The 86,238-nt window shown below is 72.2% G+C and carries 84 protein-coding genes and 1 tRNA gene (1 of these 85 running past the window's edge); 36 read left to right on the top strand and 49 right to left on the bottom strand.

The genetic code is table 11. The features are described from left to right. Window positions 1–93: 93 nt before the first annotated feature. From GXW74_RS16245 to GXW74_RS16200, 10 genes are all read right to left on the bottom strand, one after another. Window positions 94–939: a UPF0280 family protein gene (locus tag GXW74_RS16245; RefSeq protein ID WP_211847581.1), complete on the bottom strand. Its 846-nt coding sequence runs from the start codon at window positions 937–939 to the stop codon at window positions 94–96. A 4-nt stretch (window positions 940–943) separates the two neighbouring features. After that, window positions 944–2,428 (bottom strand): 6-hydroxynicotinate reductase, encoded by a 1,485-nt coding sequence (locus GXW74_RS16240; RefSeq protein WP_211847574.1) that lies wholly within the window; start codon window positions 2,426–2,428, stop codon window positions 944–946. An 86-nt stretch (window positions 2,429–2,514) separates the two neighbouring features. Beyond that, window positions 2,515–5,259, bottom strand: coding sequence for a molybdopterin-dependent oxidoreductase (locus GXW74_RS16235; protein WP_211847573.1), 2,745 nt, complete (start codon window positions 5,257–5,259; stop codon window positions 2,515–2,517). Further along, window positions 5,256–6,098, bottom strand: coding sequence for an FAD binding domain-containing protein (locus tag GXW74_RS16230; protein ID WP_211847572.1), 843 nt, complete (start codon window positions 6,096–6,098; stop codon window positions 5,256–5,258). Before GXW74_RS16230 ends, GXW74_RS16235 begins: the two co-directional genes overlap by 4 nt. Beyond that, complete coding sequence (locus GXW74_RS16225; RefSeq protein ID WP_211847571.1) at window positions 6,095–7,834, bottom strand: hydantoinase B/oxoprolinase family protein; 1,740 nt, start codon at window positions 7,832–7,834, stop codon at window positions 6,095–6,097. The genes GXW74_RS16230 and GXW74_RS16225 overlap by 4 nt, the downstream gene beginning before the upstream one ends. Window positions 7,835–7,979: 145 nt before the next feature. Next, entirely contained in the window at window positions 7,980–9,998 is a 2,019-nt protein-coding gene (locus GXW74_RS16220) for a hydantoinase/oxoprolinase family protein (protein WP_211847570.1), read from the bottom strand. A 5-nt stretch (window positions 9,999–10,003) separates the two neighbouring features. Further along, window positions 10,004–10,717 (bottom strand): ABC transporter ATP-binding protein, encoded by a 714-nt coding sequence (locus tag GXW74_RS16215; RefSeq protein ID WP_211847569.1) that lies wholly within the window; start codon window positions 10,715–10,717, stop codon window positions 10,004–10,006. Beyond that, complete coding sequence (locus GXW74_RS16210; protein ID WP_211847568.1) at window positions 10,710–11,492, bottom strand: ABC transporter ATP-binding protein; 783 nt, start codon at window positions 11,490–11,492, stop codon at window positions 10,710–10,712. Before GXW74_RS16210 ends, GXW74_RS16215 begins: the two co-directional genes overlap by 8 nt. Further along, window positions 11,489–13,342: an ABC transporter permease gene (locus GXW74_RS16205; protein ID WP_211847567.1), complete on the bottom strand. Its 1,854-nt coding sequence runs from the start codon at window positions 13,340–13,342 to the stop codon at window positions 11,489–11,491. Before GXW74_RS16205 ends, GXW74_RS16210 begins: the two co-directional genes overlap by 4 nt. 6 nt (window positions 13,343–13,348) lie before the next feature. Further along, a complete protein-coding gene (locus tag GXW74_RS16200) occupies window positions 13,349–14,563 on the bottom strand; it encodes an ABC transporter substrate-binding protein (RefSeq protein ID WP_211847566.1) in 1,215 nt (404 codons plus the stop codon). A 104-nt stretch (window positions 14,564–14,667) separates the two neighbouring features. On the opposite strand from GXW74_RS16200, the gene GXW74_RS16195 reads away from it, so the two are divergent. Both GXW74_RS16195 and GXW74_RS16190 read left to right on the top strand, forming a co-directional pair. Further along, window positions 14,668–15,213 (top strand): sigma-70 family RNA polymerase sigma factor, encoded by a 546-nt coding sequence (locus GXW74_RS16195; protein ID WP_211847565.1) that lies wholly within the window; start codon window positions 14,668–14,670, stop codon window positions 15,211–15,213. After that, a complete protein-coding gene (locus tag GXW74_RS16190) occupies window positions 15,210–15,902 on the top strand; it encodes an anti-sigma factor (protein WP_211847564.1) in 693 nt (230 codons plus the stop codon). Before GXW74_RS16195 ends, GXW74_RS16190 begins: the two co-directional genes overlap by 4 nt. Window positions 15,903–16,051: 149 nt before the next feature. Here the strand turns inward: GXW74_RS16190 and GXW74_RS16185 are convergent, their stop codons facing one another. The 4 genes from GXW74_RS16185 to GXW74_RS16170 are packed head-to-tail and all read right to left on the bottom strand — an operon-like array spanning window position 16,052 to window position 19,108. Next, on the bottom strand, window positions 16,052–16,804 hold the full coding sequence (locus tag GXW74_RS16185; protein WP_211847563.1) for a bestrophin-like domain: 753 nt from the start codon (window positions 16,802–16,804) through the stop codon (window positions 16,052–16,054). A 15-nt stretch (window positions 16,805–16,819) separates the two neighbouring features. Beyond that, window positions 16,820–17,311, bottom strand: coding sequence for a hypothetical protein (locus tag GXW74_RS16180; protein WP_211847562.1), 492 nt, complete (start codon window positions 17,309–17,311; stop codon window positions 16,820–16,822). 28 nt (window positions 17,312–17,339) lie between these two features. Further along, window positions 17,340–18,833: a patatin-like phospholipase family protein gene (locus GXW74_RS16175; RefSeq protein ID WP_211847561.1), complete on the bottom strand. Its 1,494-nt coding sequence runs from the start codon at window positions 18,831–18,833 to the stop codon at window positions 17,340–17,342. A gap of 56 nt (window positions 18,834–18,889) precedes the next feature. Continuing rightward, window positions 18,890–19,108 (bottom strand): hypothetical protein, encoded by a 219-nt coding sequence (locus GXW74_RS16170; protein WP_211847560.1) that lies wholly within the window; start codon window positions 19,106–19,108, stop codon window positions 18,890–18,892. Between the two features lie 400 nt (window positions 19,109–19,508). Here GXW74_RS16170 and GXW74_RS16165 point away from each other — a divergent pair, with 400 nt between their 5' ends. Continuing rightward, complete coding sequence (locus GXW74_RS16165) at window positions 19,509–19,841, top strand: hypothetical protein (RefSeq protein WP_211847559.1); 333 nt, start codon at window positions 19,509–19,511, stop codon at window positions 19,839–19,841. 350 nt (window positions 19,842–20,191) lie between these two features. On the opposite strand, the gene GXW74_RS16155 is transcribed toward GXW74_RS16165, so the two are convergent. Then, window positions 20,192–21,082, bottom strand: a complete 891-nt coding sequence (locus GXW74_RS16155; RefSeq protein WP_211847557.1) for an S-methyl-5'-thioadenosine phosphorylase — start codon at window positions 21,080–21,082, stop codon at window positions 20,192–20,194. 65 nt (window positions 21,083–21,147) lie between these two features. On the opposite strand from GXW74_RS16155, the gene GXW74_RS16150 reads away from it, so the two are divergent. Beyond that, window positions 21,148–21,324, top strand: a complete 177-nt coding sequence (locus GXW74_RS16150) for a hypothetical protein (protein WP_211847556.1) — start codon at window positions 21,148–21,150, stop codon at window positions 21,322–21,324. A 63-nt stretch (window positions 21,325–21,387) separates the two neighbouring features. On the opposite strand, the gene GXW74_RS16145 is transcribed toward GXW74_RS16150, so the two are convergent. The 5 genes from GXW74_RS16145 to GXW74_RS16125 form a co-directional block, all read right to left on the bottom strand. Then, the gene (locus tag GXW74_RS16145; RefSeq protein WP_211847555.1) at window positions 21,388–21,537 is read right to left on the bottom strand and encodes a hypothetical protein; all 150 of its coding nucleotides are present in this window, start codon (window positions 21,535–21,537) and stop codon (window positions 21,388–21,390) included. Then, on the bottom strand, window positions 21,534–22,628 hold the full coding sequence (ychF, locus tag GXW74_RS16140; protein ID WP_211847554.1) for a redox-regulated ATPase YchF: 1,095 nt from the start codon (window positions 22,626–22,628) through the stop codon (window positions 21,534–21,536). The genes GXW74_RS16145 and ychF overlap by 4 nt, the downstream gene beginning before the upstream one ends. Then, entirely contained in the window at window positions 22,618–23,124 is a 507-nt protein-coding gene (locus GXW74_RS16135) for a hypothetical protein (RefSeq protein ID WP_211847553.1), read from the bottom strand. The genes ychF and GXW74_RS16135 overlap by 11 nt, the downstream gene beginning before the upstream one ends. Then, on the bottom strand, window positions 23,124–23,717 hold the full coding sequence (gene pth / locus GXW74_RS16130; protein ID WP_211847552.1) for an aminoacyl-tRNA hydrolase: 594 nt from the start codon (window positions 23,715–23,717) through the stop codon (window positions 23,124–23,126). Before pth ends, GXW74_RS16135 begins: the two co-directional genes overlap by 1 nt. A 141-nt stretch (window positions 23,718–23,858) precedes the next feature. Further along, entirely contained in the window at window positions 23,859–24,533 is a 675-nt protein-coding gene (locus GXW74_RS16125; RefSeq protein WP_211847551.1) for a 50S ribosomal protein L25/general stress protein Ctc, read from the bottom strand. A 206-nt stretch (window positions 24,534–24,739) separates the two neighbouring features. On the opposite strand from GXW74_RS16125, the gene GXW74_RS16120 reads away from it, so the two are divergent. Then, a complete protein-coding gene (locus tag GXW74_RS16120; protein ID WP_211847550.1) occupies window positions 24,740–27,454 on the top strand; it encodes a DUF2339 domain-containing protein in 2,715 nt (904 codons plus the stop codon). Here the strand turns inward: GXW74_RS16120 and GXW74_RS16115 are convergent. The 6 genes from GXW74_RS16115 to GXW74_RS16090 all read right to left on the bottom strand — a co-directional run bounded on the left by GXW74_RS16115 (window position 27,420) and on the right by GXW74_RS16090 (window position 31,660). Next, entirely contained in the window at window positions 27,420–28,001 is a 582-nt protein-coding gene (locus tag GXW74_RS16115) for a histidine phosphatase family protein (RefSeq protein WP_211847549.1), read from the bottom strand. The two genes, GXW74_RS16120 and GXW74_RS16115, sit on opposite strands and share 35 nt — an antisense overlap. Then, window positions 27,998–28,642 carry a glutathione S-transferase family protein gene (locus GXW74_RS16110; protein ID WP_211847548.1) on the bottom strand — a complete coding sequence of 215 codons (645 nt, stop codon included), beginning with the start codon at window positions 28,640–28,642 and terminating at the stop codon, window positions 27,998–28,000. The genes GXW74_RS16115 and GXW74_RS16110 overlap by 4 nt, the downstream gene beginning before the upstream one ends. Further along, the gene (locus GXW74_RS28420) at window positions 28,639–29,040 is read right to left on the bottom strand and encodes a RidA family protein (protein WP_211847547.1); all 402 of its coding nucleotides are present in this window, start codon (window positions 29,038–29,040) and stop codon (window positions 28,639–28,641) included. Before GXW74_RS28420 ends, GXW74_RS16110 begins: the two co-directional genes overlap by 4 nt. Then, window positions 29,037–29,654: a glutathione S-transferase family protein gene (locus GXW74_RS16100; RefSeq protein WP_211847546.1), complete on the bottom strand. Its 618-nt coding sequence runs from the start codon at window positions 29,652–29,654 to the stop codon at window positions 29,037–29,039. Before GXW74_RS16100 ends, GXW74_RS28420 begins: the two co-directional genes overlap by 4 nt. Window positions 29,655–30,125: 471 nt before the next feature. Continuing rightward, window positions 30,126–30,731, bottom strand: coding sequence for a class I SAM-dependent DNA methyltransferase (locus tag GXW74_RS16095; protein WP_246523467.1), 606 nt, complete (start codon window positions 30,729–30,731; stop codon window positions 30,126–30,128). After that, complete coding sequence (locus GXW74_RS16090; protein WP_211847545.1) at window positions 30,728–31,660, bottom strand: ribose-phosphate pyrophosphokinase; 933 nt, start codon at window positions 31,658–31,660, stop codon at window positions 30,728–30,730. Before GXW74_RS16090 ends, GXW74_RS16095 begins: the two co-directional genes overlap by 4 nt. 145 nt (window positions 31,661–31,805) lie before the next feature. On the opposite strand from GXW74_RS16090, the gene GXW74_RS16085 reads away from it, so the two are divergent. Further along, window positions 31,806–32,231, top strand: coding sequence for a hypothetical protein (locus tag GXW74_RS16085; RefSeq protein WP_211847544.1), 426 nt, complete (start codon window positions 31,806–31,808; stop codon window positions 32,229–32,231). Between the two features lie 19 nt (window positions 32,232–32,250). On the opposite strand, the gene GXW74_RS16080 is transcribed toward GXW74_RS16085, so the two are convergent. From GXW74_RS16080 to GXW74_RS16060, 5 genes are all read right to left on the bottom strand, one after another. Continuing rightward, window positions 32,251–32,694, bottom strand: coding sequence for a phasin family protein (locus tag GXW74_RS16080; protein WP_211847543.1), 444 nt, complete (start codon window positions 32,692–32,694; stop codon window positions 32,251–32,253). 92 nt (window positions 32,695–32,786) lie between these two features. Beyond that, window positions 32,787–33,395 (bottom strand): TetR family transcriptional regulator, encoded by a 609-nt coding sequence (locus GXW74_RS16075; protein ID WP_211847542.1) that lies wholly within the window; start codon window positions 33,393–33,395, stop codon window positions 32,787–32,789. 25 nt (window positions 33,396–33,420) lie between these two features. Continuing rightward, complete coding sequence (gene proC / locus GXW74_RS16070; RefSeq protein ID WP_211847541.1) at window positions 33,421–34,233, bottom strand: pyrroline-5-carboxylate reductase; 813 nt, start codon at window positions 34,231–34,233, stop codon at window positions 33,421–33,423. Between the two features lie 171 nt (window positions 34,234–34,404). Further along, on the bottom strand, window positions 34,405–34,908 hold the full coding sequence (locus GXW74_RS16065) for a type III secretion system chaperone family protein (RefSeq protein WP_211847540.1): 504 nt from the start codon (window positions 34,906–34,908) through the stop codon (window positions 34,405–34,407). 134 nt (window positions 34,909–35,042) lie between these two features. Next, window positions 35,043–35,333: an accessory factor UbiK family protein gene (locus tag GXW74_RS16060; RefSeq protein ID WP_246523465.1), complete on the bottom strand. Its 291-nt coding sequence runs from the start codon at window positions 35,331–35,333 to the stop codon at window positions 35,043–35,045. 118 nt (window positions 35,334–35,451) lie between these two features. Here GXW74_RS16060 and rfaD point away from each other — a divergent pair, with 118 nt between their 5' ends. The 5 genes from rfaD to GXW74_RS16035 all read left to right on the top strand — a co-directional run bounded on the left by rfaD (window position 35,452) and on the right by GXW74_RS16035 (window position 40,245). Then, a complete protein-coding gene (rfaD, locus tag GXW74_RS16055) occupies window positions 35,452–36,435 on the top strand; it encodes an ADP-glyceromanno-heptose 6-epimerase (RefSeq protein WP_211847538.1) in 984 nt (327 codons plus the stop codon). After that, a complete protein-coding gene (gene lgt, locus GXW74_RS16050) occupies window positions 36,435–37,235 on the top strand; it encodes a prolipoprotein diacylglyceryl transferase (protein WP_211847537.1) in 801 nt (266 codons plus the stop codon). Before rfaD ends, lgt begins: the two co-directional genes overlap by 1 nt. Then, window positions 37,228–38,277 carry a class I SAM-dependent methyltransferase gene (locus tag GXW74_RS16045; RefSeq protein ID WP_211847536.1) on the top strand — a complete coding sequence of 350 codons (1,050 nt, stop codon included), beginning with the start codon at window positions 37,228–37,230 and terminating at the stop codon, window positions 38,275–38,277. The genes lgt and GXW74_RS16045 overlap by 8 nt, the downstream gene beginning before the upstream one ends. Beyond that, on the top strand, window positions 38,277–39,050 hold the full coding sequence (pgeF, locus tag GXW74_RS16040; protein ID WP_211847535.1) for a peptidoglycan editing factor PgeF: 774 nt from the start codon (window positions 38,277–38,279) through the stop codon (window positions 39,048–39,050). Before GXW74_RS16045 ends, pgeF begins: the two co-directional genes overlap by 1 nt. 211 nt (window positions 39,051–39,261) lie before the next feature. Then, on the top strand, window positions 39,262–40,245 hold the full coding sequence (locus GXW74_RS16035; RefSeq protein ID WP_211847534.1) for a hypothetical protein: 984 nt from the start codon (window positions 39,262–39,264) through the stop codon (window positions 40,243–40,245). Window positions 40,246–40,585: 340 nt separating this feature from the next. Here GXW74_RS16035 and GXW74_RS16030 read toward each other — a convergent pair whose 3' ends face one another. After that, window positions 40,586–41,917 (bottom strand): Nramp family divalent metal transporter, encoded by a 1,332-nt coding sequence (locus GXW74_RS16030; RefSeq protein ID WP_211847533.1) that lies wholly within the window; start codon window positions 41,915–41,917, stop codon window positions 40,586–40,588. An 82-nt stretch (window positions 41,918–41,999) separates the two neighbouring features. On the opposite strand from GXW74_RS16030, the gene mntR reads away from it, so the two are divergent. Both mntR and GXW74_RS16020 read left to right on the top strand, forming a co-directional pair. Continuing rightward, window positions 42,000–42,455 (top strand): manganese-binding transcriptional regulator MntR, encoded by a 456-nt coding sequence (mntR, locus tag GXW74_RS16025; protein ID WP_211847532.1) that lies wholly within the window; start codon window positions 42,000–42,002, stop codon window positions 42,453–42,455. Beyond that, complete coding sequence (locus GXW74_RS16020; RefSeq protein ID WP_211847531.1) at window positions 42,452–42,892, top strand: MerR family transcriptional regulator; 441 nt, start codon at window positions 42,452–42,454, stop codon at window positions 42,890–42,892. The genes mntR and GXW74_RS16020 overlap by 4 nt, the downstream gene beginning before the upstream one ends. Before the next feature lie 181 nt (window positions 42,893–43,073). Here GXW74_RS16020 and rpmB read toward each other — a convergent pair whose 3' ends face one another. The 3 genes from rpmB to GXW74_RS16005 all read right to left on the bottom strand — a co-directional run bounded on the left by rpmB (window position 43,074) and on the right by GXW74_RS16005 (window position 45,699). Further along, complete coding sequence (gene rpmB, locus GXW74_RS16015; protein WP_211847530.1) at window positions 43,074–43,367, bottom strand: 50S ribosomal protein L28; 294 nt, start codon at window positions 43,365–43,367, stop codon at window positions 43,074–43,076. 121 nt (window positions 43,368–43,488) lie between these two features. After that, window positions 43,489–43,755 (bottom strand): hypothetical protein, encoded by a 267-nt coding sequence (locus tag GXW74_RS16010; RefSeq protein WP_211847529.1) that lies wholly within the window; start codon window positions 43,753–43,755, stop codon window positions 43,489–43,491. A 72-nt stretch (window positions 43,756–43,827) separates the two neighbouring features. Further along, window positions 43,828–45,699, bottom strand: a complete 1,872-nt coding sequence (locus GXW74_RS16005) for an ABCB family ABC transporter ATP-binding protein/permease (RefSeq protein WP_211847528.1) — start codon at window positions 45,697–45,699, stop codon at window positions 43,828–43,830. A gap of 182 nt (window positions 45,700–45,881) precedes the next feature. Here GXW74_RS16005 and GXW74_RS16000 point away from each other — a divergent pair, with 182 nt between their 5' ends. The 3 genes from GXW74_RS16000 (at window position 45,882) to GXW74_RS15990 (ending at window position 49,935) form a co-directional block, all read left to right on the top strand. Continuing rightward, the gene (locus GXW74_RS16000) at window positions 45,882–46,874 is read left to right on the top strand and encodes an isopenicillin N synthase family dioxygenase (RefSeq protein WP_211847527.1); all 993 of its coding nucleotides are present in this window, start codon (window positions 45,882–45,884) and stop codon (window positions 46,872–46,874) included. A gap of 158 nt (window positions 46,875–47,032) precedes the next feature. Then, window positions 47,033–47,887, top strand: coding sequence for an NUDIX hydrolase (locus GXW74_RS15995; RefSeq protein WP_211847526.1), 855 nt, complete (start codon window positions 47,033–47,035; stop codon window positions 47,885–47,887). Window positions 47,888–48,195: 308 nt separating this feature from the next. Further along, the gene (locus GXW74_RS15990) at window positions 48,196–49,935 is read left to right on the top strand and encodes a coiled-coil domain-containing protein (RefSeq protein ID WP_211847525.1); all 1,740 of its coding nucleotides are present in this window, start codon (window positions 48,196–48,198) and stop codon (window positions 49,933–49,935) included. A gap of 284 nt (window positions 49,936–50,219) precedes the next feature. Here GXW74_RS15990 and fdhF read toward each other — a convergent pair whose 3' ends face one another. From fdhF to GXW74_RS15975, 3 genes are all read right to left on the bottom strand, one after another. After that, window positions 50,220–52,955, bottom strand: coding sequence for a formate dehydrogenase subunit alpha (gene fdhF, locus GXW74_RS15985; protein ID WP_211847524.1), 2,736 nt, complete (start codon window positions 52,953–52,955; stop codon window positions 50,220–50,222). Continuing rightward, window positions 52,952–54,622, bottom strand: a complete 1,671-nt coding sequence (locus GXW74_RS15980) for an NADH-ubiquinone oxidoreductase-F iron-sulfur binding region domain-containing protein (RefSeq protein WP_246523463.1) — start codon at window positions 54,620–54,622, stop codon at window positions 52,952–52,954. The genes fdhF and GXW74_RS15980 overlap by 4 nt, the downstream gene beginning before the upstream one ends. A 145-nt stretch (window positions 54,623–54,767) precedes the next feature. Further along, entirely contained in the window at window positions 54,768–55,694 is a 927-nt protein-coding gene (locus GXW74_RS15975; protein ID WP_211847522.1) for a LysR substrate-binding domain-containing protein, read from the bottom strand. A 140-nt stretch (window positions 55,695–55,834) separates the two neighbouring features. Between GXW74_RS15975 and phnA the strand changes: the two genes are divergently transcribed. The 7 genes from phnA to GXW74_RS15940 all read left to right on the top strand — a co-directional run bounded on the left by phnA (window position 55,835) and on the right by GXW74_RS15940 (window position 64,621). Beyond that, window positions 55,835–57,124: a phosphonoacetate hydrolase gene (gene phnA, locus GXW74_RS15970; protein WP_246523462.1), complete on the top strand. Its 1,290-nt coding sequence runs from the start codon at window positions 55,835–55,837 to the stop codon at window positions 57,122–57,124. Beyond that, complete coding sequence (locus GXW74_RS15965; protein WP_246523461.1) at window positions 57,121–58,422, top strand: alkaline phosphatase family protein; 1,302 nt, start codon at window positions 57,121–57,123, stop codon at window positions 58,420–58,422. The genes phnA and GXW74_RS15965 overlap by 4 nt, the downstream gene beginning before the upstream one ends. Continuing rightward, window positions 58,419–59,960, top strand: coding sequence for an ABC transporter substrate-binding protein (locus tag GXW74_RS15960; protein ID WP_246523460.1), 1,542 nt, complete (start codon window positions 58,419–58,421; stop codon window positions 59,958–59,960). The genes GXW74_RS15965 and GXW74_RS15960 overlap by 4 nt, the downstream gene beginning before the upstream one ends. A gap of 4 nt (window positions 59,961–59,964) precedes the next feature. Next, on the top strand, window positions 59,965–60,813 hold the full coding sequence (locus tag GXW74_RS15955) for an ABC transporter permease (RefSeq protein WP_211847521.1): 849 nt from the start codon (window positions 59,965–59,967) through the stop codon (window positions 60,811–60,813). Further along, window positions 60,810–61,721, top strand: a complete 912-nt coding sequence (locus GXW74_RS15950; RefSeq protein WP_338148253.1) for an ABC transporter permease — start codon at window positions 60,810–60,812, stop codon at window positions 61,719–61,721. The genes GXW74_RS15955 and GXW74_RS15950 overlap by 4 nt, the downstream gene beginning before the upstream one ends. Next, entirely contained in the window at window positions 61,718–63,322 is a 1,605-nt protein-coding gene (locus GXW74_RS15945; RefSeq protein WP_211847520.1) for a dipeptide ABC transporter ATP-binding protein, read from the top strand. Before GXW74_RS15950 ends, GXW74_RS15945 begins: the two co-directional genes overlap by 4 nt. A 1,020-nt stretch (window positions 63,323–64,342) precedes the next feature. Continuing rightward, the gene (locus GXW74_RS15940) at window positions 64,343–64,621 is read left to right on the top strand and encodes a hypothetical protein (protein WP_211847519.1); all 279 of its coding nucleotides are present in this window, start codon (window positions 64,343–64,345) and stop codon (window positions 64,619–64,621) included. A 202-nt stretch (window positions 64,622–64,823) separates the two neighbouring features. Here GXW74_RS15940 and GXW74_RS15935 read toward each other — a convergent pair. Continuing rightward, window positions 64,824–64,900: transfer RNA gene (locus tag GXW74_RS15935), tRNA-Arg, on the bottom strand. Between the two features lie 110 nt (window positions 64,901–65,010). On the opposite strand from GXW74_RS15935, the gene GXW74_RS15930 reads away from it, so the two are divergent. Beyond that, window positions 65,011–65,541 carry a GNAT family N-acetyltransferase gene (locus tag GXW74_RS15930; RefSeq protein ID WP_211847518.1) on the top strand — a complete coding sequence of 177 codons (531 nt, stop codon included), beginning with the start codon at window positions 65,011–65,013 and terminating at the stop codon, window positions 65,539–65,541. 31 nt (window positions 65,542–65,572) lie between these two features. Then, window positions 65,573–67,285, top strand: a complete 1,713-nt coding sequence (locus GXW74_RS15925) for a cation:proton antiporter domain-containing protein (RefSeq protein WP_211847517.1) — start codon at window positions 65,573–65,575, stop codon at window positions 67,283–67,285. Window positions 67,286–67,347: 62 nt separating this feature from the next. On the opposite strand, the gene GXW74_RS15920 is transcribed toward GXW74_RS15925, so the two are convergent. Together GXW74_RS15920 and GXW74_RS15915 are read right to left on the bottom strand one after the other, a co-directional pair. Then, window positions 67,348–68,253: an EamA family transporter gene (locus GXW74_RS15920; protein WP_211847516.1), complete on the bottom strand. Its 906-nt coding sequence runs from the start codon at window positions 68,251–68,253 to the stop codon at window positions 67,348–67,350. Window positions 68,254–68,298: 45 nt separating this feature from the next. Continuing rightward, entirely contained in the window at window positions 68,299–68,460 is a 162-nt protein-coding gene (locus GXW74_RS15915; RefSeq protein ID WP_211847515.1) for a DUF1127 domain-containing protein, read from the bottom strand. A 250-nt stretch (window positions 68,461–68,710) separates the two neighbouring features. Here GXW74_RS15915 and GXW74_RS15910 point away from each other — a divergent pair, with 250 nt between their 5' ends. Next, entirely contained in the window at window positions 68,711–70,327 is a 1,617-nt protein-coding gene (locus GXW74_RS15910) for a winged helix-turn-helix domain-containing tetratricopeptide repeat protein (protein ID WP_211847514.1), read from the top strand. Here the strand turns inward: GXW74_RS15910 and GXW74_RS15905 are convergent. The 5 genes from GXW74_RS15905 to GXW74_RS15885 form a co-directional block, all read right to left on the bottom strand. After that, window positions 70,312–70,467 carry a hypothetical protein gene (locus tag GXW74_RS15905; RefSeq protein ID WP_211847513.1) on the bottom strand — a complete coding sequence of 52 codons (156 nt, stop codon included), beginning with the start codon at window positions 70,465–70,467 and terminating at the stop codon, window positions 70,312–70,314. The two genes, GXW74_RS15910 and GXW74_RS15905, sit on opposite strands and share 16 nt — an antisense overlap. Window positions 70,468–70,581: 114 nt before the next feature. Next, entirely contained in the window at window positions 70,582–71,025 is a 444-nt protein-coding gene (locus tag GXW74_RS15900) for a MaoC family dehydratase (RefSeq protein WP_338148252.1), read from the bottom strand. Then, window positions 71,022–72,158, bottom strand: coding sequence for an NAD(P)/FAD-dependent oxidoreductase (locus GXW74_RS15895; RefSeq protein ID WP_211847512.1), 1,137 nt, complete (start codon window positions 72,156–72,158; stop codon window positions 71,022–71,024). The genes GXW74_RS15900 and GXW74_RS15895 overlap by 4 nt, the downstream gene beginning before the upstream one ends. 16 nt (window positions 72,159–72,174) lie before the next feature. After that, window positions 72,175–73,407, bottom strand: coding sequence for an NAD(P)-binding domain-containing protein (locus tag GXW74_RS15890; RefSeq protein WP_211847511.1), 1,233 nt, complete (start codon window positions 73,405–73,407; stop codon window positions 72,175–72,177). Between the two features lie 56 nt (window positions 73,408–73,463). Beyond that, a complete protein-coding gene (locus GXW74_RS15885; protein WP_211847510.1) occupies window positions 73,464–74,066 on the bottom strand; it encodes an OsmC family protein in 603 nt (200 codons plus the stop codon). 464 nt (window positions 74,067–74,530) lie between these two features. On the opposite strand from GXW74_RS15885, the gene GXW74_RS15880 reads away from it, so the two are divergent. The 3 genes from GXW74_RS15880 (at window position 74,531) to ltnD (ending at window position 77,080) form a co-directional block, all read left to right on the top strand. After that, window positions 74,531–75,475: a ketopantoate reductase family protein gene (locus tag GXW74_RS15880; RefSeq protein ID WP_246523459.1), complete on the top strand. Its 945-nt coding sequence runs from the start codon at window positions 74,531–74,533 to the stop codon at window positions 75,473–75,475. Between the two features lie 107 nt (window positions 75,476–75,582). Then, window positions 75,583–76,041: a MarR family winged helix-turn-helix transcriptional regulator gene (locus GXW74_RS15875; protein WP_211847508.1), complete on the top strand. Its 459-nt coding sequence runs from the start codon at window positions 75,583–75,585 to the stop codon at window positions 76,039–76,041. Between the two features lie 145 nt (window positions 76,042–76,186). Next, entirely contained in the window at window positions 76,187–77,080 is an 894-nt protein-coding gene (gene ltnD / locus GXW74_RS15870; protein ID WP_211847507.1) for an L-threonate dehydrogenase, read from the top strand. Window positions 77,081–77,187: 107 nt separating this feature from the next. Here the strand turns inward: ltnD and GXW74_RS28415 are convergent, their stop codons facing one another. Together GXW74_RS28415 and GXW74_RS15860 are read right to left on the bottom strand one after the other, a co-directional pair. Next, window positions 77,188–77,526 carry a cupin domain-containing protein gene (locus tag GXW74_RS28415; RefSeq protein WP_211847506.1) on the bottom strand — a complete coding sequence of 113 codons (339 nt, stop codon included), beginning with the start codon at window positions 77,524–77,526 and terminating at the stop codon, window positions 77,188–77,190. Further along, window positions 77,523–78,869 (bottom strand): amidase, encoded by a 1,347-nt coding sequence (locus GXW74_RS15860; RefSeq protein ID WP_211847505.1) that lies wholly within the window; start codon window positions 78,867–78,869, stop codon window positions 77,523–77,525. The genes GXW74_RS28415 and GXW74_RS15860 overlap by 4 nt, the downstream gene beginning before the upstream one ends. A 132-nt stretch (window positions 78,870–79,001) precedes the next feature. Between GXW74_RS15860 and GXW74_RS15855 the strand changes: the two genes are divergently transcribed. After that, a complete protein-coding gene (locus GXW74_RS15855) occupies window positions 79,002–79,562 on the top strand; it encodes a hypothetical protein (protein WP_211847504.1) in 561 nt (186 codons plus the stop codon). Here GXW74_RS15855 and araD read toward each other — a convergent pair. Continuing rightward, window positions 79,556–81,283 carry an L-arabinonate dehydratase gene (araD, locus tag GXW74_RS15850; RefSeq protein ID WP_211847503.1) on the bottom strand — a complete coding sequence of 576 codons (1,728 nt, stop codon included), beginning with the start codon at window positions 81,281–81,283 and terminating at the stop codon, window positions 79,556–79,558. The two genes, GXW74_RS15855 and araD, sit on opposite strands and share 7 nt — an antisense overlap. A 55-nt stretch (window positions 81,284–81,338) precedes the next feature. Here araD and GXW74_RS15845 point away from each other — a divergent pair, with 55 nt between their 5' ends. The 6 genes from GXW74_RS15845 to GXW74_RS15820 all read left to right on the top strand — a co-directional run. Beyond that, window positions 81,339–82,052 carry a GntR family transcriptional regulator gene (locus GXW74_RS15845; protein ID WP_246523449.1) on the top strand — a complete coding sequence of 238 codons (714 nt, stop codon included), beginning with the start codon at window positions 81,339–81,341 and terminating at the stop codon, window positions 82,050–82,052. Continuing rightward, window positions 82,049–82,936 (top strand): dihydrodipicolinate synthase family protein, encoded by an 888-nt coding sequence (locus GXW74_RS15840; protein WP_211847501.1) that lies wholly within the window; start codon window positions 82,049–82,051, stop codon window positions 82,934–82,936. Before GXW74_RS15845 ends, GXW74_RS15840 begins: the two co-directional genes overlap by 4 nt. Before the next feature lie 109 nt (window positions 82,937–83,045). Further along, on the top strand, window positions 83,046–84,047 hold the full coding sequence (locus tag GXW74_RS15835) for a TRAP transporter substrate-binding protein (RefSeq protein WP_211847500.1): 1,002 nt from the start codon (window positions 83,046–83,048) through the stop codon (window positions 84,045–84,047). Beyond that, window positions 84,044–84,559, top strand: a complete 516-nt coding sequence (locus tag GXW74_RS15830) for a TRAP transporter small permease (protein WP_211847499.1) — start codon at window positions 84,044–84,046, stop codon at window positions 84,557–84,559. The genes GXW74_RS15835 and GXW74_RS15830 overlap by 4 nt, the downstream gene beginning before the upstream one ends. Window positions 84,560–84,566: 7 nt before the next feature. After that, window positions 84,567–85,865, top strand: coding sequence for a TRAP transporter large permease (locus GXW74_RS15825; RefSeq protein ID WP_211847498.1), 1,299 nt, complete (start codon window positions 84,567–84,569; stop codon window positions 85,863–85,865). Between the two features lie 4 nt (window positions 85,866–85,869). Beyond that, window positions 85,870–86,238, top strand: partial view of an NAD-dependent epimerase/dehydratase family protein gene (locus GXW74_RS15820; RefSeq protein ID WP_211847497.1) — the beginning only. The gene runs 474 nt beyond the window's last position; the window shows 369 of its 843 coding nt (coding positions 1–369); it begins with the start codon at window positions 85,870–85,872; its stop codon lies off the right edge, out of view.

Raw genomic sequence — 86,238 nt, 5'->3', positions numbered from 1 at the left:
AGAACCGGCGCGTGGAAATCGTCCTCCGCTGATCCTGCGCTTCCGCGCAAGGTCCACACGGGAAGGGGCGCCGAAAGGCGCCCCTTTCTGCATTCAGGGAGCGGGCAGGGCAGCGAGGCCCGTCGCCCGCACGTCGCTGCCCAGGCGGAGCGCGGCACCGAGGATGAGCCCTTCGGCGCGGTACGCCTCGGCGCGCACAAGACCGGCAGCGAGCGCGGCCGCGACCTGCCCGTCGGTCAGCGGACCGAGCCCGACGGTGACGAGCCGCCCTCCGAGATCGCTGTCCGGATCGAGACTCACCGCCGGCGCGCGCCGCACCGCGGGGCTGTCGAGGTCCACCGCATTGGCGATCAGCGTCGCCGCGACATCGGCGGTCGCCGCATCCCGCGCGAGCACCGTCACCGCATCGGCGATGCCGAGCGAGAAGGACCGCCCATGCCGGCCGGAGGTCGCGATGCCGCCGATGCCGCTCTCCGCCGCGACCCGCAGCGCGGCATCGAGCGCGAGGCGCGCGGGGTCCGCCGCCAGCCCGACCGCCAGGGATTCGCCCGCCCGCACGCGCAGCGCGATGTCGCCGCCGTCGTTGACATAGGCGCGGTCGAGCGGCGCGGCCGCCCACATCGCCGCCAGCAGCGCATCGGCCACCGCGCCGGCGACCGCGGCCATCGGCGTCACGAAGACCGCGGCGAAGGGCGCACAGGCCGCGACCATCCGCCGCGCGACGGGATGCGCGACGCGCGGCCGGTCCGACATCGGGCGGCGCAGCTCGACCAGTTCCGCGACCAGTCCCGGCAGGATGGACGGAAAGAGCGCGATCGCCGCTTCCTCCGCCGCGCGCACCGGCTCCGGCGCACCCCAGGCCCGCAGCACCACGTCGATCGGCCCATGGGAGAGGTGCAGGCGCCCCCCGGTCAGCCGCTGGGCGACGGGCGGGTCCACGGGGTCACCTCGGGAAGGGCCAGGGGTTGGCCGGGTGCCAGGTCTCGACGCGCAGATCGTCGCCGAGGCCACGCAACACCTCCTGCACCGGCACCACCTGGTCCATGTGGCCGCCGAGCCGCGCATAGAGCGCCCGTGGCAGGGTGAATTCGATCGGTGCGACGATGGCCGGCGTCGGCACATGGCCGAAGGAGAGCTTCGGCATGCGCAGGACATCCGCCATCACCGTGATGCCGCCGCCCGGCCAGAGATAGACCGGCGCACCGCCCATGGTGACGCGCACCTCCCCGGCTGCGACGGCCTGGGTCAGCAGCACCGGGTTCTCTGTCACGCCCGCCCGAAGCGATCCGCCCGCCCCGGCCATGAACAGCACGGAGCAGAGCGACGGCTCGCAATTCTCGCCGATGCGATCGACGACCATGCGCACCGCCTCGGGCATCTCCGCCGGCACGGGCTTCAGCGCCTCATCCAGCACGCACCACAGCGCGTCCTCCCCCGTCGTGCTGGTCAGCAGCAGCCGCAGGCCGGGCCAGGCCACCTTCGGGTCGATGCGCTCGATGATCCCGAGCGGATCGGTGATGTCCGTGCCGCCCCAGCCCAGGCCCGGATGCGCCACCTGGAAGTAGCGCCCCGGCGTGGAGCGTCGCCCGCGCACGCGGATGCCGGCGGGCGGCATGTTCAGCACCTTGCCGGCCTGATGCTCGGACAGCACGCCGGTGATGTGGTCGTCCACCACGATCACCTCGTCCACATGACCCAGCCATTGCTGCGCGAAGATGCCGACGGTCGCGCTGCCGCAGCCGACGCGCATGCGGCGTTCCGGCGTGCCGTCCACGATCGGCGCGCGGCCGGCCTGCACCACCACCGAATGGCCGCCGTCGATGGTCATCTCGACGGGCTCGGCGCCGCAGAGCTTCAGCAGCGTCTCGCAGGTGACGACGCCCTCCTTCTTCGAACCGCCCGTCAGGTGCCGCACGCCACCGATCGACAGCATCTGCGACCCGTACTCGGCGGTCGTCACATGCCCGACCTGCTCGCCGTTCACGCGCACCGCCGCGGCTTCCGGGCCGAGGTGCCGGTCGGTGTCGATCTTCACCTTCACGCCGCAATAGCTGAACATCCCCTCCGTCACGACGGTGACGGTGTCCACGCCCGCATGCGTGGCGCCGACGATGAAGGGCGCCGGCTTGTAGTCCGGATAGGTCGTGCCGGCACCGACGCCGGTGACGAAGGCGCGCGACGGGTCGAGCAGTTCACCGTCCCACTCGCCCCGCGCGAAGGCGACGACGGGACGATGGTCCTCGACCGCATGGGCGAGCGTCAGGGCGGGATCCGTGCGGACCAGCACGCCGTCCTGGTTGGCGTAGCGGGAACAGGCGCCGGCACGGCCGGGGCGGATGCGGCAGAGCACGGGGCAGGCATCGCAGCGGATGATGCCGTCGCCTTCGAAGGCGCCGAACTTTTCGCTGCGGGCGGCGCGGCTGGTCATGGAGAGGCCTCCGGCGGCCGGGGGGAAGGGAACTTCCCCCCGGACCCCCCGACCTTCCTTGTCACCTTCGGAACTGACATCGGTGGTCAGTCCCCAGGTGCCAAAGAAGGGAGGGGGTTCGGGGGAGGTTCTCCTCCCCCGATTCTTTCATGCAACCGATGCGGCAGCACCGGCACCTCCGTCATCCGTACCCCCGTCGCGTGCCGGATCGCGGACAGGATCGCCGGCGCCGTCGGCACCAGCGCCGGCTCACCGACGCCCTTCGCGCCGAAGGGGCCTTCGGGCTCGGGGTCCTCGACCAGATGGATGCGGATGCGCGGCATGTCGCCGGCGGTCGGGATCAGGTAGTCGTGCAGGTTCTCGGTCCGGCCGGGGATGAATTCCTCCATCAGCGCCAGGCCCAGCCCCTGGGCGATGCCGCCATGGATCTGCCCCGCGATCAGCAGCGGGTTCACCGCGCGGCCGACATCCTGGGCGGCGACGATCTCCTCGACCTTCACCGTCGCCAGCGCCGTGTCCACGCGCACCAGCGCGATCTGCGCCGCGAAGCCGTAGGTGGCGTAGGGGATGCCCTGGCCATCGGCGTCCAGCGCCACGGTCGGCGGATCGTAGCGCGCCTCCGCGGTCAGGTCGGCGTCGAGCGCGGCGAGGTCGATCACGCGGGTGGTGTGCGTGTCGGCGATCGTCAGCCGCGCACCGTCCAGCGCCAGCCGTGCGGCTTCCCCGGCATTGGCCAGCGCCAGGATGCGCGCGCGCAGCGCCCGCGCCGCGTCCTGCGCCGCGCGGCCGGAGACGAAGGTCTGGCGCGAAGCCGAAGTCTTTCCCGCATCCGGCGTCAGCGCCGTGTCGCCGATCACCTGGCGCAGCGCGTCGATCGGCAGGCCGAGCGCATCCGCCGCGATCTGCGCGATGACGGTGGTGCTGCCCTGGCCGATGTCCACCGCGCCGTTGAACAGCGTGAGCGTCCCGTCGCGCGCCAGCGTGATCCGCATGGTGGAAGGATTGGACAGTGCCGTATTGCCGCAGCCGTACCACATGCAGGCGATGCCGGCGCCGAGGCGATGCCGCCTCTGCGTCGCATTGTGCGCCGCGACGCGGGCGAGCATCGCATCCCATTCCGGCTTCAGCGCATCGAGGCATTCCGGCAACCCGGCCGAGGCATGCAGCACCTGGCCGGACGGCGTGATGTCGCCCTTGCCGATGGCGTTGCGGCGGCGGATCTCCCACCGGTCCATCCCGAGCGCTTCCGCGAGGTCATCGACCAGCGCCTCGGTCGCGATCGCCGCCTGCGGCACGCCGAAGCCGCGGAAGGCGCCGGCCGGCGTGTCGTTGGTGTAGACCGCGCGCGTGCGGTTCCACACATTCGGCACGCGATAGGGGCCGGAGGCATGCACCGGCACGCGGTTCGCGACCGTCGGGCCCCAGGAGGCATAGGCGCCGGTGTTGAAGTCGCCCTCCAGCGCGAAGGCGGTGAAGCGTCCCTGCGCGTCGGCGGCCATGCGCGCATGCAGTGTCGCCGGGTGGCGCTTGGTCGAGGATGCCATGCTCTCCGTGCGCGCATAGGTCATGCGCACGGGCCGGTTCGTCACCCGTGCGGCGACCGCGAGCAGCGGCTGCACCGAGACGTCGAGCTTGCCGCCGAAGCCGCCGCCGCAGGCGGTGGGGATGATGCGCACCGCTTCGTCCGGCACGCCGAGCACGCGCGCTGCCTCCTCGCGATCCATCACCGGGGCCTGGGTGCAGGCGGCGATGGTCATGGCGCCGCCCGCGCCGGGAATGGCGAAGCCGGCCTCGGGCTCGATATAGGCATGCTCGACGAAGGCGGTACGGAAGTTGCCCTCGGCGCGCGCGGTGGCGGTGGCGAAGGCGGCGTCCACGTCGCCGGTGCGGAGATGGCCGCGCACCAGCACGTTGTCGGGCGCGTGGTCGTGCAGCCGCGGCGCGCCCTCGGCCAGCGCGGCCGCCACGCCGTGCAGCGCCGGCTGGGGGTCCCACGCGATGGGCAGCTCGGCGTCGCGCACGGCGGCGACGGCGTCCCGCGTGCCGAGCAACCCGAGCACCGCCTCCCCGCGATAGCGCACATAGCCATCCGCGAAGACCGGCTGGTCCTTGAGGTCGGGCATGATGCCGAAGGCGTTGCGCCCCGGCACGTCGCGCGCGGAGAGAATGGCCGCAAGCCCCAGGCGGTCCCGCGCGGCATCGAGATCGCCGAGGGTGAAGCGCGCATGCGCGTGCGGGGAACGCACCGCGCGCAGCCACAGCGCACCGTCCGGTGCGGCATCGGCGCCGTAGCGTTCCGTGCCGGCGACCTTCGCCGCGCCGTCGACACGCGGCAGCGGCGCGCCCACGGCGGCGCCGGCCTCGGTCGCGATCGGCGCCGCGATGTCGCCGCGCGCGGCGTCGAGCACCGCCTCGATGATCTGCTGGTAGCCGGTGCAGCGGCACAGCACCCCGCCGAGCGCATCCTCGACCGCGGCACGATCCGGCGCGGCGTTCCGCCGCAGCAGGTCGAGCGATGCCATCAGCATCCCCGGCGTGCAGATGCCGCATTGCGCCGCGCCGCGCGCGAGGAAGGCCTGCCGCAGCCGGCCGAGCAGCGGGTCCTGCGCTTCGACCGTGGTGATCTCGGCGCCCTCCGCCTGCGCGGTGGAGATCAGGCAGGCACAGACCTGCGCGCCTTCCATCAGCACGGTGCAGGCACCGCAATCGCCGGCATTGCAGCCTTCCTTGGTGCCGGTCAGCCCGAGGCCTTCGCGCAGCGTGTCCGAGAGCGGCGCCAGGGGATCGGCGGCGACCTCGTGCCGCGTGCCGTTGATGGTCAGCGCGATCATCGCGCGAAGCCCGCCAGCAGGTCGCGCAGCAGCACGACGGCCGCATCGGCGCGGTAGGCGGCGGTGGCACGGACGTCGCCGATCGGCGCGAGCGGCGCGAGATGCGCCGGCTGCGGCACGCGCGGCATCTCGGAGGGATGGAGGCCGATCAGCGCTTCCTCGAGCGTAGGCAGGCGGCGCGCGACGGGGGAACATGCGCCGACGGCGATGCGCGCCTCCGCGATGCGATCGCCCTCCATGCGGATCACGCCGGCCGCCATGGCGATGGAGATGACCAGATAGCGCCGCGCGCCGAGCTTCGCGAAGCGGCCGCGCGCACCGTCGCAGCGGGGCACGCGCAGCGCGGTGACGATCTCCCCGGCGGCGAGTGCCGTGGCGCGGTAGCCGGTGAGGAAGGCACCGACCGGCAGGCGCCGCGTGCCGGTCGCGGTGGCCAGCTCGACTTCCGCATCGAGCGCCAGCAGGTTCGGGATGCCGTCCCCGGCGGGCGAGGCGGTGACCAGGTTGCCCGCAATGGTGCCGCGGTTCTGCACCTGGCGGCCGCCGATCTCCCGCGCCGCGGCGCGCAGCCCGTCGAAGAGCGGTGGTAGCGGCGCCTCCGCGATGGTCGTCCAGGTGGTCCGCGCGCCGATCCGCCAGCCCTCCGCGCTCTCCTCGATGCCGTCGAGGCCGGGGACGGCGGAGAGGTCGAGGATCTCCGGCCGCCAGGGATCGCCCCAGGCGGCGCGCGCGGTGCGCAGCGGGTGAATGTCGGTGCCGCCCGCCAGCGGCAGCGCCCCGGTCGCCGCGCGGATCGCGAGCGCGTCGTGCAGCGTGCGCGGGCGGTGGTAGGCGGTCATGCGGCGCGACCCTTGCGCAGCGCGGCGGTCGCCGCTTCGTCGACGCCGCCTTCGGCGGTGACGGCCACGCCCCAGGACGCGGCGGCCTGCGCGGCGGTGTAGTAGCCGCGCCGGACGTCGCGCGCGACCAGCGCGGGATCGCGCGCATAGGGGGCACCGTAGCCGCCACCGCCGGGCGTCATCACCTCGACCCGGTCGCCCGGGGACAGGGCGATGCCCTGGTCCTTCGACAGATGCAGCGGGATCGTCGTCGTGCCGCCACGGTGGATGCGCACCTCGTTCGGCGCGCCGTCGCCGCCGCCGAGCACGCCTGGCGGGCCGAAGCGGCCATGGTCCATGACGAAGGAGGCGCGCGCCTCGCCGCGCAGCAACTCGACCTCGTAATGCACGCCGAAGCCGCCGCGATGCGCGCCGGCGCCGCCGGAACCCTCGCGCAGCGCGAAACGGCGGAACAGCACCGGGTAGTACTGCTCCATCACCTCGACGGGCGCGGTCTTGCTGATGCCGATGGTCGAGCAGCCGTTGGACAGGCCGTCCTCATGCGCGTTGCCGCCGTAGCCGCCGCCGGTGATCTGGTACATCACATAGGACGCGCCGCGCGCCGGATCCGTGCCGCCGAGGGCGAAGTTGCCGGAGGTGCCGGCGGGCGCGGCGGTCACCTCCTCCGGCAGCGCCTGCACGAGGCAGAGGAATACCGCCTCCGCGATGCGCTGGCTGACTTCCGCCGCGCAGCCCGAGACCGGGCGCGGATAACGGGCATCGAGGAAGGTGCCCTCGGGCCGGACGATGTTCAGCGGTGCGAAGGTGCCGGCGTTGATCGGCACGTCGGGGAAGATGTGCTTCACGCCGAGGCAGACCGCCGAATAGGTCGTGGCCCAGACGGAATTCATCGGGCCGGCGCAGGGCTTGGACGATCCGGTGAAATCGAAGGTCAGCGTATCGCCCTGCCGCGTGACGGCGAGTGCGATGCGCAGCGGCTCGTTCACCACGCCGTCGGAATCGACGAAGGCCTCCGCGCGCCACGTCGCTGCCGGCATGCGGCGGATCTCGGCGCGCATGCGCTCGGCGGCGCGGTCGCGGATCAGCGCGATCGCGTCCTTCAGCGTGGCCGCGCCGTAGCGGGCGACGAGCTCGCCGAGCCGCTTCTCGCCCACCAGCAGCGCCGCTGCCTGCGCCTTGATGTCGCCGATGCGCTGCTCGGCCACGCGGATGTTGGACTGGATGATGGAGAGGATCTCGCGATCCATCGCCCCACGCTTGAACAGCTTCACCGGCGGCAGGCGGAGGCCTTCCTGCTCGACCTCGGTCGCATGGGCACTAAAGCCGCCGGGCACCATCCCGCCGGTGTCCGGCCAGTGGCCGGTGTTCTGCAGCCAGCAGAACAGTTCGCCATCGACGAAGAAGGGGCGGGCGAAGCGCACATCCATCAGGTGCGTGCCGCCGAGATACGGGTCGTTGACGATGTAGATGTCGCCCGCTTCCGGCGCTGCGACGGCGCCTTCGCCGATCAGGCGGATCAGGTGCCCCGCCGAATGCTGCATGGCGCCGACGAAGACCGGCAGGCCGCCTTCGCCCTGGGCGATCAGCGCGCCGTCCTCCGCGGCGTAGATGCCGTCGGAACGATCGTCGGCCTCGGCGATCACGGGGGAGAAGGCGGAACGGGAGAAGGCCAGGTCCATCTCGTTGCAGACCTGCTGGAGGCCGGCCTGGATCACGGCGAGGGTGAGTGCGTCCATCACGGCGAAAGGTCGGGGGAGTGAACTCCCCCGAACCCCCTCCTTCTTCTGTCGGGGTGCCCGTCCTGCGTCCGGGCACAAGAAGCCAAAGAAGGGAGGGGGATTCGGGGGAGGTTCTCCTCCCCCGACCTTCCTGCCGCCCGTCTCATGCCCGTACCCTCAGATTCCCCAGCGAGTCCACCACGGCGTCGCTGCCCGGTTCCAGGATGATCGTCGCATCCGCCTGTTGCAGCACCGCCGGACCTACGATGCGCGCGCCTTCAGCCAGCGATTCACGCCGCCAGATGGTGGCCTCGTGCCAGGTGCCGTCGGCGTAGATCCGCCGCGTGCCGAGTCGCGCCTCACCGGCCGCGCCGGCGGCGAGCGCGCGCAGGTCGAAGGCGTGCCGCCGGCCGACGACGCTGGTCGTCAGGTTGACCAGCACGGCGCGGATCTCCGGCAGATGCACCTGGAAGCGGGCGAAATAGGCGGCCTCGAAGGCGGCCTGGACCTCGGCGCGGGAGGGCGTGGCGGAACCAAGCGGCACGCGGATCAGATGCGTCTGGCCGCGGAACTGCATCTCGGCGACGTGGCGCGTCTCGATGCGCTCGACCTCGGCGCCGCCGGCCTCGACGCCGGCGCGGCCGCGCGCGGCCTGGGCGGCGAGGACGGTGGCGATCTCGTCCTCCGCGATGTCGTCCAGGCCGCGGTTCAGCGTGTTCACCACATCCTGCCGCAAATCCGCGACCAGGCAGCCAAGGGCGTTCGTCAGGCCGGGACGGAAGGGGACGAAGACCTCCGGGATGCCGATCTCCCGCGCCAGCGCCACGGCATGCAGCGGGCCGGCGCCGCCGAAGGCGAACAGGGCGAAGTCGCGCGGGTCGTGGCCGCGGGAGAGCGACACCATGCGGATCGCCCCGGCCATCAGCACGTTGGCCAGCCGGATCACGGCCTCGGCCGCCTGTTCCGGCGTCATGCCGAGCGGGTCGCCGATATCCCGCGCGAAGGCTTCGCGCACTTCATCAACCGAAACGCGCCGGCCCGTCGCCAGCAGCGCATCGGGATCGAGCCGGCCGAGCAGCAGGTTCGCATCCGTCACCGTCGGCCGCGTGCCGCCGCGGCCGTAGCAGATCGGGCCGGGCATGCTGCCGGCGCTCTCCGGGCCGACGCGCAGCATGCCGCCGCGGTCGATCCAGGCGATCGACCCGCCGCCCGCGCCGACCGTGCGCACATCGACCATCGGCAGGTGGATCGGCAGGCCATAGGCGATGGAGAGCTCCGCCGAGACCTCCGGCACGCCGCCGGCGATCAGCGCGACATCGGTGGAGGTGCCGCCCATGTCGCAGGTGATGGCGTTGCGCACGCCGGACTGCGCGAGCGTCGCCGCCGCCGCCATCACGCCGGAGGCGGGGCCGGACATGACCGTCTTGGCCGCTTCCTGCGCCACCGCGCGCGCGGGCACCGTGCCGCCATTGCCGTTCATCACCAGCAGGTCGCGGGGATGCCCGGCCTCTGCCAGGCGGTCCTGCAAATGGCGGATGTAGCGGTCGAGCACCGGCTGCACCGCGGCGTTCACCGATGCGGTGGTGCCGCGTTCGTATTCGCGGAATTCCGACAGCAGCGCATGGCCGAGCGTGACGTAGGCATTCGGCCAGATGCTGCGGACGATCTCGCCGGCACGGAGCTCATGCGCCGGGTTGGCGTAGGCGTGCAGGAAGTGGATGACCAGCGCCTCGCAGCCTTCCGCCAGCAGCGCGCGCGCTTCGCGTGCCACCGCGGCCTCGTCCAGCGGCGTGACGACGGCGCCGCGCGCATCCATGCGTTCCGGCACTTCCCGCCGCCACTCGCGGGGGATCAGCGGTTCGAAGCTGCCGCTCATGCCATAGGCGCGCGGGCGGGTGCGGCGTCCGAGTTCCAGCACGTCGCGGAAGCCGGCGGTGGTGATCAGCCCGACCTTCGCCAGCTTGCGTTCCAGCACGGCATTCGTCGTCGCCGTGGTGCCGTGCACGATCAGGTCCAGCGCGGCGGGCGTGGTGCCGGCGGCCTCGATCGCGGCCAGCACGCCGCCGGCCTGGTTCGCAGACGTAGTCGGCACCTTGGCGATGCGGATGGTGCCGTCGGCCTCCTGCATCACCAGGTCGGTGAAAGTGCCGCCCACGTCGATGCCGGCGATGCGTCGGGTCATGGCGGTCACACCGTGAGGTGGGCGCGGCGGACATCCTCGTCCGCCTCGAGCGTGGCGATCGAACCCTGCCAGCGCACGCTGCCCTTCTCCAGGATCAGCGCGCGGTCGGCGACGGCCCCGGCGAAGTCGAGGTTCTGCTCCGAGACCAGCACGGCGATGCCCTCGGCCTTCATGCGCAGCACGGCCTCGGCCATCTGCTCGACGATGACGGGGGCGAGGCCCTCGGAGGGCTCGTCCAGCAGCACGGCTTCGGGATTGCCCATCAGGCTGCGGGCGATGGTGAGCATCTGCTGTTCCCCGCCGGACATGGCACCGGCACGACGATGGCGCATCTCGGCCAGGTTGGGGAAGAACTCGAACAGGCGCTCCGGAGTCCAGGGCGCGCGGCCGGGCGGGGCAGCGCGGCGGCCGACCTCCAGGTTCTCGGTGACGGTCAGATCGGTGAAGATGCGTCGGTCTTCCGGCACGTAACCAAGGCCGAGCCGCGCGATGCGGTAGGGCGCCTGGCCTGCGATCTCCTGCCCCGCGAAGCGGACGGACCCGCCACGCGGCGGCAGCAGGCCCATGATGGCCTTGAGCGTGGTGGACTTGCCCGCGCCGTTGCGGCCCATCAGCGCCGCGACCTCTCCGCGCGCGAGGTGGAGTTCCACGCCGAACAGCACCTCGGCCGGGCCATAGCCGGCGCGCAGGCCGGCGACCTGAAGCACGGGATCAGCCATGCGCGGCCCTCCGCGCGCGGGCGGCGGCGCGGGTGCCGGAATGGCCGAGGTAGACGCGCTGCACCTCGGGGTCGGCGCGCACCTCCTCCGGCGTGCCGCGGGCGATGATCTCGCCGCGCACCAGCACCAGGATGCGGTCGGCATGGGCGAAGACGGCGTCCATGTCGTGCTCGGTGAACAGCACGCCGATGCCTTCCCGCTGCGCGATGGCCGAGACCAGCGCCATCAGGGAAGCGCGTTCGGCCGGCGCCATGCCGGCGGTGGGTTCGTCCATCAGCAGCAGGCGCGGCGCGGCGGCGAGCGCGATGGCGAGCTCGACCCGCTTCACGTCGCCATAGGCGAGTTCCCCGATCGGGCGCCCCGCCTGCGCCGCCATGCCGACGCGATCGAGCAGCGCCAGCGCCGCCTCGCGATGCATCGCGGACGCCTCCGCGAGCAGCCTCCGCGTCTGTCCGTGATGCGCGATCAGCGCCATCTGCACATTGCCGAGCACGCTGAAGGACAGGAAGGTCTGCGCCACCTGGAAGGTGCGGCCGACGCCGAGGCGGCAGACCTCGCGCGGCGGCATGCCGGTGATATCGTGCCCGGCCAGCGTCACGCGGCCGCCATCCGGCTTCAACTGGCCGCCCACCATGTTGAAGGTGGTGGACTTGCCGGCGCCGTTGGGGCCGATGATCGCCAGCATTTCGCCCGCGTTCAGCGCGAAGGAGACATCCTTGGCGGCGAGCACGCCGCCGAAGCGCTTGGTGAGTCCGTCGGCCGAAAGCAGCGTCATGCCGCGCGCCCCCGGAGCGAGGCCCAGGCACCTGCCAGGCCGCGCGGGAAGATCAGCACCATGGCGATGATCGACAGGCCGAGGAACAGCCGCCAGTGGTCGGTCAGCGGCATGAAGAAATCCTTCACCGCGTGGAAGGCGGCGGCCCCGGCGATGGAACCCAGCACCGACTGGATGCCGCCGAGCAGGATCATCGACAGGAAATCGACGCTCAGCGGAATGCCGAGCAGCGTCGGATCGATCGACCCCTTGGAGAAGGCATAGAGCCCGCCCGCCAGCCCCGCCGCCGCGCCGGCGAGGGTGAAGCCGAGCCAGCGGTGCATGCGCACATCGACGCCGATCGCATCCGCGCGCTGCGCCGAATCCCGCGCCGCGCGCAGCGTCGCGCCGAAGGGCGCGTGGATCACGCGGCGCAGGAAGACGATCGCCGCGACCGTCACCGCCGCCGTCAGGTAGTGATAGGCCTCCCGCGACGCTGCCCAGGCGGAGGGCCAGACGCCGACCAGCCCATTGTCGCCGCCGGTCACCTCCACCCACTGGAACACGACGGCATAGGCGATCTGCGCGAAGGCGAGCGTCAGCATCGCCAGGTAGATGCCCGACAGCCGCACGACGAAGAAGCCGAACAGCGCCGCGGAGGCGCCACCGACGATCGGCGCGGCGACCAGCGCCGGTTCCATCGGCAGCCCGGCCCTGGTGACCAGCAGCCCCGCGCCATAGGCACCGAGGCCGAAATAGGCCGCATGCCCGAAGGAGACGATGCCCCCATTGCCCACCAGGAAGTTCAGCGAGAAGGCGGCCAGCGCGAGCACCAGCACCTCCGTCCCCACCTTCACCGCATAGGCGTCGAGCAGCGGCAGCGCCAGCACGCCGAGCAGCGCCACCGCCGCCAGCAGCTTGCCGGCGAGATCGAGCGGGCGCGGATCGAGGATGCCCTCCGGCAGCACCGCGCGCCCGGCGGCGGCTTCCGGCCGGCCGAGCAGCCCCCAGGGCTTCACCACCAGCACCGCCGCCATCAGCAGGAAGACCAGCACCAGCGTGATCTTGGGGAAGACCAGAACGCCGAAGGCCTGCAACTGCCCGATCAGCAGCGCCGCCAGGAAGGCCCCCGGCACCGATCCCATGCCGCCGATCACCGTGACGACGAAGGCCTCGGTGATGACGGAAAGGTCCATCTGCGGGTTCGCCGATACGCGCGGGATCTGCAGCGCGCCTCCCAACCCCGCCAGCGCGGCGCCGAGGAACAGCGTGCCGGTGAACAGCATCGCCTGGTTGACGCCGAGCGCGCCGACCATCTCCCGATCCTGCGTCGCGGCGCGGATCAGCACGCCGAAGCGCGTGCGGTGCATCAGCAGCCACAGCAGCGCCAGCACCGCCGGCCCGACGAAGATCAGGAACAGCTCATAGGCCGGGAAGCGCTGGTCGAGGATGTACACCCCATGCCGCAGCCCCGGCGCGCGCGGCCCGGGAATGTCCACCGGCCCCCAGGCCAGCAGCACCAGGTCCTGCACGATCAGCACCACGCCGAAGGTCGCCAGCAGCTGGAACAATTCCGGCACGCGGTAGATGCGCCGCAGCAGCGTGACTTCCATCAGCACGCCGAACAGCCCGACCACGACCGCCGAAACCAGCACGCCGGCGAAGAACAGCCAGGGCGAACGGTCGAATTCCAGCAGCCACGGCACCAGCGTGACCGCGACATAGGCCCCCAGCATGTAGAAGGAGCCGTGGGCGAAGTTCACGATCCTGGTGACGCCGAAGACGATGGTCAGGCCGGAGGCGATCACGAACAGCGATGACGCGCTGGCCAGGCCCGACAGGGCCTGGACCAGCAGGAAGCTCCACTCCACGAAGCGTCAGGCCGACCGGCGCGCGGCGCGGACCTCGTCCTCGGGGAAGAGGTAGTCTGCGCCGTCGGCGTAGCGGGCGTTCTTCATCGTGCCCTGGCGGCCGCGCAGCGTGGTCTCGCCGACCCAGGTGCCGAGCGTGCCCTGGTGGTCGAGCCCGCGCATCGTCACCGGCCCGACGACGGTGTCCGTGCGCAGGTCGGCCAGCGCGTCGATCAGCGCCTCGTTGTCCAGCGAGTTCGCCTTGTTCAGCAGGTTGGCGATGATCTGCACGGTCACGTAGCCGAGCAGCGAACCCTTGCGCGGCGTGTCGTTGAAGCGCGCGCGATAGGCGTCGACATAGGCCTTGTGGGCCGGCGGGGTCTCCACCTGCTCCCACGGGTAGCCGGTGACGATCCAGCCTTCCGGCGTCTCCTCGCCGAGCGGGATCATGTATTCCGGCTCGCCGGTCAGCAGGGAGACGACGGTGCGGCGCTCGAACAGGCCGCGGGTGTTGCCCTCCCGCACGAAGGCGGTCAGGTCGGCGCCGAACAGCACGTTGAAGATGCCGTCCGGCCGGGATGCGCCGAGCGCGCCGACTGTCGCCCCCGCGTCCACGCGGCCGAGCGCGGGGAACTGCTCCGCCACGATCTCCGCGCCCGGGATCGCGCCGGGCAGCAGGCGCTTGAAGTTGGCAGCCGCCGACTGGCCGTATTCGTAGTTCGGCGCGACGATCGCCCAGCGCTTCACGTTGCGGCCGCGGATCGCCTCCACCAGCATCTTGGTCTGCATGAATGTGCTGGGCCGCACGCGCCAGGTGTAGCGGTTGCCCTGCGCCATGGTGATCGCGTCGGTCAGCGGCTCGGTCGCCAGGAACAGGCGCTTGCGCTGGTTGGCGAAGTCGGCGACGGCGAGGCCGACATTGGACAGGAAGGTGCCGGCGATGAACGCGACGTTCTCGCGTGTCAGCAGCTCCTCCGCCACGCGCACAGCGTCGCCGGGGGTCGAGCCGTCGTCGCGGAACACGAATTCGATGCGCCGCCCGCCCATCACGCCGCCGGCGGCGTTGACCGCGTCCTGCGCGAGCTGCATGGCGTTGCGGTAAGGCACCGCGAAGGCCGCCATGCGGGCATAGGAATTGAGCTCGCCGATGCGGATGGGCGCCGGCTGGGCCAGGCCGGGCCGGGCGAGCAGGGCAAGACCCGTGGCGCCGAGGGCACGGCGGGAGAGGGAGAAGCGCGGCATCGTGAGGCCTCCTGTCTTGTCACGTGGATGATCATGGGGCACGGCGCGGGGCGCAATGGCCTCGTTGCGTCGGGTCGGTTTCGGAGCCACATGAAGATGCCGGTATGGACATGACCGCCACGCTCGACCTCCCTGGCCTGCTCGCCGCCGTCGCCGGCGGCGACCGGGCGGCCCTGCGCGCGGTCTACGAGCGGCAGTCGGCGCGCCTCTTCGGCGTGGCCAACGCCATCCTGCGCGACCGCGACATCGCCGCCGACGCGCTGCAGGACGCCTTCCTGCGCGTCAGTCGCCGCGCCGGGCAGTTCGACCCCGCGCGCGGCAGCGCCGAGGCCTGGCTCGCCGCCATCGTGCGACATGCCGCGCTCGACATCCTGCGTGCCCGCGGGCGGGAGATGCCGACCGACGACCCGATGCTCGGCGACGAGGCCGAGGCGGCGGAGGCCGAGGCGCGGCTGATCTCCACCGTCGAGGGACGGCGGCTGCGTGCCTGCCTCGCCCTGCTCGAGACGAGGAGCCGCGCGGGCATCGTGCTCGCCTTCGTCCACGGCCTGTCCCATCCGCAGATCGCCGAGCACCTCGGCACGCCGCTCGGCACGGTGAAGTCCTGGATCCGGCGCGGGCTGCTCGCGCTGCGGGAGTGCCTGTCATGATCCCGACTGACCCCGCCGAGCGCGAGGCGTTGGCCGGCGAATACGTGCTCGGCACGCTCGATGCGCGCCAGGCGCGCGCGGTGGAGCGGGCCATGGAGACGGACGAGGCGCTGCGCGAGGCGGTGGCGGCCTGGGAGGCGCGTCTCGCGCCGCTCACCGAACTCGCGCTGCCGGAGGCGCCGCCGCCGGGCCTGTGGGACCGCATCGACGCCGCGCTGGACGCGGACCGCCCTGCCGCCGCGCCGGCGCCGGTGGCGCGGGCCCGGGGCCTCTGGCGGTCCTGGGCTTTCGGCGCCACGGCGGTTGCCGCGGGCCTCGCCGCGCTTGTGATCCTGCGCCCGGCGCCCGAGCCGCGGCTGATGACCGTGCTGCTGACCCAGGGCGAGCAGCCCGCCTGGCTGGTGGAAGCCGAAGGCGGCGCGCTGCGTCTCGCGGCGCTGAACCCACAGCCGGTACCGTCCGATCGCGTGATGCAGCTCTGGGCGCTGCCGCAGGGTGCGACGGCGCCGACCTCGCTCGGGCTGATCCCGGCGCAGCAGGGCCGGTTGACGGTGACGCCCTCGTCCATCCGGCCGGAGCCGGGGATGCTGATCGAGATCACGCTCGAACCGCCGGGCGGGTCCCCCACCGGGCGGCCGACCGGACCGGTGCTGTTCATCGGGCGGCTGGCGGCGGCGCGGGGAAGCTGAGGGTCCGATGGAGAGTGCCCGGACGGCCCCTGCCCCCGCCGGGCGCGCCGGGCCGGACCTGCCGGGCGGGCTTCACGGAGGGAAGCCGTGGCCGGGGCGGCACGGGGCCCGTGCGGCGCAACCGCCGCGCCTGCCGGCTGCGGGCGCGGTCAGGGCGACATCCGTTCCAGCGCATGGCGCAGTGGCGCGTCGGAGACCCGCAGCAGCCCGCCCTGCCCGTCCTGCAGCTCGAGGATGAGGAACATCGCCGCCGCCACCGCGACGGCCCCAATCAGCAAAGCGGCGACGACCAGCTCGCTGGTCCGCGCGAACAGCCCCATCGCCAGGAAGAGCAGCCCGAGCCATGCGCCGACGGTGGTGATGACGGGCCATTGCGTGGCCCCGATTGCCTCGCGCGCGATGATCATGGCGCGCGACTGCGCGAGGCGCCCGACCAGATCCAGCGCGCGCGCCTGCACGGCGTGCTCGGCCGCTGTCCTCGGTTCCAGCGCCAGCAGAGCCTGGGTGAAGGGTGCGCCCGGGGTGGCGGGGCGCTGCGCCAGCCGCGCCGATGCCGGCTGGGCGTCGCGTTGGGCGAGCGCCACGGCGAGGGTGTGATGCAGCGAGGCGCGGACCCCCGCCGCCGCCGGCCCGTATTGCTCGAGCAGGCTGTCGAGCACCACCAGGTCGGCGGAGAGGCGGACCACCTCCTCCTCCTGCGCCCTGTGGTAGCTGCTCGCGGAAGCGATCAGCAGTCCCAGCACCAGCGCGGCAATGGATGCCACCAGCGCCTGGAGCAGTCGCACGACGTCGCGCGACTGTTCGGTGAGATGCGCGGAACCCAGCAGGCCGTTCAGGTACAGGCCAAGCATGCCGGCCCCGAAGGTCAGCGCCAGCACCACGACGGCAACCGCGATCGCCATGATTCAGGACCGCGCCTAGGCTTCCGCCCGCCCTGCCGTTCCGGCCCCATCGCCTGCGCACCGGCGCCGGGCGACAGCGCCAGCCCCTTCCGCCGGGCGGCGAGGCGCATGGCCACGCCGGCCCGGTTCTCCAGCCGGCCGCTGGCGGCGGCCGGTCATGCCGGTGCCGCCGGCGCGCGCGCCGGGGAAGCGCGGCGATTCGCGCAGGTTGTGGATTTCGCCTCCCGCCTCGGCGCTCGCCACGTCGATGCCGCCGTGCCCCGTGCCGCTGATGCGGGAGCGGTGGCGGCGGCCGCGGAAATCCAGCACGCCACTGCCTGTCGCGGCGCCGCAGCAGCAGGCGGCCTGCACCATGCTCGGTTCGACGGTCCCGTCGGAGTGGCGGCCGCAGATCGGGTCGGGGCCGAGCCGTCCATCCTCGCCGCGGGCTGCGAGCGTGCGGGACAGGACCGCGCTGCCGACGCTCCGTGGGGCCGTGCCGCGGTTGAAAGCGATATCACGGGCCACGGCCCTCATGTCGGTTCTGGGCATCGCGCTACCTCCCGTTGCGTCTCGGTGCCCGCGCCACCGTCACGGTGCCGGGCGGAAGGTTGGTGCCCGCCGCCGCCGCGACGGCGCGGATCTCCGGATGCTGGCTCACCAGCCGCTCGCCGTACTCGACCAGCGCGTCCACATCCGCGTCGGGGATGGTGAGGCCGGTCGGGATCGATTGCAGCCTGGCGCGTTCCGCGGGGTCGTCGATGCCCTGGAGGGAGACGTGCACCACCGTCCCCTGCACGTCGTCGCAGCGATGGCCGTTGATCGTGCGCGCTTCGCGGCAGCGGTATTCCCGCAGCCCCTGCACGAGGGCGGCCACCTCGTCGCGGGCCAGCGCCAGCGTCTCGAAGTTGAAGGCGTCGATCTGCGCGCCGGAGACCGCGCTGAAGATCTGGCCGAGCCCGGTGACCACGCGCTGCCGGCCGAGGCTGCGGTCCGGCGCGGCTTCCCCGTCCACGCTCAGGATCAGGACGCGGCGTGTGTCCCGGGCGGTGGCGCGGAAGACCTCCTGGTTCCCGCCGAGTGCCACGAAGACGTTCAGCAGGGCGCGCAGCGCCAGGTTGTCGATGATCCCGCCATCCATCAGGTGGACGTAGCGGGTCTGCTCGGGGTCGGCGTAGACGTTCAGGATCCTGCCGAGTTCTGCCCTGCGGGAGGAGGCCGAGGCAGGTGTCGCCCATGAGGCGGGCGGCATCGTCGGCGGCCGGCGCCCCTGGCAGTGCTCCGCGTGGCTTTCGATCGTGATCGGCGTGAAGAGCACTGGGAAGCCGTTGCTCGCCGCCACGGCGCGCGCGATGGGGAAGCTGTTCAGGTCGGAGCAGAGCAGCCCGAAGATGCCGCCGATGAAGGGGAAGGAGACCTCGTTGGTGATGTCCGTCGCGTTGACTGAGATGATAGGCGGGCCGCGCCGGAGCAGGTCCGCATAGGTCGCGCCGTGGAACATCAGCCGGTCATAGACCTGCGCCATGTAGTCGTTGGTGCCGACCATCGGGTTCACCACCCAGTCCCAGCGCCAGGGCAGCAGGTAGATCCCGTAGATGTAGGCGTTGACGTCCCGCTTGAGGAAATCCTGCCCGAAGGTCTCGAAATGCCGTTCGCGATACAGGCCGTAATGCGCGGCGGGGAAGCTGCCGCCCGAAACGCCCGAGATGTAGTCCACGTCGTCGAGCATGCTCCATCCGGGTTGGCCCGCCGGTTGCACCGGGATGCCCCGCAGCCCGCGCAGCGCCCCGTGGGCGAAGGCCGCCGACCGCTTCCCGCCGCCCGAGAAGGCGACGAAGACGAGCAGGTCGCTGCGCGCCGCGGGCGTCGCCGTCTCGGCGCCGAGCGCGAGGGTGCCGAAGCTCCCGAAGCCGTAGTTGGCGGCAAAGTCCGGCTCGCCGGCGGCGTTGCGCGGCAGCGGCCGGTTCATCGGCACCTCCACGCTGCTGCAGGCGACGAGCACCAGCAGCGTGCAGAAGGGCAGGATCGCGGTGCGCAAGCGGAATGCCATGGCGTCAGGCTCCTTCGGGCGCCGCCGCGGGCGCGCGACGCCGATACGGTAGCGTATCACCGCGGTAGCATGTCCGCGCGCCGGTTCTGCGGCTCGCGGCTGTCGTCCGGGGGCGCGTCCGCATGCAGCCGCAGCGTCGTGTCCACCCACCACGGCCGGATGCCCGCGCCGAAGTCGAGCGAACCCTGCGCGCCGTCGAGCACCCGGACCATCGCGGCGAGGCCGAGGCTCCGGGTGCTGCCAGCGCCGCCGCCAGAGCCGCGGGCGCGAGCCATCCGAGCCGCATCACCTGTCTCCCCCTCACGCCAAGCGCCACGGCATCGCCGCCCCGCAGGGCCCGAGCCGAGACTGGCCCCCCGGCCGTTCGACCGGCGGACGAAATCCCTGTCCATTTTCGGCGATTGATTCGCCCTGCGTCTTCCGGCGGTGAAATGTACGGATACGGGAACCAGGGAGCGCCGGACGACGTGGAGGCGGTATCCGCGTCTATCGCGCCTGGCTGTCCTGGCAGCCCGATGGGCGATGCTCGGTCGCCAGAGCCCGCTTGGAAACGCGCCGCGAGGCGGGCTTGCAAACGGGCTCTTAGAGGGTGAGCCTTAGCGGTCGGCTTGGACCGGGCCGTCAGCCGCCGCGGAATCCTCGGTGGCGGGCGGGGACGCAGGCGGAGGCACCGGCATGGCGGTTGGACCGGCCCCGGTCGCGGTGATGGTGTTCGACGACCCCGCTGTCGTCGCGGCGGCCCTCCGCGACGTCGCCGTCGAATATCTCTCTCTTGCGCCTGGGCCATTCGCCGCACGCCTGACATCCGTCGACCTTGGGGCGATGCGCTTCCAGGACGCCTTGGACGATGCGCATATCGGCCGCGGCGCCGTCGCGCCGGACCGCATGCTGATGCTCTTCGCGCCGGAGGAATTGCCGCCGCGCACCCTGCTCAACGGCCATGCGATGGCCTCGGCCGAGGCGATGGTGCTCGGGCCCTCGACCGAGTTCTTCGCGCGCGTCCGGTGACCGCTCCGCTGGTCGGGGCTGACGATCGAGACCGACGCCTTCCGTGCCGCGGGTGGGTGGGGGGAGCCCACATGTGCGGGGCAGTTCGCCGGACATGGCCTGTCGCCGCAGCGCCATCTCCGCCTGCGGCGGCTCAACCTGGCGCGCGAGGCGCTGCGCGCGCCCGCCAGGACCGCGGCAGGTGAAGGCGGCTGCCCTGAGCTTCAGCTTCTGGCACCTCGGCCGCTTCTCGCGCGACTACCGCAGACTGTTCGGGGAACTGCCGTCAGCCACTGTCGCCCGGGCGCACGGAGGTTTCGCCGCGGCGGACTGAAGACGGCCCGCGTCGCGCCGGCCGAGCCTCGCCAAGCCTACGACCCCAGGACGCGCGCCGCGACGATGTCGAGCTTCGCGAGCAGGTCCGGGTCGCGCTTCTCCGGCGCGGTGACGAGCGCATGGTCGAGCGCGCGGTCGCAGCCCGCCGGGCAGGGGCCGCGCCGCGCCCCGAGCTTCGGCACCACCGTCCGGACCAGGGCGCGCGCCCTCTCCGCATTGCCGAACAGGACCTTCACCACCTGTTCCACCGTGACGTGGTCGTGATCGGGGTGCCAGCAGTCGAAGTCGGTGACCATGGCGACGGTCGCGTAGCAGAGCTCCGCCTCGCGGGCGAGCTTGGCCTCCGGCATGTTGGTCATGCCGATCACGTCGCAGCCCCATTGGCGGTACAGCAGGCTTTCCGCCTTCGTCGAGAACTGCGGGCCTTCCATCACAAGGTAGGTGCCGCCGCGGGTGTAGGGCAGGGCGAGTTGCCGCGCCGCGTCTTCCAGCGCGTCGCCGAGCCGTGGGCAGACCGGGTGCGCGACCGAGACATGCGCGACGCAGCCGGTGCCGAAGAAGGACTTCTCCCGCGCGAAGGTGCGGTCGATGAACTGGTCGACGATGACGAAATGGCCCGGCGGCAGCTCCTCCTTCAGCGACCCCACGGCGGAGAGCGAGATCAGCTCCGTGCAGCCGATCCGCTTCATGGCGTCGATATTGGCACGGTAGTTGAGCGCGGAGGGCGGCGCCGGATGTCCGCGCCCGTGGCGCGGCAGGAAGGCGACGCGCACCCCGGCGAGGCGGCCGGTCAGGATCTCGTCCGAGGGATCGCCCCAGGGGGTGCGGACCTTCACCCATTCGCGATCCTCGAGACCGTCGAGGTCGTAGACACCCGAACCGCCGATGAAGCCGATCATGGGGGTGATGGTGGCGGTGTCGGGCATGCGAGGTCTCCGGGGCTGCGGCGCGACCGTTTAGCGCGGGACGCGGCGTGTGCTAAGCGGTCGGGATGACACGCTTCGCAACGCTTCGAGTCCTTGCGCCCGTCCTGCTGCTGGTGATGGCGCTCGCCGCCTGCGGGGACCGGGCGCAGGAACGCGATGGGCTGGGGCCGCGCGGGACCGCGCTGCCGCCGCCGGATCCGGTGACCGGGCAGGCGCGGACGGAACTGCCGGCGGGACGATAGGGGCGCGCCAGGCGTCGCGCGATGCGGAGCGCGACCATTGTCTCCGGGACGCCGCGGCCGCGGTCAGCGCAACGCGCGGTTCGCCGGGACACCGGCCGTCTGCGCCACCCCGCCGAGCCGCCCCACGCCGACCGCGACGGCGGCGAGCGGCACCGGCGCCGCGCCGGGCTGCGGCCCCAGCCCGTTCAGCCAGGCATCGAGCGAGGCATTCACACGTTGAATCGGAACAGCATCACGTCGCCGTCCTTCACGACGTACTCCTTGCCTTCCACGCGCATCTTGCCGGCTTCCTTGGCGCCCTGCTCGCCGCCGAGGGCCACGTAGTCGTCATAGGCGATGGTCTCGGCGGCGATGAAGCCGCGCTCGAAGTCGCCATGGATGACACCCGCGGCCTGCGGGGCCTTGGTGCCCTGGACGATGGTCCAGGCGCGCGCTTCCTTCGGCCCGACCGTGAAATAGGTGATCAGGCCGAGCAGCGCGTAGCCGGCGCGGATGATGCGGTCGAGGCCGGAATCCTCAAGCCCGAGCGAGGCGAGGAACTCCGCCCGGTCGGCTTCCGGCATCTGGCTGATCTCGGCTTCGATCGCCGCCGAGACCACCACCGCCTGCGCGCCTTCGGCCTTGGCCTTGGCGAAGACGCGTTCGGACTGCGCGTTGCCGGTCGCAGCGCTGCCCTCGTCCACATTGGCGACGTAGAGCACCGGCTTGGTGGTCATCAGCTGCAGCCGCGCGGCCGCCGCTTCCTCGCCCTTCGGCACCGCGGTGCGCGCGGGCCTGCCGGCTTCGAGCGCGGCCCTGATCGGGTCGATCAGCGCCATCTGCGCGATCGCTTCCTTGTCGCCGCCGCGCGCGCGCTTCACCAGGCCCTGGGCGCGCTTCTCGAGGCTGTCGAGGTCGGCGAGCATCAACTCCGTCTCGACCGTCTCCGCGTCGCGGATCGGGTCGACATTGCCCTCGACATGGGTGACGTCGGTGTCCTCGAAGCAGCGCAGCACGTGGACGATGGCGTCCACTTCCCGGATGTTGGCGAGGAACTGGTTGCCGAGGCCCTCGCCTTTCGATGCGCCGCGCACCAGCCCGGCGATGTCGACGAATTCCAGGCTGGTCGGCACCGTCTTCTGGCTCCTGCCGATCTTCGTCAGCATGTCGAGCCGCTTGTCGGGCACGGCGACGCGGCCGACATTCGGCTCGATGGTGCAGAAGGGGTAGTTCGCCGCCTGCGCGGCCGCGGTCTGCGTCAGCGCGTTGAACAGCGTGGATTTGCCGACGTTCGGCAGGCCGACGATGCCGCAGTTAAAGCCCATGATTGTCCCCCGTGCCGGCGGCCGGCGGCGCGGCCTTGCGCCACGCCGCCTCGAATTCCTCGGCGAATGTCTCGGCGATGGTGGCTGCCGCGATGCGCGCTGCGCCGTCATCCGTGACGGGCGCCAGCGCCGCCGCGCGCAGATGGCCGATCAGCTCGCCGACCGAGAGCGAGCCGCGCGGCAACCGTCCGATCGTCTCGTGCGCCGCGCGCGCCGGCTCGCCCGTGAAACGCAGCAATTGCCGCGCGGTGAGCAGCAGCGCGCCGGCCAGCGCCGCCGCTTCCCGCGTGCCTTCGCGCATCACGCGCCGGTCCTCGGCCTCGGGCGAGAAGCCGTCGATGACGAAGAGGTCGAGCGTGGACCGCAGCCCGGCGGCGGCGATGGCGAGGCTCTCCGCCTCCCGCGTCAGGGCGGAGGCGAGGATGGCGGTGCCGTTGGCGACATCCTGCGGACCGGGGCCGGTGAAGGCGCCTTCCATCGGGTGCTCGTCTTCCATCACCCCTCCTGCGTCAGCAGCGCGACGCGCGTCATGAAGTCCTCCGGCTTGCCTTCCGCGAGCAGCGGCGCGCAATCGGCCACCGCGTCGAGCAGCCTGGACAGCCAAGCCTGGTCCTGCTTCGCGAAATTGCCGAGCACGTGCCCGGTCACCGCATCCTTGTGGCCGGGATGGCCGATGCCGAGGCGCACGCGCCAGAATTCGGCGCTCGAGAAGGCGCGGCGCATGTCGCGCAGCCCGTTGTGGCCGGCGACGCCGCCGCCCTTCTTCACGCGCACCTTGCCGGGGGCGAGGTCGAGCTCGTCATGGAAGGCGGTGATGGAGTCCAGGGGGATCTTGAGGAAGGCAGCGGCCTGCTGCACGGAATCGCCGCTCGCGTTCATGTAGGTCATGGGCTTCAGCGCCCATATCTTGCGGCCGGCGATCACGCCCTCGCAGGCCTCGCCCTTGAAGCGCTTGCGCCAGGGGGAGAAGCGATGCCGGCGCGCGATCTCGTCGAGCGCCATGAAGCCGATGTTGTGACGCTGGCGCGCGTGCTCGGAGCCCGGATTGCCGAGGCCGACCCAGAGCAGCGGGGTGTCGGGATGCGCCATGAGGAAAGCCGGGGGGAGAAGGGAACTTCTCCCCCCGAACCCCCCTCAACCTTCTTTGGCACCTGGGAACTGACAGCCGGGGCCGGCGCCAAAGGACAAAGAAGGGAGGGGGTGCGGGGGAGGTTCACCCTCCCCCGCGTCTTACTTCTTCTTCTTCGCCGGTGCCGCGGCGGCGGCGGCGGCCGGGGCCTTCTGCTTGATCGCCTCGACCGGGCCCGGGGCCGCGGCGGGGGCGGTCTCGTCCACCACGGTCGGCGCGGCGATGGAGGCCACCATGAAGTCGCGGCCGACGATGACCGGCTTCGCGCCGAACTGGTCCTTCACCGCGGACCAGCGCAGGCCAGCGCCGATCTGCGCCTCGGCGAGGTCGATCTGGAAGGCTTCCGGCACGTTCTCGGGCTCGGCCAGCACCTCGATATCGCGGCGCACGACGTTCAGCACGCCGCCGGCCTTGATGCCCGGGCAGGTGTCTTCGTTCAGGAACTGCACGGCGACCTTCACGCGGATGCGGGCGCCCGGGGCGAGCCGCTGGAAGTCCACGTGGATCGGGCGGTCGGTGACCGGGTGGAACTGCACGTCGCGCAGCAGGCAGCGCTCGGCACCGCCATCCTTCACCGCGACTTCGTACAGGTGCGACTGCCAGCCGCCCTTCTGCAGTTCCTTCATCACGTCGCGGGGGTCGAGGGCGACGAGGGTCGCATCCTTCTTCGCGCCATAGATGACAGCGGGGACAAGCCCCTGACGCCGGGTTGCGCGGGCTGCCCCCTTACCTGCCTGCTCGCGCGCCTCGGCCTCGATCCGGATGGTCTGGACCATGGTCGTGCTCCTTGCATTGGTTTGGTCGCCGTTCCGGGCCGCGATGGGCATGCCGCAACGACAAGCGCCGGCCTCCAGGGGTGCCGGCGCAGGGGGCTTCTAGGGGAAGGGGGGACGAGGCGCAAGCGCGACGCTCCGCAGCATTTCACGGTGCCGCCCGCGCGGCGCTTGACGCGGCGCGGGCGCCCGGCCGAGCTTCGTCCGGAATGGATGCCTTCATTCTCGTCGTCCTGCTGTTCCTCCTCGGCGGCTGGATCTTCGGCATAGCCGGCTTCGCCCGCGCCGGGGGGGCGCGCCGCCAGGCGGAGTTGCTGCGCGCCGAGGTCGCCGGCCTGCGCGCCGAAGTCGCCGGCATGGCCGCGGCCCTGATCGCGGCCGGCTTCCGCCCGCCGGGTGCGGCCGGGCCCGTCTCGGTCGCGGAGCAGGAGGAAGGGGCCGCGCAGGCGCCTGCCCCCGGGCCCGTGCCGGAGGCTGCGCCCGCCGGGGCCCCCGGCATGGCCGCACCCGCCGCGGCGCCGGAAGCACCACAGGCCGCCGGTCCGCTGCCGCCCTGGGCGCGCCCGGCCGGTCCGAAGCCGGAACGCAACATCGAGGAACTGCTGACCCAGCGCTGGGGTGTCTGGCTCGGCGCCGGGGCGCTGCTGCTCGCCGCCGTCTTCCTGATCCGCTTCGCTGTGGAGGAAGGCTGGCTTGGCCCGGGGGCGCGCTGCGCGCTGGCGGCGCTGCTCGGCGCGGCGCTGATCCTGGGCGGGGAATGGCTGGCCCGGCGGCCGGTGCCCGAGCGGGCCGGCGCGCTGCCGGACTATGCGCCGCCGGCGCTGGCGGCCGGCGGCGTCGCGGCGCTGTTCGGTGCCGCCTATGCCGCCACCGCCATGTACGCGCTGCTGCCGCCGCTGGTGGGCTTCGCGGCGATGGCGGCGGCCGGCGTCTTCGGCCTGCTGCTGTCGCTGCGGCGCGGCCCGCTGGTCGCCGTGGTCGGCCTGGCGGGCGCCTTCCTGACCCCGGCGCTGGTGCAGACCGAGGACCCCTCGCTGCCGGGCCTCTTCGCCTACCTGTTGGTGGTGACGGCCGCCGCGATGGCGGTGGTGCGGATGACCGCCTGGGGCTGGCTCGGCTGGTGCGCGACCGCGGCCGGCGCGGTCTGGGTGCTGGCCGGGACGGCGGTGGGGCAGGGGCTGGACCTCTGGGCGCCGGCGCTTTTCGTGCCGCTGGCCGCCGCCTGCTTCCTCTTCCTCCTGCCGCGGGAGGCGCTGGGGAGCGTGCTTGGCCGGCGCCTTGCGCACGTGCCGCCGGCGCTGCTCGCCGCCGCGCTGCTGCCCCTGGCCGTGCTCGAGACGGACCTCGCCCCGGCGGTCGGCATGCTGCTGCTCTCCCCGGTTGCCATCGCGGCGGGGCTGCGGGATGCGCGGCTCGCCCGGCTGCCGTGGATCGCCGCCGGGCTCGGGTTGCTGCTCCTGCTCGTCTGGCTGGTGCCGAGCTGGAGCCCGACCGGCGAGCCGGTGACCATCGAGGGTGCGGTGCAAGCCGTCATCCCCGGCGCCTGGGTGCCCGAGGCGCTGACGCGCTACCTGACGCTGGCGATCGTCTTCGCGCTGCTGCACCTGCTCGCCGGGCTGGCGATCGAGGCGCGCGGCGGCCTGGCCTGGGCCGGGCTCGCGGCCTCGGTGCCGGTGCTGACGCTGCTGGTCGCCTATGCCCGCGTGCGCGGCTTCGCGACCGATCCGAACTGGGGCCTCGCCGCCTGCGCCGTGGCGGCGGTGCATGTCGGCGCCGTGGCGCGCGGCATGCGGGCGGGGGATGCGGGGCGCGCCGGGCTGCATGCGGCGGGGGCCACGGCGGCGCTCGCCCTCGGCGCCGCCATGGTGCTGCGGGAGCAGTGGCTGACGCTCGCCGTCGCATTGTTCCTGCCGCCGCTCGCCATGATCGCGCGGCGCGCGGGGCTCGAGGCGCTGCGCCGGGTCGCCGCCGCGGTCGCGGCGGTGGTGCTGGTGCGGCTGGTGCTGAACCGCTTCGTGCTCGGCTACGACTGGGGCACCACGCCGGTGCTGAACGGGCTGCTGCTCGGCTATGGCGTGCCGGCGCTCGGCTTCTGGTGGGCGGCGCGGGAATTCCTGCGCATGCGGGACGGCTTCGTGGTGCGGCTGCTGGAATGCGGCGCCGCGCTGTTCGGGACGCTGCTGGTGCTGCTCGAGATCCGCCACGCCACGCATGGCGGGGACATGCTGGCGGAGTACTGGGGCTTCCTCGAGGCCGGGCTGCAGCTCACGGCGCTGTTCGCCTGCGCCTGGGTGGCGCTGCTGCTGCATTGGCGGCTGGGGCGCATCGCCATGCTGTGGTCGGCGCGCGCGGCCTGCATGGCCGGGCTGGTGCTCGGGCTGATCCTGCTCGTCGCCAACCCCTGGCAGGCCAACGAGGAAATCGGCCCGGTCCCGCTGCTGAACGCGCTGCTGCCGGCCTATGGGCTGCCGGCTTTGCTCGTCGCGCTCGCGGTGATGCGGGCGCCGCAGGCGCGGCAGCCGCCGGGCATGGCGCATCTGCTTTCCGCCTATACGCTGGTCGCGGCTTTCGCCTGGGTGACGCTGGAGGTGCGGCGCGCCTTCCATCCGGTGAAGTTCGGCACGGCGCCGGTGGAGGAGGCGGAGATGTACGCCTATTCCGGTGCCTGGCTGGTCTTCGGCGCCGCGCTCGTCGCCATCGGCATCCGCAGCGGACGGAAGGAGATCCGCCTCGCCGCGCTCGCCGTCATCGCGCTGACCACCTTCAAGGTCTTCCTGTGGGACATGGAAGCCCTGGTCGGCCTGTGGCGGGTGCTGTCCTTCCTCGGGCTGGGGCTGGCGCTGATCGCGCTGGGCGCGATCTACCGCCGCTTCGTGGTGACCAGGCCCGTCACGCCGGCAGGTGGGGCAGCGCCGCCGGCGTGATCTCCCACGCCGTGCCGCTCGCCGGCGGGGTGCAGAGGATCGGCAGCGCATTCGGCGTGCGGACGTTCGGCTCATGGCCGAGGGCGAGCCGCAAGGCGCGGAACAGCGCGCCATGCGCCACCACCAGCACCGGGCCGGGCAGCGTGGTGGCGCGGTTCACCGCCTCCACGCCGCGGGCGAGCAGGGCCCGGAAGGTCTCGGCGCCGTCCGGGGTGTAGTTGCCCTCGATCCAGTCGTCGTACCAGTCGCCCATCGGCTTGCCTTCTTCCGTCCCGAAGGCGACCTCCATCAGGCCGGGATCGGTCGCGACCGGCAGGTTCAGGGCCTCGGCCACGATCTCCGCCGTCTTCAGCGCGCGGCTGAGCGGCGAGGCGACGATGGTGACGATGCCCTGGTCGACCATGGCCATCGCCGCGCGGCGCGCCTGCGCTAGCCCCACCGTGTTCAGCGGGATGTCGGTGCGGCCCTGGCTGCGGCCTTCGGCGTTCCAGTCCGTCTCGCCGTGGCGGAGGAACCAGAAGGGGACGGGGTTGAGCGTGACGGTCATCCGATCTCCTGTTCGCGGGCGAGCGCCGCGGCGATGGCCGGCACCGCGGCGACCTTGGCGCCGAGGGCCCTGAGATGGGGCAGGTCGTCGGTCGCGACGCCGAGGAAGCCTGCGAAGCCGAGCAGGGCGGCGAGGAAGATGTCCGGCGCCGACACCCGCGCCGTGCCGAGCAGCGTGCCGCTCGCCTGCTTGGCGAGCTGCGCATCGGCGAAGGCGAGCGCTTCCCGCGCACGGGTCACGGCGGTCGCGCGCAGCGCCGCGGCCGCGGCTTCGTCGCCGCCCACCAGGCGCTTCGCCTGGAAGGCCAGGCTGAAGGTGTTGGCCAGGCGGAAATGGCACCAGGCGAGCCATTCCATCCCCTTCGCCCGGCCGATCGGGTCCGCCGGCAGCAGGCCCGATTGCGGCGCCGCTTCGGCGAGCCACAGCGCCATGGCCGGGATCTCGGTGATGGTCACGCCGGCGTCCGGCAGCTGGATCGCCGCGACCTCGCCCTTCGGGTTGATGGCGAGGTAGTCCGGCGTCCTGTGCTCGCCCTTGCGCAGGCTGATGAAGCGGATGTCGAGGTCGAGCCCCGATGCCGCCGCCATCTGGTGCACGATCGTCCCGCTGGTGCGGGTGGAGGTCCAGAGGATCGGCTTCATTGCGCCTGGTCTCCAGCCAGGGCGATGCAGGCGAAGGCGACCTTCGCCTCGGTCGGCACGCCGAAGCGCGCGGTGTGGCGCGCCGGCAGTCCGTTCGGGAAGTGCTTCACGTATTCCGCGTTGCATTCGGCGTAATCGGCCGGGTCCGTGATCAGCATGGTCACCTGCACCGCGCGGCCGAGGCTGCTGCAGGCCTCGCGCAGGATGCTGTCCACCATGGCGAGGGCGTTGCGCGTCTGCTCCGCCGCCGTCGCCCCGCGGTCGATGCCGCGGGACGGGTCATGCGGGGCGGAATGGCCGGAGACGAAGACCAGGCCGCCCGCGCGCGTCGCCCGGCTGAACGGGCGGCGCTCGCCGGGGGCGGGGTGGCCGAAGATGTCGAAGGGCGCGGCGCTCACGCCAGGCCTTCGGCGGCGAGCACGCGCTGCACCGCCGGCCGCGCCTTCATCCGCGCGTAGTGTGCCGCGACATTGGCCGGCAGTTCCCTGCCGAGGCGGCCGTTCCACCAGAAGGAGAGGTAGAACAGCGCGGCGTCGGCAAAGGAATAGGTGCCGACCAGCCATTCCTTGCCGTCCAGCACCTTGTCCATCAGCGCGAGGCCCTTGGCGAAGATCTCCTCCCCGCGCGCCTTCACCGCGGCGTGGTCGGCCTCGTTCGGCGCGAAGTTCGCCGGGCGGAAGATGCGGGAGAAGCCCTGCATGTGCATCGTCGCGACGCAGTAGTCGGTGCATTCCAGCGCGCGCGCCTGCGCGTCCATGCCGGAGGGCATCAGCGACGCGGTCGGGAAGCGCGAGGCCAGCCAGAAGGCGATGGCGGGGAATTCGGTCAGCACGGAGCCGTCGTCGCGCTCCAGCGTCGGCACCTTGGACTTGGGGTTGATGCCGGTGAAGTCGGGCTTGAACTGCGCACCCTCCCGCAGGTTGACCAGCACCGCCTCATAGGGCGCGCCGATTTCCTCGAGCAGCACGTGGATGCCGACCGAGCAGGCACCGGGAGAGTAGTAGAGCTTCATGCGCGACGTCCTCGCCGTTTCGCCGCCCGATGGCGGCCGGGCGGGAGGATCGGGCGGGCGCCGGGGCTTGGCAAGGCGTGGTGGGGGGCGCCGCGGCTGACGCCGCCCCGTAGCTGCGGGAACTCAGACCAGTGGTTTCCGAAGGGCCGGTTGGCCATGGGAAAGCGTGGGCGGGGGAGTTTGAGAGGGGCTCTGCCCCATGGGCGCGAAGATCGGAGGGGCGCTGCCCCTCCGAGCCACCCCGCCAGGGGCCGGCGGGCCCCTGGACCGCGGCGAGTTGGCGCCCTGCATGGCGCGACAGGATGCGCCCGGATACGTCGGGCCCAACCTCGTGGCCGGCGCCAGGTGATGGTTTCCAAAGGCCTTTCGGCCTTTGGTGGGGTGAGGTTCGGAGAGGGGCAAAGCCCCTCTCCGGTTGCCATCCTCGCGCCCATCGGGCGCCGCCCCTCTCGACGCGCCTGCGCAGCCCGTTCAGCGCCGCCGTGCCAGCCAGACCGTGTGGCCACCGCAGTCCGGGTCTTCGACGGCGTGCGCCGCGACCTCGAAGCCGTGGGCCGCCAGCAGCGCCCGGTATTCCGCCGGGTCGAGGCTGGCGTGATAGAGCGGCTCCCCGCCATAGCTTCCCATCGCCACGCCATGCGCCGGGCCGGAGGTGAACATCAGCGCCGCGCCGGGCGCCGCATGGGCGCGGAAGACCGGGAACATGGCGCGCTGGTCCTCATGGTCCAGGTGGAAGAAGCTGTCCCAGGCGAGCAGCCCGTCGAAGGCCCTGCCCAGCGCCAGGCCGCGCATGTCCGCGACCTGCCAGTCCCCGTCCGGGAATCGTTCCCGGCACATGGCGATCATTTCCGGCGAGGAATCGATGCCGGTGACGTCATGGCCCTGGCGGACCAGGTGGCCGGCGATCGGTTCGCCGGCGCCGCAGCCGATGTCGAGGATGCCGGCCGGCGCCGGGATCAGCGCCAGGAAGCGGGCGAGCCAGGCGCCCTCCATCAGCGTGGTGCCGCGATCCGCGGCCCAGGCGCGGGCGTGGCGGCGGTAGAGGCCGACGATCCGCGCTGCCTCCGCCTCGCTCAATTGAACAGGGAGGAGACCGAGGATTCCTCGCTGATGCGCTTCATCGCCTCGGCGAGCAGCGGCGCGATGGTGAGCTGGCGGATGTTGCGCGAGACACGCACCGCCTCGGTCGCCTGGATGGAATCCGTGACGGTCATCATCTCGATCGGCGCAGCGCCGATGCGCGCGACCGCGCCACCCGAGAAGACGCCGTGCGTGACGTAGACGCCGGCCGACTTGGCGCCGTTCTTCAGCAGGGCTTCGGCCGCGTTGCAGAGGGTGCCGCCGGAATCGACGATGTCGTCCACCAGCAGGCAGTGGCGGCCCTCGACCTCGCCGATCACGTTCATCACTTCCGACACGCCGGCGCGCGGGCGGCGCTTGTCGATGATGGCGAGATCGACGCCGAGCCGCGCAGCGATCGCGCGGGCGCGCACCACGCCGCCGACGTCGGGGGAGACGATCATCAGCTCCCGCCCGTTATAGCGGTCCTGGATGTCGCGCGAGAACAGCGGCGCGGCGAACAGGTTGTCCACGGGGATGTCGAAGAAGCCCTGGATCTGCGCGGCGTGCAGGTCCATCGTCAGCACGCGGTCCGCACCGGCCTCGGTGATCAGGTTCGCCACCAGCTTGGCGCTGATCGGCGTGCGGCTGCCGCTCTTCCGGTCCTGCCGCGCATAGCCGAAATAGGGGATCACCGCGGTGATGCGGCGCGCGCTGGCGCGGCGCAGCGCATCGAGCGTGATCAGCAGCTCCATCAGGTTGTCATTCGCCGGGTAGCTTGTGGACTGCACCACGAACACGTCCTCGCCGCGGACGTTCTCGTGGATCTCCACGAACACCTCCATGTCCGCGAAGCGGCGGACCGAGGCATTGGTCAGCGGCAGGCCGCAGGCGGCGGCGACGGCCTCGGCAAGCGGCCGGTTGCTGTTGCAGGCGACGATCTTCATGGCCGAGGGGCTCCGGGCGCCGTGGCGCGGGCGGGGTCGGGGGGCGGCCGGTTCGTAGCAACGTGACGATGATGTGTAAATCAGCCCGCCATACCCTCGCCGCAGGTCAGCGCCACGCTATGCGCCGGAAGGGACGGGACACTGCATGCGATTGGCCGCCGGTCTGCTGGGTTTGACGCTCCTTGCGCTGCCGGCCGCGGCGCAGACGGGGCGGCACTACGATTCCGCCGGCCGAACGGTCGGCCGGACCGAGGGCAGCACCAGCCAGCGCCACTACGATGCCGCGGGTCGCCTGGTCGGGCGTTCGGAGTCGCGGGGCGACACCACCCGCCGCTACGATTCGTCCGGCCGGCTGCAGGGGCGAAGCGAGCAGCGCGGCGACACGGTGCGGCACTATGATTCTTCCGGCCGCTCGGTCGGCCGCACCGAATGGCGCGGCGACACAGCCCGGATCTACGATTCCTCGGGCCGCAGCCAGGGGCGCATCGAGCGCAGCGGCGACGGCTGGCGGCGCTACGACGCGCAGGGCAGGCTGGTCGGGCGGGGCACCGGCACGCCGCCGGCGCAGTAGGCCCCGCATCGCGTGGCGGCTACTTGGCCTGCTTGCCGACCAGGCCCTTCACCTCGTCCATCGCCTCGGCGAAGCGCTTGTTGAGCAGACCGAGCGCCTCGCTGTTCGAGCGTTGGATCAGTTCGGCCAGCTCCTGGAGGTTGGCGACCGCTTTCTCGTAGGTGGATTTGGCGAGCTCGGCCTGCTTCGCGGCCTTGTCCTGCGGCGCATCGGTGGCGGACAGCGCCTTCATCGCCTCGGTCATTTCGGCGACCGACTGCTGAAGGATCTCCATGTGGCGGCGGGCGACCGCCTGGGCGCCTTCGAGGGCGACGCGGTTGGCGGCCGAGAACGCCTCGATGTTCTTCCGCTGCGCGGCCGCCAGAGCCTCCATGTCCGGCATCGCCGGGATCGACGGCATCTTGAAGTCGGACAGCATCTTGAAGACGTCCATGTCGGGCTTGAAGCCGAAACGGTCAGACATCGTGCACTCCTCCTGGCCTCTCGGCAGCCTAGATCATCGACGCGCCCGTGTAATCGGAATGATGCGTGACGCCGGAATTAGGAGACGCAGCGTCAAGCCTCGGCGTTCGGCGGCACAGGCGCGGGTGCGTCCCTCGGCATCAGGCGCAGGCTGCGCGCCACCTGTTCGGCGCGGTCGAGCGCGCGGTCGAGCGCCGCCATGGTCGGGCCGAGATCCTCGGTCCCGTCCGCCGCCCAGGCGCGCACGGTGGCGAGCCACACGCCGGTCAGGCCAAGCGCGAAGGCGCGGCGCTGGCAGCCTTCGCCGCCGATCTCCGCGGCATCCAGCATCCAGCGCATCGACACCCCGACATGCGGCGCGAGCAGCATCGCGAGCCCCGGGTCCCGCCGCATGTCGGCCAGCAGGCGCAGAATGCCGTCGCGGTGCGGCTGCATCGCATCCAGCCGCCGCATCAGCACGTCGAACAGCCGGTCCCGCGCCAAGCCGCCCTGCCCGGGCACGGTGCCGGCCAGCACCGCGCGGTCCATCAGCCGGCCGTGGAGGAGCAGCAGGTCGAAGCGGGTGGCGAAGCGGGCCCGCAGGTCAGCCGCCGGCAGGCCGGATTCGGCGGCGAGCCGCCCCATCGTCAGGCCCGGCCAGCCATGCGCGGCCACCACCCGCCAGAGGGCGGCGATCAGGGCGTCGTCTTCGGTCTCGCTCATCGGCGCAGGATAGGGGGCGACGGGGTCAGCCCGCCAGTTCGCGCGCGCGGTCCGTCGCTGCCTTGATCGCCTGCGACATCAGCCCGGGCCAGGCATCGGGCGCCATCAGCACGTTCAGCGCCCGTTCGGTGGTGCCCTTGGGGCTGGTGACGGCCTTGCGAAGGTCCGCCGCGTCCTGCGTGCTGGCGGCGAGCAGCGCGCCGGACCCCGCCACCGTCGCACGCGCCATGCGGCGGGCGAGGTCGGGGGGCAGGCCCTGTTCGATCGCCGCCTTCTCCATCACCTCGGCGAGCAGGAACACATAGGCCGGACCGCCGCCGGACACCGCCGTGACCGGGTTGATCTGGTCCTCCTCCTCCACCCAGGCGACCTCGCCCACCGCCCGGAGCAGCGCATCGGCGAGCGCCTTCTGCGCCGCGGTCACGCCCGGCGCGGCGTAGCCCACGGTGAAGCCCTGCCGCACGGCGGCCGGGGTGTTCGGCATGGCGCGCACCACGGCGGCCTGCGCGCCCAGCGCCTCGCGCATCGAGGCCACCGACCGTCCGGCCATGATCGAGACGAACAAGGTCTCCCCGGTTGCGAAACGAGCATAGGCCGGCAATGTCGTGGGCGCTTCCTGCGGCTTGATCGCCAGCACCACCGCGCCCGGGCGGAAATCCGCCGGGATGGCGGCAGCGTCGGGGACGATGGTGGCGCGGCCGGCGAAGGCGGCGGCGGCCTGGGCATGGGGCTCGACGACCACGGCGCGGGAGAGGCCACGCTCCAGCCAGCCGGACAGCATGGCGCCGCCCATCTTGCCGCAGCCGATGAGAAGGAGGTCTGGGAGGGTGCTCGTCATGGGCGCACGGTGGCGCCGGGCGCGGCGGGCCGCAAGGTCGGGGGAGGGGAACCTCCCCCGATCCCCCTCCCTTCTTTGGCACCTGGGAACTGACATTGGAGGTCAGTCCCCAGGTGCCAAAGAAGGTTGAGGGGGGTTCGGGGGGAGAAGTTCCCTTCTCCCCCCGGCTTCTCAGGCTTCGCCCACGCAATCCAGCATCGACGCCGCCAGCGCTTCCGCCGGCGGTTTCCCGCCCCAGAGCACGAACTGGAAGGCGGGGAAGAAGCGCTCGCACTCGGTGATGGCGATATCCACCATGTCCTCGAGGCTTTCCGCGCTGGCGCTCGGCGATCCGCGCAGCAGGACCGAGTGGCGGAAGACCGGCACGCCGTCCTCCGCCTCGATGCCGAAATGGCCGATCCACAGCCGGTCGTTCGCCAGGGCGAGCAGTTCATAGAGCTTCTCGCGCCGTTCCGGCGGCACCTTCATGTCGAAGGCGCAGGTGAAGGCCATGGCGCTGATCTCATGCGACCAGGAAAAGTGCAGACCGTAGTCGCACCACTTCCCCGGAGCCTCGGCGGCCATCTCCCCGTCCGAACGGCGCTCGAAGGCCCATTCATTGGCAGCGATGATCTGTTCGAGGATATCGAGGGGGTTCGAGGAACGGTCGCGGTCCAGACCGAGTGAGGCGGACATGCGGCACCTCCTTGCCCGAGGTCACCGCCCGGGCACCACAACATATGGTGGTGCGAATCGGGCGGCCAGATACAACGGGAGACTACGCAGACGCGAAAAGGCGCCGCAAGCCCGCTGAAGTTGCAAACTTGTCTTCAGGATTCGGGTGAGGATTCCGCGCCAGCCTCAAGCTCCGCAAGGCGGTGCTCCAGGGCGGCCACCCGCGCCTCCAGCGCCTCGGCCTGTTCGCGGGCCCGGCGGGCGACCTCCATGGCGGCGTCGAGTTCCTCCCGCTTCACCAGGTCCAGGCGGCGGACCACGGCCTCCGCCTGGGATTTCGCCATCGCCTCGGCCTCGTTGCGCAGGCCCGCCAGCACCGAGAAGGCGCCGCCGGCCACGCCGGCCAGGTCGTCCATGAATTTCGCGCGACCGCCTTCGCCAGCCATGCTGCCCTCCTGTTGCGCCCGTTCGCCTTGCCGGGCCATCCTGCCGGGGCCTATACCCCCGGCGCCCTGTCCTCAAGGGTTTCGCCCTAACAAGGCCGCGCTGCGGAACGACCGGATCATGCACATCGTCACCGGCGGGGCCGGATTCATCGGCTCCAACCTGGTCGCGGCGCTCTGCGCCCGCGGTGAGGAGGTGGTGGTGGTGGACCGCCTGCGCCAGGGCCTGAAATGGCGCAACCTGGCGAAGCACCCGATCGCCGCGATCGTCACGCCGGAGGAACTGCACGCCTTCCTGGCGAGGAAGCCGCCGGTGAAGGCGCTGTTCCACATGGGCGCGATCAGCGCGACCACCGAGACGGATGGCGACCTGGTGGCGGCGACCAACATCTCGTTGCCGCAGCGCCTGTGGGACTGGTGCGCGGATGCGGGGGTGCCATTCATCTATGCGTCGTCCGCCGCGACCTATGGCGACGGCAACCTCGGCTTCGAGGACGACCTGCGGCCCGAGGCACTCGCCCGGCTGCGGCCGCTGAACCTGTATGGCTGGTCGAAGCTCGCCTTCGACCGGCGGGTGGCGCAGATGCTGGCACTCGGCCACAAGCGGCCGCCGCACTGGGCGGGGCTGCGCTTCTTCAACGTCTATGGCCCGAACGAGCACCACAAGGGCCGCATGGCCTCGGTAGTGCTGCACAAGTTCAACCAGATCATGAAGGGCGAGGCGGCGACGCTGTTCGCCTCGGACCGCGAAGGCATCGCGGACGGGGAGCAGAAGCGCGACTTCGTCCATGTGCGGGACTGCGTCGCTGCGATGCTGTGGCTGGAGGGCAATCCGCAGGCCTCGGGCCTCTACAACATCGGTTCGGGGCAGGCGCGGACCTTCCTCGACCTGACGCGGGCGATCTATGCGGCGCTCGGCCGCAACGCGGATATCCGCTTCATCCCGATGCCGGACGACCTCAAGGGCAAGTACCAGTACTTCACCGAGGCCCGCATGGAGCGCCTGCGCGCGGCAGGTTTCACGCAGCCGCCGACGACGCTCGAGGACGGCGTGCGCTCCTATGTCCGAGACGTGCTGACGAACGCCGAGGACCCCTTCGCCTGATGATGTTCGCCATTCCCTTCCCCGTGATCGACCCGGTGCTGGTCGAGATCGGCCCCTTCGCCATCCGCTGGTACGCGCTCGCCTACATCACCGGCATCCTGCTCGGCTGGCGGCTGGCGCGCGTGCTGGTGCAGCGCACGCCGCAGGTCGCGACGCCCGAGCAGGTGGACGAGTTCATCACCTGGGTGACGCTCGGCATCATCCTCGGCGGGCGGTTCGGCTACGTGCTGTTCTACCGGCCGGGCTACTACGTCACCGCGCCGTGGGAGGCGCTGTACCTGTGGCACGGCGGCATGTCGTTCCACGGCGGGGCGCTCGGCGTCATTGTCGCGATGTTCCTCTTCGCGCGCCGCAACGGGCTCGACTGGGTGGCCTTCGCGGACCGGGTGGTCTGCGTGGTGCCGATCGGGCTGTTCCTCGGCCGCTGCGCCAATTTCATCAATGGGGAGCTGTGGGGCCGCGTCGCGCCGGAGGTGCCCTGGGCCATGGTCTTCCCGACCGGCGGGCCGGAGCCGCGTCATCCCTCCCAGCTCTACCAGGCCTTCCTGGAGGGGATCTGCCTCTTCGCCCTGCTGATGATCCTGGCGCGCAGCGAACGCATCCGGTCGCGGCCCGGCGTGCTTTCCGGCGTCTTCCTGGCGGGGTACGGGGTCGCGCGCATCATCGGCGAGTTCTTCCGCCAGCCCGACGCGCATCTCGGCTTCCTCTTCGCCGGCGCGACCATGGGGCAGTTGCTGTCGCTGCCGATGATCCTGGTCGGCGCCTGGCTGATCCTCCGCGCCAAGGAACGCCATGCCTGACCCCGCGCCCCCGGCCGGGCGCGACGGCGCGACGACGGGGCGCGAGGCGGAGCGGCTCGACCGCTTCATGGCTCGCGCCGCGGCGGCCTACTACGCGGGGCGCGAGCCCTTCGGCAGCGGGGGCGATTTCACCACCGCGCCGGAGATCACCCAGGCCTTCGGCGAATGCCTCGGCCTCTGGGCGGCGATCGCCTGGGAGGCGATGGGCCGGCCCGATCCGGTGGTCCTGGCGGAACTCGGCCCCGGCCGCGGCACGCTGATGGCCGACGCGTTGCGCGCGATCGCGGAAATGGCGCCCGGCTTCCGAGCGGCGCTGCGCGTCCATCTGGTCGAGACCTCTCCCCGGCTGCGCGAGATGCAGGCGGCGCGACTGGCCGGCACGGTCACCGCCTGGCACGACGGGATCGGCTGGCTGCCCTCCGGTCCGGCCATCATCCTCGGCAATGAATTCCTCGACGCCCTGCCGATCCGGCAGTTCGTCCGCCGCGGCGAGGGCTGGATGGAACGCTTCGTCGCCGATGGCGCCTTCGTCGAGCGCCCCGCCCTCGACCCGCCGCCCCTGCCGGCGGAAGCCGAGGAGGGCGCGGTGCAGGAGGTGAACGAAGCCGCCCGCGCCATCGCGGCCGCGCTCGGGGCACGGCTGGCGGCGCAGGGCGGGGTGGCGCTGTTCCTCGACTACGGGCCGGAGAAGGGTGGCCTGGGCGACAGCCTGCAGGCCATGGCGGGGCACGGGCCGGCCGACCCGCTCGGGGTTCCGGGGGCGGCCGACATCACGGCCCATGTCGATTTCGCCGCGCTCGCCGCCGCTGCCCGGGCGGCAGGCGCCGCGGTGCAGGGACCGCTGCCGCAGGGCGTCTTTCTCGGCAGGCTCGGGCTGTTCAGCCGGGCGGCCATGCTCGCCCGCATGGACCCGCGGCACGCGACCCGCCACCTGGCCGCCGCGCAGCGCCTTGCCGCGCCGGAACACATGGGGCGGCTGTTCAAGGTGGTCTGTCTCTGTCATCCGGGTCTGCCGACCCTGCCCGGATTCGAGGACACCTGATGGCCGAGAAGGTTGCCGCCGCGACTCTCAGCGCCCAGCCCGGCCTGGCGCATGGTTTCTTCACCCGCCGGGGAGGCGTCTCCGGCGGGTCCTTCGCCGCGCTGAACTGCTCGCTCTCGGGCAGGGACGACCCGGATGCGGTGCGCGAGAACCGCCGCCGCGCGGCCGATGCGCTCGGCCTGCCCGGTGCCGCGCTGGTCGGGCTGACGCAGGTGCATGGCGATGCGGTGGCGGTGCTCGAAACCCCCTGGCCGGAGGATCGGCGCCCGAAGGCCGATGCCCTGGTGACGCGGCGGCCCGGTCTCGCTCTCGGCATCGTGACGGCGGATTGCGCACCGGTGCTCTTCGCCGACCCGGCGGCGGGGGTGATCGGTGCCGCCCATGCCGGCTGGCGTGGTGCCGTCGGCGGCGTGCTGGAGGCGACGATCGAGGCGATGCTCGCCATCGGCGCCCGGCGCGCCCGCATCCTGGCGGTGGTCGGCCCCTGCATCCGCCAGCCTTCGTATGAGGTCGCCGCCGACCTGCGCGATGCCGTGCTGGCGCGCGACGCCGCCGATGCGCGCTTCTTCGCGGAGGGCCTGCGCGAGGACCGCTGGCAGTTCGACCTCGCCGGCTATTGCGCCGCGAGGCTGGTCGCCGCCGGCGCCGCGGTGGAGGTGACGCCGCACGACACCCTGCCCGACGAAGCGGCCTTCTTCAGCCATCGCCGCAACACCCTGGCCGGCGGCGGCCCGATCGGCCACCAGCTCTCCGCCATCGCCCTGACCGGCTGATCGCCCCCTTGCAAGCGCCCCTGCCGCGCCAATAAGGACGCCATGCCCTATGTGGTCATGTTCTGCGCCCTGGCGCTTCTCACCCTCCTGGCGACCTGCGTCGCCCTCATCTGACGTGCCCGTGATCGCGGGTCCGGGGGCGCGCACGCCCCCGGCGGGGGTCCAGGGGGCGGCGCCCCCTGGCCATTCCAAGCAGGAGTTCTCGCTGACGATGCGTTCCTTCTTCCGCCTCGGCGTCCTGCTCCTGGTCGCGCTTCTCCCGGCCTGTGGCGACCTGCCGCAGCCCTTCCGGGGCAATCCCGGCGGCCAAGCCGGGGCGCTCGCGGCCCCGCCGGCCTATCGCTTGGCCATTCCCATCCCTGCCGAGGCGCTGCTGACCGGGGCCCAGGCCACGGGCTTCGCCGAGGCGCTGTCCACCGCCCTGCTGGCCGCCGAGGTGCCGGCGGCGGTGGACAACGCCCCCTTGCCGCTCGACTGGCGCCTGACGGTGGAGGCACGCCTCCAGGGTGGTGCGGTGGTGCCGCGCTACAGCCTGACCGACCCGGATGGCCGCCCGCAGGGGCAGGTCGAGGGCGCTCGCATTCCGGCGCGCGACTGGTCCGATGCGAATCCGGAAGTGCTGCGCCGGGCCGCCCGCGATGCCGCCCCGCGCATCGCCGACCTGCTGCTGCGCGCCGAGGCGGCGGCGAAGGGCATGGACCCGGCCGCCCTGGCCGTCGCCGGCCCGCCGCGCATCTATGTGCCTGCCGTGCGCGGCGCGCCGGGCGACGGCAACCAGGCGCTGACCGCAAGGCTGCGGGAGGCGCTCGGCCAGCATGGCATGGTGGTGCAGGATGTCGCCGAGGGCGCCCGCTTCGCGGTGACCGGGCAGGTCAGCGTGGTGCCGCAGCCGCAGACCCGGACCCAGCGTGTCGAGCTTCTCTGGACCGTCTCCCGCCAGGATGGGGAGGATCTCGGCCGCGTGCTCCAGCTTAACGAGGTGCCGCAGGGCGTGCTGGAGCGCTTCTGGGGCGATGTCGCCTTCGCCGCGGCGACCGAGGCGGCGGGCGGCGTGCGGACGGTGGTGGCCAATGCCGGCGGTTTCCCGGCGCAACCCGGGGCCGCACCGCGCGGGCAGGCGCCGCAGCAGGGGCAGGGCCTGGCCATGCCCCGGCAGCCGGGCAGCCTGCCGCAGCCGCGGCCAGCGCAGGAGTGATACGAGCGGCACGAGTTCTTGACTCGTGCCGAGGCCGCGACGGATCCCCGGTCACCTTGCCTTGCAAGGTGACCGGGGATCCGGAATGCGGCCCGCCGGTGGTCCGGCGAAGCCAAGCAAACCGGAGGTTTGCGCCCGGCGTCTGAGGGCACGAAAAGCATCACGCCAACGGTCACGAATAGCGGCCGCTGGCATGAGTCGGGCGCCCTCCGGACCGCCCCCCGCGAGGCGGGGCGCCGCATAGCTGGGCGAGGCGGCCTGCGCCAACCTCCGCCGGAGGAGCTTCGGCGGTAAGGCGGGTCGGGTCCCCCGGGCATGCGGCTGCTCCGGGGGCCGCCCATCACCCGCCGAGGAAGAAGTCCGCCAGCAGCTTCACGTTCAGGGCCACGATCACCGCCGCGCAGGCCCAGCCGAGCACGAGCTGCCAGCGCGGTGCGCCGAGCGCGCCGAGCCGCCTGTCCCGCGCGAACATCATCAGCGGGATGACCGCGAAGGGGAGCTGCAGGGACAGGATCACCTGAGACAGGATCAGCAGGTGCGCCGTGCCCGAGGCGCCCTGCATCCAGGTGACCACCACCGCCGGCACGATGGCGATCAGCCGCGTCACCAGCCGGCGCGTCACGGCCGGCAGGCGGAAGCGCAGGAAGCCTTCCATCACCACCTGGCCCGAAAGCGTCGCCGTCACCGTGGCGTTCAGACCGCAGAGCAGCAGCGCCACGGCGAAGAGCGTCGCCGCCATCCCGCTGCCGAGCAGCGGCGACATGAGCTGATAGGCATCGCCGATCTCGGCGACTTCCGTGTTGCCGGTGGTGTGGAAGGTGGCCGCCGCCGTGATCAGGATGGCGGAGTTGATCAGCAGCGCGAGCGCGAGCGCGATGGTGCTGTCGATGGTGGCGAAGCGGATCGCCTCCTTCTTTCCCGCCTCGTCCATGCGCCAGGCGCGGGACTGCACCACCGCGGTATGGAGGTAGAGGTTGTGCGGCATCACCGTGGCACCGAGGATGCCCATGGCGATGAAGAGCTGCCTCTCATCCGTCACGATCGAGGCGGCCGGGATGTAGCCCCGCAGGACGTCGCCCCAGACCGGGTGGGACAATGCGATCTGCACCGCGAAGCAGCCGAAGATCAGCAGGATGAAGCCGAAGACCAGCGCCTCCAGCCAGCGCACGCCCTTGTTCTGCAGCCAGAGGATCAGGAAGGCGTCGAAGGCCGTCAGCATCACGCCGTAGAGCAGGGGGATGCCGAACAGCAGCTCGAGCGCGATGGCGGTGCCGATCAGCTCGGCGAGGTCGGTGGCGCAGATCGCCACCTCGGCGAGCGCCCAGAGCGGATAGGCGACGGGCTTCGGGAACCGTTCGCGGCAGAGCTGCGCGAGATCCCGCCCCGTGGCGATGCCGATGCGCGCGCAAAGCGCCTGCAGCAGGATCGCCATCAGCGAGGAGACCAGCGCGACGGCGAGCAGCGTGTAGCCGAAGGCCGAGCCGCCGGCGAGCGAGGTCGCCCAGTTGCCGGGGTCCATGTAGCCGACGGCGACCAGGTAGCCCGGCCCCATGAAGGCGAAGAGCTTGCGCAGAAAGCCGCCCGCATTGGGGACATGCACGCTGCGATGGACCTCCGGCAGGCTCGGGGGGCCGGCGGGCGACGCTACGGCGGCATCCGAAGGTGGGGTCATGCCAAGCCTCTGAAATTTAGCCTAGGCTAAGTTACGTGTGGCTGGCTATCAAGCCTTTCAAGCCGGAGCCCGAACCAGCCCGATGCGATCCCGTGCCGCCGAGCGGACCCTGCCCCCCGCGGATGAGCACGCCGCCCGCTTCGCCCGCCAGCGCGAGGCCGACCGCAGCGCCACCGCCGAGGACTATGTCGAGCTGATCGCCGACCTGCTGCGGGAGGAAGGGGAGGCGCGGGCGGTGGACCTCGCCCGGCGCATGGGCGTTTCCCAGGCCACGGTCACCGCGACGATCGGCCGGCTGCAGCGCGACGGGCTGGTCGAGACCAAGCCCTATCGCGGCCTGTTCCTCACGGCGGCGGGGCAGGAGATGGCGGCGATCGCCAAGGCGCGGCACGAGCTGGTGGTGCGCTTCCTGATCGCCATCGGCCTCGATGCGGAAACGGCGGAGGAGGATGCCGAGGGGCTGGAACACCATGCCAGCGAGAAGGCCCTGGCCGCCTTCGCCCGTTTCCTGGCCATGCGCGAGGACGACGCCGGATGAGCGCCATCTGGTCGATCGGCGAACTGGCCCGGGAAACCGGCGTGAAGCCGACGACGATCCGCTGGTATGAGCAGGAGGGCTGGCTGCCGCCGCCGGCGCGCACCGCCGGCGGGCATCGCGCCTATGGGGTGGCGCATCTGCGCCGGCTGGGCTTCATCCGCCACGCGCGGGAACTCGGATTCGGCAGCGAGGCGATCCGGGCGCTGCTCGACCTCGCCGACCATCCGGAGGCTGATTGCGGTGCGGTGCATGCCATTGCGCTGGCGCAGATCCGCGAGATCGACGCCCGCCTGCGGCGGCTCGAGGCACTGCGGGGGGAGTTGCAGCGGATGGCCGCAAGCTGCGCCGGCGGGGTGGCCGGCGATTGCCGCATCATCGAGACGCTGGCGGATTTCGCGCACGGCCATTGCGAGGACCCGACGCACGGCAAGCCATGACGGGCGCGCCGGCCGCGCGGCCCCAGCGCGAGGCGGCGGCAGGCGGCGGGTCCCGCCCTCATGGGCGGGACATGAACCTCGCCCTCGCAAGCGTCAAATGAAGCGGGGGGTGGGCAATGAAAAGGGCGGCCGCCCGACCGGGTGCCGCCCTGTTTCCGACCCCCGCCGGGGAAAGCCGGGCTCAGGCCGCCTTCTTGGCCTGGGCGCGCACGATCCGGCGCTTCAGGCTGATGGCTTCCTCGGCCAGCTTCCGGTCGGGCGTGCCGAGCAGGAAGGCATCGAGCCCGCCATTGTGCTCCACCGTGCGGATGCCGGTGGTGGACAGGCGGATCTTCACCTGGGTGCCGAGCACGTCGGACCAGAAGGAGGTTTCCTGCAGGTTGGGCAGGAAGCGCCGGCGGGTCTTGTTGTTGGCGTGGCTGACGTTGTTGCCCGTCAGGACGCCCTTGCCGGTGATGCCGCAGCGGCGGGCCATGGCGAAAATCCCGAAATGCTGAAGGCGCGCGGACAGGACCCGCGCGCGGGTGGAAGCCAGGAAGGCGCGGTGTGTGGCCCAGCCGGGCCGGAACGTCAAGTCCGGCGCGCGGGCCGCCGCGTCACATCTGCGGCGAGCCGGGCGGCGGGGCGCGGCGGGCGTCGGAGAGTTCCCCGCTCTCGACCGAGGCCAGGGCGTTGCGCAGCACCGCCGCGACCGCCCGGTCGTCCATGGTCCGGGCCAGCAGCCCCAGGGCGCCGCCGAGCAGGGCGGAGGCGATGGAGATCGGCGCGATGCGCTGCTCCATCATGTACTCGATCGCCTTGTCCACGACCGAGCCGGCGTGGCTCAGATCCTCGGGGGCCATGCCCGCGGGGTCGTGCTGCATGCGGCGTTCTCCTTCTTCGTCGAGAGCAGATGGGGCCTGCCGCGGCGCGGCGGAACCCCCGTTGGGCCAGGGTCAGGCAAGCGCCTCGGCGGCGCGGCCGCGGGGGCGGTCGAGATCGGCCTCGGCCTGGGCGCGGGCGGCGGCCTCGGCGGCCGCCACGGCCTGGGCCTGGCGGCGCCACATCTCGGCATAGAGGCCGTCCGCGGCGATCAGGCTGGCATGGGTGCCGCGTTCGGCGATGCGGCCATCCTGCAGGACGATGATCTCATCCGCCTCGACCACGGTGGACAGGCGGTGGGCGATGACCAGCGTGGTGCGGTTGCGGGAGACGTCGCGCAGCGCGGCCTGGATTTCCTGTTCCGTGCGCGTGTCGAGCGCGCTGGTAGCCTCGTCCAGGATCAGGATGCGCGGGTCCTTGAGGATGGTGCGCGCGATCGCGACGCGCTGCTTCTCCCCGCCCGAGAGCTTCAGCCCGCGCTCGCCGACCCGTGTCGCATAGCCTTCCGGCAGGCGGAGCACGAAGTCGTGCACCTGGGCATGTCGGGCGGCGGCCTCGACCTCCGCGTCGCTCGCGCCAGGCCGGCCATAGGCGATGTTGTAGCGGATGGTGTCGTTGAACAGCACGGTGTCCTGCGGCACCACGCCGATCGCCGCGCGCAGGCTGGCCTGGGTCACGTCGCGCACGTCCTGGCCGTCGACCGTCACGCGCCCGCCGGTGGCGTCGTAGAAGCGGAACAGCAGGCGGGAGATGGTGGACTTGCCCGCCCCTGTCGGCCCGACGATCGCCAGCATCCTGCCCGGCGGCACGGTGAAGGAGACGCCCTTCAGGATCTCCCGGTCCGGGCGGTAGCCGAAGCGGACATCCTCGAAGCGGATCTCGCCCGCGCCCCTTGCCAGCGCCGGCGCGCCGGGGGCGTCGCGGACCTCGGCCGGGACTTCGAGCAGTTCGAACATCTGCTCCATGTCCGTCAGCCCCTGCTTGATCTCGCGATAGGCGAAACCGAGGATGTTCAGCGGCAGATAGAGCTGGATCAGGTAGGTATTGACCATCACCAGGTCGCCCACCGTCATCGTGCCCCTGGCGATGCCGGACCCCGCCAGCAGCATCGTCACCGTCAGGCCGATCGCCATGATCAGCGCCTGGCCGGCGTTCAGCATGTTCAGCGTCGTCTCGGACCGGACGTAGGCACGCTCGTAGCGTGTCAGGCTTTCCTCGTAGCGGCGGGCCTCATGCGTCTCGTTGCCGAAATACTTGACCGTCTCGTAGTTGAGCAGGCTGTCCACCGCCTTGGTGTTGGCCTCCTCGTCGACCGCGTTCATCGTGCGGCGGAAGCGCAGGCGCCAGTTGGTGAAGGCCAGCGTGAACGCCACGTAGGCGACGATGGTGCCGAGCATCGTCAGCGCGAAGGATGCGGCGAAGACCCACCACAGGATGACGGCGACGAACAGGATCTCGATGACGGTCGGGATGATGTTGAACAGCAGGAAGTTCAGCGAGGTGGCGATGCCGCGCACGCCGCGCTCGACCACGCGCGACAGCCCGCCCGTCGCGCGGTCCATGTGGAAGCGCATCGACAGCGCGTGCAGGTGCTCGAAGACCCGCAGCGCCACGCGGCGCCCGGCGCGCGCCTGCACCTTGGCGAAGACGGCGTTGCGCAGTTCCCCGAAGACCGAAGCCATGACGCGCAGCAGCCCGTAGCCGAGCAGCAGCGCCACCGGCACCGTGACCATGGCGCCGACGCCCTCCTTCGGCGCCAGCGCATCGACGGCGCGGGCATAGGCGATGGGCACCAGCACGTTCGCCGCCTTGGCCGCGGCCAGCAGCACCAGCGCGCCGACGACGCGGGCGCGAAGTTCCACCTCCCCCTTCGGCCAGAGATAGGGGGCGATACGGAGCAGGGCACGGAAATGCCCGCCATCGGCGCGGGGAGAGGAAGAGGGCACGCAGGAGAACTCCGGTCAGGCCTCGCGACATGGGGCGGACGGGCGCGAAGGGGAAGCGTCGGCGACGCATGGGCGCCATCCCGGCGCCGGATGCAAGCCCCGGTCGCCGGCCTGCGCAACTTTGCCCCTTGCCGCCCCGGGGGGGCGGCGCAAGCATTCCCCGTCCCAGCCGGAGCAATGCCATGAGCCAGAGCATCCCCGTCCTCGACCTCGGCCCATTGCAGGATGGCGCCCCCGGCGCGCTGGACAGGCTCGGCGAAGAACTCCGCCGTGCCTTCACCGAGGTCGGCTTCTACTTCGTGCGCAACCACGGCATCCCGCAATCCCTGCTGGACGACACCTTCGCCGCCGCCGAGCGCTTCCACGCCCAGCCGTTGGAGGCCAAGCTTGCGCTGAGGATCAACGAGCACAACATCGGCTACATGCCGATGCGTGGCGCCACCACGCGCGTGAACGCGGTGGGCGAGGTGGCGCGGCCCAACGCCAATGAGGCGGTGTTCTTCAAGCGCAACCTGCCGGCCGACCATCCGGACGTGGTGGCGAATGTCCGCTTCCGCGGGCGGAACCAATGGCCTGCCGGCCTGCCGGGCTTCAGGGAACAGGTGCTGGCGGCCTGCGACGCCTTCGAGGGGCTCGGCCTGCGGCTGCTGCCGATCTACGCCCGCGCGCTCGGCCTGCCGGCGGACCACTTCGCGCCCTTCTTCGCCGAACCGATGTACACGCTGCGCATGTCCCACTACCCGCAGCAGGAACCGGCGGCGCCTGAGAACGAGTACGGCATCGCGCCGCATGTCGACACCTCGTTCATGACCATCCTCGCGCAGAACCGCATCCCGGGCCTGTCGCTGCGCACGCAGGACGGCGACTGGATCGATGCGCCGGCGCCGGAAGGCGCGCTGCTGATCAACGGCGGGATGATGCTGCGCCGCTGGACCGACAACCGCTTCCTCGCGACGCCGCACCGCGTCATCAACCGTTCCGGCGAGGAGCGTTACGCCATCCCGTTCTTCATGGACGCCAGCTATCGCGCAGTGATGGCGCCGATCACGGCGGACGGCTCGCCGGGGCGGATGCAGCCGATCACCTATCCGGACTTCATGACCGGCTATCAGCGCGCGAACTTCCACCATGCGGCGGAGGCCGCGGGCGAGAAGGTCGAGCTGCAGGGCGCCTGAAGGGCGCTTGCCGGGCAGCTTTGCCTCCCCTCGGGGCGGGCACCCTGGAGTCATGGTTTCCAAAGGCCTTTCGGCCTTTGGCGGGAGGGGTCCGGGGAGGGCGGCGCCCTCCCCGGGGCTGTCTGGCCGCCGCCGCCCATGACCGCTACAGCAATGGCATGCCCGACCCCACCCTTCAGCGCCACATCGCCGCCTGCAACAACCTCGCCTCTCCTGCCGGGCTGATCCCCTTTCGGATCGGCGCGGCGCAGGTCGGCTGGGTGTCGGCCGAGCTGGCGCAGGCGCTGACCTTCCGCCCGCGCGACTTCCACTTCGACGCCGATGGCGTGGCGCTCGCCGCCCGGCTGCGCAGTGCGGGCATGCGCAGCGAGGCGCTGGCCCAGGCGCTGCCGTCCCTGGCCGCCGGCGGGTTCCTCCGCATCCGCGGCGAGGCCTTCGACGTGCGGGAGACCAGCACCGGCCCGACACTCGCGACGCTGGACCGCGGCGCGCTGCCGGCCTTCGGCGTGATGTCGCAGGGCGTGCACGTGAACGGCATCGTGCGGCGGGCGGACGGGCTGCACCTTTGGGTCGGCATCCGGGCGAAGGACAAGGCGGTGGCGCCCGGTCAGCTCGACAACATCGTCGCCGGCGGCATCCCGGCCGGGCTGACGCCGGAGGAGACGCTGGTGAAGGAAGCGGCCGAGGAGGCCTGCCTGCCGCCCGGCCTCGCCGCCACCGCGCGCCGCGCCGGCCGCGTCTCCTATGTCATGGCGAATGCCGAGGGACTGCGGCGCGACGTTCTGCACTGCTACGATCTCGAGATCCCCGAAGACGTCATTCCCCGCCCCGGCGACGACGAGGTGGAGCGCTTCGAGCTCTGGCCCGCCGGCCGCGTGCTGGATGCCGTGCGCGGCACCGACAGCGTGAAGTTCAACGTCAACCTGGTGCTGATCGACCTCTTCCTGCGCGAGGGGCTGGTCGAGGATCCGGATGGCAGCCTGCGCGCCGGGCTGGACCAGGGGCCCGACTGACACCGGCGGCACGAGTCACTGACGCGTGCCGAGGCCGCGAATGCGGCCCGCCGGCCGGCCGCATTCCGGGTGCCCGTCGCGGCCTCGGCCCGAGTCGAACGACCCGTGGCGTTGGTATGACGCCGGCCGGCCTGTCGGCTGACTCGGTATCCGGGTCCTGGTCTCGCGCGCGGCCGCCCCGTCGGCGCCGCGCGAATGCAACCGCCGCGCGCTGGACTCGCCAGCCCGTCCCGCCTCCCACTATATCCCTGACGGCGCCGGCTGGATCCGCCCTGCCCGGGACCCGAGGAGAGGAGAGGCGTGCAGCCATGTTGCGACTTCGTGCTTTCGCGAAGGCGGCCCTGCTCGCCTCGGTCAGCGTGCTGCCGGCCTGCGGCCTCACCGTCGAGCGCACGGATCGCGTGCAGGGACTCGAACGCAACCTCGCCGCCTCCGAGGCGCGCGGGCAGGAACTGACGGCCCGCGTCGGCGACCTCGAGCGCACGCTGGAGGCCGAGCGCCGCGCGCGCGGCGACCTCACCGCCGTGGAGCGCAGGCTCGCCGCCGCGCGCCGGGATCTCGGCACCGCGCAGCAGGGCCGAAGTGCCGCTGAACAGGACGCGGTCCAGCTCGCCCGGCGGCTGGAGGAGGAGAACCGCCGCCTCGCCGCCCTGCAGGGGGAGGCCGGCCAGTCCCAGGTGCAGCTCGAACAGCGCCGCGCCGCAGTGGCCGAGGCCGATCGTCGGCTCGCGGCCCTGCGTGACGAGACGGCGGCGCAGCAGCAGCGCCTCGGTACGCTGCGCGGCGATGCCGCGACGGCCGATGCGAGGCTCGCCGCCCTCAACGCCCGCGCGGCGGAGGAGGAACGCCGCTTGGCCGGCCTCGGCGAACGCAGCGTCGCGGAGGACCGGCGGCTTGCCGGCCTGCGCGAGGCCGCCGCCGCCGAGGAACGCCGCCGCGACACGCTGCGCGGCGAGGCCGCGGCGACCGAGCAGCGCCTGACCGGCCTGACCACGCGCGCCACCGCCGAGCAGCAGCGGCTCAACGACCTGCAGATGCGTGCCAACGAGCAGACCGTGCGCCTGCAGGAGCAGGAGACACGCCTCGCGGCCGTGCGGGAGGCGATGAACATCGCCCAGGGCGAGGCCGCCGCGCGCCGCCAGGCCGTGACGCAGCTCGAAGGCGAGGTCTCCCGCCTGACCGCGACACGTGACCAGACCGCGGCTGAGCTGCGGGGCCTGCAGAGCCGCGTCGCGGAACTTCGCGGCGAGGTCGCCGCCGCCGAGCGCCGCCTGGCGGAATTGCGCGATACCGCGGGGGCCGAGGAGCGCCGGCTTTCGGCATTGCGCGGCGAGGCCTCCGCCGCCGAGCGGACCCTCGCCGAACGCCGTGCCGCCGCCGCCGAGGCCGAGCGCCAGGCGACCGAGGCCGCCCGCACCGCGGCGCAGGAGACCGACCGTGCCCGCGCCCAGGTCGAGGAGGCGCGCCGCGCGGCCGGCGCCGTGCAGGCCTCGCGCGGGGAGGCGGAGGCATTGCAACGGCAGTCCGAGGCGCTGCGGCAGGAACTTACCGCTTCCGAACGGCAGCGGCAGGACCTCGCCCGCCAAGCCGAGGGGCTGCGCGGCGATGTCGCCAGCGCCGCTCGGCAGCGCGCGGAGCTCGCGGCGCAGATCGAGAGCCTGCGCGGAGAGGTCGCGGCGGCCGATCGCCGGCGAGCGGAGTTCGCGGCGCAGGTGGAACGCCTGCGCGGGGAGGTCGCGACGGCCGATCAACGGCGGGCTGCGGCGGCGGGCGAGGCCGAGACCGTGCGCGCCGCGGTGGCCGCCGCCGAGCAGCGCCGCGCCGAGGTCGCGCGCCAGCTGGATGCGATGCGCCAGGAAGTCGCCACGGCGGAGCGGCGGAGGGCGGAGATCGCCGGCCAGATCGCGGCGACCGAGGCGCGGCTGACCGAGCGGAGGACGGAGTTGACCGATCTGGAAGCCCGGGTCCGCCGCGCGCGCGAAGCGGCCGGTGGCAGCGATCCGATGACGGTGGTGGTGCCGGGCGCGCCGCCGGCGGCGCCGAGGTAGGCGAAGGGTTGAGAGGGGCGCTGCCCCTCTCAAACTCTCCCCGCCAAAGGCCGAAAGGCCTTTGGGAACCGGAGCTTGGCACCGCGTGCGACGGTCAGGATTGGTGCCGATGCTGGCGCCTGCGCGCGACGCGCGCGGCGAGGACCCGGCAATGCCTGCGATGCCCGACACCCAATGATGGCTTCCAAAGGCCTTTCGGCCTTTGGTGGGGTGGTCCGGAGGGGCGACGCCCCTCCGGCCTTCACACACCAACCTTCACCCCGATCGGACAAGTCTTCTCACGCTCAAGCCACCTCGACCCTCGCCGCGCACAGCTTGTAGCCCGGGATCTTCCCGTGCGGATCGAGGCGCGGGTCCGTCAGCAGGTTCGCCGCCGCCTCGCGGAAGGCGAAGGGCAGGAAGACGACGCCTTCCGGCACCTCGGGGTCGGCGCGGGCGGCGCATTCCAGGCTGCCGCGCCGCGTCGTGACGCGCAGCCGCGCGCCCGCTTCGACACCGAGGCGCCACAGCTCCTCCGGCGCGAGGGAGACGGTCGCCGAGGGTTCCAGCGCGTCGAGCACGCCGGCGCGCCGTGTCATGGTGCCGGTGTGCCAGTGCTCCAGCTCCCGTCCCGTCGTGAGCACGAAGGGGAAGGCGGCGTCCGGCGTCTCCTCGGGGTGGGAGAGGCCGGCGGGCACCAGCAGCGCGCGGCCGTCCGGGGTCGGGAAGCGGTCGTGGAAGACGATGTCCTCGCCCGGGGCGTCGGGGGCGGGGCAGGGGTAGGTGACGCTGTTCTCCCGCTCCAGCCTGTCCCAGGTGATGTTGGCGTGGCTCGGCATGGCCTGCGCCATTTCGGCGAAGACCTCGCGCGGGTGGTCGTAGCGCCAGTCCAGGCCGAGGCGGCGCGCCATGTCGACGATGATGGCGAGGTCCTGCCGCGCCTGTCCGGGCGGTGCCACGGCGGTGCGGCCCATCTGGACCTGGCGGTTGGTGTTGGTGACGGTGCCATCCTTCTCCGGCCAGGCGGAGGCGGGCAGCACGACATCGGCAAGCACCGCCGTCTCGGTCAGGAAAAGGTCCTGCACCACCAGGTGATCCAGCCGCGCCAGCGCCGCGCGCGCATGGGCGAGGTCGGGGTCCGACATCGCCGGGTTCTCGCCCATGATGTACATGCCGCGGATCTCGCGGCGTTCGGCCGCCTGCAGGATCTCGACGACGGTCAGGCCAGGGCGCGGGTCGAGCGCCGCGCCCCATAGCGCCTCCATCGCCGCGCGCGCGTCATCGTCATCCGTGTGGTGGTAGTCGGGCAGCATCATCGGGATCAGCCCGGCATCCGAGGCGCCCTGGACGTTGTTCTGCCCGCGCAGGGGATGCAGCCCCGTGCCCGGCCGGCCGACATGGCCGCAGGCCAGGGCGAGGGCGATCAGCGCCCGCGCATTGTCCGTGCCGTGGATGGATTGGGAGATGCCCATGCCCCACAGCGTCAGCGCCGCCGGCGAGCGCGCGTAGAGTCGCGCCACGCGGCGGATCTGCTCGGCGGAAATGCCGCAGCGCTCGGCCATCGCCTCCGGCGCGTAGGCGGCGAGGTGGGTGCGCAGGGCGCCGATGCCGTCCACCCGCGCGGCGAGGAAGGCCGCGTCGTGCAGATCCTCGGCGAGGATGACGTGCAGCATCGCGTTGAGCAGAGCGACGTCCTCGCCGGGTGTGAAGCGCAGCACCTCGGTCGCGAAGCGGTCGAGCGAGCTGCCGCGCGGGTCGGCGGTGACCAGCGTCGCGCCGCGCGCCGCGGCGTCCTTGATGAAGGTGGCGGCGACGGGGTGGTTCTCGGTCGGCCGCGCGCCGATGACGAAGATGAGGTCGGCGTCGCGCACGGCGGTGAATGGCGCGGTGACGGCGCCGCTGCCGATGCCTTCCAGCAGCGCCGCGACGGAGGCCGCGTGGCAGAGCCGTGTGCAGTGGTCGACGTTGTTGGTGCCGAAGCCGGTGCGCACCAGCTTCTGGAAGAGATAGGCCTCCTCGTTCGACCCCTTGGCGCTGCCGAAACCGGCGAGGGCGTTCGGGCCGGCGCCGTCGCGGATGGCGCGCAGGCCGGCGGCGGCGCGCTCCATCGCTTCCTCCCAGCTCGCCTCGCGGAATTTTCCGCGAATGCGGGACGGGTCGAGGCAATCGGCCGGGTCCTTGGCGGCGCCCGCGATGCGGATGAGCGGCCGCGTCAGCCGGTCGGGATGCACCAGGAAGTCGAAGCCGAAGCGACCCTTCACGCAGAGGCGCCCGCGATTGGCGGGGCCGTCGCGGCCGACCACCTCCTCGATGCGGCCGTTGCGCACGCGGAAGCCGACCTGGCAGCCGACGCCGCAATAGGGGCAGACGCTGGCGATCTCGCGCGCGGGTTCGGCGCTCCGGTGGCCGCGATCGTCCAGCACCGATGTCGCCAGCAGCGCTCCGGTCGGGCAGGCCTGCACGCATTCCCCGCAGGCGACGCAGGAGGAGGCGCCCATCGGGTCGAGCAGATCGAAGGCCACCGTCACCGCCGCGCCGCGCCGCGCGAGGCCGATGACGTCGTTGTGCTGCACCTCCCGGCAGGCGCGCTCGCACAATCCGCAGGCGATGCAGGCATCGAGCGCGACGGCCATGGCCGGGTGCGAGAGATCCGGCGCCGGCCGTGCATCCGGCGCGAAGCGGGACCGCGTGACGCCAAGCCTCGCCGCCCAGCGAGCGAAGGGCGCCGTCGCGTCGCGCCCTTCCGGCCCGGGCATGTCGGCGAGCAGCAGTTCGAACACCATGCGCCGCGCGGACTCCGCGCGGGCGGTGGCGGTGCGCACCACCATCCCTTCGCGCGGCGCGCGGATGCAGGAGGCGACGAGCGCGCGCTCGCCCTCCACTTCCACCAGGCAGGCGCGGCAATTGCCGTCGGGGCGGTAGCCAGGCGCGGGGCGGTGGCAGAGATGCGGGATCTCCGTGCCTGCGCGCTGCGCGACGGTCCAGATCGTCTCGCCCGGCGCGGCCTCGACCTCGCGCCCGTCGAGGGTGAAGCGCGTCATGGCACCGCCTCCGCCGGGAAGTGGCGCAGCAGGGTGAGCACGGGATTCATCGCCGCCTGGCCGAGGCCGCAGATCGACCCATCCGCCATCGCCTGCGCAAGCTCCGTCAGCAGCGCGCGGTCCCAGCGCGGCGCTTCCAGCAGCCGTGCGGCCTTCTGCGTGCCGAGGCGGCAGGGCGTGCATTGCCCGCAGGATTCGTCGCGGAAGAAACGCACCAGGTTGCGCGCCGCCTCGGGCAGGTCATCCTGGTCCGACAGCACCACCACCGCGCCGGACCCGACGAAGCAGCCGAGATGTTCCAGCGCGCCGAAGGCCAGCGGCAGGTCGGCCATGGCGGCCGGCAGGATGCCGCCGGACGCACCGCCGGGCAGGTAGGCGGCGAAACGGTGGCCTTCCTGCATGCCGCCGCCATGTTCCTCGATCAGCTCGCGCGCGGTGATGCCGAGGGGGGCTTCGTAGACGCCCGGCGTCCGGATGCGGCCCGACAGGCTGAACAGCCGACGTCCCATGTGCCCGCGCCGGCCGGATGCGGCAAAGCGCGCCGCGGCGTCGGGGTCGCGCAGGATCTCCGGCAGCCACCACAGCGTCTCGACATTGTGGATCAGCGTCGGCGCGCCGAAGAGACCGTGCTCGCCCGGATAGGGGGGCTTGTGGCGCGGATAGCCGCGGCGGCCTTCGAGGCTTTCGAGCAACGCCGTCTCCTCGCCGCAGATATAGGCGCCCGCGCCGCGGCGCAGATGGACGGGCGGGCCCGGTACGCTGGCCTGGCGCAGCATGGCGAGCGCGGTCTCCACCTCCCGCCGCGCCTTCGGGTATTCGTCACGGATGTAGATCCAGCAGGCCTCCGCCTCGATCGCCCGCGCGGCGAGGAACATGCCCTCGAGGAAGCGGTAGGGTTCGAGTTCCAGGCACCAGCGGTCCTTGAAGGTGCCGGGTTCCCCTTCGTCCGCGTTCACCACCAGGTGGCGGGGCCCCGGCTGCGTCATCACCGCGCGCCATTTCCGCACCACCGGGAAGCCGGCACCGCCGAGGCCGCGCAGGCCGGATTCCTCCAGCGCGGCGAGCATAGCCTCCGGTGTCAGGTGGCCGTCATGCGCGGCGGCAAGCACCGGCCAGTCGTCGGGCCAGGGCGGCGCGGGATAGGGCGGCGCCGGCGGCGGCAGGCGCACGCCCTGCGGCCAGGCGGCAGCGACGCGCGCGGGCGTGGCGACGGCGAGGCGGTCCTGCGCCCAGCCCTGGGTGGCCATGCAGGCCGGGCCTTCATGGCAGGCGCCCATGCAGGGCGCGGCGAGGATGCGCGCGCCGCCCGGCGGGGCCGCGCGCAGCTCGGTCAGCAGCGCATGGGCGCCCCGCATGGCGCAGGGCAGGCCCTCGCAGACGCGGATCGTCACCGGCGGCGGCGCGGCCTCGCCATCCGCCAGCACGTCGAAATGCGCGTAGAAGGTCGCGACCTCGAAGACCTCGACAGGAGCGAGGCGGAGCAGCTCCGCGAGGGCGACGAGATGGTCCGTGTGCAACGCGCCATGGCGGTCCTGCAGCGCGTGGAGATGTTCGACCAGCAGGTCACGGCGGAGCGGCAGCTTGCCCAGCGTCGCGGCGACCGCTTCCCGTGCGGCGACTGTCGCCGTTCGACCGCGTGGGCCGGTCCGCGGACGCGGTGCGGCCATTGCGGCATCGCCTGCCGGCCGTCTGGGTGCCATCCCCGGGCGCACTCCGTTTCCTCTCCCGGCATTACAGCCGGAATGCGGGCGGGGCGCGAGAGCGCATGAAGGTCGGCGCAGGCGGGAAGGACGACCGGCACCGCCCTGCCGGTCATGCCGGCGCGGGATCCTTCGGCGCGCCGCCGCCAGGGCCTTCATCGAGCTGTTCGAGCTCCGCCTTCAGCCAGGTGAGGAACGGCGCCACGCGCTTTCGCATGGCGGCGGTCGCCGGATGGACGAAGGCATAGGCCGTTCCCGGAATCGCGACGTACGGCCAGGGTGCGACGAGCCGCCCGGCGGCCACGTCGTTGGCGGCGAGCAGGGTCGGGGCGACGATCAGCCCGGCGCCGGCGAGCGCGGCCTCATAGGCGATGTAGAAATGCGCATGGCGCCGCCGCGCCTGTCCGATCCGGCCGACGCCGGCGGCCGCCAGCCATCGGTCGAGGTCGCCCGGGCGGGTTTCGCTTTCGCAGAGCGGCACCGCCTCGGGTGATGACGCGGCCCGTGCCAGCGACGGCGCCACATAGGCGGTCAGTGTCTCGCGCAGCAGCGGCATGGTGTCGTAGCCCTGCGGCACGAAGCCGTCGCGCCGGATCGCCGCGTGGTGGGGAAAGCTGAGCCAGTCGTCGCCCGTGTTCGTCGGGCGCAGCGTGACCTGCAATTGCGGCGCCGCGCGATCGACCCGATGCAGGCGCGGCACCAGCCACTTCATCGCGAAGGTCGCCGGCGCCAGGATGTTGAGCGGCACGCGGCCGGTATCGCGCGGGCGCAACGCGTCGAGCCCGTCACGGATCTGCGCCAGGCCGGCCGTCACCGATTGCGCCAGCCCGCGCCCTTCGGCGGTGAAGGCGCCATCGCGCCCGTCCTCCTCGAGGAGCGGCTGGCCAACCCAGCGTTCCAGCGCGCGAAGCTGCTTACTGATCGCGCCCGGCGTCACGTTCAACTCCGCGGCCGCCGCGCTGCGCGAGCCGAGCCGGGCCAATGCCTCGAAGGCTTCCACCATCCTCAGCGGAGGAGTCCGGACCGGTGCCGATGACATGATGAACTCCAGGTGGCGGTTCTGTTGCAGTTCAGTTGCGCGGCGCCGCGCAATCCCCGGAATGCCGACTATTCTTCATTCGCCTCATAGCCGCGATTCGACGAGAACTCACCCGCAAGGCTGAGGTCGAGAAGCACGGCATGGACGCGGCGATGGATCGATACGGCAGCGCCGCGGAAGCGCTGGTCGTGAACGGGCGCAGCTACCGCGCTCCGCAGGCGCCGGTCGCGGTGATCTGCCTCGACGGCTGGGATCCCGCCTATCTCGACCTCTCGCTGGCGGCGGGGGAAATGCCGGCGATCGCGCGCTGCGCGGCCAGGGGATTCCTCGGCGGCGCCACCTCGGCCATGCCGAGCTTCACCAATCCGAACAACCTGTCGATCGTCACCGGGGCGCCGCCCGCAGTGCATGGCGTCTCGGGCAATTTCTACCTGGATCGCCGGACCGGCGAGACCGTCATGGTCACCGGCGACGAGGAGCTGCGGGCGCCGACCATCCTTGCCGCCATGGCCGGGGCGGGCGTGCCGACGGCGGTGGTCACGGCCAAGGACAAGCTGCGCCGCGCGCTGGCGAAGGGCCTGCCGATCGGCCCCTGCGGCATCGCCGTCTCGGCCGAGAAGGCGGACCAGGCGCAGGCCGCGACGCATGGCGTGGGCGACCTGCCGGCGCTGGTCGGCGCGCCGGTGCCGGACCAGTATTCGGCGGAGCTCTCCCTCTTCGTGCTCGATGCGGGGCTGGCGCTGCTGCGCGCCGGGGCCGCGCGGCTGCTGTATCTCTCGCTCTCCGACTACGTGCAGCACCGCTATGCACCGGAGGCCGCGGAGGCGCGGGCCTTCCTGCGCGCGGTCGACGCGCGCATCGGCGCGCTGGTCGCCGCCGGCGCGGTGGTCGCCGCCACCGCCGACCACGGCATGACCGACATGGCGCGGCCGGACGGCACGCCCAATGTCGTCTTCCTCGGCGATCTGCTCGATGCGCGCTTCGGTGCTGAGGCGGCGCGGGTGATCTGCCCGATCACCGACCCCTTCGTGCGCCACCACGGCGCGCTGGGTGGCTTCGTGCGCGTGCACCTCGCCCCGGGCGTGGCCGATGCGGCCGAGGTGACCGACTTCCTGCGCGGCGTCCCCGGCGTCCATCTGGCGCTTCCCGGCGCCGAGGCCTGCGCGCGCTTCGATCTCGCGCCGGAGATGGAAGGCGACGTGACGGTGCTCGGCGCGCGTGGCGTGGCGCTCGGCGCGCGCGCGGCGGAGCACGACCTGTCGAAGCTCGCGGGGGAGCGTCTGCGCTCGCACGGCAGCAGCTTCGAGCAGCCGGTGCCTTTCCTCGTCTCCGCGCCGCTTGCGCCGGGCTGGCTCGCGGATCACCCGGCGTTGCGCAACTACGACATCTTCGACGCGGTGCTGAACGGCACGGCGGGAGAAGCGGCATGAGCGGCGTGCGTCGCGTCGTCGCCGTGGTGCTCGACGGGCTGCGGCGGGACCAGGTGCTGCCCGCCGACACCCCCGCGCTGGCCGGCTTCGCCCAGGCGGCCACGCGCTACGCCGCGCATCGTTCGGTGTTCCCGTCCGCCACGCGGGTCGTCTCCGCCTGCTTCGCGACGGGCTGCTGGCCGGCGCGGCATGGCCTCGCCGGCAATGGCGTGGCCCTCATGGAACAGGGACGGCTGGTGCCGCATGATGTCGGCCGGCCGGACTTCATGGATCGGCTGCGGGCGGTGCGCGGGCGTACGCTGCTGGTGCCGACGCTCGCCGAGCGCCTCGCGGCGGCGGGCCGTGAGGCGATGGTGTTCAGCAATGTCTCGCCGGGCGCCGCCCGTGCCCATGACCCGGATGGCCATGGCTGGGTGCTGCACCGCGCCTGGGCGCACGGGCCCGGGCTGCGCCCGCTCTCCGGCGCCGAGGCGGTGGCCGACGTCACGCTCGATGCCGCCGGCGACGTGCGGCTGACCGATGCGTTCCTGGCGCGTGCCCTGGACGGGCGAAAGGCCGCGCTCGCCGTGCTCTGGCTCGGCGAGCCCGATGCCTCGCAGCACGCCCATGCGCTCGGCTCGCCGCCGGTGCGGGCGGCGATCGCCGCCGCCGATGCCTGCTTCGCCCGGGTGCGTGCCGCGGTGGCGGAACGCCGCGCGGCCGGCGAGGACATCCTGCTCGTCGCCTGTTCCGACCATGGGCACCAGACCGTGCGCGAGGTGGTGGACATCGAGGCGGAGTTCGTCGCCGCCGGGCTCAAGCGCGGCTCCGGGGACGACACGCTGGTCTCGGTGTCGAACGGCACCTCCGCGCTGGTCTACCTGCACCCCGATCGCGCGGCCGATGCGCCCGCCGTGCTGCGCTTCCTCGCGTCGCGCCCCTGGGCGGGGCGCGTGCTGGCCGGTGCGGCGCTCGCGGAAGTCGGGCAGGCGGCGGCCGATGGCCTGCTCTGCGCCGTCTCCATGGCGAGCGACGATGCGGTCAACGGCCATGGCGTGCCGGGCTCCGCCTTCGCCGCCAAGCCCGCCGCCGGAAAGCCGGACCGGCTGGGCTGCGGCCAGCATGGCGGGCTCGGCGAGGCCGAGCAGGCCCCCTTCCTGATGATCGAGGGCGACGGCTTCGCGCCTGGCGCCACGCAGGCGGCGCCGACCAGCCCCGTCGACCTTGCCCCCACCTTCCTGCGCCACCTCGGCCTGCCGGCCGAAGGTTGCGACGGGAAGCCCCTGCAGTCTTCCGCACCAGGAGCCAGCGACCGATGATGATTCCTGACCTCTCCCGCCGCGGCCTGCTGCTTGGCGGTGCCGCGCTCGCGGCGCCCCGCGGCGCGCTGGCCCAGCCGGCGGCGCCGCGCAGCGGCACGCTGAAGATCAGCACGCTCGGCCTCGACACCGCCGATCCTCACCGCCACACCGGCTCGATCGCCGTGCAGCAGGCCTATGTCGAGGGCCTCACCAGCATCGCCGCCGACGGCTCCGTCGAACCCTTTCTCGCCGAGGCCTTCGAGACCACCCATGGCGGCCGCGTCATCACCCTGCGCCTGCGCGAGGGCGTGCGCTTCCACGACGGCAGCGCGATGACCTCCGCCGAGGTGCTGGCGAATTTCGAGCGCTACCGCACCCGCATCCGCGGCGGCATGCTTGCCGAGCCGATGCGCCAGGCCGAGGCGGTCGAGGCACCGGACGCGCGTACCATCGTGGTGCGGCTGAAGGACCCCTACGCGCCCTTCCTGCACCTCTGCTCCGAGTTCTGGGTGGTCTCGCCCAACTCCCCGGGCTGGGATGCGACGATCACCCGCCCGATCGGCACCGGCCCCTTCACCTTCGGCACCTGGGTGCCGAATGCCCGCTTCCACGCGCCGGCCTTCGAGCAGTACTGGCAGCCCGGCAAGCCGCAGCTCGCCGCCGTCGAGTTCGACCTGCGCGAGAGCGGCGACCCGTCGCTCGCGCTGCGCGCCGGCGACCTGCACATCGCCTCGGTCGGGCGCGACCGGCTCACGACGCTGTCGCGCGATCCGAACATCCGCATCGGCAAGCTGAAGGACATCCAGTGGTTCTTCGTCGCCTTCAACAACCGCAACCCGCGCGCGCCCTTCGATGACATCCGGGTGCGCCGCGCCGTCGCGCATGCGCTCGACAAGCCGGGCTTCATGCGCTTCGTCGCCGGCACGGACGGCATCGTCACCAACCAGATGGTGATCCCAGGCAACGCGAATTTCGACCGCGCGCTGCACGAGGCCGATCCCTATGCCCGTCCCGACATGGACCGCGCGCGTGCCCTGCTGCGCGAGGCCGGCGTCGATCCGGCGCGCATCCGTGTCGAGATGATCTCCTGGCAGAATTCCTACGCGCAGGTCGCGGCGCAGATGGTCTCGCGCCTCGGCTTCCAGGTGAATCACGTGCCGCTCGACGACATCGGCGCGCAGCGCCGCGCGGGGCAGTACGACTGGGATCTCGCGGTGTTCTCCTCCGGTCCGCGGCCCGACGTGTTCCTCCGCTACGTGCGGCTGATGAGCAACGGGCCGAACCCGGTGCTGTGGGGCGGCATCCAGGATGCCGAGCTCGATGCGATGATCCGCGCCGCGGTGGCGGAGCCCGACCAGGCGCGGCGCGCGGCGCTCTACAACACCGCCTATCGCCGGGTGCTCGAACGCCACTACTTCGTCGTGCTCGGCCACAGCCAGAACCTGATCGCGCAGCGCGCCGAGGTGCAGGGCTGGGATCCGGGCTTCACTTGGTCGCCGCACTGGGCGTCGGGCGGCATCGCGCAGGTGAGCCTCGGCTCGCGCGCGCGGGGCTGAGACGATGTCGGCGAGCCTTGCCGCCCCGCCGCCACGCTGGCCGCTCGGCAGCCTGGCGGCGGCTGGGCTCGTCGGCCTCGTCCTGCTGCTGGCGGTGTTCGGGCGGTGGCTGACGCCCTTCGATCCGCTGGCGCAGGACCTGCTGTCGATCAACCAGGAACCTGACGCGGTCCATTGGCTCGGCACCGACCATCTCGGGCGGGACGTGCTGGCGCGGCTGGCGGCGGGCGCGCGGCTCACGCTGCTGACCGGGGTCGGAGGCGCGCTGATCGCCTTCGGGCTCGGCGCCGGCCTCGGGCTGGTGGCGTTGGCGCTGGGCGATCCCCTGCGCAGCCTGGTCCTCGGCTTCTTCGACCTGCTCCGCGCGCTGCCGGGCATCCTGGTGGCCATCCTGCTGGTCGCCGCGCTGTCGCCCGGGCCGGGGGCGGTGATGCTCGCCCTCGGCCTGACCTTCGCGCCGATGGTGGCGGAGGTGGTCCGCGGCTCCTTCGCGCGCGAGACGGCGGCGGACTACGTCGCGGCGGCGCGCGTCTTCGGGCTGTCGCGCCTCGCGGTCACCTGGCGGCACATCCTGCCCAACATCGCGGGCACGCTGCTCACCATGGCGGCGATCATCCTGCCGCGCTGCATCGTGACCGAGAGCGTGCTGTCCTTCCTCGGCCTCGGCGGCGCGCCCGACATCCCCTCCTGGGGGCGGATGATCGCCGATGCCGCGGAATTCGCCGAGGAGGCGCCGCATGCGGTCGCCGTCCCGGTGCTCGCGCTGTCGCTGTTCACGCTGTCGCTCTCGCTGGTCGGCGCGCGCATCCGCAGCCTGGCCGATCCGCTGCAGCGGGCGGGGGGTGCGCGGTGAGCGGCGCGCTCGGCCTCGCCCTGCCGACGCTGCGCGCGCTGGGGCTGGTCGCGGCCATCACCGTGCTGGCCTTCCTCTGCATCGGCGCCGTTCCCGGCGACGTGGTGGATGTGCTGGCGCTGCAGGGAGACCTGACGGCGGACCAGCAGGCCGCGCTGCGCGAGGAGATGGGCGTCGGCCGGCCGCTGCACGAGCGCTTCCTCGCCTGGCTCGGCCCCGCGCTGCGGGGCGAGTTCGGCCAGTCGCTGCGCTTCGGCCTGCCGGTGTCGGAGCTGATGTGGAACGCGTTGCCCACCACGCTGAAGCTGGCGGGGCTGTCCTTCGGGATCGGGCTGCTGCTCGCCTTTGTCGTCGCCGTCGGCGCGATCGCGCGGCCGCGCTCGGCGCTGCCGGCGCTGGTGCAGGCGGTGAACATCTGGTCCGTCGCGGTGCCCACCTTCTGCGTCGGCATCGCGGCCATCCTGGTGTTCTCGATCTGGCTGGGATGGCTGCCGGTGATCGGCAATCTCTGGGTGCCAGCGCTCATTCTGGCGATCGACAGGGCCGGCGAATTGGTGAAGCCGCTCTATGACGAGCTGAAGGAACAGCAGGGCGCGCCGCATGTGCGGGCGGCGCGCGCCAAGGGGCTTTCGGCCTGGCGCATCGGCGTCGTGCATGTGTTGCCGGGCGCGGTGCCGGTGCTGCTGGCGCTTTCCTCCGTGGGCCTCGCCGGGCTGCTGGGCGGCTCGCTCACCATGGAGGTGCTGTTCGGCCTGCCGGGCATCGGCAGCCTGACGCTCAACGCCGTGCATGGGCGCGACTGGCCGCTGCTGCAGGCGGTGGTGGTGCTGCTCGCGACCGGCGTGGTGCTGATCAACGCGCTGGCCGACCTGCTGCATCGCCTGGTGGATCCGAGGCCGCGCCGATGAAGGACACGCCCCTGCTCGAGATCGAGAACCTCGCCATCGCCTTCGGCACGGCGCCGCCCGTGGTCCAGGATGTCTCCTTCCGCATCGGCCTCGGCGAGACCTTCGGCGTGGTGGGGGAATCGGGCAGCGGGAAGTCGCTGTCGGCCTTCGCCGTGCTCGGCCTGCTGCCGCCCGGGGCGCGCGTCCTCGAAGGCAGCTCGATCCGCTTCGAGGGGCGGGAACTCGTGGGCCTGTCCGACGCCGCGCTGCGGCCGCTGCGTGGAGCGCGCATCGCCATGGTGTTCCAGGACCCGATGGTGTCGCTGACGCCCACGCTGCGCGCCGGCGCGCAGGTGGCCGAGGCGGTGCGCCAGCACCGCCGGCTGCCGCGTGCCGGGGTGCGCGCGCGGGTGGCGGAGCTGTTCACGGAAGTCGGCCTGGATCCCGCGCTGGCGGGGCGCTACCCGCACCAGCTGTCCGGCGGGCAGCAGCAGCGGGTGATGATCGCCTCGGCGCTGGCGGGGGACCCCGCCCTGCTGCTGGCCGACGAACCCACCACGGCGCTCGACGCCACGGTGCAGGCGCAGGTCCTCGACCTGCTGGACGGGCTGGTGCGCCGCCGCGGGCTTTCCATGCTCTTCGTCTCGCACGACCTTGCCGTGGTTGCGCGCATGGCGCGCCGGGTCGCCGTCATGCAGGGCGGGCGGCTGGTGGAGCAGGGGCCGGTTGGGCAGGTGCTCGGCTCGCCGCAGGCGGAGGAGACGCGCGCGCTGCTCGCCGCCCGGCGTGGGCTTGGCTGTGCCGCCCCGCTGCCGCCGGCGCCGGAGGCGATCCTGCGCGTCGAGGAACTGGCGGTGGACTATCCGGGTGCGGGGCCGTTCGCCCGGCCGGTCCGCACGGTCAGCGGCGTGTCGCTGGCGGTGGCGCCGGGGCGGGTGCTCGGCCTGGTCGGCGAATCGGGCAGCGGCAAGACGACGGTCGCGAAGGCGCTGGTGGGGCTGGTGCGGCCGGCGGCGGGGCGGATCACCCTCGACGGCCAACCCCTGCCGACTGGCCTTGGCGGGCGGCGCCAGCCCCTGGCGCAGCGCGTGCAGATCGTGTTCCAGAACCCCTACGGCTCGCTCAGCCCGCGCCGGACGATCGCCGCCACCCTGGCCGAACCGCTCGAACTGCTTGGGGTGCCCGCGGCGGAGCGGAAGGACCGCGCCGCCGTGGCCCTGCAGGAGGTCGGGCTGCCGGCCGGGCATCTGGCGCGCTTCCCGCACCAGCTCTCCGGCGGGCAGAGGCAGCGCATCGCCATCGCGCGCGCGCTGCTCGCCGAGCCCAGCGTGCTGATCTGCGACGAGGTGGTGTCCGCCCTCGACATGGCGACGCAGCTCCAGGTGCTGCGCCTGCTGCGCGAGGTGCAGGCGCGGCGGCGGCTCGCCATGCTGTTCATCACGCATGACCTCGAAGTGCTCGCGCACCTGGCCCAGGAGGTGGTCGTGATGCGGCGGGGCCGGGTGGTGGAGGCCGGGCCGACGGGGCAGGTGCTGGGGGCGCCGCTCGAGGGCTACACGCGGGAACTGGTGGCGGCCATGCCGAGGCTTCCGCAGGCGGATCGCATCGCGGTCCCGGTGTGAGAGCCGCTTGAGAATGCGCCGAGTGGCGCATTCTCGATGCCGGCACCGGCGGCATCCCACCCGGCCGCCCGACGACAGCATCCTGGATGGGTATTCGGGTGGCGGTGTGGGCCACGGTGCCGGCATTCTCAGACAGCTTCTGAGCCGAGCCGGCCTTGGCCAACCCCGCACCGACGGCCCGGGGGCACCGGAAGGATGCGGTGCGTGCCAATGCCGCGGTTTCCAGGATGTCCACCGAATCTGTGGATAAGCCTGCGGAAAAGCCCCGCGTCTTGTACCGTAAGTATCTGGAATCTCGGAGTGGTCTACCGGTTGAATGGTGCCGTCGCATGCAATTCAAAGGCTTGAAATGGCTGGACCTTGCTGATTCGTGTCAAGGCATCGGCCTCGTCGCGGCGGCCATACTGGGAGTCAAGTCCTCTCTGGGGATAATTCTCCCGATCGGGCGCCATTCGTGGTCCGGATGCGAATGATCCACTTGCGGGATGTGGCGCGGGGACCGCGCCACCATGCGGGGGCGAGCGCCCGCCGGCGACCGCGCGGCATCTGCTGCACCACACCGTACGGGATCGCCATCGCCACCGCAGGAGAGCAGAATCGGGTCATCCTTGCCCAGCACCACGGGGGTCCTCCGACCGCGCGGCGATGGTCTGCCCGTCGCGGTCGATGATGCACCTGTTGCCGGCGCCCGAGTCGCCTGGTCTTCCGCCGGAGCTTTATCGGCGCCTTCAGGACGCGGGCCACGAGCGGCGGCTTCATGCAGGGGCGGATTGCGCTTCCTGCCGGTATCCTGTTGCGGGTTCCCGGCCGCCGCCTAAGTCGGGCCACGGTCAGGACGCTTGCCGAATACGGCATTTCGTCGGCTTGATGACGATAAGAATAACTTCATGACCATGGATTCAACGACTGCCTGTGCCATCGATCCGATCGGCGCCTTCGCGGACGAAGCTCTGCCCGAGTTGCGCCGCCAGCCGGCGTTCCACCCGCAACAGGTGGTGCGGTGCGCCGACACCGCCGGATGTGCGGATCAACGGCGACGAACTGGTGAAGCCGCGCGGAAGCCCGCTCAAGCCTGTGGCCGGCTTGGACGATCCCCGCTTCAACAACGTGCTGCTCAATGCCGTTGCGCAAACGCTCTGGGTGCCATTCGGCCTGACCGAAGAACGCCGAACCGACCTTGTCGGCGCGGCGCTCACCGCGGTGCGCGGCTTCAATCCGCGCGATGAGGTTGAGGGGATGATGGCCGCGCAGGCGGTGGCGCTGCATCACGCGGCGATGGAGTGCGGGTTGCGACGGTGAAGGCCGAGGGCAGCCTTCCTCTGACGACCGGCGGGCGGATTGACCTGGCCGAACTGGTGCGGCGCGGATGGCGGAGGACGCGGCAGCCGAGGCGGGCGCCTGAGTGGTAGCGGGGCGAACCGATCCGCGCCCCGTCGCTACCTACCTGCTACCTTGGCTGTTTCGGGCTTCGGCGGCAAACTTGCCATGTGCTTGAAAAGACTGGCGGACCCGATACGATTCGAACGTACGACCTCTGCCTTCGGAGGGCAGCGCTCTATCCAGCTGAGCTACGGGTCCGGCCCCGCTCCCATAGCCCAGCCCGGCCGGCGAAGGAAGCCCCGCGCCGACGTACCAGCCCGGTGGTCGTCCATCTTCCCGCCCGGGCGAGGACCGGCGACCCTGGCGCCATGACCGCTCTGCTGATCCGCGACAGTCGCGACGACGATATCCCCGCCATCACCGCGATCTACGGCCATTGGGTGACCCACGGCCTCGCCAGCTTCGAGCTGGAGCCCCCCGACGCCGCCGAAATGGCTCGCCGCCGTACCGCCGTGCTGGCCGCCGGCTACCCCCATATGGTGGCCGAACGCGACGGCCGGATCGTCGGCTACACCTACGCCTCCGCCTACCGGCCGAGGCCCGCCTACCGCTTCGCCGTGGAGAATTCCGTCTATGTCGCACCGGGCGCGACGCGAGGCGGTACGGGCGCGACGCTGCTCGACTCTCTGATCGCCGCCTGCACCGCGAAGGGCTTCCGGCTGATGATCGCGGTTATCGGCGATTCCGCCAACTATGCCTCGGTCGGCTTGCATGAACGTGCCGGCTTCGCCCGCGCCGGCCTCTTGCCGGCGGTCGGCTGGAAGCACGGGCGTTGGGTGGACAGCATATTGATGACGCGTCCGCTCGGCGAAGGCGCGACGACTCCGCCGCACGGCTGACGCAGCCGCGCAACCGTCTATCCTGCCGGCAATGACCCATGCCGGCCCCCTGGTCGCGACCCTCGTGGTCGCGCTTGCCCTCGCCTTTGCCCTTGGCTTCGCGACGAGGCTGCTGCGGTTGCCGCCGCTTCTTGGCTACATCGCGGCAGGCGTCGCGGTCGGGCCATATACGCCGGGCTTCGTTGCTGACCCGGACATTGCTGGGGCGCTGGCGGATATCGGCGTGGCGCTGCTGCTCTTCACCGTCGGCCTGCATTTCCGCGCGCGGGACCTCGTCGCGGTCTGGCAGGTCGCGCTGCCCGGGGCGCTCGCGCAGATCGCCGCCGGCACGGCGATCGGCGCCGCGGCGGGGGCGTTGGTGCTCGGCCTCGGCTGGAGCGCGGCGCCGGTCTTCGGCCTGGCGCTCGCCATTTCCTCCACCGCCGTCGCCACGCGTGCGCTGGAGGAGAAGGGGCGGCTCTCCGGGGAAGCCGGGCGCATCGCGCTTGGATGGCTCGTGATGCAGGACCTGGTGGTGGTCCTCGCCCTGGTCCTGCTGCCGGTCCTCGCCGGTACCGGCGCGCAGGATTCGCTCGGCGAACGGCTGCTCGGCACGGCGATCGAACTCGCCGCCTTCCTTGTCGCCATGGCCTTCGGGGGGCGCGTGCTCCTGCCGCGGCTGCTCGATCTGGTGGCGCAGACCGGCTCGCGTGAGCTCTTCACCCTGGCGGTGATCGCCATCGCGCTCGGCACCGCCTTCGGCGCGTCGGCGCTGTTCGGCGTCTCCCCGGCGCTCGGGGCCTTCTTCGCCGGCGTGCTGCTGGGGGAAAGCCCGCTCGGCCACCAGGCGGCGGCGGAAACCGTGCCGCTGCAGCGCGTTTTCGTCGCGCTGTTCTTCGTTTCGGTCGGCATGCTGGTGGATCCGGCGGCGATGCTCGCCATGCCCGTCGCCTCGCTGGCGACGCTGCTCGCGGTGCTGCTCGGCACCGGCGGCGTCACCTTCGGCCTGCTGATCCTGATGCGCGTGCCGGTGCCCGCGGCGGCGACGGTGGCCGGGGCGATGACGCAGATCGGCGAGTTCTCCTTCCTGCTCGGCGCGCTCGCCATCGGTTCGGGCGTGCTGCCGGGGACGGTGCGTGGGCCCATCCTGGTGGCGGCGACGCTGACCATCCTGGCCACGCCGCTGATGCAGGCGCTGGCGGATCGGCTCGCGGTACGGATCGAAGGCACCCGGCGGATGCGCGTCTGGCTGATGCGGCGCGGCCGGGCGCGGCTGTCGCATGTCCCGCCGCAGGGGCTCGTGGACCATGCGATCCTGGTCGGGCATGGCCGCGTCGGCCGTGTGGTCGCCGCCGCGCTGCGCCGCCACCGCCAGCCCTATGTCGTGGTGGAGGCCAGCCACGCGGTCGCCGAAGCGCTGCGCGCCGAAGGCGTACCGGTGGTCTGGGGCGACGCGACACGGATCGAGGTGCTGAAGGCCGCGCGGCCGGAGACGGCCAGGCTGATCGTCCTTGGCATGCCGGATGGCGCGGGATGCCGGCGGGTTCTCGCCATGGCGCGCGCCATGAACCCGACGATCACGGCCGCCGCCCGCGCGCATGACGAGGAGGAAGCCGCCTTCCTCGAACGTGAGAAGGGCATGGGCGTGGTCGTGATGGGCGAGCGGGAGATAGCACTCGGCATGGCCGATTTCGCGATGACGCGGCTCGGCGTGGACCCCGCGGCGGCGGCGCGGACGGTCGAGGAACTGCGGGCGGGCCGGTAGGCGGAAGCCAATGTCGCCCGCAACCCGCCTGGCCGGCCAGGCAGTCGATCGGTTCTCCGCCGTCATCGTCCGGTCTGAATGCCCTGCCCGGCCGGAGCACGCGTCGCGAGCACGACGCCGACACCCGAAGCGAGCACCGCGACGAAGGTGGTGGCATCCGGGACCTCCCCCAGCAGGCCCATGCCCGCGAGTGTCGCCGCCGCCGGGCTGAGGCTGCCGAAGGCGGCGGCGCGGGATGCGCCCAGCCGTGCCACCGCCATCGCGAAGGCGACCGGCGCCAGGAGGCCCGGCCCAAGCCCCTGGAAGGCCGCCTGCGCGGCGATGTCGCCCCAGCTCGCCCGCTCCAGGCACGGTTCCATCGCCAGGACATGGACAGGCCCGAGGCACAGCACCGACCCCGCGCTGACGAAGGCCGCCGCTTCCCATGCGCCGAGGCCGCTCCGCCGCAGCGCGACGGTGTAGGCTGCCGAGAGCGCCGCCGCCGCGAGGAGAAGGAGGTGCCCCGCGGATTCGCCATCCTCCCCCTCGGCAAGGGACGGACCGGCGACGGCCGCCGCCGCGGCGGCGAGCAATGCGAGGCCGGCCCGCCGCGCGGCATGGATGCGTTCCCCCAGCGCGACCGACATGGCCGCGACGCAGAGCGGCATGGTGCCGGGCAGCAATGCGCCGGCCTCCGCCGCACCGGCGATGCGCAGCCCGCTGCCTGCCACCAACACGAAGGGCGCTCCGCCGCCGAGGAGAAGCGTCGCAAGCAGCAGCGCGCCGGTGTTGCGCAACCGCGGCATGGCGCGCAGCAGGACCGGCAGCAGCAGGATCGCCGGCCCGAGGAAGCGCAGCATGGCGATGTCCGCCGGACCGAGGGAAGACGGGCCGGCCACGCCGAGCCTCGTCATCGCCAGCGCACCGCCCCAGGTGGCGGCCGCCGTCAGCCCGGCCGCAATGCCGAGCGCGGTGGACGTGGTGGGCATGATTTGCCACTCCGGGCTTGCCCGGCGGCGGGCGACGCCTTCGCGTCAGTCCCGCCACCAGGGCTTCGCGGCCTCCGCCGCCGCTGCGTCCTGCGTCATGCCGATGTCCTTCAGCAGCCGCGCATCCATCTCGATCAACAGCCGACGGCCGCGAGCGCGTTCGCGCCACATCGCAAGGTTGCCGAACAGGTCGCCGATGGTGGTCATGGTCCGATCTCCTCTCCGTTGCTGCCGCCGTCGCCATCGCCGCGGCGCGTCTCTTGTGCCGCGCGTGCCGGTGCGCGCGCTTGGCGGAGAACTGGCCGATGCATGGAGATTTGCTGGAGATCACTCCGCGCGCCGCGAGGTCTTCTGAAAGGTTGAGCCAGGGGCACGAGGCGCGGATAATCCGCGCACCGCGCCGGATGGCGCAGAGATCAACCCAATGCGGGTTCATGCATGGCCAGGGAGGATGTCGATGTCCCTCGCCTTCTCAGGGCACGAGGTGGATTTGCGCCGCCAGGAGCTGCGGCGCGACGGGTCGCGCGTGCATGTGGAGCCGCAGGTCTTCGACCTGCTGCTGCATCTGGTGCGCAACCGGGATCGCGTCGTCAGCAAGGATGAACTGCTCGATGTGGTGTGGAACGGCCGCATCGTCTCCGAGGCGGCGCTGAGCAGCCGCATCAACGCCGCGCGCAAGGCGGTGGGCGACGACGGCGATCGCCAGGCGCTGATCAAGACCATCCACAAGCGCGGCTTCCGGTTCATCGCCGACGTCACCGAGCTGCCGGAGGCGCAGGCGCAGGCGCGGGCGCCGGAAGCATCCGCCGCGACGCCGGCCGAAGCGCCGCTCGCCGAACGCTCCAGCCGTCCTTCGGTCGTCGTGCTGCCCTTCGCCAACCTCAGCACCGAACCCGATACCGACTACTTCAGCTACGGCCTGACCGAGGACGTGATCCGCCTGCTCGCGCGCCATCGCTGGATGGACGTGCTGAGCCGCCACACCGCCGTCGCCTTCCGCGGGAAGGAGGTGGACGCGCGCGAGATCGGCGCGGCCTTCGGCGTCCGCTACCTGGTGCATGGCAGCGTCGCCAAGCGCGGCGATCGCGTGCGTCTGGCCGCCGACCTGGTCAGCGCGGAGACCGGCAACCAGCTCTGGTCGGAGACCTACGACCTCGCGCTGGCGGACGTGCTCGACGTGCAGCGCGCGATGGCCGAGCAGATCGCGGCAGCGATCGAGCCCGAGCTCGCGCGGCTCGAACGGGAAGCGGCGGTGCGGCGCCCTCCGGTGAACCTCGGCGCGTGGGACTGCTACCAGCGCGGGCTGTTCCACCTCTGGGGCTTCACCTCCCCCGGCATGGCGGAGGCGGAGGCGATGTTCCGCCGCGCCATCGAGCTCGACCCGGGCTTCGCGCGCGCGCACGGCGCCCTCGCCTATGTGCTGCTGCAGGAAACCGTGGTCGGCGAGCACGAGAGCCGCGAGGCCCTGCTCGACGAAGCCCTGCGCCTCAGCCGCAGCGCGGTCGCGCTCGACGCCCAGGACTGCATGAACCTCTGCGTGCTCGGCCGCGTGCATGCCTTCCGCCACGACTACGAGGAGGCGATCGCGCTGCTCGAGCAGGCGGTCGTGTTGAACCCCAGCTTCGCGCAGGCGCATTTCGCGCTGGGCTGCACCATGGTCTGGAGCGGTCGTTCGCGGGACGGCATCGCGCATCTCGGCCGGGCGATCGAGCTCAGCCCGCGCGACCCGCACCTGTCGAGCTTCCACGCCGCGCGCGCCCTCGCGCACATCCAGCTGCGCGACTTCGCGGAGGCGGTGGAATGCGCGCGCCGCGCGACGCGCGTGCCGAACGCCAAGCTGTGGCCGCACATGATGCTGGTCGCCGCGCTCGGCCTGATGGGGCGCATCGAGGAGGCGCGCCGCGCCCTGCCCGCGCTGCTCGAGAAGGCGCCGGCCTACACGCTCGCCGACGCGCGTTCGGACTTCTTCTTCTGCGCGGATGAGGCGCTCGTCGAGCTTTGCCTCGAAGGGCTTCGGCGGGCGGGGCTGAAGGCGCCGTCGCCCGCCGGGGTCGAGGTTCAGCCCGGCGGATAGAGCAGCGCGAGCTCGTCCTTCCAGGACAGCGCCGTGGGCCTGGCGCGGCGTTCCGCCAAGGGCTTGCCGGCGATGTGACGGAACCATTCGGGCCCGCTCCAGCGGTCGCCCGGGATCTTCTCTGCGGTGAACTCGGCCATGGCGGCTCTCCTCGCTGCGGCCCCGGCCAGGATGGGCGGGGTGGCGCAGTCTCCCCACCGCCGCTATGCGGCGCTTGGAGGCAGCGTTGCGGCGGCGTGGAGATGTCCTGGAGATCAGGCCGGGGCGCGCAGCGGCGCGGTCCAGGTCACGGCGGTGCCCGTCAGGCAGGCGTCGCCCTCGGCATTGCGGATGGTGGTGGCGAGGGTGCAGATCGGCTTGTCGTCGCGCACCGAGACGATCTCGACGCGCGCGGTGATCTCCTCGCCCACGCGCACCGCCTTCACGAAGCGCCATTCGACGCCGAGGAAGACCGTGCCGGGACCGGGGAGGTCCTCCGCCACCACGGCGTTGAGCAGGCCGGAGGTGACGCCGCCCTGCACGATCAGCCCGCCGAAGGGCGAGGCCGTCGCGAGCGCCGCGTCGTAGTGCAGCGGGTTGCGGTCGCCGGTGATGGCGGTGAAGGCCTCGACATCGGCCATGGAGGTGCGTCGCGTGCGCTCGACCGTCTGGCCGGCCTGCGGGCGGCCGGCGATGGTGCGCGCCCAGGGATCGCTCACGGCACCGGCTCCGCCGCCAGCGCCGCCACTTCCCGCTTCATCGCCGTATTGAGGGCGAGATGCATCGCCTTCGCCTCCTCCAACGTCCAGCGATAGCTGGCGATCTCGTCCGTCACGCGAAAGAGGGGCAGGGAGAGATCGTCGCGTCGCGCGGCGAAGCGGGCGAAGGCGGCGTCGGTGCCCTCGGTGGCGGCCTCGGCGAGCAGGGCCGCGTCGCGCAGCGCATCGGTGATGCCGTGCGCCGTGATGGGATCCTTGAAGTAGCCGGCATCGCCGATCAGCGCCCAGCCCGGACCGGCAGCCTGGCGCAGGAAGCCCCGGCGGCCGGCGAAAGCCACCAGCGCATCGTCGGGGGCGCTGGCGGCGACCTCCTCGGCGAGCGAGGGGGAGACCTCGCGCAGGATCCGGTGCATCGCGTGGAGGCGGTTGCCGCGCATCTCCACGCGGGCGTGGTCCGCCGACACCGAAGCGAAGACGCAGTGGCGCCCGGCATTGGTCGGGATACGCCCGGCGCTGGCGCCGATTCCGTAGTGCCAATGCGTGCCGGTGTCCGCGAGGCCGGGCCAGTAGCCGTAAACGACGGCCGCGGCATGGCGCGCCGTCTCCATCACCGGCGCGCCCGCCAGCCGCGCGACGGTCGAGCCGACGCCGTCCGCGCCGACCACCAGCCCGGCGGCGACGGCGTATTCCTGCCCCGCCTCGTCCACCACCATGGCGCCGGTGACGCGGCCGCCGGCGTCGCGCAGCAGGCCAGTGACGCTGTGGTGGTGGCGCAGCTCCGCGCCGGCCTCCCACGCCGCATCCACCAGCACGCTGTCGAGCAGCGTCCGCCGTGGCGCGATCAGCGCATCGACGCCGTCGCCAGGGCGCAGATCGACAGCGACCGCTTCCGTCCCGTAGTGGAAGGTGGTGCGGCGGATCGGCGGCGTGCCGGCCTCGATCAGCCGCGGCAGCACGCCCCAGCGGTGCAGCAGCATGACCGCCCCGCGCATCAGCGCATGGGTCGAGAGCGTGTCCGTGCCGTAGCCGCCGCGGTCCACCGCGAGCACGCGCAGGCCGCGCCGCGCCATCAGCATGGCGGCGGCGGCGCCGGCGCAGCGGCCGCCGACGACCAGCACATCGAAGCGTTGCATGGCCGGGTTCCTTCCTTCAGGCCGCGGCACGGCCGCGTGCGACGAGGTGGGCGAGGACATGGTCGGCGAGCGCCTCGGCATCGGCGCCGACGCCATCGAGGAAATTGGAATTGCGCCGACGCAGGAAGCGCAGCCCAAGCACGTAGAGCCCGGGCGAGGGGGTGACGCCGCCCTGGTGGCGGATCTCGCCCGCCGCATCGAGCACGGGCACCTGGAGCCAGGCATAGTTGCGCCGGAAGCCGGTGGCCCAGAGCACGGTGCGGATGCCCTCGGCCGCCAGGTCGATCTCCGGCGGGGAGGGGGCGAAGGGCGGCAGCGGCGCCGGACGCCGCTCGCGCGGCGCGCCGGCCGCATCCGCCACCGCGTCCAGCCTCGCGAGCAGCCGGTCCAGCGTGCGCTGCGCGGCCGCGGTCGTGTCCGGCAGGTCGTCGCGCAGCAGCACGCGGCCCTGCGAGACGGTCTCCACCCGGCCGACGACGCGCACGCCGATGCCGCGCAGCACGCCGAGGTCGAGGCTCGCATGGTCCGGCCGGCCGACCAGTTGCAGGGAGGGCTGTGCCCGCGCGGCGGTGAGGTCGCGCACCTCCTCCGCGCGCTCCGCCAGCACGCCGGCGCGGTCCATCCAGTCGAGGATGTCGCGCCCGCGCCAGCGCCGCGGCAGTCGCGTGTGGCGGCCGACGGCGAGGGTGACGGGCCGGCCGGAGCGATGGATCTCCTCGGCGAGCTGCACGCCGGAGGCAGAGGCGCCGACCACCAGCACGCCGCCCGGTGGAAGCTGCCCCGGGTTGCGGTAGGAGGCGGGCGTGACCTGGCGGACCGCCTTCGGCAGCGTAGCGGCGATGGCAGGGATATGGGGCAGGTCGCATTGCCCGGTGGCGACGACCACGGCGCGCGCCGCCCAGGCGCCGGCGCCGGTCTCGACCAGGTAACCGAAGGGGCCGCGGCGCAGGGCGTGGACGGCGACGCCGGCCTCCACGGGTGCCGCGGACGCATAGCCTTCGAGATGGGCGATCACCTCGGGCATGGTCATGAAGCCCTCCGGATCGGGGCCGCGGTAGGACCAGCCGGGCAGGCGGCTCATCCAGTTCGGGGTGAGCAGGCGGAGGCTGTCCCAGCGTTCGCGGCGCCAGCGTTCGGCGACACGGCCGCGCTCGAGCACGACGTGGTCGATGTCGCGCGCGGCGAGGCAATGGCTCATGGCAAGCCCGGCCTGGCCGGCGCCGATGACGATGGCGTCGGTGGTCCGCATGATGTCCTCCGCTGGGCGGGGGCCGGCGGCGGGGGCGCGCCGCCGGCAGGGTCCGATCAGGCCTCCACGGCGATCGAGACCGGCACGCCGTTGGTCAGGATGTCGAAGACCGCGGAGCGGGCCTGCGACTGGGCGACCAGTGCCTTCAACGTCTCGGGCGGCGCGTCGCCGGCGATCCTGAAGGTCACGCGCACGTCGTCGAAGCCGTTCCGTACCTTGTCGGACAGGCCGAGGATGCCCTGCAGGTCGATGTCGCCCTCGACCTCGGCTTCGATGGAATGGAGCTTCACGCCGCGCACGGCGGCGATGTTGGCGATGCCGGCGGTCAGGCAGCCGGCCAGGCCGTGCAGGATCCATTCGACGGGGGTCGGGCCTTCGTCCTCGCCGCAGAGCACGGCCGGATGGTCGCTGTGCGCCATGGTGGCGGCCTTGTGGGCGTGCTCCCCGCCGGCGCCGGAGAAGCCGAGCATGGTGCCCTGCATGTGGGTGCCGGCCTTCCATTGCCCGTGGGCGCGGAACTGGAACTTGGCGAGCTGCGGCTGGCCGGCGACGACGCCGATGGTGGCGAGCAGGGCGGGGGTGTTGACGCCGTTGAGGGGTGGCTTCTCCTTCTTCGCGACGGGAGCGGCCATTTCGGCGGGGGCGGTGACGACGTTCATGATGGGCCTCCTGGGGTTGGCCGTACGGCGCGCGGCCATGCGGCGGGTTGCAGCCGGTGTTCGCGTCCTGCTGCTGGGCCGTGGCGCGATGCCCGGGCTGCCTCGAGGACGTGACCGGGACCCTACGCAGCCGCTGCGGAGGCGGCTTGGAGACCGCCTTCAGGAAGTCTTGGGAAGTCGTGGATTCGCATGGGCTCCCACCCCCTCGACCTCCTGTCATCCCGAACGGCCTTCCCCGGTCATTCCCCAAGCGACAAGGGAGGGGATGGGCGGAGGAGGTGCTCCTCACCCGCTCTCTTCCGCGTGGCGCGATCGCCACCTAGTCTTCCGATTCCGAAGCGCTGCGGACTTCGGGACGAGGGCACAGGGCATCGCTTGCGGTGTCCTGCCTGTCCGCTCCGTTTGCCGCCGACGCAGCCGAACTGCGCGGCCAGGCGGCGCCAATCGAAGGGGGGATGCGATCCATGCGCGTGCTGGTGCTGGGTGCCGGTGCCCTCGGCGGCTATTTCGGCGGAAGGCTGGCCGAGGCCGGGACGGCGGAGGTCGCCTTCATGGTCCGCCCCGCGCGCCGCGCCGTGCTGCACCGTGACGGCCTGCGCATCGAAAGCCCCTTCGGCGCCTGGGAAGGCCGGGTCGCGACCCTCACGGCGGCGGAGGCGAAGCCCGGCTGGGACGTGATCCTGCTGTCCTGCAAGGCCTACGACCTGGAGGATGCGATCGGTGCGATCCGCCCGGCGGTGGATGCGCGCACGGCGGTCCTGCCGGTGCTGAACGGGTTGTCGCATCTCGACCGCCTTGCGGCGGAATTCGGCGCGGCGCGCCTTCTCGGGGGCTTGGCGAAGATCCAGGCGACGCTCGCGCCCGACGGCACGGTGCGGCAGCTCAATGACTGGCGCTGGTTGACCTTCGGCGAGCGCGACGGCGCGATGTCGGACCGGGTGCGCGCGCTGGAGGCTGCCTTCGCGCCGGCCAGGGGCGTGGTCGCGCAGGCGGTGCCGGACGTGATGGCGCGCATGTGGGAGAAGCTCGTGCATCTCGGCACCAGTGCCATCGGCACGGTGCTGATGCGCGCCAATGTCGGGGAGATCGTGCGCAGCCCCGGCGGCGGCGCCTTCCTGCTGCGCCTGCTCGAACGCAACCTGGCCATCGCGGCGGCAGCGGGGCATCCGGTGCGCGACGGCTTCCTCGATGAGTACCGCGCGGTTTTCGGCGATCCGCGAAGCGCCTACGCCACCTCGATGCTGCGCGACCTCGAATCCGGCGCGAGGATCGAGGCCGACCATATCCTCGGCTTCCTGCTCGAACGGGCGCGGCGCGCGGGACTGCCGGATGAGTTGCATGAAGCCGCGTATTTGCACGCGAAAGCCTATGAGCAGCGGCGCGACGCCGGACGGCTGCCCGCGTGTTGAGCATCGCTGCAGTGCAGCATCGTGTTGTGTGAGGTAGATTGCACGCAAAGCAAGACTCACGACGTTCCGCGCGTCTAATGTTGCGGTCTCCTGTCGGGTGGCCGGCCATGGACACGCAGAATGCTGCGCCTCGCTTTGTCGACGACTACTTGCTCTCGCTCCTCGCGCGCGCGTCCTACGTCGTCTCCTCGGAGTTCCACGACAGGTTGCGCGCGCGCGGGGTTTCGGTGCCGGTGTGGCGCGTGCTCGCCACACTTTCGGGCGGGGCGGAGACGGTGACCGCGCTCGCCGAGGCCTGCCTGCTGCAGCAGCCGACCATGACCAAGGTTCTCGACCGCATGGAGCGCGAGGGCCTGGTGACGCGTCGGCAGGACACGCGGGACCGCCGCCTGGTGCGGGTGCACCTGGCGGCGCGGGGGGAGGCGCTGGTGGGCGACCTCCTGGCCGCCGCGCGGGCGCATGAGGCGGAGGTGGTGGCGCGCCACCCCGATGCCGGCGCGATCAAGGACCTGCTGCGCGCGCTGATCGCGCGGCAGGGACAGCGACGGCGCGCGCCCGGGGGCTGATCCCATGCCACCGGTGCGGGTGCTGGGGCGCGTCGCGGTCGTGCTGATGGTGGTCTATGCCCTGGTGCAGGTGCTGGTGGCGGTCACGCGTTGACGCGGCGCGGCGGCGCGGCCAGCGTGCCGGGCATCGCGAAGGGGGATCGCCATGAAGGTCGGCGTCATCGGTCTGGGCAGCATGGGCATGGGTGCGGCGCTGAGCCTGCTGCGCGCCGGGCATGACGTCACCGGCTGCGACATGCGCCAGGCGGCGCGGGACGAGTTCGCCGCTGCCGGCGGTGCCGCCGCGGCGCGCGCTGCCGACCTGCCCGAAGACACGGAGGCGGTCGTCGTGCTGGTGGTCAACGCCGCGCAGACCGAGGCCGCGCTGTTCGGCGAAGGCGGCGCGGCGCGACGGCTGAAGCCGGGCGCGGTGATCGTGTCCTCGGCGACGATGGCGCCCGATGCGGCGCGCGCGCTGTCGGCGGAAGCCGAAGGGCGGGGCTTCCTCTATCTCGACGCGCCGGTCTCCGGCGGCGCGGTGAAGGCCCGCGCCGGCGAGATGACGGTGATGGGGGCGGGCAGCGACGCCGCCTTCTCCGCCGCGCAGCCGGTGCTGGACGCGATCGCCACCAGGGTCTGGCGGCTGGGCAGCGAGATCGGCATCGGCGCGACGGTGAAGGTGGTGCACCAGCTTCTGGCCGGCGTGCACATCGCGGTGGCGGCGGAGGCGATGGCGCTCGGCATCCGTGCCGGTGCGGATCCGCGGGCGCTCTATGATGTCGTCACCAGTGCGGCCGGCAATTCCTGGATGTTCGAGAACCGCATGGCCCGCGTGCTGGAGGGTGACGACGCCCCGCGGAGCGCGGTGGACATCTTCGTGAAGGATCTGGGCCTGGTCACGGAGATGGCGCGGGGGCTGGACTTCCCGGTGCCGCTCGCATCCCAGGCGCAGCAGTTGTTCACCGCGGCGCGGGCGATGGGGCAGGGCGGCAAGGACGATGGCTTCGTCATCCGCGTCTGGCAGGCGATGACGGGGATCAAGCTGCCTGGCGACGCCTGATGCCGGCGGCCCCGCCGGCCCGGCGCGCGCCGCTCAGAGACCGTTTGAAATATCCGGCCGGTGCCGGACATGGAAATGCGCCGCACGGCGCTTTTCCAAACAGACCCTCAGCCCGGTCCGGCGGGCAGGTGAAAGGCGAGCCAGATCGTCTCCGCGGTCGGATCGGTCCAGGCGACGCGGTGGCGGCAGCCTGCCGGCAGATGCACCCAGTCGCCAGGCGAAAGCGCATGTTCGGTGCCGTCGGCGAAGGCCAGCCTGGCGCCGCCAGCTACCAGCAGGACGAATTCCGCCCAGCCCTGTTCGTACCATGCGCCGCCGCTGACGGCGCGCGATGCGATCCGCTCCACCCGCGCGCCGCCCGTGCGCGCGAGTTCGACGAAGGTCTCGGTCCCCTCCGTGGCGGGCGAGGGGCCGTCGCGCAGCGAACCGAAGCGCGGTGCCGTCACGCCGCGAGCGCCACCTCCGCCGCCGCCGCGACGGCGAAGAGCCGCGCATCGCCCATGTGTTCGCCGGTCAGCATCAGCCCGACCGGCGCCTCGCCTTCCGCATGGCAGGGAATGCTGATCGAGCAGCGGTCGAGGAAATTCCCGACGCTGGTATTGCGCAGCAGGGCCATGTTGATGCGGTTGTAGGCGGCCTCCTCCTCCACCTCGGCGATGCGCGGCGGCACCAGCGGGACGGTCGGGCAGATCACCGCATCGAAGGGTGCGGTGCGCGGCGCCACGGCTGCGATGATGCGCGCGCGCGCCTCCACCAGCTCCACGTAGTCGGCGGCGGACATCTGCTCGCCGCGGCGGATGCGCTTGAGGATGCGCGGGTCGTAGCGGTCGGCGCCTTCGGCGATCAGGCGGTGGTGCCACGCCCAGGCCTCGCTGGCCGCGAAGCCCCCCGCGGCATTGGCGGCGGGGATCTGTTCGAGTTCCGGCAGATCGAATTCGACGATGTGTGCGCCGGCGGCGGAAAGCCGCGTCAGCGTGCGCCCGAAGACCGCCGCGACGGTGCCGTCCATGCCGTCGGTCAGAAAGGTGCCGCGCGGCAGGCCGAGGCGCAGGCCCTTCAGCGGGATAGACGCCGGCGGCAGGGGATCCTCCGCCCCGGCCATGAAGCCGTCGATGATCGCACAATCGGCGACGCTGCGCGCGAGCGGCCCGGCGGAATCGAGCGAGGGCGCGAGTGGCAGGATGCCGGCGATCGGCACGCGCCTCGCCGTGGGCTTCCAGCCGACCACGCCGCACAGCGCCGCCGGGATGCGGCAGGACCCGCCGGTGTCGGTGCCGAGGCCCGCGAAGCCCATGCCATCTGCGACCGCCACGCCTGCGCCGGCCGAGGATCCGCCGGGCAGCCGGCCCGAGGCGCGGTCCCACGGGCTCCGCGGTGTGCCGTAGTGCGGGTTCACGCCGAGGCCGGAGAAGGCGAACTCGGTCATGTTGGTCCGGCCGAGTATGACGAAGCCGGCGCGGATCAGCCGCTGCACGCTGGGCGCGGTCGCCTTGGCCGCCGGCGCCCCGTTGAGCACGACCGAGCCGGCCTTCGTCGTGACGCCGGCCTCGTCATACAGGTCCTTGATGCTGATCGGGATGCCGGCGAAGGGGCTCGGCGCGCGGCCCGCCGCGCGCAGCGCGTCCATCGCGGCCGCGGCGGCGCGCGCCGTCTGCGCATGGACGGCGGTGAAGGCGCGCGCGCCCTCACCCGACGGGTCGGCGATGCGCGCGAGCGCGGCCTCGGTCAGCGCGGCGGCGGTGGTGCGGCCCGCGCCCAGCGCGGCGGCGGCATCGGCGATCGTCTTCATCTCGGCGCGGCTCCTCCGTGTCGCGTCATGTTCCCCGGGCTGCGCGGGCTCGGCAAGGCGTCCCGCCGCGCAATCCCCGTGCGCTTCGATGGCCCGGGGGCGTAACATTCGCGGTGACCGGGAAGGGAGGCCATGTTCGACATCGATCGGCTCGTCGAGGATTGCCGCCAGGCGATCCAGCGGGACCGCACCCACAAGTCGGTACGGGAGGTGATCGCACGCGCCGTCTCGGACCCCGGAGCCGTCCTCGCCGCGATGGGCGAGCCGAAGCATGCGGGCCTCTTCCCCATCTACCGCTCGACCGAGTTGACCATCCTCAACCTGGTCTGGGGGCCGTACATGACGCTGCTGCCGCACGACCATCGCATGTGGGCCGTGATCGGCATCTATACGGGTCGGGAGGACAACATCTTCTGGCGCCGGATCGAGACCGGCGACGGCCACCATATCGAGGCCGCGGGCGCCATGGCGCTCGCCGCGCGCGACTGCGCGGTGCTGGGGCGCGACGTGATCCATTCCGTCACCAACCCGATCTCGCGCCTGACAGCGGCTCTGCACGTCTACGGCGGCGACTTCTTCGCCGCCGAGCGCAGCGAGTGGGACCCGGAAACCCTGGACGAACGCCGCTTCGACGTGGAGGCGGCGGCGCGGCGCTTCGAGGATTCGAACGCCGCGCCCAACCGCGGTCAGTAGATGTCCGGCTCCGGCGTCGGCAGCGTGCCTTCCAGGAACCGCAGGTCGCAGCCCTCGTCGGCCTGCGTCACGTTGTCGAGGTACAGCGACGTCCAGCCGCGCGCGTAGCGCCGCGGCGGCGGCGTCCAGGCGGCGCGGCGGCGCTCCATCTCTGCATCGTCCACCAGCAGGTCGAGTCGCCGCCCCGCCACGTCCAGCCGGATCAGGTCGCCGTCCCGCACGAAGGCGAGCGGCCCGCCGACATGGCTTTCCGGCGCAACGTGCAGCACGCAGGTGCCGTAGGAGGTGCCGGACATGCGCGCATCCGACAGCCGCACCATGTCGCGCACGCCCTGCTGCAGCATCTTCTTCGGCAGCGGCAGCATGCCCCATTCCGGCATGCCCGGCCCGCCCTGCGGCCCGGCCTGCTTCAGCACCAGCACGGAGTCCGGCGTGACCGGCAGGTCGGGATCGTCGAGCCGCTTCTTCAGGTCGGCGTAGTCCTCGAAGACGATGGCCGGGCCGGTGTGCTGCAACAGGCGCGGTTCGGCAGCGGAGGTCTTGATCACCGCGCCCTGCGGCGCGAGCGAGCCCTTCAGCACCGCGAGCCCGCCCTCCGATTGCAGCGGCCTGTCGAGCGGCAGGATCACCGTGTCGTCGAACACCTCCGCACCCTCGATGTTCTCGCCCATCGTGTGCCCGGTGACGGTGCGCGCGGAGAGGTCGAGGAAGTCGCGGATGCGGTTGAGGAAGGCCCGCGTGCCGCCGGCGTAGAAGAAATCCTCCATCAGGTTCTCGCCGGCATTGGGGCGGAGGTTCGCCACCAGCGGCACGCGCTGCGACAGCGCGTCGAAGCGCTCGAGATCCAGCATCACGCCCGCGCGCCGCGCCATGGCGATCAGGTGCGGGATGGCGTTGGTCGATCCGCCGAAGGCCATCGCCGCGGTGACGGCATTGTCCACGCTGCCCTCGGTAATCAGTGCCTGCGGCGTGAGGTCTTCCCACACCATCTCGACGATGCGCCGGCCGGCATCGGTGGCCATGCGCGGATGGGCGGAATCCGCCGCCGGAATGCTGCTGGCGCCGGGCAGCGTGAAGCCCAGCGCCTCGACCGCCAGCATCATCGTCGCCGCGGTGCCGGCGGTCATGCAGGTGCCGAAGGACCGCGCGATGCCGCCTTCCATGTCCTTCCACTGCGCCGGCGTGATGTTCCCCGCGCGGAGTTCGGCATGGTACTTCCACACATCGGAGCCGGAGCCGAGCGTCTTGCCGCGCCAGTTGCCGCGCAGCATCGGCCCCGCCGGGACGAAGATCGACGGCAGCCCGGAACTGATCGCCCCCATCATCAGTCCCGGCGGCGTCTTGTCGCAGCCGCCGAGCAGCACCAGCCCGTCGCAGGGATGGCTGCGCGCAAGTTCCTCCGTCTCCATCGCCAGCAGGTTGCGATAGAGCATCGAGGTCGGCTTCTGGTACTGCTCCGTCACCGGATGCGCCGGCAATTCGACCGGGAAGCCGCCGGCCTGCCAGACGCCGCGTTTCACCTCCTCCGCCCGCGTGCGGAAGTGGAAATGGCAGGGGCTGAGCTCCGACCAGGTGTTGATGATGCCGATCACCGGCTTGCCGCGGAAATCGGCCTCCGCGAAGCCGGCCTGCAGCATGCGGCTGCGATGGCCGAAGGCGCGCAGGTCGTCCACGCCGAACCAGCGGTGGCTGCGCAATTCCTCGGGGCGCTTGCGGGACATGGCGGGTCCTCCTCGTTCTTCCCGCGAAGGCTGCCAACTGCTATGGCAGATGTCCATGGCCGCTGCAGAGACAGCCCGCGGGAGGATCGCGCCGCTGGCCGAGGAGGACACGCTCTCCCTCGGCGAACGCGCCTATCGGCGACTGCGCGAGTCGATCGTGCAGGGCATGCTGCCGGCCGGGCGCAAGATCTCCGAACGCAGCCTGGCGACGCAGCTCGGCATCTCCGCCCAGCCGGTGCGCGAGGCGCTGCAACGCCTCGAGCAGGACGGCATGGTCATCACGCTGCCGCGCCGCGGCACGGTGGTGGCGGAGATGGGCCCGGCGCAACTCGGGGAGCTGGGGCGCATCCGCGCCGCCCTCGAAGGGGTTGCGGCCGCGCTGGCGGCGGAACGGCTCGACGCGGCGGCGCTGGCGACCTTCACCTCCATCCTCGCGCGCATGAAGGCCGGCACGGACGCCGCCGACCACGACATACTCGACGAAGCGAACGAGGAATTCCACGCGCTGATCCATCGCGCGACCGGCAACCTGTTCCTGATGCGCTCCCTCGCTTCGCTGCGCGCCTACGACCATCTCGGGCGCCGGCGCGCCGTGGGCAGCACGCCGCGGGACCTGCCCAAGGCGCTGCGCGAGCACCAGGGCATCGTCGCCGCGCTAAGGCGGCGCGACCCCGCGCTCGCCGAGGCGCGGATGCGCGCGCATGTGCTGCGCTCGCTCGTCACCAACGGCGTATTGTCGCCACCACCACGGGGGAAGCGGCCGCCATGACGCTGATCGAGGCGCTGTCCGGCATTTCCGGCATCCTGGTCACGCCCTTCGATGCGCATGACCAGATCCTCCCGGCCCGCCTCGGCCCCATCATCGCGCGCTGCGTCGGGGCGGGCGTGGACGCGCTGACCGTCAACGGCAACACCTCCGAGTTCTACGGCCTCACCGTCACCGAGGCCGAGCGCATGCAGGCGGAGGTTCCCGCCCTGGTCGCCGGCCGCGCGCGGATCATCGCCGGCATCGGGCGCAGCGTGACGGAGGCGGTCCGCCTCGCCGCGCGCGCCAAGGCCGATGGCGCGGATGCCGTCATGATCCACCAGCCGCCCGACCCCTTTGCCAGCCCGCGCGGCGTGGCGGACTATGTCCGGCGTGTCGCCGAGGCCGCCGCGCTGCCGGTCGTGCTCTACCTGCGCAACGCCGCCATCGGGCCGGATGCGGTCGCGGCGCTCTGCGGCCTTCCGGGCGTGGTGGCGGTGAAATGGGCGAACCCGGACCTCATGGCGCTGGCGCGTGCCATCCGCGCCGCACCGCACATCCGCTTCGTCTGCGGCCTGGCCGAACCCTGGGCGCCGCCGATGACGGCGCTCGGCGCGCAGGGCTTCACCTCGGGGCTGATCAACCTCGCGCCCGAACGCTCCGTCGCCATCCTCACCGCGCTGCGCGCCGGCGACATGCCGCGCGCCAATGCCCTGATCGCCGAGATCGGCGCCTTCGAGGCGCTGCGTGCCGAAGAGCAGAACGGCGCCAATGTCTCGGTCGTGAAGGCCGCGCTGGCACTCATCGGCGAGGATGTGGGCCATGCCCGCCCGCCGGCCTCCTGGCCGCTGGCGCCGGATTCCCTCGCGCGGCTGCGCGAGCTCGTGGCAGGCTGGCGGGCAGGCTGACGCGGGCGTTGACGCCCGCCGCGTCGCCGCATCAGACTGCCATCTGCTATTGCAGTTAACCAAGACCGAGGGGTGGCCCGACCCGCCCCCGACACGCGAGGAGATGTTCATGCACCCCACCCCCCGGCGGCGTGGCCGCCTCCTGCTGGCCGCGCTGGCGACGGCCGCCCTCGGTGCGATCGGCCTCGGCGCCACGCCTGCCGCCGCGCAGGAATGGCGCGGCTGGAACATCCATGCCGCCGACTATCCGAACGGCATCGGCATGGATGCCTTCACCCGCATGGTGGGCGAACGCACCAGCAACCGCATCCGCATGCGCACCTTCCATTCGGCGCAGCTCGGCCAGCAGGACGAGGCGATCCAGCAGATGCGGCTGGGGACCATCGATTTCGCCAACTTCAACCTCTCGCCCTTCAACAACCTGGCGCCGACGACGAATGTCGTGACGCTGCCCTTCCTGTTCCGCGACGTCGGCCACATGCAGCGCGCCATCGACGGCCCGGCGGGCGAGGCGATCGCGCAGGATCTCGAACGGATCGGCATCGTCGCCCTGTCCTGGTACGACGCGGGGGCGCGCAGCCTCTATACCACGCGCCCGGTGCGCACGCCCGCCGACCTGCGCGGCATGAAGATCCGCGTGCAAACCTCCGACCTTTGGATCGACCTGATGCGCGCGCTCGGCGCCAACCCGACGCCGCTGCCCTTCGGCGAGGTCTTCACCTCCCTGCAATCCGGCGTGATCGACGGGGCGGAGAACAACTGGCCATCCTACGAGTCCACGCGCCACTTCGAGGTCGCGCGCTACTACTCCACCACCGAACACTCCAACGTGCCGGAAGTCCTGGCGGTCTCCGCCCAGCGCTGGCGCCGGCTGAACGAGCAGGAACGCGCCATCCTGCGTGACGCCGCGCGCGAATCCGCCGCCATCCAGCGCCGCGCCTGGGCGGAGCGCGAGCGCGTCTCCCGCGAGCGCGTGGTCGCCGCCGGCGTGACGGTCATCGAGATCAGCGACCGCACGCCCTGGGCCGCGATGATGGAGCCGGTCTACGCGAAGTACGCCGCCGATGCGCGGCTCGCGGCGCTGGTCCGGCAGATCCGCGAGCTGCAGTGAGGGCCTTCTCCCGCGCGCTCGACATCCTGTCGGCGCTGACGGTGGGGCTGGCGAGCATCGCGCTCGTCGGCCTCATCGCCATGATGGGCTGGCTGGTCTTCGGCCGCTACGTGCTCAACGACACGCCGACCTGGATCGAGCGCGCGGCGACGCTCGCCATCCTCGCCATCGCCATGCCGGTGGCCGCGGTGGGGGTGCGGGAGCGCTTCCACCTGTCGGTCCTCGGCGTGCGGGAAGCGTTGCCGCGCACGGCGCAGCGCTGGATCGCGCTGGGCTGCGATGCGCTCATGGGCCTGTTCGGCGCGGCCATGGCCTGGTGGTCGTGGGAACTGGTGGACATGGTGGCGGCCTTCAGGATCCCGCTGCTCGGCATCAGCCAGGGCTGGACCTACGTGCCGATGACCGCCGGCGGCGCGCTGATGGTGCTCTATGCCATCGAGCAGGTGCTGAAGGACTTCCTGTCGAAGGAAGCGCCGGAACAGCGCGGCGTCGCCGCCGCCTTCCTGGAGTGACGCGCGCGTGGAACCTGGCCTGCTTCTGATCTTCTCGGTCTTCGCCGTCGGCGTCGTCGCCGGCGTGCCGGTGGCCTTCTGCCTCGGCATCGCCGCCGTCGCGGGCTTCATCTACGAGGGGCTGAACCCCGCCGTCGCCTTCCAGCAGATGGCGAGCGGCATGAGCATCTTCGCCCTGCTCGCCATTCCCTTCTTCATCTTCGCCGGCGAGATCATGCTGCATGGCGGCATCGCCCGGCGGCTGGTGGCGCTCGCCAGCGCGACGGTGGGCTGGATGCGCGGCGGGCTCGGCATGGTGGATGTCTCCACCTCCATGCTGTTCGGCGGCATCTCGGGCTCTGCCGTCGCCGACACCTCGGCGACCGGCACCATCCTGATCCCGGCGATGAAGGCGAAGGGGTACGGGGTGGACTATGCGGTGTCGCTGACCGTGACGTCGTCGATCGCCGGCATCCTCATTCCGCCCTCGCACAACATGATCCTCTATTCGCTGGCGGCGGGGGGCGGCATCTCGGTCTCGGCGCTGTTCATCGCGGGCATCGTGCCGGGGATCATGATGTGCCTCTTCCTCGGCATCGCCGCCTATGTCATGGCGGTGCGCCGCGGCTATCCGGCCGATGACTGGAAGGGCTTCCGGCACCTGGCCTGCACCTTCGTGGATGCGCTGCCGGGGCTGCTCACGGCCGTCATCATCCTGGGCGGCGTGCTGAGCGGGATCTTCACCGTGACGGAGAGCGCCGCCTTCGGCGCCATCTGGGCGCTGCTGGTGACGATCACTGTCTATCGCGCGCTGCCCTGGAAGGATTTCGTCATCGCGGCGAAGGCGAGCGTGCGCACCACCTCGGTCGTCTTCCTGCTGGTCGGCACGGCCACGGCCTTCGCCTGGCTGCTGGCCATGTACCGCCTGCCGGAGATCCTGACCGACGGCATGCTCGCCATCAGCGACAACCCGATCGTCATCCTGCTGCTGATCAACCTCTGCCTGCTGATCCTCGGCTGCGTGATGGACATGGCGGCGCTGATCCTGATCACCACGCCGATCTTCCTGCCAGTGGTCATGGCCATCGGCATGGACCCGGTGCAGTTCGGCATGGTGATGATGATGAACCTGGGCCTCGGCCTGACCACGCCGCCGGTGGGCGCGGTGCTGTTCGTCGGCTGCGCCATCGGGCAGATCCGCATCGAGCACATCATGCGCACCATCATCCCCTTCTGGGGTGCGATCATGGTCGCGCTCGCGTTCACCACCTATTGGCCGGCGATGTCCCTGACGCTGCCGCGCCTGCTGCTCGGCTACGGAACCTGACGCCATGACCGCACCTGCCAGACCCGTCCTGCTCACCGGCGCCTCCGGCGCGCTCGGCCGCCATCTCGCGAAGGCGCTGGCCGAGCACGGCTGGCGGCTGCGCCTGACCGACATCGTGCCCTTCCCGGACCCGCTGCCGGCCGGCGCGAGCTTCGTGAAGGCGGACCTCAACGACGGCGTCGCGCTGATCCGCCAGGCGGAGGGCTGCGGCGCCATCCTCCACTTCGGCGGCGTCTCGGTGGAACGTCCCTTCGAGGAGGTGCTCGGCCCGAACCTCCGCGGCCTCTACCACGTCTATGAGGCGGCGCGGCGTGAAGGCGCGCGGGTCGTCTTCGCGAGTTCCAACCACTCGATCGGATTCCACGAGCGGCCC

This window comes from Neoroseomonas eburnea, assembly GCF_018129005.1.
Classification (GTDB): domain Bacteria; phylum Pseudomonadota; class Alphaproteobacteria; order Acetobacterales; family Acetobacteraceae; genus Neoroseomonas; species Neoroseomonas eburnea.
This window is presented reverse-complemented; position numbering and strand designations above follow the sequence as displayed.

Excerpts from the sequence above, each read along its gene's own strand:
- GXW74_RS15990 (WP_211847525.1), top strand. The coding sequence starts at position 48,196 with ATGTTGCGACTTCGTGCTTTCGCGAAGGCGGCCCTGCTCGCCTCGGTC.
- GXW74_RS15910 (WP_211847514.1), top strand. The coding sequence starts at position 68,711 with ATGTCCCTCGCCTTCTCAGGGCACGAGGTGGATTTGCGCCGCCAGGAG.
- GXW74_RS16175 (WP_211847561.1), bottom strand. The coding sequence starts at position 18,833 with ATGGCATTCCGCTTGCGCACCGCGATCCTGCCCTTCTGCACGCTGCTG.
- GXW74_RS16120 (WP_211847550.1), top strand. The coding sequence starts at position 24,740 with ATGGATGCCTTCATTCTCGTCGTCCTGCTGTTCCTCCTCGGCGGCTGG.
- GXW74_RS16115 (WP_211847549.1), bottom strand. The coding sequence starts at position 28,001 with ATGACCGTCACGCTCAACCCCGTCCCCTTCTGGTTCCTCCGCCACGGC.
- GXW74_RS16100 (WP_211847546.1), bottom strand. The coding sequence starts at position 29,654 with ATGAAGCTCTACTACTCTCCCGGTGCCTGCTCGGTCGGCATCCACGTG.
- mntR (WP_211847532.1), top strand. The coding sequence starts at position 42,000 with ATGCGATCCCGTGCCGCCGAGCGGACCCTGCCCCCCGCGGATGAGCAC.
- GXW74_RS15885 (WP_211847510.1), bottom strand. The coding sequence starts at position 74,066 with ATGAACGTCGTCACCGCCCCCGCCGAAATGGCCGCTCCCGTCGCGAAG.
- GXW74_RS16090 (WP_211847545.1), bottom strand. The coding sequence starts at position 31,660 with ATGAAGATCGTCGCCTGCAACAGCAACCGGCCGCTTGCCGAGGCCGTC.
- GXW74_RS16220 (WP_211847570.1), bottom strand. The coding sequence starts at position 9,998 with ATGACCCGACGCATCGCCGGCATCGACGTGGGCGGCACTTTCACCGAC.
- GXW74_RS16135 (WP_211847553.1), bottom strand. The coding sequence starts at position 23,124 with ATGGAAGACGAGCACCCGATGGAAGGCGCCTTCACCGGCCCCGGTCCG.
- GXW74_RS15895 (WP_211847512.1), bottom strand. The coding sequence starts at position 72,158 with ATGCAACGCTTCGATGTGCTGGTCGTCGGCGGCCGCTGCGCCGGCGCC.
- GXW74_RS15930 (WP_211847518.1), top strand. The coding sequence starts at position 65,011 with ATGACCGCTCTGCTGATCCGCGACAGTCGCGACGACGATATCCCCGCC.
- GXW74_RS16155 (WP_211847557.1), bottom strand. The coding sequence starts at position 21,082 with ATGCCCGACACCGCCACCATCACCCCCATGATCGGCTTCATCGGCGGT.
- GXW74_RS15915 (WP_211847515.1), bottom strand. The coding sequence starts at position 68,460 with ATGACCACCATCGGCGACCTGTTCGGCAACCTTGCGATGTGGCGCGAA.
- GXW74_RS16010 (WP_211847529.1), bottom strand. The coding sequence starts at position 43,755 with ATGCAGCACGACCCCGCGGGCATGGCCCCCGAGGATCTGAGCCACGCC.
- araD (WP_211847503.1), bottom strand. The coding sequence starts at position 81,283 with ATGTCCCGCAAGCGCCCCGAGGAATTGCGCAGCCACCGCTGGTTCGGC.
- GXW74_RS15995 (WP_211847526.1), top strand. The coding sequence starts at position 47,033 with ATGCCCGACCCCACCCTTCAGCGCCACATCGCCGCCTGCAACAACCTC.
- fdhF (WP_211847524.1), bottom strand. The coding sequence starts at position 52,955 with ATGACGCGCTTCACCCTCGACGGGCGCGAGGTCGAGGCCGCGCCGGGC.
- GXW74_RS15860 (WP_211847505.1), bottom strand. The coding sequence starts at position 78,869 with ATGAAGACGATCGCCGATGCCGCCGCCGCGCTGGGCGCGGGCCGCACC.
- proC (WP_211847541.1), bottom strand. The coding sequence starts at position 34,233 with ATGACGAGCACCCTCCCAGACCTCCTTCTCATCGGCTGCGGCAAGATG.
- GXW74_RS16060 (WP_246523465.1), bottom strand. The coding sequence starts at position 35,333 with ATGGCTGGCGAAGGCGGTCGCGCGAAATTCATGGACGACCTGGCCGGC.
- GXW74_RS16080 (WP_211847543.1), bottom strand. The coding sequence starts at position 32,694 with ATGTCTGACCGTTTCGGCTTCAAGCCCGACATGGACGTCTTCAAGATG.
- GXW74_RS16075 (WP_211847542.1), bottom strand. The coding sequence starts at position 33,395 with ATGAGCGAGACCGAAGACGACGCCCTGATCGCCGCCCTCTGGCGGGTG.
- GXW74_RS16035 (WP_211847534.1), top strand. The coding sequence starts at position 39,262 with ATGCGTTCCTTCTTCCGCCTCGGCGTCCTGCTCCTGGTCGCGCTTCTC.
- GXW74_RS16195 (WP_211847565.1), top strand. The coding sequence starts at position 14,668 with ATGGACATGACCGCCACGCTCGACCTCCCTGGCCTGCTCGCCGCCGTC.
- GXW74_RS16085 (WP_211847544.1), top strand. The coding sequence starts at position 31,806 with ATGCGATTGGCCGCCGGTCTGCTGGGTTTGACGCTCCTTGCGCTGCCG.
- GXW74_RS15855 (WP_211847504.1), top strand. The coding sequence starts at position 79,002 with ATGTTCGACATCGATCGGCTCGTCGAGGATTGCCGCCAGGCGATCCAG.
- rfaD (WP_211847538.1), top strand. The coding sequence starts at position 35,452 with ATGCACATCGTCACCGGCGGGGCCGGATTCATCGGCTCCAACCTGGTC.
- GXW74_RS15875 (WP_211847508.1), top strand. The coding sequence starts at position 75,583 with ATGGACACGCAGAATGCTGCGCCTCGCTTTGTCGACGACTACTTGCTC.
- GXW74_RS16165 (WP_211847559.1), top strand. The coding sequence starts at position 19,509 with ATGGCGGTTGGACCGGCCCCGGTCGCGGTGATGGTGTTCGACGACCCC.
- pth (WP_211847552.1), bottom strand. The coding sequence starts at position 23,717 with ATGGCGCATCCCGACACCCCGCTGCTCTGGGTCGGCCTCGGCAATCCG.
- GXW74_RS15835 (WP_211847500.1), top strand. The coding sequence starts at position 83,046 with ATGCACCCCACCCCCCGGCGGCGTGGCCGCCTCCTGCTGGCCGCGCTG.
- GXW74_RS16110 (WP_211847548.1), bottom strand. The coding sequence starts at position 28,642 with ATGAAGCCGATCCTCTGGACCTCCACCCGCACCAGCGGGACGATCGTG.
- GXW74_RS16190 (WP_211847564.1), top strand. The coding sequence starts at position 15,210 with ATGATCCCGACTGACCCCGCCGAGCGCGAGGCGTTGGCCGGCGAATAC.
- GXW74_RS16230 (WP_211847572.1), bottom strand. The coding sequence starts at position 6,098 with ATGACCGCCTACCACCGCCCGCGCACGCTGCACGACGCGCTCGCGATC.
- GXW74_RS15965 (WP_246523461.1), top strand. The coding sequence starts at position 57,121 with ATGAGCGGCGTGCGTCGCGTCGTCGCCGTGGTGCTCGACGGGCTGCGG.
- GXW74_RS15980 (WP_246523463.1), bottom strand. The coding sequence starts at position 54,622 with ATGGCCGCACCGCGTCCGCGGACCGGCCCACGCGGTCGAACGGCGACA.
- GXW74_RS16045 (WP_211847536.1), top strand. The coding sequence starts at position 37,228 with ATGCCTGACCCCGCGCCCCCGGCCGGGCGCGACGGCGCGACGACGGGG.
- GXW74_RS16000 (WP_211847527.1), top strand. The coding sequence starts at position 45,882 with ATGAGCCAGAGCATCCCCGTCCTCGACCTCGGCCCATTGCAGGATGGC.
- GXW74_RS16235 (WP_211847573.1), bottom strand. The coding sequence starts at position 5,259 with ATGATCGCGCTGACCATCAACGGCACGCGGCACGAGGTCGCCGCCGAT.
- ychF (WP_211847554.1), bottom strand. The coding sequence starts at position 22,628 with ATGGGCTTTAACTGCGGCATCGTCGGCCTGCCGAACGTCGGCAAATCC.
- GXW74_RS16185 (WP_211847563.1), bottom strand. The coding sequence starts at position 16,804 with ATGGCGATCGCGGTTGCCGTCGTGGTGCTGGCGCTGACCTTCGGGGCC.
- GXW74_RS16030 (WP_211847533.1), bottom strand. The coding sequence starts at position 41,917 with ATGACCCCACCTTCGGATGCCGCCGTAGCGTCGCCCGCCGGCCCCCCG.
- GXW74_RS16200 (WP_211847566.1), bottom strand. The coding sequence starts at position 14,563 with ATGCCGCGCTTCTCCCTCTCCCGCCGTGCCCTCGGCGCCACGGGTCTT.
- GXW74_RS15955 (WP_211847521.1), top strand. The coding sequence starts at position 59,965 with ATGTCGGCGAGCCTTGCCGCCCCGCCGCCACGCTGGCCGCTCGGCAGC.
- GXW74_RS15890 (WP_211847511.1), bottom strand. The coding sequence starts at position 73,407 with ATGCGGACCACCGACGCCATCGTCATCGGCGCCGGCCAGGCCGGGCTT.
- GXW74_RS16150 (WP_211847556.1), top strand. The coding sequence starts at position 21,148 with ATGACACGCTTCGCAACGCTTCGAGTCCTTGCGCCCGTCCTGCTGCTG.
- pgeF (WP_211847535.1), top strand. The coding sequence starts at position 38,277 with ATGGCCGAGAAGGTTGCCGCCGCGACTCTCAGCGCCCAGCCCGGCCTG.
- GXW74_RS16240 (WP_211847574.1), bottom strand. The coding sequence starts at position 2,428 with ATGACCAGCCGCGCCGCCCGCAGCGAAAAGTTCGGCGCCTTCGAAGGC.
- GXW74_RS16125 (WP_211847551.1), bottom strand. The coding sequence starts at position 24,533 with ATGGTCCAGACCATCCGGATCGAGGCCGAGGCGCGCGAGCAGGCAGGT.
- GXW74_RS15905 (WP_211847513.1), bottom strand. The coding sequence starts at position 70,467 with ATGGCCGAGTTCACCGCAGAGAAGATCCCGGGCGACCGCTGGAGCGGG.
- phnA (WP_246523462.1), top strand. The coding sequence starts at position 55,835 with ATGGACGCGGCGATGGATCGATACGGCAGCGCCGCGGAAGCGCTGGTC.
- GXW74_RS15945 (WP_211847520.1), top strand. The coding sequence starts at position 61,718 with ATGAAGGACACGCCCCTGCTCGAGATCGAGAACCTCGCCATCGCCTTC.
- ltnD (WP_211847507.1), top strand. The coding sequence starts at position 76,187 with ATGAAGGTCGGCGTCATCGGTCTGGGCAGCATGGGCATGGGTGCGGCG.
- GXW74_RS16020 (WP_211847531.1), top strand. The coding sequence starts at position 42,452 with ATGAGCGCCATCTGGTCGATCGGCGAACTGGCCCGGGAAACCGGCGTG.
- GXW74_RS15880 (WP_246523459.1), top strand. The coding sequence starts at position 74,531 with ATGCGCGTGCTGGTGCTGGGTGCCGGTGCCCTCGGCGGCTATTTCGGC.
- GXW74_RS16210 (WP_211847568.1), bottom strand. The coding sequence starts at position 11,492 with ATGACGCTGCTTTCGGCCGACGGACTCACCAAGCGCTTCGGCGGCGTG.
- GXW74_RS15845 (WP_246523449.1), top strand. The coding sequence starts at position 81,339 with ATGGCCGCTGCAGAGACAGCCCGCGGGAGGATCGCGCCGCTGGCCGAG.
- GXW74_RS15960 (WP_246523460.1), top strand. The coding sequence starts at position 58,419 with ATGATGATTCCTGACCTCTCCCGCCGCGGCCTGCTGCTTGGCGGTGCC.
- GXW74_RS16225 (WP_211847571.1), bottom strand. The coding sequence starts at position 7,834 with ATGGACGCACTCACCCTCGCCGTGATCCAGGCCGGCCTCCAGCAGGTC.
- GXW74_RS15840 (WP_211847501.1), top strand. The coding sequence starts at position 82,049 with ATGACGCTGATCGAGGCGCTGTCCGGCATTTCCGGCATCCTGGTCACG.
- GXW74_RS16215 (WP_211847569.1), bottom strand. The coding sequence starts at position 10,717 with ATGGCTGATCCCGTGCTTCAGGTCGCCGGCCTGCGCGCCGGCTATGGC.
- rpmB (WP_211847530.1), bottom strand. The coding sequence starts at position 43,367 with ATGGCCCGCCGCTGCGGCATCACCGGCAAGGGCGTCCTGACGGGCAAC.
- lgt (WP_211847537.1), top strand. The coding sequence starts at position 36,435 with ATGATGTTCGCCATTCCCTTCCCCGTGATCGACCCGGTGCTGGTCGAG.
- GXW74_RS16170 (WP_211847560.1), bottom strand. The coding sequence starts at position 19,108 with ATGGCTCGCGCCCGCGGCTCTGGCGGCGGCGCTGGCAGCACCCGGAGC.
- GXW74_RS15975 (WP_211847522.1), bottom strand. The coding sequence starts at position 55,694 with ATGTCATCGGCACCGGTCCGGACTCCTCCGCTGAGGATGGTGGAAGCC.
- GXW74_RS16065 (WP_211847540.1), bottom strand. The coding sequence starts at position 34,908 with ATGTCCGCCTCACTCGGTCTGGACCGCGACCGTTCCTCGAACCCCCTC.
- GXW74_RS15920 (WP_211847516.1), bottom strand. The coding sequence starts at position 68,253 with ATGCCCACCACGTCCACCGCGCTCGGCATTGCGGCCGGGCTGACGGCG.
- GXW74_RS15925 (WP_211847517.1), top strand. The coding sequence starts at position 65,573 with ATGACCCATGCCGGCCCCCTGGTCGCGACCCTCGTGGTCGCGCTTGCC.